The 114,347-nt window shown below is 66.6% G+C and carries 103 protein-coding genes and 1 pseudogene (1 of these 104 only partly in view); 51 read left to right on the plus strand and 53 right to left on the minus strand.

The features are described 5' to 3' along the window. The 6 genes from ACTRWB_RS28200 to ACTRWB_RS28225 form a co-directional block, all read right to left on the minus strand. A protein-coding gene (locus tag ACTRWB_RS28200; RefSeq protein WP_446903778.1) for an electron transfer flavoprotein subunit alpha/FixB family protein crosses the window boundary here: on the minus strand, positions 1 to 5 show its 5' end (the start). 1,165 nt of this gene lie to the left of the window's left edge; 5 of the gene's 1,170 nt are visible here — the first part of the coding sequence; the start codon lies at positions 3 to 5; its stop codon lies off the left edge, out of view. An 8-nt stretch (positions 6 to 13) separates the two neighbouring features. After that, positions 14 to 1,939, minus strand: a complete 1,926-nt coding sequence (locus ACTRWB_RS28205) for a (Fe-S)-binding protein (protein WP_446903779.1) — start codon at positions 1,937 to 1,939, stop codon at positions 14 to 16. A gap of 2 nt (positions 1,940 to 1,941) precedes the next feature. Beyond that, entirely contained in the window at positions 1,942 to 4,005 is a 2,064-nt protein-coding gene (locus tag ACTRWB_RS28210) for an NADH:flavin oxidoreductase (RefSeq protein WP_193099885.1), read from the minus strand. 76 nt (positions 4,006 to 4,081) lie between these two features. Next, the gene (locus ACTRWB_RS28215) at positions 4,082 to 4,615 is read right to left on the minus strand and encodes a DUF5943 domain-containing protein (protein ID WP_446903780.1); all 534 of its coding nucleotides are present in this window, start codon (positions 4,613 to 4,615) and stop codon (positions 4,082 to 4,084) included. A gap of 139 nt (positions 4,616 to 4,754) precedes the next feature. Further along, complete coding sequence (locus ACTRWB_RS28220) at positions 4,755 to 5,726, minus strand: dipeptidase (protein ID WP_129515643.1); 972 nt, start codon at positions 5,724 to 5,726, stop codon at positions 4,755 to 4,757. Between the two features lie 42 nt (positions 5,727 to 5,768). Next, complete coding sequence (locus ACTRWB_RS28225) at positions 5,769 to 7,043, minus strand: serine hydroxymethyltransferase (protein ID WP_129515644.1); 1,275 nt, start codon at positions 7,041 to 7,043, stop codon at positions 5,769 to 5,771. A 445-nt stretch (positions 7,044 to 7,488) separates the two neighbouring features. On the opposite strand from ACTRWB_RS28225, the gene ACTRWB_RS28230 reads away from it, so the two are divergent. From ACTRWB_RS28230 to ACTRWB_RS28255, 6 genes are all read left to right on the plus strand, one after another. After that, positions 7,489 to 8,514, plus strand: a complete 1,026-nt coding sequence (locus ACTRWB_RS28230; protein WP_129515645.1) for a GlxA family transcriptional regulator — start codon at positions 7,489 to 7,491, stop codon at positions 8,512 to 8,514. 687 nt (positions 8,515 to 9,201) lie between these two features. Beyond that, the gene (locus tag ACTRWB_RS28235; protein ID WP_129515646.1) at positions 9,202 to 9,885 is read left to right on the plus strand and encodes a hypothetical protein; all 684 of its coding nucleotides are present in this window, start codon (positions 9,202 to 9,204) and stop codon (positions 9,883 to 9,885) included. A gap of 10 nt (positions 9,886 to 9,895) precedes the next feature. Further along, positions 9,896 to 10,447 (plus strand): PAAR domain-containing protein, encoded by a 552-nt coding sequence (locus tag ACTRWB_RS28240; RefSeq protein WP_129515647.1) that lies wholly within the window; start codon positions 9,896 to 9,898, stop codon positions 10,445 to 10,447. After that, positions 10,434 to 11,108 (plus strand): M35 family metallo-endopeptidase, encoded by a 675-nt coding sequence (locus tag ACTRWB_RS28245; protein ID WP_129515648.1) that lies wholly within the window; start codon positions 10,434 to 10,436, stop codon positions 11,106 to 11,108. Before ACTRWB_RS28240 ends, ACTRWB_RS28245 begins: the two co-directional genes overlap by 14 nt. Further along, positions 11,108 to 11,596, plus strand: a complete 489-nt coding sequence (locus ACTRWB_RS28250; RefSeq protein ID WP_164992056.1) for a hypothetical protein — start codon at positions 11,108 to 11,110, stop codon at positions 11,594 to 11,596. The genes ACTRWB_RS28245 and ACTRWB_RS28250 overlap by 1 nt, the downstream gene beginning before the upstream one ends. A 21-nt stretch (positions 11,597 to 11,617) precedes the next feature. Next, the gene (locus ACTRWB_RS28255) at positions 11,618 to 12,109 is read left to right on the plus strand and encodes a hypothetical protein (protein ID WP_446903781.1); all 492 of its coding nucleotides are present in this window, start codon (positions 11,618 to 11,620) and stop codon (positions 12,107 to 12,109) included. 256 nt (positions 12,110 to 12,365) lie between these two features. Here the strand turns inward: ACTRWB_RS28255 and ACTRWB_RS28260 are convergent, their stop codons facing one another. Continuing rightward, positions 12,366 to 13,778, minus strand: a complete 1,413-nt coding sequence (locus ACTRWB_RS28260) for a discoidin domain-containing protein (protein WP_446903782.1) — start codon at positions 13,776 to 13,778, stop codon at positions 12,366 to 12,368. A gap of 266 nt (positions 13,779 to 14,044) precedes the next feature. Here ACTRWB_RS28260 and ACTRWB_RS28265 point away from each other — a divergent pair, with 266 nt between their 5' ends. Continuing rightward, positions 14,045 to 15,466, plus strand: coding sequence for an aminotransferase-like domain-containing protein (locus ACTRWB_RS28265; RefSeq protein WP_446903783.1), 1,422 nt, complete (start codon positions 14,045 to 14,047; stop codon positions 15,464 to 15,466). Positions 15,467 to 15,728: 262 nt separating this feature from the next. After that, on the plus strand, positions 15,729 to 16,487 hold the full coding sequence (locus tag ACTRWB_RS28270; protein ID WP_446903784.1) for a hypothetical protein: 759 nt from the start codon (positions 15,729 to 15,731) through the stop codon (positions 16,485 to 16,487). Between the two features lie 93 nt (positions 16,488 to 16,580). On the opposite strand, the gene fdhA is transcribed toward ACTRWB_RS28270, so the two are convergent. The 3 genes and pseudogenes from fdhA to ACTRWB_RS28285 all read right to left on the minus strand — a co-directional run. Then, positions 16,581 to 17,777, minus strand: coding sequence for a formaldehyde dehydrogenase, glutathione-independent (gene fdhA, locus ACTRWB_RS28275; protein ID WP_446903785.1), 1,197 nt, complete (start codon positions 17,775 to 17,777; stop codon positions 16,581 to 16,583). A gap of 197 nt (positions 17,778 to 17,974) precedes the next feature. Next, a complete protein-coding gene (locus ACTRWB_RS28280; protein ID WP_446903786.1) occupies positions 17,975 to 18,733 on the minus strand; it encodes an SDR family NAD(P)-dependent oxidoreductase in 759 nt (252 codons plus the stop codon). Between the two features lie 174 nt (positions 18,734 to 18,907). Then, positions 18,908 to 19,099: pseudogene (locus ACTRWB_RS28285) on the minus strand (hemolysin secretion protein D); the annotation flags it as partial. Between the two features lie 86 nt (positions 19,100 to 19,185). On the opposite strand from ACTRWB_RS28285, the gene ACTRWB_RS28290 reads away from it, so the two are divergent. Both ACTRWB_RS28290 and ACTRWB_RS28295 read left to right on the plus strand, forming a co-directional pair. Continuing rightward, positions 19,186 to 19,743: a PAAR domain-containing protein gene (locus ACTRWB_RS28290; protein ID WP_446903787.1), complete on the plus strand. Its 558-nt coding sequence runs from the start codon at positions 19,186 to 19,188 to the stop codon at positions 19,741 to 19,743. A gap of 2 nt (positions 19,744 to 19,745) precedes the next feature. Continuing rightward, positions 19,746 to 20,366, plus strand: a complete 621-nt coding sequence (locus ACTRWB_RS28295) for a type VI secretion system amidase effector protein Tae4 (RefSeq protein ID WP_446903788.1) — start codon at positions 19,746 to 19,748, stop codon at positions 20,364 to 20,366. A 957-nt stretch (positions 20,367 to 21,323) separates the two neighbouring features. Here ACTRWB_RS28295 and ACTRWB_RS28300 read toward each other — a convergent pair. The 7 genes from ACTRWB_RS28300 to ACTRWB_RS28330 are packed head-to-tail and all read right to left on the minus strand — an operon-like array spanning position 21,324 to position 29,709. Next, a complete protein-coding gene (locus ACTRWB_RS28300; RefSeq protein WP_129515657.1) occupies positions 21,324 to 22,514 on the minus strand; it encodes an HlyD family secretion protein in 1,191 nt (396 codons plus the stop codon). After that, the gene (locus tag ACTRWB_RS28305) at positions 22,514 to 24,328 is read right to left on the minus strand and encodes an efflux transporter outer membrane subunit (protein ID WP_446903789.1); all 1,815 of its coding nucleotides are present in this window, start codon (positions 24,326 to 24,328) and stop codon (positions 22,514 to 22,516) included. Before ACTRWB_RS28305 ends, ACTRWB_RS28300 begins: the two co-directional genes overlap by 1 nt. Before the next feature lie 8 nt (positions 24,329 to 24,336). After that, a complete protein-coding gene (locus ACTRWB_RS28310; protein ID WP_129515659.1) occupies positions 24,337 to 25,275 on the minus strand; it encodes a glycosyltransferase family 2 protein in 939 nt (312 codons plus the stop codon). A 10-nt stretch (positions 25,276 to 25,285) separates the two neighbouring features. Further along, positions 25,286 to 26,881, minus strand: coding sequence for a DHA2 family efflux MFS transporter permease subunit (locus ACTRWB_RS28315; protein ID WP_343493511.1), 1,596 nt, complete (start codon positions 26,879 to 26,881; stop codon positions 25,286 to 25,288). Further along, complete coding sequence (locus ACTRWB_RS28320) at positions 26,878 to 28,161, minus strand: glycosyltransferase (RefSeq protein WP_446903790.1); 1,284 nt, start codon at positions 28,159 to 28,161, stop codon at positions 26,878 to 26,880. The genes ACTRWB_RS28315 and ACTRWB_RS28320 overlap by 4 nt, the downstream gene beginning before the upstream one ends. Positions 28,162 to 28,178: 17 nt before the next feature. Then, entirely contained in the window at positions 28,179 to 28,748 is a 570-nt protein-coding gene (locus ACTRWB_RS28325) for a methyltransferase family protein (protein ID WP_011547084.1), read from the minus strand. A gap of 58 nt (positions 28,749 to 28,806) precedes the next feature. Continuing rightward, entirely contained in the window at positions 28,807 to 29,709 is a 903-nt protein-coding gene (locus tag ACTRWB_RS28330) for an alpha/beta fold hydrolase (protein WP_446903791.1), read from the minus strand. 722 nt (positions 29,710 to 30,431) lie between these two features. Here ACTRWB_RS28330 and betI point away from each other — a divergent pair. From betI to betA, 3 genes are read left to right on the plus strand one after another with little or no spacing between them, the layout of a single operon-like run. Continuing rightward, positions 30,432 to 31,016 carry a transcriptional regulator BetI gene (gene betI, locus ACTRWB_RS28335; protein WP_446903792.1) on the plus strand — a complete coding sequence of 195 codons (585 nt, stop codon included), beginning with the start codon at positions 30,432 to 30,434 and terminating at the stop codon, positions 31,014 to 31,016. A 32-nt stretch (positions 31,017 to 31,048) separates the two neighbouring features. Continuing rightward, complete coding sequence (gene betB, locus ACTRWB_RS28340) at positions 31,049 to 32,518, plus strand: betaine-aldehyde dehydrogenase (protein WP_193099869.1); 1,470 nt, start codon at positions 31,049 to 31,051, stop codon at positions 32,516 to 32,518. 23 nt (positions 32,519 to 32,541) lie between these two features. Next, complete coding sequence (gene betA / locus ACTRWB_RS28345; RefSeq protein ID WP_446903793.1) at positions 32,542 to 34,242, plus strand: choline dehydrogenase; 1,701 nt, start codon at positions 32,542 to 32,544, stop codon at positions 34,240 to 34,242. Between the two features lie 86 nt (positions 34,243 to 34,328). Here betA and ACTRWB_RS28350 read toward each other — a convergent pair whose 3' ends face one another. The 9 genes from ACTRWB_RS28350 to ACTRWB_RS28390 all read right to left on the minus strand — a co-directional run bounded on the left by ACTRWB_RS28350 (position 34,329) and on the right by ACTRWB_RS28390 (position 43,660). Further along, positions 34,329 to 34,928, minus strand: coding sequence for a dual specificity protein phosphatase family protein (locus ACTRWB_RS28350; protein ID WP_446903794.1), 600 nt, complete (start codon positions 34,926 to 34,928; stop codon positions 34,329 to 34,331). A 13-nt stretch (positions 34,929 to 34,941) separates the two neighbouring features. Beyond that, the gene (locus ACTRWB_RS28355; protein ID WP_048243269.1) at positions 34,942 to 35,439 is read right to left on the minus strand and encodes a hypothetical protein; all 498 of its coding nucleotides are present in this window, start codon (positions 35,437 to 35,439) and stop codon (positions 34,942 to 34,944) included. Beyond that, entirely contained in the window at positions 35,436 to 36,578 is a 1,143-nt protein-coding gene (locus ACTRWB_RS28360; protein ID WP_048243268.1) for an MGDG synthase family glycosyltransferase, read from the minus strand. The genes ACTRWB_RS28355 and ACTRWB_RS28360 overlap by 4 nt, the downstream gene beginning before the upstream one ends. Before the next feature lie 346 nt (positions 36,579 to 36,924). Next, positions 36,925 to 38,046, minus strand: a complete 1,122-nt coding sequence (locus tag ACTRWB_RS28365; protein WP_446903795.1) for a hypothetical protein — start codon at positions 38,044 to 38,046, stop codon at positions 36,925 to 36,927. Positions 38,047 to 38,279: 233 nt separating this feature from the next. Further along, the gene (locus tag ACTRWB_RS28370; RefSeq protein ID WP_129515668.1) at positions 38,280 to 38,783 is read right to left on the minus strand and encodes an activator protein; all 504 of its coding nucleotides are present in this window, start codon (positions 38,781 to 38,783) and stop codon (positions 38,280 to 38,282) included. A gap of 121 nt (positions 38,784 to 38,904) precedes the next feature. Further along, on the minus strand, positions 38,905 to 39,729 hold the full coding sequence (locus tag ACTRWB_RS28375; protein ID WP_048243265.1) for an OmpW/AlkL family protein: 825 nt from the start codon (positions 39,727 to 39,729) through the stop codon (positions 38,905 to 38,907). A 73-nt stretch (positions 39,730 to 39,802) separates the two neighbouring features. Then, positions 39,803 to 41,056 carry a DUF2957 domain-containing protein gene (locus ACTRWB_RS28380; protein WP_446903796.1) on the minus strand — a complete coding sequence of 418 codons (1,254 nt, stop codon included), beginning with the start codon at positions 41,054 to 41,056 and terminating at the stop codon, positions 39,803 to 39,805. Positions 41,057 to 41,129: 73 nt separating this feature from the next. After that, positions 41,130 to 42,743 (minus strand): DUF2957 domain-containing protein, encoded by a 1,614-nt coding sequence (locus ACTRWB_RS28385; protein WP_129515670.1) that lies wholly within the window; start codon positions 42,741 to 42,743, stop codon positions 41,130 to 41,132. Positions 42,744 to 43,363: 620 nt separating this feature from the next. Continuing rightward, on the minus strand, positions 43,364 to 43,660 hold the full coding sequence (locus tag ACTRWB_RS28390; protein WP_193099863.1) for a cupin domain-containing protein: 297 nt from the start codon (positions 43,658 to 43,660) through the stop codon (positions 43,364 to 43,366). Positions 43,661 to 44,101: 441 nt separating this feature from the next. On the opposite strand from ACTRWB_RS28390, the gene ACTRWB_RS28395 reads away from it, so the two are divergent. The 4 genes from ACTRWB_RS28395 to ACTRWB_RS28410 all read left to right on the plus strand — a co-directional run bounded on the left by ACTRWB_RS28395 (position 44,102) and on the right by ACTRWB_RS28410 (position 47,672). Further along, complete coding sequence (locus ACTRWB_RS28395) at positions 44,102 to 45,046, plus strand: ABC transporter ATP-binding protein (RefSeq protein ID WP_446903797.1); 945 nt, start codon at positions 44,102 to 44,104, stop codon at positions 45,044 to 45,046. 5 nt (positions 45,047 to 45,051) lie between these two features. After that, positions 45,052 to 45,813 carry an ABC transporter permease gene (locus ACTRWB_RS28400; protein WP_446903798.1) on the plus strand — a complete coding sequence of 254 codons (762 nt, stop codon included), beginning with the start codon at positions 45,052 to 45,054 and terminating at the stop codon, positions 45,811 to 45,813. A gap of 150 nt (positions 45,814 to 45,963) precedes the next feature. Further along, positions 45,964 to 47,388 (plus strand): MFS transporter, encoded by a 1,425-nt coding sequence (locus ACTRWB_RS28405; protein WP_446903799.1) that lies wholly within the window; start codon positions 45,964 to 45,966, stop codon positions 47,386 to 47,388. Between the two features lie 20 nt (positions 47,389 to 47,408). Then, a complete protein-coding gene (locus ACTRWB_RS28410; protein WP_412023839.1) occupies positions 47,409 to 47,672 on the plus strand; it encodes a hypothetical protein in 264 nt (87 codons plus the stop codon). Between the two features lie 41 nt (positions 47,673 to 47,713). On the opposite strand, the gene ACTRWB_RS28415 is transcribed toward ACTRWB_RS28410, so the two are convergent. Next, positions 47,714 to 47,944, minus strand: coding sequence for a hypothetical protein (locus ACTRWB_RS28415; RefSeq protein WP_412025611.1), 231 nt, complete (start codon positions 47,942 to 47,944; stop codon positions 47,714 to 47,716). Between the two features lie 205 nt (positions 47,945 to 48,149). Between ACTRWB_RS28415 and ACTRWB_RS28420 the strand changes: the two genes are divergently transcribed. Further along, on the plus strand, positions 48,150 to 48,596 hold the full coding sequence (locus ACTRWB_RS28420) for a YciI family protein (RefSeq protein WP_048243256.1): 447 nt from the start codon (positions 48,150 to 48,152) through the stop codon (positions 48,594 to 48,596). A 213-nt stretch (positions 48,597 to 48,809) separates the two neighbouring features. Next, positions 48,810 to 49,241, plus strand: coding sequence for a YciI family protein (locus tag ACTRWB_RS28425; protein WP_446903800.1), 432 nt, complete (start codon positions 48,810 to 48,812; stop codon positions 49,239 to 49,241). Between the two features lie 39 nt (positions 49,242 to 49,280). On the opposite strand, the gene ACTRWB_RS28430 is transcribed toward ACTRWB_RS28425, so the two are convergent. The 3 genes from ACTRWB_RS28430 to ACTRWB_RS28440 all read right to left on the minus strand — a co-directional run bounded on the left by ACTRWB_RS28430 (position 49,281) and on the right by ACTRWB_RS28440 (position 52,727). Next, positions 49,281 to 50,663 (minus strand): MFS transporter, encoded by a 1,383-nt coding sequence (locus tag ACTRWB_RS28430; protein WP_446903801.1) that lies wholly within the window; start codon positions 50,661 to 50,663, stop codon positions 49,281 to 49,283. 4 nt (positions 50,664 to 50,667) lie between these two features. Next, the gene (locus ACTRWB_RS28435) at positions 50,668 to 51,420 is read right to left on the minus strand and encodes an alpha/beta hydrolase (protein WP_446903851.1); all 753 of its coding nucleotides are present in this window, start codon (positions 51,418 to 51,420) and stop codon (positions 50,668 to 50,670) included. A 167-nt stretch (positions 51,421 to 51,587) separates the two neighbouring features. Then, entirely contained in the window at positions 51,588 to 52,727 is a 1,140-nt protein-coding gene (locus ACTRWB_RS28440) for a C45 family autoproteolytic acyltransferase/hydolase (RefSeq protein WP_446903802.1), read from the minus strand. 183 nt (positions 52,728 to 52,910) lie between these two features. Between ACTRWB_RS28440 and ACTRWB_RS28445 the strand changes: the two genes are divergently transcribed. The 7 genes from ACTRWB_RS28445 (at position 52,911) to ACTRWB_RS28475 (ending at position 58,893) form a co-directional block, all read left to right on the plus strand. Next, the gene (locus tag ACTRWB_RS28445) at positions 52,911 to 53,789 is read left to right on the plus strand and encodes a LysR substrate-binding domain-containing protein (RefSeq protein ID WP_048243251.1); all 879 of its coding nucleotides are present in this window, start codon (positions 52,911 to 52,913) and stop codon (positions 53,787 to 53,789) included. Between the two features lie 100 nt (positions 53,790 to 53,889). Continuing rightward, a complete protein-coding gene (locus tag ACTRWB_RS28450) occupies positions 53,890 to 54,696 on the plus strand; it encodes a DinB family protein (RefSeq protein ID WP_446903803.1) in 807 nt (268 codons plus the stop codon). Continuing rightward, positions 54,693 to 55,421: an alpha/beta fold hydrolase gene (locus tag ACTRWB_RS28455; RefSeq protein ID WP_446903804.1), complete on the plus strand. Its 729-nt coding sequence runs from the start codon at positions 54,693 to 54,695 to the stop codon at positions 55,419 to 55,421. The genes ACTRWB_RS28450 and ACTRWB_RS28455 overlap by 4 nt, the downstream gene beginning before the upstream one ends. Before the next feature lie 122 nt (positions 55,422 to 55,543). After that, positions 55,544 to 56,422, plus strand: a complete 879-nt coding sequence (locus ACTRWB_RS28460) for an alpha/beta hydrolase (RefSeq protein ID WP_446903852.1) — start codon at positions 55,544 to 55,546, stop codon at positions 56,420 to 56,422. Positions 56,423 to 56,498: 76 nt separating this feature from the next. After that, positions 56,499 to 57,392 (plus strand): LysR family transcriptional regulator, encoded by an 894-nt coding sequence (locus tag ACTRWB_RS28465; RefSeq protein WP_446903805.1) that lies wholly within the window; start codon positions 56,499 to 56,501, stop codon positions 57,390 to 57,392. Positions 57,393 to 57,513: 121 nt separating this feature from the next. Next, the gene (locus tag ACTRWB_RS28470; protein ID WP_446903806.1) at positions 57,514 to 57,840 is read left to right on the plus strand and encodes a carboxymuconolactone decarboxylase family protein; all 327 of its coding nucleotides are present in this window, start codon (positions 57,514 to 57,516) and stop codon (positions 57,838 to 57,840) included. 45 nt (positions 57,841 to 57,885) lie between these two features. Beyond that, positions 57,886 to 58,893: an aldo/keto reductase gene (locus ACTRWB_RS28475; RefSeq protein ID WP_446903807.1), complete on the plus strand. Its 1,008-nt coding sequence runs from the start codon at positions 57,886 to 57,888 to the stop codon at positions 58,891 to 58,893. Positions 58,894 to 58,990: 97 nt separating this feature from the next. On the opposite strand, the gene ACTRWB_RS28480 is transcribed toward ACTRWB_RS28475, so the two are convergent. Then, positions 58,991 to 59,221: a hypothetical protein gene (locus ACTRWB_RS28480; protein WP_343493530.1), complete on the minus strand. Its 231-nt coding sequence runs from the start codon at positions 59,219 to 59,221 to the stop codon at positions 58,991 to 58,993. Positions 59,222 to 59,428: 207 nt separating this feature from the next. Then, positions 59,429 to 60,328, minus strand: coding sequence for a hypothetical protein (locus ACTRWB_RS28485; RefSeq protein ID WP_446903808.1), 900 nt, complete (start codon positions 60,326 to 60,328; stop codon positions 59,429 to 59,431). Positions 60,329 to 60,406: 78 nt separating this feature from the next. Here ACTRWB_RS28485 and ACTRWB_RS28490 point away from each other — a divergent pair, with 78 nt between their 5' ends. Together ACTRWB_RS28490 and ACTRWB_RS28495 are read left to right on the plus strand one after the other, a co-directional pair. Then, positions 60,407 to 60,745 carry a helix-turn-helix domain-containing protein gene (locus ACTRWB_RS28490; RefSeq protein ID WP_446903853.1) on the plus strand — a complete coding sequence of 113 codons (339 nt, stop codon included), beginning with the start codon at positions 60,407 to 60,409 and terminating at the stop codon, positions 60,743 to 60,745. A 1,041-nt stretch (positions 60,746 to 61,786) separates the two neighbouring features. Then, a complete protein-coding gene (locus ACTRWB_RS28495) occupies positions 61,787 to 63,715 on the plus strand; it encodes a S53 family peptidase (protein WP_446903809.1) in 1,929 nt (642 codons plus the stop codon). A gap of 55 nt (positions 63,716 to 63,770) precedes the next feature. Here ACTRWB_RS28495 and pbpC read toward each other — a convergent pair whose 3' ends face one another. Both pbpC and ACTRWB_RS28505 read right to left on the minus strand, forming a co-directional pair. After that, positions 63,771 to 66,182 carry a penicillin-binding protein 1C gene (pbpC, locus tag ACTRWB_RS28500; RefSeq protein ID WP_446903810.1) on the minus strand — a complete coding sequence of 804 codons (2,412 nt, stop codon included), beginning with the start codon at positions 66,180 to 66,182 and terminating at the stop codon, positions 63,771 to 63,773. Positions 66,183 to 66,227: 45 nt separating this feature from the next. Then, positions 66,228 to 72,227: an MG2 domain-containing protein gene (locus tag ACTRWB_RS28505; protein WP_446903811.1), complete on the minus strand. Its 6,000-nt coding sequence runs from the start codon at positions 72,225 to 72,227 to the stop codon at positions 66,228 to 66,230. Positions 72,228 to 72,518: 291 nt separating this feature from the next. On the opposite strand from ACTRWB_RS28505, the gene ACTRWB_RS28510 reads away from it, so the two are divergent. Further along, a complete protein-coding gene (locus ACTRWB_RS28510) occupies positions 72,519 to 73,787 on the plus strand; it encodes a lipoprotein-releasing ABC transporter permease subunit (protein ID WP_446903812.1) in 1,269 nt (422 codons plus the stop codon). Between the two features lie 20 nt (positions 73,788 to 73,807). On the opposite strand, the gene ACTRWB_RS28515 is transcribed toward ACTRWB_RS28510, so the two are convergent. Both ACTRWB_RS28515 and ACTRWB_RS28520 read right to left on the minus strand, forming a co-directional pair. Continuing rightward, on the minus strand, positions 73,808 to 74,620 hold the full coding sequence (locus ACTRWB_RS28515; RefSeq protein ID WP_446903813.1) for a hypothetical protein: 813 nt from the start codon (positions 74,618 to 74,620) through the stop codon (positions 73,808 to 73,810). Positions 74,621 to 74,962: 342 nt separating this feature from the next. Then, positions 74,963 to 75,235 carry a hypothetical protein gene (locus ACTRWB_RS28520; protein WP_129515692.1) on the minus strand — a complete coding sequence of 91 codons (273 nt, stop codon included), beginning with the start codon at positions 75,233 to 75,235 and terminating at the stop codon, positions 74,963 to 74,965. Between ACTRWB_RS28520 and ACTRWB_RS28525 the strand changes: the two genes are divergently transcribed. After that, complete coding sequence (locus ACTRWB_RS28525) at positions 75,228 to 77,192, plus strand: Xaa-Pro dipeptidyl-peptidase (protein ID WP_446903814.1); 1,965 nt, start codon at positions 75,228 to 75,230, stop codon at positions 77,190 to 77,192. The genes ACTRWB_RS28520 and ACTRWB_RS28525 overlap by 8 nt on opposite strands. A gap of 100 nt (positions 77,193 to 77,292) precedes the next feature. Here ACTRWB_RS28525 and ACTRWB_RS28530 read toward each other — a convergent pair whose 3' ends face one another. Next, the gene (locus tag ACTRWB_RS28530; protein WP_446903815.1) at positions 77,293 to 78,222 is read right to left on the minus strand and encodes a 2-hydroxyacid dehydrogenase; all 930 of its coding nucleotides are present in this window, start codon (positions 78,220 to 78,222) and stop codon (positions 77,293 to 77,295) included. A gap of 164 nt (positions 78,223 to 78,386) precedes the next feature. Here ACTRWB_RS28530 and osmF point away from each other — a divergent pair, with 164 nt between their 5' ends. From osmF to ACTRWB_RS28555, 5 genes are all read left to right on the plus strand, one after another. After that, entirely contained in the window at positions 78,387 to 79,310 is a 924-nt protein-coding gene (gene osmF / locus ACTRWB_RS28535; protein ID WP_446903816.1) for a glycine betaine ABC transporter substrate-binding protein OsmF, read from the plus strand. Continuing rightward, a complete protein-coding gene (locus ACTRWB_RS28540; protein WP_446903817.1) occupies positions 79,307 to 80,485 on the plus strand; it encodes an ABC transporter permease in 1,179 nt (392 codons plus the stop codon). Before osmF ends, ACTRWB_RS28540 begins: the two co-directional genes overlap by 4 nt. After that, positions 80,482 to 81,429 carry an ABC transporter ATP-binding protein gene (locus tag ACTRWB_RS28545; RefSeq protein WP_446903818.1) on the plus strand — a complete coding sequence of 316 codons (948 nt, stop codon included), beginning with the start codon at positions 80,482 to 80,484 and terminating at the stop codon, positions 81,427 to 81,429. Before ACTRWB_RS28540 ends, ACTRWB_RS28545 begins: the two co-directional genes overlap by 4 nt. After that, complete coding sequence (locus tag ACTRWB_RS28550) at positions 81,426 to 82,190, plus strand: ABC transporter permease (protein WP_446903819.1); 765 nt, start codon at positions 81,426 to 81,428, stop codon at positions 82,188 to 82,190. Before ACTRWB_RS28545 ends, ACTRWB_RS28550 begins: the two co-directional genes overlap by 4 nt. Positions 82,191 to 82,409: 219 nt before the next feature. Beyond that, a complete protein-coding gene (locus ACTRWB_RS28555) occupies positions 82,410 to 83,081 on the plus strand; it encodes a lytic transglycosylase domain-containing protein (RefSeq protein WP_446903820.1) in 672 nt (223 codons plus the stop codon). Positions 83,082 to 83,105: 24 nt separating this feature from the next. Here ACTRWB_RS28555 and ACTRWB_RS28560 read toward each other — a convergent pair whose 3' ends face one another. Then, positions 83,106 to 83,981 (minus strand): LysR family transcriptional regulator, encoded by an 876-nt coding sequence (locus ACTRWB_RS28560; protein WP_446903821.1) that lies wholly within the window; start codon positions 83,979 to 83,981, stop codon positions 83,106 to 83,108. A gap of 169 nt (positions 83,982 to 84,150) precedes the next feature. On the opposite strand from ACTRWB_RS28560, the gene ACTRWB_RS28565 reads away from it, so the two are divergent. Further along, positions 84,151 to 85,224, plus strand: a complete 1,074-nt coding sequence (locus tag ACTRWB_RS28565; RefSeq protein WP_446903822.1) for an alkene reductase — start codon at positions 84,151 to 84,153, stop codon at positions 85,222 to 85,224. 172 nt (positions 85,225 to 85,396) lie between these two features. On the opposite strand, the gene ACTRWB_RS28570 is transcribed toward ACTRWB_RS28565, so the two are convergent. The 7 genes from ACTRWB_RS28570 to ACTRWB_RS28600 form a co-directional block, all read right to left on the minus strand. Then, a complete protein-coding gene (locus ACTRWB_RS28570; protein ID WP_343493546.1) occupies positions 85,397 to 85,723 on the minus strand; it encodes a helix-turn-helix domain-containing protein in 327 nt (108 codons plus the stop codon). A 115-nt stretch (positions 85,724 to 85,838) separates the two neighbouring features. Next, the gene (locus ACTRWB_RS28575) at positions 85,839 to 86,279 is read right to left on the minus strand and encodes a dihydroneopterin aldolase (protein WP_446903823.1); all 441 of its coding nucleotides are present in this window, start codon (positions 86,277 to 86,279) and stop codon (positions 85,839 to 85,841) included. Beyond that, on the minus strand, positions 86,276 to 86,908 hold the full coding sequence (locus ACTRWB_RS28580; RefSeq protein WP_446903824.1) for a sarcosine oxidase subunit gamma: 633 nt from the start codon (positions 86,906 to 86,908) through the stop codon (positions 86,276 to 86,278). The genes ACTRWB_RS28575 and ACTRWB_RS28580 overlap by 4 nt, the downstream gene beginning before the upstream one ends. After that, on the minus strand, positions 86,898 to 89,909 hold the full coding sequence (locus ACTRWB_RS28585) for a sarcosine oxidase subunit alpha family protein (protein ID WP_446903825.1): 3,012 nt from the start codon (positions 89,907 to 89,909) through the stop codon (positions 86,898 to 86,900). The genes ACTRWB_RS28580 and ACTRWB_RS28585 overlap by 11 nt, the downstream gene beginning before the upstream one ends. Further along, positions 89,906 to 90,220: a sarcosine oxidase subunit delta gene (locus ACTRWB_RS28590; protein WP_129515706.1), complete on the minus strand. Its 315-nt coding sequence runs from the start codon at positions 90,218 to 90,220 to the stop codon at positions 89,906 to 89,908. Before ACTRWB_RS28590 ends, ACTRWB_RS28585 begins: the two co-directional genes overlap by 4 nt. A 22-nt stretch (positions 90,221 to 90,242) precedes the next feature. Then, the gene (locus tag ACTRWB_RS28595; RefSeq protein ID WP_048242597.1) at positions 90,243 to 91,487 is read right to left on the minus strand and encodes a sarcosine oxidase subunit beta family protein; all 1,245 of its coding nucleotides are present in this window, start codon (positions 91,485 to 91,487) and stop codon (positions 90,243 to 90,245) included. A gap of 16 nt (positions 91,488 to 91,503) precedes the next feature. Further along, complete coding sequence (locus ACTRWB_RS28600) at positions 91,504 to 92,889, minus strand: L-serine ammonia-lyase (protein WP_129515707.1); 1,386 nt, start codon at positions 92,887 to 92,889, stop codon at positions 91,504 to 91,506. A gap of 289 nt (positions 92,890 to 93,178) precedes the next feature. Here ACTRWB_RS28600 and ACTRWB_RS28605 point away from each other — a divergent pair, with 289 nt between their 5' ends. The 8 genes from ACTRWB_RS28605 to denD all read left to right on the plus strand — a co-directional run bounded on the left by ACTRWB_RS28605 (position 93,179) and on the right by denD (position 101,335). Beyond that, on the plus strand, positions 93,179 to 94,252 hold the full coding sequence (locus tag ACTRWB_RS28605) for a GlxA family transcriptional regulator (protein WP_446903826.1): 1,074 nt from the start codon (positions 93,179 to 93,181) through the stop codon (positions 94,250 to 94,252). A 190-nt stretch (positions 94,253 to 94,442) separates the two neighbouring features. Beyond that, a complete protein-coding gene (locus ACTRWB_RS28610; RefSeq protein WP_412023809.1) occupies positions 94,443 to 95,147 on the plus strand; it encodes a FadR/GntR family transcriptional regulator in 705 nt (234 codons plus the stop codon). Positions 95,148 to 95,218: 71 nt separating this feature from the next. Continuing rightward, positions 95,219 to 96,109, plus strand: a complete 891-nt coding sequence (gene ltnD, locus ACTRWB_RS28615; protein WP_089485102.1) for an L-threonate dehydrogenase — start codon at positions 95,219 to 95,221, stop codon at positions 96,107 to 96,109. Between the two features lie 19 nt (positions 96,110 to 96,128). Next, positions 96,129 to 97,418: a 3-oxo-tetronate kinase gene (gene otnK / locus ACTRWB_RS28620; protein WP_446903827.1), complete on the plus strand. Its 1,290-nt coding sequence runs from the start codon at positions 96,129 to 96,131 to the stop codon at positions 97,416 to 97,418. Next, positions 97,415 to 98,053, plus strand: coding sequence for a 3-oxo-tetronate 4-phosphate decarboxylase (otnC, locus tag ACTRWB_RS28625; protein WP_446903828.1), 639 nt, complete (start codon positions 97,415 to 97,417; stop codon positions 98,051 to 98,053). Before otnK ends, otnC begins: the two co-directional genes overlap by 4 nt. Before the next feature lie 112 nt (positions 98,054 to 98,165). Beyond that, positions 98,166 to 99,491 (plus strand): MFS transporter, encoded by a 1,326-nt coding sequence (locus ACTRWB_RS28630; protein WP_446903829.1) that lies wholly within the window; start codon positions 98,166 to 98,168, stop codon positions 99,489 to 99,491. A gap of 67 nt (positions 99,492 to 99,558) precedes the next feature. Then, positions 99,559 to 100,335 carry a 2-oxo-tetronate isomerase gene (gene otnI, locus ACTRWB_RS28635; RefSeq protein ID WP_446903830.1) on the plus strand — a complete coding sequence of 259 codons (777 nt, stop codon included), beginning with the start codon at positions 99,559 to 99,561 and terminating at the stop codon, positions 100,333 to 100,335. A 28-nt stretch (positions 100,336 to 100,363) separates the two neighbouring features. Further along, entirely contained in the window at positions 100,364 to 101,335 is a 972-nt protein-coding gene (gene denD, locus ACTRWB_RS28640; protein WP_446903831.1) for a D-erythronate dehydrogenase, read from the plus strand. A 21-nt stretch (positions 101,336 to 101,356) separates the two neighbouring features. On the opposite strand, the gene ACTRWB_RS28645 is transcribed toward denD, so the two are convergent. The 3 genes from ACTRWB_RS28645 to ACTRWB_RS28655 all read right to left on the minus strand — a co-directional run bounded on the left by ACTRWB_RS28645 (position 101,357) and on the right by ACTRWB_RS28655 (position 104,017). Continuing rightward, positions 101,357 to 102,436 carry a lysylphosphatidylglycerol synthase domain-containing protein gene (locus ACTRWB_RS28645; RefSeq protein ID WP_419688624.1) on the minus strand — a complete coding sequence of 360 codons (1,080 nt, stop codon included), beginning with the start codon at positions 102,434 to 102,436 and terminating at the stop codon, positions 101,357 to 101,359. Further along, positions 102,433 to 103,602, minus strand: a complete 1,170-nt coding sequence (hpnI, locus tag ACTRWB_RS28650; protein WP_446903832.1) for a bacteriohopanetetrol glucosamine biosynthesis glycosyltransferase HpnI — start codon at positions 103,600 to 103,602, stop codon at positions 102,433 to 102,435. Before hpnI ends, ACTRWB_RS28645 begins: the two co-directional genes overlap by 4 nt. Before the next feature lie 61 nt (positions 103,603 to 103,663). Then, positions 103,664 to 104,017 (minus strand): hypothetical protein, encoded by a 354-nt coding sequence (locus ACTRWB_RS28655; RefSeq protein ID WP_446903833.1) that lies wholly within the window; start codon positions 104,015 to 104,017, stop codon positions 103,664 to 103,666. 273 nt (positions 104,018 to 104,290) lie between these two features. Between ACTRWB_RS28655 and ACTRWB_RS28660 the strand changes: the two genes are divergently transcribed. From ACTRWB_RS28660 to ACTRWB_RS28670, 3 genes are all read left to right on the plus strand, one after another. Then, the gene (locus ACTRWB_RS28660) at positions 104,291 to 104,950 is read left to right on the plus strand and encodes a response regulator (RefSeq protein ID WP_446903834.1); all 660 of its coding nucleotides are present in this window, start codon (positions 104,291 to 104,293) and stop codon (positions 104,948 to 104,950) included. Further along, positions 104,947 to 106,413, plus strand: a complete 1,467-nt coding sequence (locus tag ACTRWB_RS28665; protein ID WP_446903835.1) for an ATP-binding protein — start codon at positions 104,947 to 104,949, stop codon at positions 106,411 to 106,413. The genes ACTRWB_RS28660 and ACTRWB_RS28665 overlap by 4 nt, the downstream gene beginning before the upstream one ends. A 69-nt stretch (positions 106,414 to 106,482) precedes the next feature. Next, positions 106,483 to 107,010, plus strand: a complete 528-nt coding sequence (locus ACTRWB_RS28670; protein WP_446903836.1) for a cytochrome b — start codon at positions 106,483 to 106,485, stop codon at positions 107,008 to 107,010. A 232-nt stretch (positions 107,011 to 107,242) separates the two neighbouring features. On the opposite strand, the gene ACTRWB_RS28675 is transcribed toward ACTRWB_RS28670, so the two are convergent. Continuing rightward, positions 107,243 to 107,518, minus strand: a complete 276-nt coding sequence (locus tag ACTRWB_RS28675) for a DUF4148 domain-containing protein (RefSeq protein WP_446903837.1) — start codon at positions 107,516 to 107,518, stop codon at positions 107,243 to 107,245. Positions 107,519 to 107,589: 71 nt separating this feature from the next. After that, entirely contained in the window at positions 107,590 to 107,934 is a 345-nt protein-coding gene (locus ACTRWB_RS28680; protein WP_446903838.1) for a DUF4148 domain-containing protein, read from the minus strand. Positions 107,935 to 108,150: 216 nt separating this feature from the next. On the opposite strand from ACTRWB_RS28680, the gene ACTRWB_RS28685 reads away from it, so the two are divergent. The 3 genes from ACTRWB_RS28685 (at position 108,151) to ACTRWB_RS28695 (ending at position 110,451) form a co-directional block, all read left to right on the plus strand. Continuing rightward, the gene (locus ACTRWB_RS28685; protein ID WP_446903839.1) at positions 108,151 to 108,840 is read left to right on the plus strand and encodes an aspartyl/asparaginyl beta-hydroxylase domain-containing protein; all 690 of its coding nucleotides are present in this window, start codon (positions 108,151 to 108,153) and stop codon (positions 108,838 to 108,840) included. A 117-nt stretch (positions 108,841 to 108,957) separates the two neighbouring features. Further along, positions 108,958 to 109,227: a MoaD/ThiS family protein gene (locus tag ACTRWB_RS28690; protein WP_446903840.1), complete on the plus strand. Its 270-nt coding sequence runs from the start codon at positions 108,958 to 108,960 to the stop codon at positions 109,225 to 109,227. Positions 109,228 to 109,302: 75 nt separating this feature from the next. Continuing rightward, positions 109,303 to 110,451: a WD40/YVTN/BNR-like repeat-containing protein gene (locus ACTRWB_RS28695; protein WP_446903841.1), complete on the plus strand. Its 1,149-nt coding sequence runs from the start codon at positions 109,303 to 109,305 to the stop codon at positions 110,449 to 110,451. Here the strand turns inward: ACTRWB_RS28695 and ACTRWB_RS28700 are convergent. Beyond that, positions 110,438 to 111,379: a LysR substrate-binding domain-containing protein gene (locus tag ACTRWB_RS28700; RefSeq protein ID WP_446903842.1), complete on the minus strand. Its 942-nt coding sequence runs from the start codon at positions 111,377 to 111,379 to the stop codon at positions 110,438 to 110,440. The two genes, ACTRWB_RS28695 and ACTRWB_RS28700, sit on opposite strands and share 14 nt — an antisense overlap. A 147-nt stretch (positions 111,380 to 111,526) precedes the next feature. On the opposite strand from ACTRWB_RS28700, the gene ACTRWB_RS28705 reads away from it, so the two are divergent. Beyond that, entirely contained in the window at positions 111,527 to 111,952 is a 426-nt protein-coding gene (locus ACTRWB_RS28705) for a PACE efflux transporter (RefSeq protein ID WP_343493566.1), read from the plus strand. A gap of 121 nt (positions 111,953 to 112,073) precedes the next feature. Here ACTRWB_RS28705 and ACTRWB_RS28710 read toward each other — a convergent pair whose 3' ends face one another. Together ACTRWB_RS28710 and ACTRWB_RS28715 are read right to left on the minus strand one after the other, a co-directional pair. Beyond that, complete coding sequence (locus tag ACTRWB_RS28710) at positions 112,074 to 113,021, minus strand: choline ABC transporter substrate-binding protein (protein ID WP_129515728.1); 948 nt, start codon at positions 113,019 to 113,021, stop codon at positions 112,074 to 112,076. A gap of 110 nt (positions 113,022 to 113,131) precedes the next feature. Further along, positions 113,132 to 114,130 carry a GlxA family transcriptional regulator gene (locus tag ACTRWB_RS28715; RefSeq protein ID WP_048242618.1) on the minus strand — a complete coding sequence of 333 codons (999 nt, stop codon included), beginning with the start codon at positions 114,128 to 114,130 and terminating at the stop codon, positions 113,132 to 113,134. Positions 114,131 to 114,347 lie beyond the last annotated feature (217 nt).

Below are 114,347 nucleotides of genomic sequence, written 5' to 3' on the forward strand. Positions count from 1 at the left end.
TTCATCGATTCACTCACTCCAGCGACGCAGCAACGAGTTCGGCCACATCGAGCACGTCGGGGCGCGGGCCCACGACGCCTTCGAGCATCGCCGTGCAGTTCGGGCACGCAACCGCGACCACGTCCGCGCCGATCGTGCGGGCATCGGCGATGCGGATGTCGGGAATGCGCTGCTTGCCGGGGATGTCGGTCAGCGGCGCACCGCCGCCACCGCCGCAGCAGCGGCCACGCATGCCGTTGCGTTCCATCTCGACGACCTGGATGCCGATCGTCTTCAGCAGCTTGCGCGGCGCTTCCGTCTCGCCGTTGTAGCGGCCGAGGTAGCACGGGTCGTGATACGTGGTGCGCTTCTCGCGCAGCGCGTCGACGGCCTTGGGCGCGATCTTGCCGCTCTCGGCCAGTTCCGCGAGGTAGGTCGTGTGGTGCTTGACCGTCACGCGCAGCCCGAGCGCACGATATTCGTTGCGCAGGCTGTGCATCACGTGCGGGTCGGCCGTCACGATCTGCTGATACGACAGCGTGCCGAGCGTGCCGATCAGGCGCTTCGCCATCTGCTGGAACGTCGCTTCGTCGCCGAGCCGGCGCGCGACGTCGCCCGTGTCGGTCTCGGTCGAGCCGAGCACCGCGTAGTCGACGCCGGCCTTGTTCAGCACGCTGACGAACGCGCGCAGCGTGCGCTGGTAGCGCATGTCGAACGCGCCTTCGCCCGCGACAAACAGCACGTCGACCGGCTTGCCCGGCTGCGCGACGGGCGCGCTCAGGTCGACCGACCAGTCGTAGCGCGCGGCCGCGTCGTAACCGCCCATCGTGCCGGTTTCACGCAGGTTCGCGAGCACCTCCTGGCCCTTGCCGGGCACCGTGCCGTGCACAAGCGTGCGGTTGCGGCGCATGTCGACGATCGCATCGACGTGCTCGATCAGCATCGGGCATTCCTGCACGCAGGCGCGGCAGGTCGTGCACGACCACAGCGTCTGTTCTTCGATCAGGCCCGACACGATCGGGCCGTTCGGCTCGCCGCGATGCTGGCCGACCGCGAGGCCCGGCGACGGGCTGCCCGCGTACGCCGCATCGGTGCCGCCCGCCATCCCGACGACCAGATCCTGGATCAGCTTCTTCGGGTTCAGCGGCTGGCCCGACGCGAACGCGGGGCACGCGGCTTCGCACTTGCCGCACTGCACGCATGCGTCGAAGCTCAGCAGCTGGTTCCAGCGGAATTCGACCGGCTTCGCGACACCGTAGTCCTGATGCTCGAGGTCCGGCAGCTTCAGCGCGGTCGGCGGCGTGGCCGTGCCGTTGCCGGTGAACGACTCGCGCGTTGCCGCGAAACGCTCCTGGCGCGGGTGGAACGCGAGGTGCAGCAGGCCGGCGATCGCGTGCTTCATCGGGCCGCCCTTCGCGGCACCGACCGTCATCGTGAACGCGCCGACGCCGATCAGCAGCGCGCAGAGCACCGCGAACGCCCCCGACATCGCGCCGGTCGGTACCAGCACGAACAGCACGAGGCCGAGCGCGAACGAGCCGAGCAGCCAGGGCAGCGTATTCCACGGGCCGCGCGACAGGCGAGCGGGCACGTCCTTCGCCGCACGCCGGCGCCACACGAACACCGCGCCGACCAGCATCGCGAGCGCCGCGAGGAAAATCAGCTTGTCGAGCCACGGCGAGTAGATCGCGAGGCCGTAGTTGACGAACACCAGCGCGAGCGCGCCGATCGCGCCGCCGGCCGTCGCGACGTGGGTCTTCGCGATGTACGGATCGCGGGCGACCACATGGTGCAGGTCGACGAAATAACGCTTCGGAATCGCGAACAGGTTCGCGATGCCGAACGAGCCGGGCGCCGTGGCCCGGCCGAGGCGCCAGTAAGACGAGCGCTTCGCGACCGCGAACGCGAGCCCCGCCACCGACAGCCACAACAGTGCGGTAATGAGGAAGGACGGATTCATCTTCAGAAATCCTTCACGAGACGCAGCGAGTCGTAGATGGCGCCGTGGACGTTGTGCATCGAGATGCAGTCGCCGACACGGAACAGCAGGAAGCGGCCGTTGCCGAGTTCCTCCGACAGGCACGGCTGCGGCTCGGCCGCGAACAGCGTGTGCGGATCGATCTGGCCGCGATTCAGCGATTCCGGCTTGAGCTTCCAGTACAGTTCGTCGTTCGGCGACGAGCCGTTCTCGATCACGACCTGGTCGACGGCACGCTCTTCCAGTTCCTCGGTGTATTCGTTGCGCAGCACGGCGATCGTCTTGCCGTCTTCTTCATAGACGCGGTCGAGCATCGTGTTCGGCGTCGGGATCACGCCGAACGCGTACAGGCGACGATAGAAGATCGGGAACGTCGTGCCGCCGCAATCGTCGGCCACCTTCACGTCCGGCGTGACGACCTCGACCTTCGAGCCGCGGCTCGCCATGAAGTCGGCCACGCCCGCGCCCGCATGGGTGCTCACGCCGTCGAACAGCAGCACGTTCTGCTTCGGCTCGACCTTGCCGGTCAGGATGTCCCACGAGCTGACGGCCAGGCCGTCGGCCACGCCCCAGCCCGGCACCTGCCACGTGAAGCTCGACCCGCCCGTCGCGAGCACGACGATGTCCGGCTTCTCGGCCATGATCATCTTCTCGTCGGCGGCCACACCAAGGCGACGGTCAACGCCCAGGCGCTTGGTTTCCATGTCGAACCAGCGGATGATCCCCGACATCTGTTCGCGCTGCGGCGCCTTCGCGGCGATCATCACCTGGCCGCCCACTTCCGCGTTCTTCTCGAACAGCACCACGTCGTGGCCGCGCAGCTTCGCGACGCGCGCCGCCTCGAGGCCCGCCGGGCCCGCGCCCACCACCACGACTTTGCGCTTCGGGCCGCGCGACTTCTCGATGATGTGCGGCATCGTCGCTTCGCGCGACGTGGCCGCGTTCTGGATGCACAGCACGTCGAGGCCGTTGTACTGGCGGTCGATGCAGTAGTTCGCGCCGACGCACTGCTTGATTTCGTCTTCGCGGCCGTCGCGGATCTTGATCACCATGTGCGGATCGGCGATCTGCGCGCGCGTCATGCCGACCAGGTCGATCATGCCGTTGGCGAGCAGGCGCTCGGCCTGGCCCGCGTCGCGGATGCTCTGCGCGTGCATCACCGGAATCTTCACCACCGACTTGATGCCGGCCGCAAGGTGCACGAACGGCTCCGGCGGCAGCGCCATCGGCGGCATGCAGTTCGCGATCGTGTTGTGCGTATCGCCGCCCGAGCCGACCACGCTCAGGTAGTCGATCAGGCCCGTCTCCGACATCGCCTGCGCGATTTCCTTCAGCGCTTCGTGGTCGAGGCCGTCCTCGTGGAATTCGTCGCCGCACATGCGCAGGCCGACGCAGAAATCCTTGCCCACCGCCTCGCGCACCGCCGTCAGCACCTCGATGCCGAAACGCAGGCGGTTCTCCAGGCTGCCGCCCCATTCGTCGGTGCGATGGTTCGAACGCTGGCTCCAGAACTGGTCGATCAGGTGCTGGTGGGCCGCCGAGATTTCGATGCCGTCCATGCCGGCCGCCTTCACGCGCTTCGCGGCTGCCGCGAAATCGCCGATGATGCGGCGGATTTCCTCGATCTCGATGATCTTCGCGTTGCCGCGGTGCACCGGTTCGCGCACGCCCGACGGCGACATCAGGTGCGGCCAGTGCTCGCCGTGGAACGACGAGCGGCGGCCCATGTGCGTCGCCTGGATCATGATCTTCGCGCCGTGCTTGTGCATCGTGTCGGCCAGCCGCGTGAGCGGATCGATGATCTTGTCGGTCGACAGGTTCACCGATTTCCACCAGCCCTGCGGGCTGTCGATCGACACCGGGCTCGACCCGCCGCAAATGGCCAGGCCGACGCCACCCTTCGCCTTTTCTTCGTAGTAGCGGATATAACGGTCGCCCGGCAGGCCGCCCGGCTCGGCATACACCTCCGCGTGCGCGGTGCTGACGATCCGGTTGCGCAGCGTCAGCTGGTTCAGCTGCATGGGTTTGAACAGGTGGGGATAACGCATCGCTGGCGACCTCTGGCGTTCGAATGTCTCGTGTTGCGGGTGTTGTTTTGAATCGGTGAGTCAGTGCTTCAGTGCATCAGTGCGCGATCGGCGACACTTCGAAGACGCAGTGTTCGTGATGCTCGGCTGCGCACTGCACTTCCTTCGATTGCGCACGCGGCGCGCCCTTGCCTTCGGGCGTCGTGTCGTTGACCCAGTCCATCGCACCGGCGAACCAGCCCGCGAACATGTAGCAGAGCTTGCCTTCCTTGCCCGGCTGCTGGAGCACGAACGACGAGTGGCGCAGCTCGATCTTCGCGCGCGCGCTGGCCGGGTCGGCCTCGATGATCGAGAACAGGCCCCAGCCGCGCTGCGACAGGCGCTTCAGGTAGTGCTCGAACACCGCCATGCCGGTCAGGCCGTGCAGCTTCGCTTCCTTGTCGCACCAGTGATATGCGGACTTGTAGCCGGCCTTATAGAGGATCTCGGCATACGCGTCGACGCCGAGCGCTTCCTCGACGGCGACGTGGTTGTTCGTGAAGAAGTGACGCGGCACGTACAGCATCGGCAGCGCATCGGTGGTCCAGACGCCGGTATCGGGATCGACGTTGATCGGCAGTTGCGGTTGCATCGTGGTGACTCCGTGAGGAAAATTGGCCGCGCGGCTCGGGCGCAGGCACGACATCGTCCGCGCGCCCGCGCGGCTTGCGCGGGCACGTCCCGGTTTTTCTAGTGTTGAACGTTGGTGGCGGTCCGGCCCGGCGTGGCGCTTACGCGCCCCACACGTCCTTGAACACGCGCACCCAGTTCTCGCCCATCAGCTTGCGTATGCGCGACTCCTTCCAGCCGGCGCGTTCCATCGCCGCGGTCAGGTTCGGGAATTCGCCGATCGTGCGGATGCCGTCCGGGTTGATCACCTTGCCGAAGTTCGTCAGCTGGCGATAACGACCCTTGTCGTGCGTCAGCATGTCGAAGAATTCCTTCGCGAAATCCTGCGTGAAATCCGTGCCGATGCCGACCGCGTCTTCGCCGATCAGGTTCACGACGTAATCGATCGCTTCGATGTAATCGTCGATCGTCGCCTCGATCCCGCGCTTCAGGAACGGCGCGAACATCGTCACGCCGACGAAACCGCCCGCATCGGCAATCTCCTTCAACTGGGCATCGCTCTTGTTGCGCGGATGCTCCTTCAGGCCCGACGGCAGGCAGTGCGAATAACACACCGGCTTCTTCGAGAACGCGATCGCTTCGGACGACGTGTTGCCGCCCACATGCGACAGGTCGACCATGATCCCCACGCGGTTCATCTCGGTGATCACTTCGCGACCGAAATCCGACAGCCCGCCGTCGCGTTCATAGCAACCCGTGCCGACCAGGTTCTGCGTGTTGTAGCAGAGCTGCACGACGCGCACGCCCATGTCGTGGAACGCCTCGATGTAGCCGAGGTTGTCCTCGAACGCATGTGCATTCTGGAAGCCGAGGATGACCCCGGTCTTGCCTTCCTTCTTCGCGCGGAAGATGTCGTCCGTCGTGCGCACCAGCGTCAGCAGCTCGCTGTTGTCGCGGATCTTCTTCTTCATCACGCCGATGTTGTCGACGGTCTTGGTGAAGTTCTCCCACACCGACACCGTGCAGTTCGCGGCCGTGATGCCGCCACGGCGCATGTCCTCGAACACCGGCTTCTCGAACTTCGAGATGTTCAGTCCGTCGATGATGATGCTGTCCTGATGCAGCGTGCTCATATCTGCCTCTCGCTCCAGTCTCTGCTCTTGTGTGGGGGTCGATCAGTAAATCGGGAAGCGCTCGCAGAGCGCGAAGATTTCGCGGCGCACGCGCTGTTCGGTGGCTTGATCGCCTTCCGGATTCGCACGCAGCGCGTCGAACACCTCGAGGATCAGGCGGCCGACTTCGCGGAACTCCGCGACGCCGAAACCGCGCGTCGTGCCGGCCGGCGTGCCGAGGCGGATGCCAGAAGTGACGGTCGGCTTCTCGGTGTCGAACGGAATGCCGTTCTTGTTGCAGGTGATGCCCGCGCGCTCCAGCGCCTGCTCGACCGGCGCGCCCTTCAGGCCCTTCGGGCGCAGGTCGACCAGCAGCAGGTGGTTGTCGGTGCCGCCCGTGACGAGGTCGACGCCGCCTGCCTTCAGCACTTCGCCGAGCGCCTGCGCGTTCGCCAGCACGCTGTCGATGTAGGTCTTGAAGTCCGCATGCAGCACTTCGCCGAACGCGACGGCCTTGCCGGCGATCACGTGCATCAGCGGGCCGCCCTGCAGGCCGGGGAACACGGCCGAGTTGATCTTCTTCGCGATGTCCTCGTCGTTGGTCAGCACGAAGCCGCCGCGCGGGCCGCGCAGCGTCTTGTGGGTGGTCGACGTGACGACGTGCGCGTGCTCGACCGGGTTCGCGTGGCGGCCCGCGGCGATCACGCCGGCGATGTGCGCCATGTCGACCATCAGCTTCGCGCCGACGCTGTCGGCGATCGCGCGGAAGCGCGCGAAGTCGAGCGCACGCGGGTACGCCGAGAAGCCGGCGATGATCAGGTTCGGCTTGTGCTCGTGCGCGAGCGCCTCGACCTGGTCGTAATCGATCAGCATCGTGTCGCGGTTCACGCCGTACTGAACGGCGTTGAACCACTTGCCCGACAGCGCGGGCTTCGCGCCGTGCGTCAGGTGGCCGCCCGCGTCGAGCGACATGCCGAGCACCGTGTCGCCCGGCTTGGCCAGCGCGAGCATCACCGAGCCGTTCGCCTGCGCGCCCGAGTGCGGCTGCACGTTTGCATAACCGGCATTGAAGATTTTCTTCACACGTTCGATCGCCAGCGCCTCGACTTCGTCCGCGAATTCGCAGCCGCCGTAGTAACGCTTGCCGGGATAGCCTTCCGCGTACTTGTTGGTCAGCACCGAGCCCTGCGCCTCGAGCACGGCGCGCGACACGATGTTTTCCGACGCGATCAACTCGACCTGCGACTGCTGACGCTCGAGTTCCTTCAGGATGGCGCTGCGCACCGGCGCGTCGCGCTCGGCAAGGGGCTGCGAGAAGAAAGGCTGGTTGTTCGACATAGTGCGTCCGTGACGAAGAATAAAGGGCTGAAACCGAAGCTCAAGGCCCGCCGTGCCTGGGTTTCCCGCTTGCCCAGTGCAAGGCTGCCGACGGCTCTATTCTTGTCGTTCGGATTTTCGGCGGATTGATGAATTTAGACGCGTTCTTTGCCTTTTCCGCCATGCGCGTCCGTTTTATACAAGTGACCGGTCGTGCTTTTCCGGTTGACCTGCAAAAACGGTGTCGGCTGTTCACCTATGGACACGCACTCCGGCAGTGCCTGTGCCGCCCGGACGGAGTGCAGCGCGGCCCGCATACGGTGCAGTGCAGCATGCGGCTTTCAGCCATACAACGTATGGAGCTAGGGTTTAGCCGTATGGCACGCTTGTTGCGCTGGCTCACACAATACCGCAGCCCGTTTCGTGCCTCGGGCCTATAGCTATTAGAGATTCCAGGAAGCTCCCCATGTCGCCCGACCGCACAGCGTCGCTGTCCCACTTCGCGTTCATGCCGTTACCGAACTTCACGATGATCGCGTTCACGAATGCGATCGAGGTGCTTCGGATGGCGAACTACCTGAGCGGCCAGCCGCTCTACCGCTGGTCGGTGATCAGCCCGGACGGCGGCCCGGTCACGGCGAGCAACGGCCTCACGGTCGACACGGGCCCGGCCGAATGCGTGGGGCAGCCCGACATCGTGTTCGTGTGCGGCGGCGTCGACGTGCAGCGCGCGACCACGCCCTCCCATCTGTCGGCACTGCGCCGCTTCGCGCGCGCGGGCATCCCGCTCGGCAGCCTGTGCACGGGCACCTATGCGCTCGCGAAGTCGGGGCTGCTCGCGGGTTACGCATGCGCGATCCACTGGGAAAACATGTCGGCGCTGAAGGAAGAGTTTCCGGATACGCGCTTCCTGAAGGAACTGTTCGTGATCGACCGCGACCGCATCACGTGCACGGGCGGCGTCGCGCCGCTCGACATGATGCTGAACCTGATCGCCGCGCGCGTGGGCACCGCGCGCGTCACGCAGATCGCCGAGCAGTTCATCGTCGAACACGTGCGCGATACGAGCGCGCAGCAGCGCATGCCGCTCGTCGCACGCCTCGGCTCTGCGAACAAGTCGCTGTTCGAAGTGATCGCGCTGATGGAGAACAACATCGAGGAGCCGCTGTCGCGCGAAGAGCTTGCGCGGCTCGCGAACATGTCGCAGCGGCAATTGCAACGTCTGTTCCGCGAACATCTCGGGATGACGCCGACGCACTACTACCTGACGCTGCGGCTGCGCCGTGCGCGCGAGTTGCTGCTGCAGACCGACATGTCGATCATGCACATCACCATGGCGTGCGGGTTCCAGTCGGCATGCCACTTCAGCAAGAGCTATCGCGACTCGTTCGGCGTTGCGCCGACGAGGGAGCGGCGCAAGCAGGTCGCGCCGCTTGCGCAGGGTTCAGCCAGCGCCGCACCGGCGTTTCCGGCGCATGTGCTGCATGCGTGAAGCGCGCGCTGCGCCGTAAGAAATCCTGCGGCCTTGAATCTTGATGCCGTTCAGTTAATCAACTGAACGGCATTTTCGTTTGAGAGGAGAGGTCGTAAATGCGTGGTCGCAAACGCTACGCAGAGGCGCTCACTTTCCGCGCGATGCTTTCGAGCCACCTTACCTGACGGTATTTCGGCTGCCGGGCCGATTTCCCGCCTTCCCGCGATCAACTCGTCCTTCGTTCACAGTCCACCTGGATTCGCCGCATCTCATGCCCAGAGTGCAGCGCGAACCGCGGTTGAGTGCACGGGTTCACGACGCCATCACGACCGCGCTGCATACGCCGTTGTGCCGCGAATGGTTCATCGCGGCACGGCGCGCGCCCATTTCCAGGTCGTCGAGTCACCGTCGATCCATTCCGCCGCCGATGTTGAATGTCGAGCCCCCATTGCGTTTTTCCGGCGATTCAAAAATCAACTTGCAACCACTTGTTGGCAGGTAGTGCCGACAGCAGACAATCAGGTCCGAGATTGCAGCGCACTTTGACGCGCGGTTCGTAGACGTTAGTGTTCGATTGACCACTCATCATTCTCCCCAGCATTGCCGTTCGTCAATCATTCCAATTTTCAATTGGATTCCTAACGCAAAACCGTACTCGTCCCATATACAAATCAATCGTTAACGGCGATCTTCCGTAGCTCGTCCATGCACAAGATATCCGAGCCCATGGCAGAAAATGAGCGTGCCGGTTGTCCGTATTTTATTCACTCGTCGATCTCGCTTTACGCGATGGTGCAGCAACTACACACCACGCAAACCTGTTCGCGCGATGCAATCGATCCGATGTATAGCGGCAACATGCAGATGATCTGCACGAGCGATCCGTTCATTTGCACCTACCTTTCGCCCCTCGACGCGGTCATGGGTTCCCGAACGCTTGTAGGCGACGATGATCACTTTTGGCCGATCGATTTTCGGCAAGTCGACACGCGTCGTTTCATGGAACAGCATGGCCGACTGTTGGTCGCCGTGAACTATGCCTATGGGGCGACCGGGGACCGTCTGATCGTTTCCGATGCGGGTCATCCAGTGATGATCTACACCTTTGCATCCTTCGATGTGCCGATCGAACATCGCGCCCACTTCACGATCCGTTTCCCCGATAGCGTGGTCGAGCGCATCGAAACAGCCTATCTCCGGGCCGGACTATCCGGGTTCAGCAAGACGCTCGACATGATGGATGCGTGGACGGCTGATCAGATAGCCGATGCAGAGGGGGAAGCGCTGGCAAGTATTCCGCCGACCATCGCTGTTGAAGATGCTGCGATCGATCAGTACGCGATCTATGACCCCGAGTCATCCGATTGGATCTTTACCCACTTCGATTGAGGAGACGACTATGAGCCGACGAGCAGTCAGGAACGGCGACGCGACGACAACCGGCGGTGTCGTCATCGCCGTTACGTCTACGATGTTCAATCACGGAAAACAGGTTGCTCTCGATGGCGACAAGGCGACATGCGGAAATTGCGAGGGGACGTTCTTGATAGTAGGCGGTGCGCAGCGCATGACTCACCACGGGCGATGTGTTGCTCTCGAGGGTGACGCCGTACTCTGTCCATGCGGGCAAAACCGACTGATCGCGGGTAGCGACAGCACCATTTTCTATGGGGGCAACGGCGGCCACAATGCAGCGAACCCGTTCGCCGCTCGGTCCGTTCTTACGCCCGCGAGACACACGCCGGCATCGAGTGTCCATGATGAACAATACGTGTTGCGCGATGCTGCTAGCGGGCGACCGCTCGCGAATGTTCGCTATCGGATTCGCTTATCCTCGGGAAAGGTATTTACCGGCAAGACAGACGCAACAGGCCATACGCAGCGCGTTATATCCGCGCATGCGGAATCGCTCAAGTTCGAGATTGCGAGGAACAGAAATGCCGAATCCTGACGACGACTACGTATTGGTACACAACACGGCCACGACAAACACGACGCCCGGCTCCAAGGTATATGTCGACATCAACACGACGCCGATATGCCCAAACATGAGCAATGAGCAGTTCGCAGAGACCGTTATGCGCGCACGCGACGCGGCCGTCAGGCTGATTAAAGACCGGATTGCAGCGGTAGCGCGATGGGACGCGAACGAACAAGCGCGCGCCACAATCTATTTTGGACGTGCTGACGCACAGATTCGCAGCACATTATCTTCCGGACTACCACGATTGCTTGCCGCGATGCATGATCTGGTTCCTGAAAAAATTGTTCGATGGGACAGCCGAGTTAGCAAGAATCTAACTTGCTCGGTCGTACCGGACAACGGCCGAAATCATGCCGCTGTATGCAAACCCGACTCCCATAAACGGGTCATCGCCATCTATTCTAAATTTTGCAGCGATTCGTTTGGCGAGTTGTACCATGCATCAAAAATAAAGGTTCTGATTCACGAATGTACGCACTACACCGACACATTCAATTCCGATGACGTCATCTATGGAGACACGGAAATCGGGATGCGAGTATTTGCGATGCAGAACCCAGATCTCGCCATCACGAACGCGGACAGCATCACCGGCTACATTGCAACCTTTGACAAGATAGTCAAATAATGAGCAGACATTCACTAAAATCCGGCTTGTCAGCCTACCTTCTCGCGCTGTCGTCAATGCTGTCCGGCACTGCGACTGCATGTACGATAGGCGAAGAAGCCCTGGTGCAATTTCCATTCAACAAAACCACATTTTCCAATGCAGACAGAGTGACGATAGCGAGTAGCGTTATTGAGGCCAAGAAATGGCCTGATGTAAAAATTAAAGCAATCGTAATTGCCGGCGCTTATATTCACGAAAAAGACATTGAGAAGCTAAAGGATGCACGCGCCGATAATACGATATATTACCTACGACAACTTGGCATCAGCGCCGAGAATATTTTCGTCGACAAAAAGACATTTACCGATGAAATGGTGGAAAAACGACCCGACGGCACAGTCAACATTCATCAGGTAATCGTGGAATTTACACCGATATGTAAAGGTAGCTGCGCATGGATGTGTAACGATGCACGCGTTACGCCACGAAGTAAAGCCATCAATTGACGACCATGGAACGAAACGTCCGTGTATGCAGACGTTCTTATTCCAACGCCGACAGCATCGCGGGGTATGTCGTTGACATTGACTAAATTGCTAACTGCCGTCGCGCTCGCGTTGGGTTGCACACATACGACATTCGCGTGCGATGGGCCGTCGAACTTGCCCGGCTGGGATTTTGATGTTCGATTCGACAATGATTCGAGCGACCTATCTATCACCGAACTGGCGAAGCTGTCAGTGTGGTCAGCCGATATGCGCAATCGATTTTCCATTATCGATGTGGTTTCGGTTGTCGGTTTGGCGGAACCGACGGAAAGAGACCCAGAAGCCCTTGCTCAACGACGTGCAGCGAATGTCAAGGCCGCATTGAATCAATTTTCGGTTCGAGGCGAACGAAATTCCGTCATCGCGCGAATCTACAGATTGCCGTTTCCGGCCAGCGAGTTTGACGATACCGGGCGGCGCGTCGAGATCACGTTCGGCCCCGGTGTCCTAATCACTGTTGCCCGAACCTAAACCCGATACCTAAGACGCACTGACGTTACACGACGCAGTTACCGGCCCGCGCAAAGCGGGCTGTCGTCTTCCTGCCGTTCCGGCGCCTTCTCACGCGTCGTTCCTCGTCCGGCCAGCCTGGCTCCCGCGATTGATGGAACACACTCATCCATTTCCCAAAACATCGCGATACCGGAATCTGCTACGTATCAGCGATCGCTGCAGCAATGGGGATCGACACTATGCCGAGACCTTGAAGACTGCGTCCGGCTCGCGCTTACGATCCCCACACCTGCATCTCGTACAACGAGTAACCCCACTGCGTCGCACGCTGCGTGCCGAGCATCCGCACGTAACGACCGCTGCCGTTGAGATTCGGCAGCGTGACGTGGGTATATGAACCACCGTTACTCGTCGAATAGATCGTTGTCCAGTTGGCGTTGTCGTTCGACGTCTGGATCTGATAAACGAGCGCGCCCGCATCCCAGTACAGATCGACGTGATCGATGTGCTTCACCGCGCCGAGATCCACGGAGATCCATTGCGAACCGACACCGGCGCCTTCCGGCGAATCCCAGCGCGTGCCCGTGGTGTTGCCGTCGAACGCCTTGTCGGGTGTCATCGACGCGTTGTAGCTCGCCGACGCGGCAGCCGGACGCCCTTGCGACAGCAGCGTCGGCTGCGCGGCGGCCGGGCCGCCGTAATAGCTCGACCCGAGCTTGGCCTTCGTCGTGTCGGCATTCACGCCGAACTGCGACAGGCTCCAGCGCTGGCCGGTCGTCACGTCACCCACGTAGAGCTGATAACCGCCGGCCGTCGTCGACGAGAAGAACAGGTAGTTCGTGCCGCTCACCGGCGCCGGGTCCGAGTTGTTGCTGATGCAGTCGTTGAGCGACAACGCGTTCGGCGTCGACGCCGGGTCCGCGGTCTTCGAATAGATCTGGTCGGCCGCGCCGCTGTCTTTCCAGCGCGCGTAGAACACCATGCCGTCCGCGCGCACGATCGGGTAGTACGTCTGCAGCCCGGCCGGATGATCGAACACGGCGGTCGCGCCGGTCGCGATCGTGCGCTTCATCAGCCCCATGTTCGCGCCGGTGCCGGTCGCGTAATACACGGCGCTCGAATCCGGCGAAAGATACGGCATCGAGTATTCGGCGCCGGCCGGTGCGTTCGTCAGGCTCACGACCGACGTGACCACCGGGCCCGCGCTCGTGTACGACAGCGTGGCCTGCTTGACGTCGCCGTTCTGCTTGAACACGAGCGTCTTGCCGTCCGCGCTGAACTTCGGATCCTCGTTGCGCGTCGCGCCCGTGCTGTTCGTCAGGTTGACGGGCGGCGTGCCGGCGCCGAGCTGCAGCATGAACACGTTCCATGCGCCGTTGCTGACGCCCATGAACGCAATCCACTTGCCGTCGGGGCTGAACACGCCGTTCATCGGATCGGTGATGCCCCACGTGCTCTTGCTGAGCTGCGTCAGCGTATGAGCCGAGAAGTCGTAGAGGAACAGCTGGCTCGTGCCGTCGCCGTAGTTGACGTAGCTGTGATAGACGAGCTTGCCGGTCAGCGCGGCGGGAAACGTCGCGTTGGGCTGGGCTGCGGGGTTGCTGACGCAGGCGGCCGTGGCGGCGCCGCTGAACAGGTTGAGGGCGAGGCCGGCCACGAGGCCCGCGATGAGGGTCTTCGATTTCACGCTGAACGATTCCGGTAAGGTAAGGACGCCGCAGACAAGGTCGCGCGCGGGACGCGCAAGGGTCACGGATCAGCCGCCGGGCAGCGTGGACTCCTTCGTAGTCAGACGTCGGGAACAAGACTTGCGAGAGGATGCCCGCGCGTCAGACAAAAGAAAAGGATCAAAGCCCGTCAAAAACATGCGGATCAGCGATTGGGGCGCAATTGCATGCGACCGGTGCCGTGCTACTCTTTTTTCAGCAAGGCCCGAGCGGCCGGAGGGCTGGCATGAAGCGATATGCGGCGCTGGCACAGACGATCGCCGAAGCGATCCGGCGCGGCGACCTTGCGGCCGGTGCGCGCATTCCCACCGTGCGCGCGGCCTGCCGTGCGTATGGCGTGAGCCCGTCCACCGTGTTTCGCGCGTACTACGCGCTCGAAAGCGAGGGTCTGATCGTCGCGCGTGCACGGTCCGGTTATTTCGTTGCGAACCTCGAAGACAAACACGTGCGGTTCGGTCACGAGCCGCCGCGCAAACCTGCCCCCGCGCAAACCAGCGGCGACGATACGCTGTTGCGCCTGCTCGATTCGCTGAAGTGCGAGGACATCGTCCCGCTCGGTTCCGCATTCGCCAGCTATTCGCTGTTCCCGATGAGCAGCCTGTGGCGCTACATGGCGTCGGCGGCCCGCAACATGGATCGCACGAAACTGCTGTCCGGCTTGCCGCCGGGTCACGACGCACTGCGGCGCCAGATCGCGTTGCGCTACCTGAACGCGGGCGCGGCGTTGCCGATGGACGAGATCGTCATCACGACCGGCGCACTCGAAGCGCTGACACTCAGCCTGCAGGCGCTGACGCGTCCGGGCGACATCGTTGCGATCGAGCGACCGGCGTTCCATGCAGTGTTGCAGGCCGTGCAGCGCCTGCACCTGAAGGCCGTCGAGATTCCGGTCGACCCGCGCACCGGCCTCGACCTCGACGCGCTCGCCGAAGCGCTCGACACGCATCCGGTGCGCGCCTGCTGGTTCATGACGTCGTTCCACAACCCGACCGGCGCGACATTGACCGACGAGCGCAAGCACGCGCTGATCGATCTGCTCGCGTCGCGCGGCGTTCCGTTGATCGAGGACGACGTGTATGGCGAGCTGCATTTCGGCACGGCGCCCACGCGCCCCGCCAAACTGTATGACAACAGCGGGCTCGTCCTGCATTGCGGTTCGTTCTCGAAATGCCTCGCGCCCGGATTCCGGATCGGCTGGGTCGCGGCCGGACGCTACGTGCGGCAGATCCGGCAAGCGAAGGGCGCGAGCGCGCCGTCGGCCGACGTGCCCGCGCAGATGGCGATTTCGAGCTACCTGCGCGACGGCGGGTACGACCGTTTCCTGCGGAAACTTCGACGCAATCTCGCCGCGCACCAGGCACAGATGCTCGCGGCGGTTCGCGCGTATTTTCCGGCCGGCACCGAAGTGTTCGCGCCGCTCGGCGGGTATTTCCTGTGGATCGAACTGCCGCCGCGCGTGGATGCGATGCACCTGTTCGGCGATGCGATGGAAAGCGGCGTCAGCATCGCGCCGGGGCCGCTGTTTTCCGCGACCGGCGGGTTCCGCCGTTATCTGCGGCTCAACTACGGCCGGCCGTGGACGCCGGCCGTCGAGCACGCGATGCAGACCATCGGGACGCTCGCGGCCCGGCAGCGACACGACGGTTAGCACGGAACTTGCGGGGCGCGTGCACGCGGATCGCGACCGCCGACATGCGCCTTGTATTTCGCGCGCCAGCGACAAAGAATGAAGCGGAAAGCACCTGCGGACGAACGCGTTCCGCACGTTCGATGTCATGGAGAAACACATGAGCACCGCATGCGAACGACCATCGGCGATACGCGCACCGCATGAAGGCGACATAGACGCGCCGGAATCACGATGACCGGCGATCGTTCGCCCCGCTGACGACACCTGCCCGCTTCCGACGATGCGTATCCTGCCCAACCGGAACGTCCACCCGCGCGATGCCTGGCGCGCCGTCCTGAGCGCACGGGTCGAATCGCGGCGCGCCGCTTGCTGCCGCTGCCGGGCATGCGGCTTCGTGGCATTCCGCGCACTCGAGCACTGCCCCGTCTGCGGCCAGTGGAACGGGCCGTTCGTACCGATTCGCCAGGCGCAGCACGACGCACACGCGACGCACGCAGCGCAGCCCTTTCATACGTGGTCGTCACGCGTCGCGCGGACGCTTCGCAACGCGGCGTTCCGGCGACCTCGCGCATCGAGCGCACCGATCCTGAGCATCCTGACACTCGTGCTGCTGGTCGGCGGCTACGTGACGGTCGACCGGACGTGCAAGGCCGATCCAGTTTGTCGCGGTCCCGATACGCCGACAGCGACGGCGCTCGATGCCGGCCTGCTCGCGTCGAACGATCCGGTGCTGCCGGTCCTGCCGATGCCGGTCTATCCGTTTCATTCGCCTGACGGAACGCAGGTGGCAACCAATCAACCAAACGGCGGCCCGGGCGCCAGCGAACCCGCTGGCGCGATGTCGGTCGCGCAGGCCGCGCCGTCGATGCACTCGCCTGACCGAACGCACAGCGGCGCAGTTCGTCTGACGGACTGGCGAGGCAGTCGCGATCCTGCGCATCGCACGCATGCGATCCGCCGTGTGAGCCTGCATACCGGCCACGTGCGGCACGGCGCACCCGCCAACGCCGAGATCGCGAAGCTCTATCGTGGCCACTAAGCGCGTGGTCCGATCGTTCGCTCCCGCAACGACAACGGGCGGCCCGTTTCCGGCGCCGCCCGTTTCGCGTTGCGCGTGTCGAACGTCAGCGCATCAGGCCGCCAGCAACCCGTGCGGGTCGATGACGAATTTGCGCGGCGCGCCGCCGTCGAACTTCTTGTAGCCTTCCGGCGCCTGGTCGAGCGAGATCACTTCGACGTTGACGATCTTCGCGATCGGCAGCCGGTCGAACAGGATCGCCTGCATCAGGTTGCGGTTGTACTTCAGCACCGGCGTCTGACCCGTGAAGAACGAATGCGACTTCGCCCAGCCGAGACCGAAGCGGATGCTCAGGCTGCCGTGCTGCGCGGCCTTGTCCTTCGCGCCCGGATCGTCTGTCACGTACAGGCCCGGGATGCCGATCGCGCCGGCCGGCCGCGTGATTTCCATCAGCGAGTTCAGCACCGTCGCGGGCGCTTCCTCCGAGTGGCCCGACGAACCATGGCCGTGCGCCTCGAAGCCGACGCAGTCGACCGCGCAATCGATCTCGGGCACGCCGAGAATCTGCTCGATCTGCTCGCCGAGCGACGCGTCCTTCGACAGGTCGACCGTCTCGAAGCCCATCGCCCTCGCATGCACGAGGCGTTCAGCGTTCATGTCGCCGACGATCGTCACGGCCGCGCCGAGCAGGCGCGCCGAAGCGGCCGCCGCCATGCCGACCGGGCCCGCGCCCGCGATGTAGACCGTCGAGCCCGGCTTCACGCCCGCGCTCACCGCGCCGTGATAACCGGTCGGCAGAATGTCGGACAGGCAGGTCAGATCGCGGATCTTCGCCATCGCCTGGTCGCGGTCGGGGAATTTCAGCAGGTTGAAATCCGCGTACGGCACGAGTACGTACTCGGCCTGGCCGCCGATCCAGCCGCCCATGTCGACGTAGCCGTAGGCGCCGCCGGCACGCGACGGGTTCACGTTCAGGCACACGCCCGTATGCGTGTCCTTGCACATTGCGCAGCGGCCGCATGCGACGTTGAACGGTACCGACACGAGATCGCCGATCTTCAGCGTCTCGACGTCGCGGCCCACTTCGACCACTTCGCCCGTGATCTCGTGGCCGAGCACGAGGCCGACCGGCGCAGTCGTGCGGCCGCGCACCATGTGCTGGTCGGAGCCGCAGATGTTCGTGCTGACCACCTTCAGAATCACGCCGTGGCCGATCGCGCGGCCGCTCGGATCGACCATCTTCGGATAATCGATGCTCTGGACTTCGACCTGGCCCGGTCCAAGATAGACGACACCTCGATTGCTGCTCATCGTATTGTCTCCATGTCTCGTTGGCTGGCGCTGTGGTGCGCCGGCGAATGCGGCGCACACGCAACGTGCTGTTCGAGAGTAGTCCGGGAGACGGGGGGGCCGATGTCTCAAACGCGACGCGCGTTTGAACGGCGCCGACATCGATGGCGGAAATGCGAAAGTCGGGCGGGAAACGACGGGAAGCCTTCAGCCGGCCGTCATCCCTGAACCGAATAACCGCCGTCCACGGGAATCACGGCACCCGTCACGAAGTCGCACTCACCGGCGCACAGCGCGACAGCGATACCGGCCAGGTCCTGCGGCTTGCCCCAGCGCCGCAACGGGGTGCGCTCGAGGACGCTTCGTTCGAGATCCGGGAACAGCCGCTTGGCCTCGTCGATCAGTTCGGTTTCGATCCAGCCGGGCAGCAACGTGTTGACCTGGATGTTGTCCGGCGCCCATTCGACGGCCCACGCCTTGCCCAGCTGAACGATCCCGCCCTTGCTGGCCGCGTAGGCCGCGCCGTAAGTCGTGCCGAATAGCGACAGCATCGAGCCGATATTGACGATCTTTCCGCCACCGGCGCGCCGGAATGCGGGATGAATCGCCTGCGCGCAAAAATGGGCGCCACTCAGATTCGTATCGATGATGCGATACCACTCGTCGGCGGTCAGTTCATGCCCTTGCTTGCGGATATTCATCCCCGCGTTGTTCACGAGGATGTCCAGCCTGCCGAAATGCTGCTCCGCCTGCTCGACGGCCTTCACGCACGCGGCGCGCTGTGTGATGTCCGCCTGGATGAACAGGCCGCGTTCGCTGCCGCCCGGCAGCGATGCCAGCGCCGCGTCGCCCTTGGCGCGATCGCGGCCGACGAGCACGACGCGCGCACCGGCGGCAACCATGCCGCGCGCAATGCCGAGCCCGATCCCGCTCGCGCCTCCGGTGATGACGGCGACCTTGCCTGAAAGATCGAACACACGTGCCTCCGATTCGAATTGCTGTCCAGATAGCGCGACAGCATAGCCGCGCGCAACATGACGTTGCGCCGCTACAAGGCACGATATTTTCTGACGTGCATCATGCCTTTTTCGAATCTTTCGGACATCGCCCGACCGACTGGTGCCTTCGACGTATCGCGCACCGGCAGACGATCAACCGCCGGCGTTCTCGCGAATGACCACCGCGGCGGCCGCGTCCGCCTCGCTTGCCACACCGTCGTGCACGCGCGTGCTGACGGCCGGCGTCGGCGGTTCACTGTCGAGCGCATGGCCGTTGCGGTCGTGCGTGTCGACCGTCGCGCGCATCGACAGCCCGATGCGCAGCGGGTGCGCGGCTAATTCGTCAATATTTAATCGGACTGCAAACAAAATTGAGATGGCCCCAAGCATCGTGGCGCTAGGATTATGGCTTTCCGAGGGAGACTCAAGGCATGATGCGACGAATCGCAGTAGTAGGCGACACGCTGTCGAGCGGCGGTCAGATAAGCACATATAGCGGTCCGACGTTCAAGATCGGCAGTCATCAAGCCGCCCTGATCGGCGGACAGGCTTTCTGTACCGCATGCAAGCGTCCCGGAGTCATCGCCAAGTCAGGCGGGCCCTCCCGAATAAAATTCATGGGCGAGGTGGCACTAGACGAGGACATCGTGATCTGCGCATGCCCGGCACCTCCGCACATAGTCGCATCGCTTGGCGGCGAAAAATGGTGTGATGACAGGGTAGAGGGCAACGGGAAGGTCGTTTCCAGCCTCACTGCAACTGGTGGCGTCGCGTCGGTCAAAAAAGGGGTATTCGACGAGCAAGTGAAGGCAACCGAGCATCAGGTGGAAGGCTTACCCTACTACATCGAAACGGCAGACGGTCGCGTGCATTCCGGCCGTCTTGGTACGGATGGAGTCTTGCCTCGAATCCATACCGGTGACAACCCCGACGACTACACCGTCTACTGGGGCGACGATGCACTTGCGAAGCAACACGGGGACGAATAACAATGCCGCATACCAAACCGTCAAAGGTCCGCTCAAACGACACACCACGATCGCAGAAGTCGATTCCTGTTCCCGCAATCACGTTCAAAGAGCTGTGGGATAACTTCCCGTCTGGCAACCCGTACGACAACCCCGAATACACGAACCAGTGCGCTATCCGTCTAAGTGTCACGCTGCATCGCGTTGGCGTCGATATGAAGTCGTTCAATGCGAAGACCGTCAAGCCGATGTCAGGCGCAAAGAAAATCGGGCGCATCTTGCTTGATGGCAAGTCGACCGCGACACGCGCCGACGAACTGGGTACGTGGTTGCAGCTACAACCGTTTGCCGGTCTCCCGAAAGCCGAGAACATAACCGGTGCGGATTGGGAATCGAAGGTCAATGGCCGTACAGGCATCATTCAATTCTCACGATATTGGACACGAGACGGCGAGACAAAGAAGAATGCGAGCGGCGGTCATATCGACCTGTGGAACGGGTCGCGGCTCACAGTCAGCAGCGCGCCCGGCGTCCTTGCAACGTATGGTCGCGTGTTTGGCCTGCAAGCGCTTTTGCCAGGTACGTCAATCGGATGGTCTGACCTTCGGAATTCGAAACAGATCCTCTTTTGGGAAATCAAATAATGCGACGCTTCTTTGGAACTGCAGGTTCCGCGCTTGCCGGACTAGCGAGTGTAGTTATGTGGACGTGGCTTGACAGCCATCTGTGTTCCGCCTTCTCTCGACTCTGCACTCCGCGCGCGGGGGAGTGCGGCGGCGGCGTAGATGCCTGCGCTGTGACCGCACAGAGCACAGTCGAGCTGTTCGCATACATCTTCGCCCCACCGATTCTGTTTGCAGCGCTAGGCTTCTACCTGTTTGCTCGACGCCGCTCGCCGCTTGTCATGACCGGATTTCTTGTTAGCGCCGTCGCCGCACATTGGCTCTTTGCATTCCTGAGTATCCGGGTTCTGCATATAGTGAACTGAGCGATGCCACACACGTTCCCGCGAGCGTCATCCTCCTTGATAAATCAAGCGAAACGACTTTCGGTATCGCTATGCGGCTTGCTGTTCGGATTGCTCGTCACATGGACTTTCTTCTACACGTTCAGTCATGTCCACGGGTCCGCAAGACCTGACCGCATCGCGACTGGCTGCAACGAGCTAGGCAAATGCGCGACTCCTTGGTGGGTTGCACCGGTATTGATTTCGTATCTTTGCGGCCCCGCTATAGCATTCTGCGCACTTAACGCGGTTGCTTGGAAGCGATGGCCGGTCAGAAAGTGGGCGCTATGGGGCATCGCAATTCTTGTCGTGACCAGCACCCTTTACCTTGCCGATTACTTCTCGAAGTAACCACGCAGCCCACACAACGCGGGCCGTTTTCATTTTTCTCCGGCGCGCACACCACACCACAAACGCACCGAGCGGCCGCTGTGTAACAAGTTGAGTGCAACTGTCACCCTAGGTGGAGATTGGCGTTCAATTAACTCACCCTCTTCGTCGTGATTTTTCACCTCGCAACGTATGCAATACCCGCGTTGGGGCTTGTTGACTGACACGAGTCCGATTGCCTGCGACCAGTCGAGCGCCAAAGCACTCACCCGCCCTGATTCTCCCGAATGACCGCCGCAGCCGCCGCGTCCGCCTCGCTCGCGACACCGTCGTGCACGCGCGTGCTGACGGCCGGCGTCGGCGGTTCGCTGTCGAGCGCATGGCCATTACGGTCGTGCGTGTCGACCGTTGCGCGCATCGACAGCCCGACGCGCAGCGGATGCGCGGCGAGGTCGCGCGGATCGAGCGCGATCACGACCGGCACGCGTTGCACGACCTTGATCCAGTTGCCGGCCGCGTTCTGCGACGGCAGCATCGAGAACGCACTGCCCGTGCCCGCCGAGAAACCCTGCACACGGCCGCGATAGGCGATGCGCGAGCCGTAGAGGTCCGATACGATCTCGACCGGCTGCCCGACGCGCATGTGGCGAATCTGCCCTTCCTTGAAATTCGCCTCGATCCACAGCCGGTTCAACTGCACGATCGACATCAGCGGCACGCCAGGCCCGACCTGCTGGCCGACCTGCACCGAGCGCTGCCCGATCGTGCCGTCGACGGGCGCGACGATCGTCGTGCGCTTCAGGTTCCGGTACGCAAGCTTGAACTGCGCGGCCGCCTGCACGACGGCCGGGCTCTCGTCGACGGGCAGCTTGCTGCCGAGCGCACGCGCCGCGTCGAGCTGCGCCTGCGCGGCCGCGAGATTCGCCTGCGCGCCGGCGACCGCCGCGCGCGCACGCGCCAGTTCCTCGGGCGCGACGATCTCGACCGATGCGCCCGAGCGCGCCACCAGCGCGCGCTGCGCGAGCGACAGGTCGGCACGCCGCGCATTCACGGCCTCGACGTACATCGTGTTCGAGATCTTCGCGTTCGCGACCTGCCGCACGGCCTGCGCGAGCTGCGCCTTCGCCTGCGCGAACGCAACGGACGCCTCGGTGTCGTCGAGCCGCACGAGCGTCTGTCCGGCGCGCACGGCCTGCGTATCGGCGACCACCACGTCGGTCACGGCGCCCGGAATCTGCGCGGCGACCTGCACGATGCTGCCCGCGACATACGCGTCGTCGGTGTCTTCGTAATAGCGGTCGCTCAACAGCCAGAACGCGATCCATGCAAGTGCGGCCAGCAGCACGATCGCGAAAAACACGGTGAAGCGCTTGCGGCGCGTCGCACGGCGCGCGTCAAGTGCCGGGTCGTTCAGCGCGGCCGGCGGCGCGGCGGTATGAAGGTTGTCGTGGTGCATCAGTCGCTTTGCGTAACGATCAGACGATCGTGCTGGAAGACGGGGATCGCCGGCATGACCGACGGGGCCGGCGCGGGGCTTGCCGATGCCGTGCGCGCGAGAACAGGCGTACTCCGGGGCGTCGCGGCAGGGTTGGCCGCACCGACCGTCGACGGACGCGCCGCATCGTCTCGCCGTGCGGGTGCGACGCTCGCCGTGCCGGTCAACGGCGGCACGACAGCGCTTGCCGCGCGCGCATCGTTCGACGTACCGGCCGCCGCAGCAGCCGCTGCCCCTCGCCGCGCCGCCCCGCTGCGCGTCTGATGCACGGCCGGCGCCTGCGCAACCGTTGCGCCCGCATCGAACCCGCCGCCGAGCGCGCCGATCAACCCGACGCGCAGCGTCCGCTGCCTGCCGAGCAGCGCGATCATCTGCGCGCGCTCGTCGATCAGCGTGAGATCCGCGACATCGACATCCTTCTGCATCAGCACGCCGCGCCGGTGGCGATCGGCCGCGATCTGCACGATCTTCTGCGCGGCCGCCACCGCGTCCTGCTGCTGCGTAACGAGCGTCTGCGACGTTTGCAGCGACGTGACGATCTGTGCGACCTGCCCGAGCGCGTCGTCGACGGTCTTGTTGTACAGGCCGATCGCGACGTCGGCCTGCGCGACGTCCGCGCCGAGCTTCGCCTTCAGCCGGCCGCGGTCGAAGATCGGCAGCGAGATCGCGGGGCCGACCGACCCGGCGAGCGAATCGCGCGAGAACAGCGACGCGGGCGTCAGCGCGAACACACCGCCGAGCGCGACGAGGTTCACGTCCGGATAGAACTGCGCGCGCGTCGAATCGGCATTCGCGAACGCGGCTTCGACGCGCAGCCGCGCGGCGACGATGTCGGGCCGGCGGCCGAGCAGGTCGGCCGGCAGCCGCGCCGGCAGCGCGCCGCCGGCAAACGCGCCGACGCGTGGCCGCTGCAGCGCGAGCCCGCGCTCGGGGCCGCGGCCCGACAGCACGCCGAGCTGCAATTGCGCGAGCTTGATCTGCTCGTCGCCCAGCGCGATCTGCGCGAGCAGCTTGCTGCGCTTGATCGACGCATCGCTCGCGTCGTACGCATTGTCGAGGCCGCGCGCGGTGCGCTCGCGCAGCACGGTTGTCACGCGCTGGCTAACCTTCAACTTCTGCTGCAGCAGATCCTGTGTCGCGTATGCCTGGTCAAGCTGGCAGTACACGGTGACGATCGCGACCGCGAGCGTGAGCCGCACCTGTTCGGCCTCGACACCGGCCGCATCGCGCAGCGACATCAGGCTCTTCGTCGCCGCGCGGTTCTTGCCCCACAGGTCGAGCTGGTAGTTCAACCCGACGAACACCGACGACGGCGATACGTTCGGATCGCCGAAGATCTCGACCGGCACGCGATAACCGCCGGCCGTCACGTCGGCGATGTCACCGGGCTTCGGCATCCGCGCGCGGCTGACCGTCGCGCCGGCCGTGCCCGTCAGCCCGGTCAGCGAATCGAACTGCTGAAGCTGCGCCTGCGCGATCCGCAGCCGCGCCCGCGCGACCTGCAGATCGGGGCTGTTCTGCGACGCCTCCGCCACCAGCGCATCGAGTTGCGGATCCTGCAACTGCTTTACCCAGTCGGGCGCCGGCCACGCGCCGTTCGCGCCGGGGCCGGCCGTGTGCGCGAGCGCATCGTCGGCAGGCGCGCGCAGCGACAGCGAAGGCAGGAACCCCGACGGCACGCATCCGCCCAACGCCAGCAGCACGGCCGCCACCGCGATCATCGCGCTGCCCTGCACGCCCCGCGCCGGATTCGCCGCTTTCTTCACACGCCGCATCGCGCCCCTCACCCCTGCTGAATGCGCTGCGCACGCGCGGCCAGCCGCGGCCGCGTGCGTTCGAGCGGGCCGAGCCGGCCGAACAGGCCGTCCGCGACGCCGAACAGGATGCCGGCGAGCTTCGCGCGCTTGTCGCGTTCGACGAGCGCGATCTGCACGATCTGCCACACGGTCAGCAGGTTCGGCACGATCGCCACCGGAAAGCGCAGCCCGTATTGCATCCCGAGCTGCACCGCATTGCGCGCGCTGTAGTAGCGGCGTTGCCACGAATGATTCATCGACGTCATTTCAAAAGGGCCGATCGCGTGGCGCTGCTTCGCGCCGATCCGATGCGGCAGCACCAGCGACGGCACGACATAGAGCGGCACGTTGCGCGACAGCGCGCGGAAGCTGTATTCGGTGTCGACGTGATCGATGAACAGCGTCTCGTCGAACCGGCCGAGCAGGTCGAACGCGTCGCGCGACACGACGCAGCCCGACGAGATCAGGAACGCGCAGCGCTGCAACGGCGCGCCCGGCTCGATGTGCAGGCGGCGCAGCCCGATGCCGTTGGTCGAAAGCTCGGGCAGGAAGCTGCGCGCGTTCTCGTCGAAGATGCGCGGGCCGGCCAGGAACGCACGCCCCGCGAGCCCCGCACAGACGTCGCGCATCACCGGGAAATACGCGGCCGGCACCGATGAATCCTGGTCGAACAATGCGACCGCATCGATGCGGTCGCGAAACAGCGCCGCGAGCCCCGCGTTGTACGCGCCCGCGATCCCGCCGCGATTGCCGTGATGCAGCAGCGCGATGCCGTCGCGCGCACACAGGTCGCGTGCCCGTGCATCGGGCTGCGGCGTGTTGTCGACGACGAGCAATGCATCGCACGCATGCCGCCATGCGCCGAGCGCTTCGAGCTGCGCATCGCTCGGGTGATACAGGATCACGAGTGCGCCGAGTGTCGTCATGTTCATCTCCTCAATGCCCGAAGGACGCCGCCGCGCCGCGCTTCGGTCGGGTCAGCCACATCATGGCCGCGAGCACGAGGCAGGTCATGCTCGCCATCCAGAACATGTCGTTCGTCGCCATCATGTACGCCTGCTGCATCACGACCTGATGCAGCGTGCTCAGCTCGCGCACGCCGTCCACGCCCATCCCGTTCAGCGCATGCACGAAGCGCTGCGTGTTCGCGGACGCATGCGTGACGGATTGCGACACGACGTCGTAGTGATAGGTCGCGCGGTTGTCCCACAGCGTCACGCTCATCGCGGTGCCGAACGCGGCCGACAGCGTGCGCAGGAAGTTCGACAGGCTCGACGCGGCCGCAAGCCGGTCGTCGGGAATGCGCGACAGTGTCGCGGCGGTCAGCGGGATGAAGAACAGCGGCAGCCCGATCCCCTGGATCAGGCCGGGCGCGGCGATCTGCGCGAACGTCATCTTCAGCGTGAAATGCGCGTCCCACGCGAGCACGCCCGCGAACACGAGGAAACCGACCGTCGCGAGCACGCGCGCGTCGAAATGATGCGCGTACAGGCCGACGAGGATCGAGAACACGAGCGCGAGCACGCCGAGCGATGCCGTCGCGAGCCCCGCGTGAAACGCGTTGTAGCCCATCACGGCCTGCATCCACAGCGGGAACACGACGCCGACCACCGAGAAACTCATCATCCCGAGCGAGATGATCAGCACGCAAAACGAGAACGTGCGGTCGCGGAACAGGCTGAGATCGACGACGGGGTGCGCCTCGCCCGCCTCCCAGATCAGCAGCGACACGATCGAGAGCCCCGCGACCACCGCGAGCGTGACGATCAGCGGCGAATCGAACCAGCCGCGATCGTGGCCGAGATCGAGCATTGCCTGCAGCGAGCCGACGCCGATCACGAGCAGCACGATGCCCGGCACGTCGATCGGGCCGGCCGCGCCGCGCTGCGCGTCCGGGCGCAGCATCGCGGTGCAGACCGCGAACGAGAACAGCCCGATCGGCAGGTTGATCAGGAAGATCCACGGCCACGAGAAGTTGTCGACGATCCAGCCGCCGACCACCGGCCCGAAGATCGGCGCGAGCAGCACCGTCATCGCCCACAGCGCGAGCGCGATCGTGCGCTTGTCCGGCGGGAACGTGCGCAGCAGGATCGTCTGCGACAGCGGCACCATCGGCCCCGAGCACAGCCCCTGCAGCGCGCGGCAGATCACCAGCACGTGCAGGTCGCGCGCGAGCCCGCACAGCAGCGACGTCAACGTGAACAGCAGCACGGCGCCGACGAACAGCCGCAACTCGCCGACGCGGCGCGCGAGCCAGCCCGTCAACGGCACCGCGATCGCGGCCGCGACCGAATACGAACTGATCACCCACGTGCCCTGGCTGTTCGACACGCCGAGGCTGCCGGAGATCGCCGGCACCGCAACGTTCGTCACGGTCGAGTCGAGCACCTCGATGAAGGTCGCGAGCGACAGCGCGAACGTCAGCAGCGCGAGCCGGATGCCGCGCACCGGCTGCGCGGCCGGCGCGGGGGCCGGCACGTCGAACGCGGACGGCGCGGCGGGCCCATCGTGAAGCGGCGACGCGGTGCTCATGCGCCCGCCACCGCGACGTCGGCTCGCGCGCCCTTCCACCCGCGCTTCGGCGCGAACCGTTCGATGAAATCGGCGGCCGCGTGACAGCCGTCCGGCGCGGCAGCGATCAGCGCGCGCGTGCGCGCCGCATGCACCGCAAACGCGGGGTCGTCGAGTACGCGCGCCAGCGCCGCGCCGAGACGCGCGCCGTCGACGGGGCCGTCGACGCGCACACCGCAGCCGCTCGCTGCGACGCGTTGCGCGTTGTCGAACTGGTCGTGCGCAAACGGCGTCACGACCTGCACGATCCCGGCCTCGCACGCGAGCGCCGCGGTGCCGATCCCGCCGTGATGCACGAGCGCGCGGCAACGCGGCAGCAGCGTGCGCATCGGCACGAAGCGGCGCACCAGCAGCCGGTTGCCGTCCGGCGCCGCATCGTGCGGCGTCAGCAGGATGCCGCGCGCGCCGGTCGCACGCAGCGCGTCCGCCACCGCGCGCGCGTACGCCGCATGATCGACGAGCGTCGAGCCGGCCGTGAACACGACCGGCCGCTCGCCGGCCGCCAGAAACGCATCCAGTTCCGCATCTTCGTCGGGCGTCGTAATGTCGTTGAACAGTGGGAAACCGCTTTGCAGATGATTCGACGGCCAGTCGGGCTGCGCCGGCGCGAACCAGCCGGGAAACAGGCACAGCACACCGTCGGTCGAATGCAGCCAGCGGCCGAGCACGCGCCGCGCGGGCGCGAGCCCGAGATCGCGGCGCACCGCGTTGAGCGCGGGGCCGCACACGCGGTCGAGCACCTGCCGCTCGATCAGCGTCATCAGCGCCGACTTCACGGGCAGCGGCCAGCGCGCGGGAATCGTCAGGCGCGGGTGCGTCGGCGGCGCATGCGCGGACAGCAGCGTCGACGGCGACACCTGTACCGACACGTACGGCGTGCCGTGCAGCTCCTGCATGAAGCGCGCGGAGAACGCCCACAGCGTGCCGACGAGGACCGTATCGCCGTCGGTCAGCGCGCGCAGCGCGTCGTAGTGCGGGCGCAGCATCGGCGCGATCACCTGCCACAGCGTGCGGAACGACGTGCGCGGATCCCACAGCGCGGGGTTCGCCATCGCGGCCTCGTATTCGGCCGCGGTGCCGACCGGCACGAACGCGAAACCGCAACGGCGCACGGCTGCCTCGAACGGCGCATGCGTGCAGAACACGACGTCATGACCGCGCGCCGCGAGCGTGCGCGCGACGCCGAGCAGCGGATGCACGTCGCCCGCCGAGCCGATCGCGGTCACGATCATCTTCGCCATCGCGCGCCTCGCGGGGTTCAGTAGAAGCCGGGAATCAGCGCCGCGACCTCGCGGCGATACTGCGCATACGCCGGCCCGAAATACCCGGTCAGCCAGCTCTCCTCGACGCGCACCTTGTACGCGAGCGACGCGAACACGAGCAGCACGCCGATCGCGCCGCGCCATTCACCGCCGATCAGCGCGGCGCCGACGAGCGCGATCAGGCAGCCCGTGTAGATCGGATGGCGCACGAGTGCGTACGGCCCCGTGCGCACGAGTTCATGGTCTTCCTTCAGCGTGACCGACACGCTCCAGTTCGTGCCGAGGTGCAGCCGCGCCCATACCGAGAACAGCAGGCCGGCGACCAGCACCGCGAGCCCGCACTGCGCCTGCAGGCCGAAGCGCTGCCAGTCGGGCACGAGCGCCTGCCATGACGGATCGGGCAGGATGATCAGCGCGCCGCCGACGATCAGCGGAATCGACTGCAGCGTGCGCGAGCGTGACGCTTCCTTGCGCACGGTCGTCTTCACGCCCTGCGACGTGGCGATCCAGTAGGCGAGCCATGCGGCCCACGGAACGACGATGGCGATGGTCTGAACGATATTCACGGCTGGCCTGCCTCGTTGGGATGGGAATTCGGATACGCCGGATGCGCGATGCGCGGCGTCACGACGACAACGCGTGCATCGGCGCGGACACGCACGCCTGCGCGGCGGCAAGCGCCATGCCGGCCGCGACCGGCGATCCGTCGCAGAAGAAATCGAGCAGCGCGTTACGCGTGTATTCGCGCTGCGCGCGGCCTTCGATGTCGAGGAAATGGCCGGCGTCCGGCACCGTCGCGAACCGCGCGCGCTGCACGTGCGCGCCGAGCTGGCGCACGTCGGCCGGCGTCGTGTATTCGTCGCGCTCGCCGTTCAGGAACAGCAGCTCGCAGCCGATGTTCGAGAACTCGCTGAAGTAGCGCTCGGGCTGCAGCGACAGGATCTGGTCGACGTGGAACGCGACCTGGTCCTGCTCGTCGCGCGGCAGGCGCGTGAGATACCGGTAGTTGTACAGCTTCATGATGCGCGGCAGGTAGCGGCCGACGGTGTCGTTCAGCAACTGCGCGGCCTTCAGGTTCTCGCCGGCCGCGATGTGATCGCGAGCGCGCGTCACGTAGTCGACCATCGCGTCGTTCAGGAACGGCGAGAACGAGCAGATCGCCGCGCGCCGCACGCTCGGGCAGCCGCGCGCGAGTGCGAACAGCGACGCGACGCCGCCCCACGACACCGACACCAGGAACGCGGGCGCGAAGCGCTCGACCAGATGCTGGAGGATCGCGGCTTCGTCGTCCTTCGTCAGGATGAAGCAGCCCGGGTTGTGCTGGCGCGACTGCCCCGCATACGGCAGGTCGAAGCAGATCGTGTTCATCCGCTCGCCCAGATACTGGACGGTCTGCCCGAACGACGCGGTCGTCGCGAGCGCGCCGTTGACGAGCATCGCCGTGTCGAAGGCCGGGTCGAACACGTTCCGTTCGACGTAGACCTTCAGACCATTCGGCAGCGGGACCACGTGTTTTTCGGTCGGCATCGTCGTTCTCCGGTGGATGCGGCGTCTCGACGTCGCGGCATGCTGCAGGTGCGCAATGGCTGGCGTCGGCCCGGCGCACGACCTGTCGCCGAGCCCATAACCGACGCACCGCGGCAAATACCCGCGGCGCCCATTCATTCCTCGTAGTGCGGCGCCATACTAATACGGACAATATTACTGACTCAAGTCATTCCAACGAGCCCCTCTACTCAGTTGGGAAATGGGCCGGATTCAAATTTTTTTATCATTTTCTATGGTATGCGGGATCGTCCCCAAGGCGACGGCAATCGTTTGCGAGCACCCTTCATCAGTACACACAAACCACATATTTTTCTTTTTATTCAACGATGTACAGCATTTAAATCGCCTGCTTGAAACGGATTTTCGGAATTTACCGACCTTCACCATCCGCATTCACAATTTCACATCGCGGTGAATATCACATACCTCGACACTCTTTCGTTTCGTAATAGAAACGAGACCGGAAATTTTCCAGTGCATTGCACCATCTTTTCACAAACCGTTTTAAACATAATTCTCGTTATTCAACATTCTTTCAATTCATTTTTCCGCACCTGCACATCGCCGCGCGTGGCCGATCCGCGACACCGCCGAGCCTCGCTTCATCGTCGGACCCCGATTTTTTGTTGATTGAACGATCAATAAAAAACCGCTAAGCTCTCGACTTCCATGGTTGGCCCGTCCGGGCGAAGGGAGTCGCGATGCCGAAAGTCGGAATGCGGGAGATTCGCCGCGCGCAGTTGATCGACGCCACGCTGCGCTCGATCGACGAAGCGGGCCTGCCCGGCACGACGCTCGCATCGGTCGCGCAACGCGCGAACATCTCGACGGGCATCGTCAGCCATTACTTCGGCGACAAGAACGGCCTGCTCGAAGCGACGATGCGGCACGTGCTGCGCGACCTGTGGTCCGCCACCACGGCCCGTCGCGTGGCCGCACGCAAGGACCCGCGCGCCCGGCTGCGCGCGATCGTCGCCGCGAACTTCGACGACACGCAGGTCAGCGCGCCCGTGATGAAGACGTGGCTCGCGTTCTGGTCGCAGAGCATGCACGACCCGATGCTCAAGCGCCTGCAGCACGTCAACACGCGGCGCCTCCATTCGAACCTGTGCGCCGAATTCGCGAAGGCCTTGCCGCGCACGAAAGCGCGGGAAGCCGCCAGCGGCCTCGCCGCGCTGATCGACGGCCTGTGGCTGCGCGGCGCGCTAGCCGGCGGCCCGATCGACACCCGGGCGGCGCTGAAGCTCGCCCACGATTACATCGACCTGCTGCTCGCGTCCGACTGACGCGGCACGCAATCGCCCTTTAGGAGATCCTCATGTCCGTATTCGGTTTGCAGCGCCTCTACATCGGCGGCGGTTACGTCGACGCCACGAGCGGCAAGACTTTCGACACCTTCGATCCCGCCACCGGCGAACTGCTGGCTCAGGTGCAGCAGGCGAGCGCGGCGGACGTCGACCGCGCGGTCGCGTCCGCCCGTGAAGGCCAGCGCGAATGGGCCGCGATGACCGCGATGCAGCGCTCGCGCATCCTGCGCCGCGCGGTCGACCTGCTGCGCGAGCGCAACGACGAGCTCGCGGCGCTGGAAACGCGCGACACCGGCAAGCCGATCGGCGAGACGCTCGCGGTCGACATCGTCACCGGCGCGGACGTGATCGAGTACTACGCGGGCCTCGCGACCGCGATCGAAGGGCTACAGGTGCCGCTGCGCGCCGATTCGTTCGTCTATACGCGCCGCGAACCGCTCGGCGTGTGCGCGGGCATCGGCGCATGGAACTACCCGATCCAGATCGCGTGCTGGAAGACGGCACCCGCGCTCGCGGCCGGCAACGCGATGGTGTTCAAGCCGAGCGAAGTCACGCCGCTGACCGCGCTGAAGCTCGCGGAAATCTATACGGAAGCCGGCGTGCCGGCCGGTGTGTTCAACGTCGTGCAGGGCGACGGCTCGGTCGGCGCGCTGCTCACCGGCCACCCGGACATCGCGAAGGTGTCGTTCACGGGCGGCGTCGAGACGGGCAAGAAGGTGATGTCGCTGGCCGGCGCGTCGTCGCTGAAGGAAGTGACGATGGAACTCGGCGGCAAGTCGCCGCTGATCGTGTTCGACGATGCGGACCTCGACCGCGCGGCCGACATCGCGGTGACCGCCAACTTCTTCAGCTCGGGCCAGGTCTGCACGAACGGCACGCGCGTGTTCGTGCACCGCTCGATCAAGGACGCGTTCACGCAGCGCGTGCTCGAACGCGTGAAGCGCATCCGCGTCGGCAAGCCGACCGATGCCGACACCAATTTCGGCCCGCTCGTGTCGGCCGCGCAGCTCGACAAGGTGCTCGGCTTCATCGAAAGCGGCAAGGCCGAAGGCGCGAAACTGCTCGCGGGCGGCACGCGCCTGACCGACGGTCACTTCGGCAGCGGCCAGTACGTCGCGCCGACCGTGTTCGGCGACTGCCGCGACGACATGAAAATCGTGCGCGAGGAAATCTTCGGGCCGGTGATGAGCATCCTCGATTTCGAATCGGAGGACGAAGTGATCGCCCGCGCGAACGACACCCACTACGGGCTCGCGGCCGGCGTCGTGACCGAGAACCTGTCGCGCGCGCACCGCACGATCCATCGCCTCGAAGCCGGCATCTGCTGGATCAACACGTGGGGCGAATCGCCGGCCGAGATGCCGGTTGGCGGATACAAGCAATCCGGTGTCGGACGCGAGAACGGCATCACGACGCTCGAGCACTACACTCGGATCAAGTCGGTGCAGGTCGAGCTCGGCCGCTACAACCCGGTGTTTTGAGTCTTCAAGGAGGAGAACCCGTCATGACGACACGCGAATACGACTACATCATCTGCGGCGCCGGTTCCGCGGGCAACGTGCTCGCAACGCGCCTGACGGAAGATCCGGACGTCACGGTGCTGCTACTCGAAGCGGGCGGCCCCGACTACCGCTTCGACTTCCGCACGCAAATGCCGGCGGCGCTGGCCTATCCGCTGCAGGGCCGCCGCTACAACTGGGCGTACGAGACCGACCCCGAGCCGCACATGGACAACCGCCGGATGGAATGCGGCCGCGGCAAGGGGCTCGGCGGCTCGTCGCTGATCAACGGGATGTGCTACATCCGCGGCAACGCGCTCGACTACGACAACTGGTCGACGCACAAGGGCCTCGAGAACTGGACGTATCTCGACTGCCTGCCGTACTTCAAGAAAGCCGAGACGCGCGACGTCGGCCCGAACGACTACCACGGCGGCAACGGCCCCGTGTCGGTCACGACCAGCAAGCCGGGCGTGAACCCGCTGTTCGAAGCGATGGTCGACGCGGGCGTGCAGGCCGGTTACCCGCGCACCGACGACCTGAACGGTTATCAGCAGGAAGGCTTCGGCCCGATGGACCGCACCGTCACGCCGCGCGGCCGCCGCGCGAGCACCGCGCGCGGCTACCTCGACCAGGCGCGTGCGCGGCCGAACCTCGAGATCGTCACGCACGCGCTCGCCGACCGCATCCTGTTCGACGGCAAGCGCGCATCGGGCGTCACGTACCTGCGCGGCAGCGAGCGCGCGACCGCGCATGCGCGCCGCGAGGTGCTCGTCTGCAGCGGCGCGATCGCATCGCCGCAACTGCTGCAGCGCTCGGGCGTCGGCCCCGGCGCGTGGCTGAAGGAATTCGACATTCCCGTCGTGCTCGACCTGCCCGGTGTCGGCCAGAACCTGCAGGACCACCTGGAGATGTACATCCAGTACGAGTGCAAGGAGCCCGTATCGCTGTACCCGGCGCTCAAGTGGTGGAACCAGCCGAAGATCGGCCTCGAATGGATGCTGAACGGCACGGGCCTCGGCGCGAGCAATCACTTCGAGGCGGGCGGTTTCATCCGCACGCGCGACGACGATCCGTGGCCGAACATCCAGTATCACTTCCTGCCGGTTGCAATCAACTACAACGGCTCGAACGCGATCGAGATGCACGGCTTCCAGGCGCACGTCGGCTCGATGCGCTCGCCGAGCCGCGGCCGCGTGAAGCTGCGCTCGCGCGATCCGAACCAGCATCCGAGCATCCTGTTCAACTACATGGCCGAAGCGCTCGACTGGCGCGAGTTCCGCGATGCGATCCGCGCGACGCGCGAGATCATGCGGCAGCCCGCGCTCGACCGCTATCGCGGCCGCGAGCTGAACCCGGGCGCCGACTGCAAGACCGACAAGGAACTCGACGCGTTCGTGCGGGCCCGTGCGGAGACCGCGTTCCATCCGTCGTGCTCGTGCAAGATGGGTTACGACGACATGGCCGTGGTCGACGAAGAGGGTCGCGTGCACGGGCTGGAAGGACTGCGTGTCGTCGATGCGTCGATCATGCCGATCATCACGACCGGCAACCTGAACGCGCCGACGATCATGATCGCCGAGAAGATCGCCGACAAGATCCGTGGTCGCAAGTCGCTCGCGCGTGTCGACGTGCCGTACTTTGTCGCGAACGGCGCGCTGGCAAGGAATGTCGCGAAGGCCGTGCGGCAGCCGGAGACGGTCTGACGACGGCGGGCGCACTGCCCGCTCCGGGACCTACCAACGAAAACGCCGCTGACGATTCCCGTCAGCGGCGTTTTTTTATTCCCGGCTCAACCGTTGTTGACCTCTCGCCGCAAACGCTCGACGTCGACGTGCTCCAGGTAATTCGTGATGTTCTGCCAGATCGGATGGAACCCGTAACCGCCGTGTTGCAACTCGTCGAGCGCCTGCTCGCGCGTCCAGCCCTGGTACACCATCCGGTACAGCGCGGAGACGAGGCCCGTGCGATCGGCGCCGTGCTGGCAGTGAATCAGCACCGGGCCGTCCTGGTCGGCGGTTCGCAGTGCCTTCAGCGCGGTGACCATGTCTTCGTCGCGGATGTCCCACGTGTTGATCCGGATGCGCTGCATCTTGATCTGCGTACCGGCCAGGATGCTGTCGTCCGCGTGAAACGCGCGGAAGCTGATGACCTTGCGGATGCCGAGCTTCTGCAGCTCCGGCACGTCCGCCCGCGACAGCTGCGCGCTGCGGTACAGCGTCGGCGTGATTCGATGCAGGTTGTTCACGCGCGCGTCGGCAATACTTTGCGCCCATTGAATCGGTCGGGCCGCGATCGGTCCAGCCGCAACACCGGAGGCCGGATCCGCATGGGCCGGCTGCACGAGCCCGGCGAGCGTGACGGCGAGCGCGGCAATGAAGGCGGTTTTCATGTCGGTTCAGCGTTCAATAAAATGCGCGCTTGCTGCGCTCGCGCGACAGGATGAACAGCACGATCGCGGCGGCGCTCATGGTCCAGTAGTCGGTCGGCGCGACGCCCAGCCAGTGGATATGCCACGGCACGTTGGCCGGGTTGAAGCGGGCCAGACCATAGGCCGGATTCAGCACGAACCACAGAAAATCCTCGGTCAGCCAGAACACCATGATGCACGCGATGATGCGGGCTTCGATGCGCCACGACCACCGCGCATTGAAGATGGGCGGCAGGTGGAAGAACAGCGCGACGAACGGGAACACCCACGCGTGGTAGCCGGTCATCGGACGCCCGCCCCAGAAGAGGTCGAGCAGCCAGTGATGCTCGATGCGCCAGGTCGGCAGGTTGGCGGCCCAGCCCGCGCTGCCCTCGATCTGGATCTCGACGTTCGCGAAAAAGAACGCGAGCAACATGACCCATGCGACGACGAACAGCGTATGACGCGTCGGCACAAAACGCGCGACGCTCATGCGGCAGGCTCCAGGCCCAGTACGCGGTCGAGCACGAAGCGTCCGGCCAGCGGCCGCCCGAGCGGAGCCAGACGGCGGCGCATGTCGGCCAGGCGCTCCGGCGTCTGCAGCAGCGCGCGGATCCGGTAGACGAGCGCATCGTCGTCGATGGCCTTGAGCGCCACGCCCTGTTCGAGCAGGAAATCGGCATTGCGCTCTTCCTGGCCCGGAATCGGCGAATTGACGATCATCGGCAGCTTCATCGCGAGACATTCGGACGTCGTCAGGCCGCCCGGCTTCGTGATGACGAGGTCGGCGCAGGCCATCAGGCGTTCGACCTGTTGCGTGAAGCCCTGCGGAAAGAGCCGGCCGGGATGCCGCGCGGCGAGCGCCTGCAGCGACGCCAGCATCGCCTGGTTCTTGCCGGCCAGCGCGATCAGCTGGAAATCGGCGTCCATCTCCAGCAGCCGCGTCGCCAGCACGTCGAGCCCGCCGAGGCCGGCGCCGCCCGACATCATCAGGAACGTCGGCCGCGCGGGATCGAGGCCGAACTCGGCCGCGCAGGCCGCGCGATCGAGCGGCTGGCCGAACGCCGGCATGATCGGGATACCGCTGACGTGCACCGTTTCAGGCGCCATGCCGCGCGCATGCATGCGCCACGCGATCTCGTCGTTGGCCGCGAAATAGCCGCGCATGTTCGGCACGACCCACATGCTGTGCAGGTCGAAATCGGTGACCTGCACCCATACCGGCGTATCGACGCGCCCCTTGCGGATCTCGCGCGACAGCAGTTCGGCGGGCAGGAAGTGCGTGCAGATGATCGCGTCCGGGCGCTGCCGTTCGATCTCCGCGAGCAACTGCCGGCAATTGAGCCGCTCGATCGCGCGCCGGATCTTCTGCGACGGCGCGGCGGGATCGACCTCGTCGGTCTTCTGGTACAGGTAGCCCCACAGCGCCGGCTGGCTGCTGACGAGCTTGATGTAGAGATCGGTGTACAGCTTGCGGAAACCGGTGGAAACGAAGTCCATCACGTCCAGGTGGGTGGCTTCGATGCCGGCGGGATGGTGGTCCGCAAATGCGCGGATCGCTTCGGCCGCGCGGGTATGACCGGCGCCGGCGCTGACGCTCAGGAGAAGGATTTTCTTGTGTTGCTTTGACATCTGACCGACCGTTTCGATGAATGGGGTCCGGACGCGGGTTCGGCAGCGGCGATCTCGCGCGACGGCTGTTCGCGTCCGGCTTTCAACTGGCTTGACGGACCTTCGGCGGTGCGGGCGGTCGGGTACTGCGGATCGATCGATCGCCGGCATCGTCTGCGGAATCATACTGCGTCCGGTCGATGCGGCTCGGATCCGCGGGTGTCGCGCGGTCGGTCAGGGTGGTGTGACGGCGCGGCGTGCCACCGTTTGGCGCCCCACTCGCGCATGCGAATGGGGTGCCGTATTTCAGCGCGAACGGAGTGCTCGCGCGTGGGGCGTGTCGTATCGTGTCGGCAAAGGCCGTGCGTCAGTCAGCCTTGTTCGCGTCGTCACCGGGCCGGGCTGCCGCCACGGCGTGCGTCCGCATCCGCTTCGCGCGGACGATCGGATTCCATCGCGACGTCAGGCTCATCGCATTGCGCAGGCGGTCGAACGCGGCATCCTCCGTCGGCCCGAAGCGGTTGACCGCCGGCCACGCGAGCACGTGATCGAGCCATGTCTGCCATGTGTCGCCATGAAAGCGCCGGCCGATGTCCCGCACCGCGTCCGGCGCCGCGATCACGACGCCGGCCAGCAGGTAATACGCCCAGAAGCTGCCCGCGCCGACGAGTCGATCGAGCCTGCACACGGATAGCGCGGCAAGCAGCGCGTCCGTCGACGCGAGATCGGCGCGATGCGTGCGGATCGCCTGCGCAACGAGATTGTGCTGACCGCCATACGCGGCAACGGAAACCCCGTTGCCGGCGGCGAGCTCGGCCGAGAACATCGCGAGCGCGGCCATCTCGTCGATGCGCGATGCATCGTCGCGCGGGCCGCACGCGCGCAGCACGATCGCGTCGATGATGGCGCCGGGCCGGGCCGATGTTTCCGCTCTCGTCGCCGCGACGACGGCCAGCTTTTCTCTCAGGTTCTTCGCAACGGGTATCTCGCCCTGCCCGTGTTTTTCATCTGCGGCGCGTTCGCCGGCATCGGCGTCGTTGCATTCGACACCGCCCGCGATCCGTTCGAGTGCAGCCCATCCGACGTCGGGATCGTCGAATGCGCACGCATCGATCACGCCGTGCGCCGCTTCGAACACGGCGCGCGAGCCGGGGCAACAGCGTTCGGCTTCCGCCATCTGCTGCGCGGAAGGCCCATGCGAGCACGCGCCGGGCAGGTCGGTCGGGTCGCATGCGCAACCGCCGCTGTCCGTTGCGATCCACGGTACCAGCCGTTGAAGGGCCGCCGTCGCGTCGCGAGACAGGCTCTCGCCTGCCCGCACGCGTATCGCATGCGACGCGACGACGGTCGTGTCGCCGGCGTCGCCCGCCGCCATCGCGCAAGCGGCCGCGTCGAGATGTTCGATCAGGTACTGCAACCACGCGGCCGTGCGCAGCCGGTCAGGCGTCGCGCCGCGGGCATCACCATACTTCGCTGGGTCGGTGAGCATGGGTCGTCCGGGATAGTTCTGGCCAATCGGAATGATGTTGTTTCAGTCGAATCGGGTGGCGCGGTATGCCGCGCCGACCCTGCAAGGCCGCCCGCATCGGATCGCGACACGTGCGGCCAACCGGCCATCGCGCCGATACGCGCGACGATATGAATGGATCGAGGTAACGGAAACCCGCCACGCTTGCCGCACGGCCCTCGCGCGCGGCGGGCTCCCGCTTCGTTCCGCGACGCTTACTGCACGTGGAACTTCGGCGACGTCGTGACCGTGCCGGACACCGAGCAATTCGGCGTCAGGACGGAGTTATTGAACGTCAGCGACGAGTTCGGATCGTTCCATGCCGTGACCACCTTGCTCGGGCCGCATGCGCCGAGCAGCGCGACGTTCACCTGCACGTTGTTGATCGACAGCTGCGTCGTGCTGTCTGCCTGGCCCGTCCACGGCGACGTGCTGCTCGCCGTGCCGCTGATCAGGCCGCAGGTGCCGCCGCCCGAGAACGTCGTCGACGTGATGTTGACGATACCGGTCGACGTGATCGTCCCGTTGAACGTCGCCGTGCAGGTCGCGCTGATCGAGCCCTTGCTGAGGCTCGTGAGCCCCGACACGGAAAACGGCTCGCCGTTCGGATTCATCGGCTGGCCATCGGCACGCGAAACGGTGACGGCGAAAGCAGGCGCGGCCGAAACCGCGGTGAAAGCCACTGCAGCAACAAGCGACACGATTTTGCGAATGCTCATTTGAACTGCCCCCTCTCTTCACAAATGGCGGCACGCCGCCAGGAACGCAACCTTCCGGCCGGACGAATCCGGCCAGCCGGTCGCAGGAAACCGCCGGCGCGCGTCATGCGCGCCGGTCGGTTCAGAACTTGTAGGAAATCCCGACGAACGTGATCAGCGGATCGGCCTTCAGACGCGTGCGCGTGGTCGCGAGCGTCGAACCGTCCGCCGCCTTGATCACGAGCGACGAGTAGGTCTTCAGCGGCATGTACGTCAGCGTCGCGGTGAGCCCCCAGTGCTTGTCGATCGCATAACTCGCGCCGACGTTGTAGACCGGCGTGAACGACGACGACGCCTTGCCCTCCACCGACGTCGGCCCCGGCTTGCCGGCGCCGGCCGCGAGCACGCTGCCGAGGTTCTGGTTGATGTCCTTCGCGAAGTTGCCGTTCAGTTCGATGTTGCTGAACCAGCTGTAGGCCACGCCGATCCCGACGAACGGCCGGAACCGTGCCGTCGACGAGTTGAAGTAGTACTGCAGAATGATCGTCGGGCTCCACTGCCGCGCGTTCTTCACGGCCGGCTGGTTCGCCGGATCGTCCATGTTGACGCTGCCGAGCGCGCCGGCCGGGCCGGGCGGCTTGATCGTGCCGTGGCCGGTCAGCGTGAACTCGGGCGGCACGCCGAGCACCGACGTCACCGCGATGTGATCGGTGAAGAAGTGCGTGAGCGTGAGGCCGACGGTATCGGCGTTGTTGACCGTCAGGCTCGTGCCCGGCGACGTGAACGAACCCGGCAGGCGCAGCGGCCCGTTGATCGGCATGCTCGCGAGATTCGTCGTCAGACCGTTGGTCGAATCCTGCGGCATGATGTGCAACCACCCGAGCGTCGCGACGTTGTCGCCCGCCTGCTGGGCCGATGCGAGCGTCGACATGCCTGCGACGACACCCGCGACAATCAGCTTCTTCATCAAGTCTCCCCCTCATTCTGTCCGGGCGCCGCGCATCCGCGCGCGACGCCGCCGTGTCTCCGTCCGGGTGTGGTCACTGCACGAACGCGCCGACCGTGAAGTACGGATTGCTCGTATCGGCCATGTCGAGGAACCCGAACACGCCGCCGGTAAACACGAACTTGCCGGTTGCCGGGCCCGACGCCGCATCCGCGTGCACGGTCGTCACGACGCCCGGCACTTTCTGCGTGTAGTCGAGGTTCAGTGCGCGCGTGAGTGCGGCCTGCGACGCGTTGAACGGATCGAGCAGCGTCGCCTGCGCGCCGATGAGCGCGGTCGCGCGGTAGTTGAACGCGCTGTCGACACCCGTGTACTCGCCGTTCTGCGAGCCCAGCGCAATCGCCGTCTGCGGGCTCAGGAACGAGATGCCCGATTCGTCGTCCGCGCTCGGCGGGCCCTGCGTGAGGTCCGCGTTCGCCGCGCCGGTGCGGATGAAGATCGGCACGAGCTGGTTGCGCAGCTTGCCGACGATCAGGATCCCCTTGCCGGCCTTCGCCGGATCGAGCGCGGCCAGCGTCGGCGGAATCTGCGGCTGGTAGTTGAGCGACTGGAACGCCGGCGCATCGGGTCGCAGCGTGAACGGCTGGTTCACGGTCGCGCTCGACGCGAGCGGCTGCCCGCCGTTCTTCTTGCCGAAGTTGTCGGTCTCGACGTAGCTGCCGTCCGCGTTGATCGTCACCTTCTGATCGAGCGCCACCGGCTGGAAGCTCTGCGACGGCACCTGGTGATAGCCGAGCTGGTTGTAGGTTCCGGCGATCTTCGTGAGATCGGTTTCCAGCGACGAGAAACTGATGAACGGGTAGTACGGGAACGTCGTCTGCGGAATCTTGCCGACGCCGATCACGCCGTTGAACTGGATACTCGCGCCGGGAATCGCGCCGCCCAGCACGCCTTCGCCGAGGAACAGCCGCGCGGGCCGGCTCGGGTCGAGGCTCGCGTTCTGCATCCGGAACGTGCACTGGTTCAGCTTCACGGTCGGCAGCCCCGTTTCGTCGGTCAGCGTACCGTCAACTACATTCGCAGGCGCCGTATCGCGAGTCGGCTGCACGGTGCCCGTGGTGGTCGGCACCGGCGATGCGAGATAGGTCATCCGGTACGTCATCTTCGTCGTGTCGAGCTGCACTTTCACGAGCTCGCCCGACCCCGCCCCGCCAATGAACACCGTGTTGTAGTCGATCGTCTGCGGGCACAGCCGCACCACCGGCGCGGGTGGCGGGTCGCCGTCGCCGCCGCACGCAGCCAGCACCGGCGCGAGCGACGCCGCGGCCATCCAATGTTTCAAATTCATAGGAATCCTCTCGAAATTCGATTCGCCGGCGGCGACGCATGCGCCGCCGGTGTTACGTGTTCAGTACGCCGGGTTACTGGACGAACGCGCCGACCGTGAAGAACGGGTTGACCTGGCTGTTGTTGACGACCATCGCGTAGACGTTGCCGGCCGTCACGATCCAGCCCGTGTCGCCCTTCTTGAAGATCGCGACGTTGCCGCTTGCACCCTTCGCGTTGAAGTCCTGCGTGGCCGTGACCTTGATCTTGCCGGGCGTGGCCTGCGTGTAGTCCAGCGCGAACTGCGAGGTCACCGACGACGTCTGCGGGTCGATGAACGCCGCGGTGCTGCCCTGGAACAGCGTGGACGTATAGTTCGCGGCGATCGTCGATACCGCGGTGCCGTCGTTGCAGCTGCCCGCCTGCGCCAGGAAGAAGGTGCCGTTGAAACTGCCGGGCAGATCCGGGTGCGGCACGTTGTTGTTGAAGCTCGGGCCCGAATTCGCGACCGCGAACGTCGCGGTGCTGGGCGCCACGACACCGCATGCGGACGCGCTCGTTGCGCCGATGAAGCCGCCCTTCAGCGAGTTTGCCGCGATGGCGGTGGTCGACGAGAGCATCGAGATCCCCACTTCGGCATCGGCGACCGACGCCAGCGCATTGCTCGAATCGACATGCGTGTAACCGACTCGAATCACGACCGGCACCCGCACACCGTTCAGCTTGCCGACAATCATGATCCCCTTCGCCTGGCTCGGCGTCGCGATCACGAGGCCCGGCGCCTGACCCGCCACCGGATACGAGACCGCACCGAACTGGTTCGCCACCGCGTTGCTCACGAACACGTTGTCGGCCGATCCGTCGGCGTTCTTGCGCAATGCCCACGGCGACCCGGTGGTCTGGCACGAGTAGTCGCTATTCGGGGTGATCGTGCACGAACCGTCCGCATTGAACGTCTGGTTCCAGTTGACCACGTCCGGCTCCCAGCCGACCGCCCCGGCACTGCTCTGGGCGCTGCCGCCGACGGGCGACAGGTGGATACCCACTTCGTTGTAGTTGCCCGCGACCTTCGTGAAATCAGTTTCGGTTTGGGTAAAGCCGATGAACGGATAAAAATCGAACGTACGCGACGGCACGACACCCAGCAAGAAGCCGGGGAACGGTTCGATCCCGGCGAACGCGATCGTCGCCCCGGGAATCCCGCCGCCCACCACACCATTGCCGACGAACAGCATCGGCGGATCCGCGCGGTTGATCGTCACCGCATACGCGCCGTCGCTCGTCGCGCCACTGTCGAGCACGAATGCGCAGCGATTCTGCTCGGCGGTCGGGAGATTGGCCGGATGATGGAATGCGCCGCTGATCGTCAGGCCCGCACGCGTGTTGTTGACCTGTCCTGCCGACGTCGGCACCGACGATTCGATGAACTGCATCTGATAGGTGAGCTTCGTCGTGTCGAACTTCACCTTCACGTATTCGCCGCTGCCGGCGCCGCCCGTATAGGTCGTCGTGTAATCGAGCGCGTCCGGACACAGCTTCGTCACGACGGGCGGCGTCGTTTCGGCGCCGCTCGGCCCGCATGCGCTGCCCGAGCACTGCGGCACGTTGATCGGCCCCGGATCGTCGCCGCCGCCGCAACCGGCGACGAACGGCAGCGCCAGCACGGCGCACGACAGGATCGCCTTCCGCCATTCAGGAATGCAAAGCATCAACCCCTCCTTTTCAGGTACGACAAGTCTCGTCCGGCCGGGCTGCATGGCCCGCCGGTTGGTATCGCGCCGCCGCACGAACACGCGGCGCATGATGGTGCACGCAAGGCAACCGCTCCGCGGCTCACGCAAATGCGATGAAAACCGCGGCGGCAGACAAGCGCTCTCCCGCGGCGCCGTCATCCGGCACGGCGCCGTCGGAACAATCGAAACGGAAAGTGGTTCGCCGCTACACGGCGATGCGATAACGCAGGCAAGCGACCTGCGTCGTCGCGCCTGCATTCAGCGAAAAACTGGGAAACGGCAGTCCGATTGGCCCCGCGGATACGCGCTTCATGAATGGGTCTCCGTACGTACGCTTGATTGGTTATCGTGATGCGTCGTTTGTCGAAACTATGAGCGGACCATTCAAACAAGTAAATGGATGCCGAGTTCCAAACGATGCAAGTCGCCCGACCCTAGCGTTTACACGGTATTTGACACATTTTCAAACAGCCTTCATTTTATTTGCTCAGACAAATACCGGAGCGGTGTAACACGCGTTTGAACGAAGGCGGCCAACCCGCGCCCAGCCAAGCGGGCCGGCCCGCGACGGCCCGCACGGATGCTGCGGCGCAACCTTACACGTCGATGATCGCGAGCGTGCCGTGACTGCCGGGCAGCACCGCATGACGCGTGCCGGCGAGCGCGAGATACATCTGCCCGGCCTCGACCACGACCGTTTCCGCGTCGACTTCGAGCATCAGCTTGCCGTCGAGCACCAGCAGCCCCTCGTTGTAGTCGTGCACTTCCGCTTCGTAAGGCTGCGCGTCCATCCGCAGCACCTTGATCCTGGCCGGCCCGACTTCGCCGACGATCGTGGATTTCCATGCAACGGCCTGCGCGGCCGCAACGGATTTGAAATCGACCAATGACATGCGCGCCGCTCCGTGAGTCGTGAACCGTGAAAGGAACGCATTATCGCGAGCGTGGTGCATGCCGTCCCGGTACGGCGCGGCGGTGTTCGGGCGGCACAGTCGGCCGGCCGGCCGCCGCGCTGCCGCGCCAGAACGCGCTCGCCGCCCGATTCACGGAAAACGGCACGCATTGTTCGCCCACCTCAAATAAACAGGCACCTTATTGAGCAACGCACACGTATTTCACGCAAATCCGGCGCCGATCCTGCGCGGCCTTTCCATCAGAATGCATTTCCATCTACCGATTGCTAATATGGCGGTCCCGCGATCCCGCATCACAGCGCCGTTCGACATGACGCCCGTCCGCCATGCCGTCCCCGGTCCCGGCCGCTTCGCAGCGGCGGCGACGCCGGGCACGCGCGGCGCACGCCGTCGCGCCGGCCGGCCATGCCATCCGTGAGCATGCAACCGATCCTTTCCGTCTCCGACCTCTCCAAGACTTACGCGTCCGGCTTTCAGGCGCTGAAGCACGTGACCCTCGACATCCGCCCCGGCGAGATCTTCGCGCTGCTCGGGCCGAACGGCGCCGGCAAGACGACGCTGATCGGCTCGATCTGCGGCATCGTCACGCCGACCGCAGGCCGCGTGACGGTCGGCGGCCACGACATCCGCGATCAATACCGCGCGGCCCGCGAAATGATCGGCCTCGTGCCGCAGGAGCTGACGACCGACGCGTTCGAAACCGTCTGGGCGACCGTGTCGTTCAGCCGCGGCCTGTTCGGCAAGGCGCCCGATCCCGCCTATATCGAGAAGACGCTGAAGGCGCTGTCGCTGTGGGACAAGCGCGACAACAAGCTGATGACGCTGTCGGGCGGCATGAAGCGCCGCGTGATGATCGCGAAGGCGCTGTCGCACGAGCCGCGCATCCTGTTCCTCGACGAACCGACGGCCGGCGTCGACGTCGAGTTGCGCCGCGACATGTGGAAGCTCGTCGATTCGCTGCGCGAAAGCGGCGTGACGATCCTGCTGACCACGCACTACATCGAGGAAGCCGAGGAGATGGCCGACCGCATCGGCATCATCCTCGGCGGCGAGCTCGTACTCGTCGAGGAAAAGCGCGAGCTGATGCGCAAGCTCGGCAAGAAGCAATTGACCGTGCAGCTCGAACACCCGCTCGAGGACGTGCCGCCCACGCTCGCGCCGTTCGGGCTCGAACGCGCGGACGACGGCGCCGCGCTCGTCTACACGTACGACTCGCAACGCGACGACGCGAGCATCGCGAAACTGATCAACGCGCTCGGTTCGGCCGGCATCGGCTTCCGCGACCTGCACACGACGCAGAGCTCGCTCGAGGATATTTTCGTCAGCCTGATCGACAACCGCCGCAACGGCGTACAAGGAGCCTGACGCCCATGAACCTGCAAGGCATCCGCGCGATCTACCGCGCAGAAATGGCCCGCACGCGCCGCACGCTGATGCAGAGCATCATCGCGCCGGTGATCTCGACGTCGCTGTATTTCGTCGTGTTCGGCTCCGCGATCGGCTCGCGCATCAGCGACGTGAACGGCATCGGCTACGGGTCGTTCATCGTGCCGGGCCTCGTGATGCTGTCGTTGCTGTCGCAAAGCATCTCGAACGCGTCGTTCGGCATCTACTTCCCGCGCTTCACCGGCACGATCTACGAGATCCTGTCCGCGCCCGTGTCGTACTGGGAGATCGTGATCGCCTACGTGGGCGCGGCCGCGTCGAAGTCGATGCTGCTCGGCGTCATCATCCTCGCCACGGCCGGCCTGTTCGTGCCGCTGCACATCCTGCACCCGTTCTGGATGGTGCTGTTCCTCGTGCTGACGGCGATCACGTTCAGCCTGTTCGGCTTCGTGATCGGCATCTGGGCCGACAGCTTCGAGAAGCTGCAGCTCGTGCCGCTCCTGATCATCACGCCGCTCACGTTCCTCGGCGGCAGCTTCTATTCGGTCGACATGCTGCCGCCCGCGTGGCGCATCATCACGCTGTTCAACCCGATCGTCTACCTGATCAGCGGCTTCCGCTGGTCGTTCTACGGGATCGCGGACGTGCACGTGTGGATCAGCCTCGCCGCCACCGGGCTGTTCCTCGTGATCCTGCTCGCGATCGTCGCGTGGATGTTCCGCACCGGATACAAGCTGAAGAATTGACGCGGCACGCGCCGCCGCCGATGACGCATTTGAGCAAGCAGGCGGCGCTTTTCCTCTGATGCGGCATTTTGTGGTCGCGTCTACTGAATACCGAAGCATCGGGGCCCTGGAGCATGCGCTGCAAGGCCCCTTTTCATTTCAGAGGACGCCATGCCCGCCGCCACCGCTCCCGCTTCCGCCGCCGCCCGGCTCGAACGCCTGCCGTTCTCCGGTTATCACAAGCGGATCTTCTTCATCATCGCGATCGCGTTCTTCTTCGATTCGGTCGACCTCGGCACGATGACGTTCGTGCTCGGCTCGATCCGCAAGGAGTTCGGGCTGTCGACCGCGGCCGCCGGCCTCGTTGCGAGCGCAAGCTTCTTCGGAATGGTGCTCGGCGCGGCCGTCGCCGGCCTGCTCGCCGACCGCTTCGGCCGCCGCCCCGTGTTCCAGTGGAGCATGGTGCTGTGGGGCGCCGCGTCGTACCTGTGTTCGACCGCGCAGAGCGTCGACGCGCTGATCGTCTACCGCGTGCTGCTCGGGATCGGGATGGGCATGGAATTCCCGGTCGCGCAGACGCTGCTGTCCGAATTCGTGCCGACCGAGAAACGCGGCCGCCTGATCGCGCTGATGGACGGCTTCTGGCCGCTCGGCTTCATCACGGCCGGCATCGTCGCGTACTTCGTGCTGCCGCAGTTCGGCTGGCGCACGGTGTTCGCGCTGCTCGCGATTCCCGCGGTGTTCGTGCTCGTCGTGCGCCGCATCGTGCCCGAATCGCCGCGCTGGCTCGAACACGCGGGCCGGCACGCGGAAGCCGACACGGTGATGCACGTGATCGAGGCCAAGGTGATGCGCTCGGCCGGCGTCACGACGCTGCCGCCGCCGTCGCGGCTCGCCGAACCGGTGGCCGCGCGCGGCCGTGGCGCGCTGCGCGAGATCTGGAGCGGCGTGTACCGCCGCCGCACCGTGATGGTGTGGCTGCTGTGGTTCTTCGCGCTGCTCGGCTTCTACGGCCTCACGTCGTGGCTCGGCGCGCTGCTGCAGCAGGCCGGCTTCGAGGTCACGAAATCGGTGTTCTACACGGTGCTGATCTCGCTCGGCGGCGTGCCGGGCTTCCTGTGCGCCGCGTGGCTCGTCGAACGCTGGGGGCGCAAGCCGACCTGCATCGCGTCGCTGATCGGCGGCGGCGCGATGGCATACGCGTACGGCCAGAGCGCGCTGTACGGCGGCAGCATGGCGCTGCTGATCGGCACCGGCCTCGCGATGCAGTTCTTCCTGTTCGGGATGTGGGCCGCGCTGTACACGTACACGCCCGAGCTGTACGGCACCGGCGCGCGCGCGACGGGCTCGGGCTTCGCGTCGGCGATCGGGCGCGTCGGGTCGCTGATCGGGCCTTACGTGGTCGGCGTCGTGCTGCCCGTGTTCGGCCAGGGCGGCGTGTTCACGCTCGGCGCGCTGTCGTTCATCGCGGCTGCGATCGCCGTGTGGACGCTCGGGATCGAGACGAAGGGCCTTGCGCTGGAACAACTGGCGGCGGGCAACGAAGCCGGCGGCAACGGCCGGTATGCGGCGGCAGCGGCAGACAAGGTGTCCTGAGCCGCGGATCGGAGGGGGGCTTGCAGGCCGTGAAGGCGCTGCTGTCGTCGGACATCCTGATGCGCTTCGGCGACGACGCCGCCGACGACCCGCTGCCGGCGATCATCGACTCGATCACCCGCTCGGACTACCTGCCGTCGCTCGCGCACATGGCGAGCGCGCTGCGCCGCATCCAGGCGCTCGATCTCGACATCATCCTGCCGATGCACGGCCCGGCCATCACGCACGACATCCCGCGCGTGCTGGCCGGTGCGATCGCGCATTGCGAAGCCGCCGCCGCGTAGGTCACGCAGGCGGCGACACCAGCCTGGTAGACGGATCGTGGTCAGTCGCCGGAGACGACGAACTCTTCGGCCGCCTTGCGCTGGACCGCGGCCATCACCGCCAGTTCGCGTTTGCTGCGCGCATCGCCGGACACGACGCCCGTCGCATGCTTCGCCTTCGCGCCCAGCGGGAAAAACACGAATGACGCGCCGTCCGGGGCCGCCGGTTCGGCACGCAAGCGTTTGTTCAGGATTTTCAGGTATTTCTTCTTCGAGACTTCTTTAGCAGCCATGGCACCCTCCGCGTAAACGTGGTGAGGATCAGCATACCAGTTTTGGAGAAGGGGGCGGCCAGCGCGCACGCCGCCCGCGCAACGGCGTTTTTTCGTGCCGATGTCGATTTCGCCGCGCGCCGCCCGTCGTACCATCGCAAGAACGGGTCGGCTTTCCCGCAAGGCCGACGCCCCCTCCCCCTTTCCGAACCCTGGAGAAACAATCATGCGCGTGATGGTCATCGTCAAGGCGACCGCCGATTCCGAAGCCGGCAAGATGCCCGACACCGAACTGCTGGCCGCGATGGGCCAGTACAACGAAGCGCTCGTGAAAGCGGGCGTGATGCTCGCCGGCGAAGGGCTGCACCCGAGCGCCCGCGGCAAGCGCGTACGCTTCGCCGGCAAGGACCGGTCCGTGACCGACGGCCCGTTCGCCGAAACCAAGGAACTCATCGCCGGGTTCTGGCTGTGGCAGGTGAGCTCGATGGACGAAGCCGTCGAATGGGTGAAGCGCTGCCCGAACCCGATGCTCGGCGAATCGGAGATCGAGATCCGTCAGGTGTTCTCGCCCGAGGATTTCGGCGCGGAATTCACGCCCGAACTGCAGGAGCAGGAAGCGAAACTGCGCGCGCAACTCGGCGACGGCCACCAGGCCCCGCCTGCCGGGAACTGACCGAACGCTTGAACCGGGCCGCGCGGCGCGGCGGCCCGCCCGCAACACCGCATTTCGATCGACCGCCGGCAATGCGCCGCCGTTGCCGCACCGCCGTACGAAATCTTTTTCGTGTCCGCCGTCGATTTCCCCGATCGTCGTCCGTCGTAGTGTCGTAAGCCACGTTGACCTGTCGGCCAACGAACACTCCCCCCCATTCAAGGAGATACGACAATGCGCGTCATGGTAATCGTCAAGGCCACCGCCGATTCCGAGTCCGGCCGGATGCCCGACACCCGGATCATGGCCGAGATGGGCCGCTTCAACGAAGAACTGGTGAAAGCCGGCATCCTGCTCGCCGCCGACGGGCTGCACCCGAGCAGCCGCGGCAAGCGCGTGCATTTTTCCGGCAAGAACCGCACCGTCATCGACGGCCCGTTCGCTGAAACGAAGGAACTCGTCGCGGGCTACTGGCTGTGGCAGGTGAAATCGATGGAAGAAGCCATCGAATGGGTGAAGCGCTGCCCGAATCCGATGCCTGTGGACTCCGACATCGAGATCCGCCCGCTGTTCGAAGCCGCGGATTTCGGCGCCGCATTCACGGACGAACTGCGCGAGCAGGAAGCGCGGATGCGCACGGAAATCGACGCGCGGCAGAAATCCTGACCGGCGGGCGCGCGCGAAGCCCGCGCGCGCCCGCTGGCGTCACGGCCGCGCCTGTGTCTGCTCGGACGCGGAAACGGAAACGGCCTGCGCAGCGCCCGTGAAATCGCTGTCCCGCCCGCGCGCCGCGCCGTCGTTCCGTATCGAGCGCCGCCCGGTGCGCGTGGCGAGCACCAGCGCGATCGCCAGCAGGCTCGTGCCGAACAGATAGCTCGGCGGGATGAACCGTGCATCGGTCAGATGGGCGACCACCGAGATGTAGAACGGCGCGAGCCCGCCGAACAGCGTCACCGACGAGTTGTACGCGATCGCCACGCCGGTCGAGCGCCCCTCGACCGTGAAGATCTGCACGAGCATCCCCGGATGCGCGGCGCCCTGCAGCGTCAGGAACAGCATGCCGATCAGGTGCACGATCATCAGCCGGCTCGCCGTCGGCGCATCCAGCAGATACCAGAACAGCGGGAACACGCACACGAGCCAGCCCGCGATGAAACCGCAGAACAGCCGGTACGGCCCGACCCGGTCGGCCAGCTTGCCGAACACCGGCGACAGCACGCACGACATGATGCTGGTGACGAACACGGCCTGCAGCGACGAACTGAGCGGCAGATGGAGCTGCGATTGCGCGTAGTTCGGCAGGTACGCATTCCATACGTAGTTCAGCGACGTGCCGGCGATCATCACGCCGATCGCGCAGACGAGCGCATCGCCGTTCTCGCGGATGAACGCCCGTGCCCGCGTGCCGGCCGGCGCGCGAGCGGCTGGCCGCGCGCGCATCCGCTGGAACGCCGCCGATTCGTCGACGTGATGCCGGATGTAGAAGCCGAGCGGACCGACCAGCGCGCCGACCAGGAACGGCACGCGCCAGCCCCACTCGGCCATCGCGGCATGCGACAGGTACCGCGACAGCAGGTAGCTGCCGCCCGACGAGAACATCGCCGCGAGCCCGAGCGACAGCATGTTGAAGCTGCCGTAGAACATCTTCTTCCCCGGCGGCGCGACCTCGTAGATCGACACCGACGACAGCGCGAACTGCGCGCCGACCGCGAACCCCTGCACGAGCCGGCCGACCACGACGAGCGCCGGCGCGGCGATTCCCCAGGTCGCGAAACCCGGCGTGAGGCCGAGCAGCAGCGACCCCACCGACATCGCGACCATGATCCACGACAGCGCCTTCATGCGCCCCGCGCGATCCGCATACATCCCCATCACGACGCCGCCGACCGGTCTGACGAGGAACCCGACGGCGAACGTCGCGAACGTCAGCAGCATCGATTCGCCGCGCCCGACGCCGGAAAAGAACGTCCGCGCGATCAGGCTGGAGAAGTAGCCGTACACCATGAAATCGAACCACTCGAACGTGCCGCCGATCACGGTCGACACGATGACCTTGCGGGCTTGCCTTGCGTCGTAGCCGATTTCCATGGATCTAGCCCCCGGCGCGCATCGCGCGCAGCGTCTGAGCAAAGAAGTCCTGCACCGTCTCGACGGTCTGCATGCCGTTGTGCGCGACGTTGGGCAGTTCGTCGAAGCGCACGCGCACGCCGGCCGCGTCGAACGATGCCGCGAGCGCACGAAGCCGCTCGGGCCGCGTCGCGCCCGCATCGTTGATGCCGGGCACGTACATCGCGCTGTCCTCGCGCACCGTGATTTCCCACGTCTCGAGGTCGGCGCGGCCGACCACCATCTGAACAGGCACCTGCCCCAGCGCCGCCGTGTCGAACGGCTTGCCGAACTGCCGCTCGAAGCCGCCGATGCCGAGCCACCACGCCTTGTGCGGGTCGAGCAGCGTGACGTTGCCCGGCGCGCCGATCGACACGGCCCACAGCCGCTCGGGATGCACATATGCGAACCGATGCGCGAACTGCCCGCCGCCCGAATAACCGGACAGCGCGAACCGGTCGAACCGCTTGCCGTAACGCTCGCCGACTTCGCTCACCATGTCGAGCAGCACGCGGTCGTAGCGGATGTCGCGTTCGGCGAGACGCTTGAAGCCGTTGCGATTGCCGTCGCCGCACACGCCGACCGGAAACAGCGGACACAGCACGATGCAGCGGTTCCAGCGTCCGAACGGCGCGAACGCATCGCGGTACTGCGTGAACTGGCGCCCCGTGCCATGCATCACGACGACCAGCTCGACGTCGTTGCCCGGCACGCGGATTTCGTCGGGCACGTACAGCACGTACGGAAAACGCGGATCGTGCCGGCTCGCGTAGACGGTCGTCGAGCCGAGGTCGTACAGCGCCTCCGCCCTGGCTTCACCGGAACCGGCCGGCGTCGTGGTGGTATCGAACATCTGTCTCGCTCCTGGATGATTGTTGTGTGTCGCGCGGGCGTGGCGGCTGCCGTTCAGGCGGCTTCGCGCAACGGCTCGCGCGTCAGGCTGTAACGCGTGAACTCGCGGTTGAGCGCGGGCATCGGCGCGACGTCCATCTCGCCGTCACCCGGCTGCATGACGATCATCGCGACCGTCGCCGACAGCGTGTGGCGCGTGCCCGGGCGCGGCGGCCGGCACACCGAGTACGGCGCGCCGAAGTCGTCGAACAGCGCCGCCTTGACCGCGCTGCGATCGATCTTCGGCAACGCGTCGAGCAGCCGGCGCACGCGCCAGTCGCGGTAATAGCTGTCGGGCGAGTTCTCGCAGCCCGTGTCGCGCAGCTTGGTGCGCGCGATCGGGCTGACCCAGTGGTTCGCGTGGACGATCAGGTCGTCGTCGCCCGGATAGATCGGGAACGTCTCGTCCGGCGCGCATTCGAAATCGATGCCGAAGCCGTCGGCCATGCCGAGCATGATGTTGTTCGAGCACGACTTCGGCGTCGTCGCGATCACGCGCAACGCATTCGCGAACACCGGCTCCTCCAGCACGCGCCGGCGCAGCAGCGACAACGGCACGCCGGCATGCATGAAATCGCGATCCGATTCGAGGTAGTTCGCGGTGATCGACACGCCGCTCGCGTTCAGCCCGCTGCGCGCGAGCCCGCCCGCCTCGACGAACGTCAGGAAGTCGGGGCCGTCGTCGTTGTGCACGCGCAGCACGATCCCTGTGTCGATGCAGTCGGCTTTCCAGTCCCAGTTCTGCGCGTGGATCAGCTTGCCCGTCGCCGAGCGCGACGGGAGCACGAGCACGCCGGTGCAGCCGTCCTCGTCCTCGGCGTTCGCATCGGCCGGCAACGCGTGTTCCGCGCGCGCCTTCGCAAGCACTTCGGTGCGCGCATTGACGAGCACGATGTCGTCGAACGCCACGTCGGCCCCGGCGGCGATGCCGCGCATCTCGTCGAGATAGGCCGGCTGGAACGCGCCGATCGCCTGTTCGAGCGAGCGGATGAACGCCGCCTGCGCCGCCTCGCCGTAGCCGAGATTACGCAGCGTCTGCCCGTAGCGCGATGCGCTCAGGCGCACGCGCGCCGCCGCGGCGCGGCCGTACTGCACGCCGCGCTCGTACGGCTTGCCGGACACGCTGACGAAGGGAAAGGGCTGGATGGACGACATCGGAAAACTCCTTGCGCTGGATCGGACGAAACGATTCTCGGGCGCGATAAACAAAATAAAAAGCGTTATTTTCTTTCCACAAACGAAAGATTTTTTTTAGTATCGTGCGATCATCCGGCGCATCGCCATACCGGCGGGACGCACCGCGTGCGCACGTTGCCGGGCTGTTTTCAGGAGAAGGGGATGAGCGAGATTCGAATGCTGCGGACGTTTCTGGCCATCGAGAAGCACGGCACGATGGCCGCCGCGGCCGACCGCATGGCGCTCACGCATGCGGCGGTCGGTGCGCAGATGCGCACGCTGGAACGCGTGTGCCAGCGGCAACTGTTCGACCGCAGCGGGCGGAGCGTGCAGTTGAACGACGCCGGCCGGTCGATCCTCGAGCAGGCGCGCTCGGTGGTCGCCGCGTACGACTCGCTGGTGCGCGGCGTCAGCGGGCAGCACAGCATCGAAGGCTCGATCACGATCGGCGCGACGGTGTCGTCGATGGGTTTTCTCGCGGCCAACGTGATTCGACTGAAGGTGCAGTATCCGGGCCTGAACGTGCGGCTCACGCACGGCGGCAGCCCGGAACTGGAACGCCAGGTGCGGGCCGGCGAGATCGATGCAGCGGTGCTGATCGGCGAGCCGCGCACGACCACGCTGCCCGAATCGTGGGAGTACCTGTACGACGAGCCGCTCGTGCTGCTGGCCAACCCGGCGATCGCGCCTGCCGATGCGTCGGTGGCGTCGCTGCTCAAGCGCTTTCCGTTCATCGGTTTCGAAGCCGCCTCGCCGACCGGGCGCCACGTCACGAGCCTGCTGCGCCGCCTGCACGTCGAAGTGAATCCGGTGCTCGAAATGAACTCGATCGCCGCGATCGCCGATCTCGTGCGGCAGAACATCGGCGTCACGATCGTGCCGCGCCTGCGGCATGCCGCGTGGAGCGACGATCCGCTGCTGTTCGTGAAGCCGATCCCCGGCGCGACGTGGCGGCGTCACATCGGATGGTACGAATTCGGCCGTCAGCCGCTGGCCACCGCGATCGTGCGGAACCAGCTGCTCACGGCGCTCGCCGGCTGACGCGGCCGTCTGGCGGTCAGGCGGGTCGCCACGCGCGGTTGACGCAGCCCTGCCGAGTAACGTATCGTTTTGATACGTTACTCGGCAGGGCCTGTTCGTCATGCATTCCCGTTTCGACCGTTTCCGCACCACCGCGCTCGGCGCCCAGCTCGAAGCGCTGATCGCGCAACCCGAGCGTTATCTCGAGTTCGCGGCGCTGTCGCGCGTGGGCGTCGCCGCGATCGGCGCGATCCAGCACGAGATCGCGCGCAAATTCCCCGAAATCGAGGCCGACACGACCGCCCGCCAGTTCTGCGGCGCGATGGTCGCGGAAGTCATGCGCCGCCACAGCCATGAGGTCGTGCAGGCACGCGGGCGGCTCGGCGGCACGCTGTTCAGCTACGGCGCGGTGTTCAGCCCGTATCCGCAACGGCTGCCATTCGCCGACGTCGTCGTCGCGCTGGCCCGCATGCCCGGCCGCTTCGCCGCGTATGCGGCACACGTGCCGGCCGCGCAGTGGACGCGCCGCCCGGCCGGCACCGGCTTCTCGCTCGTCGAACATGCGTGCCACCTGCGCGATCTCGACGCGGTGTTCGCCGAACGCATCGATGTCGTGCGCACGGTCGACCTGCCCGTGATCGCGTCGGTCGACGGCACCGCGCTCGCGGCGCAGCGCGACTATCTCGCGCAGCCGCTGGACCGCGCGGTTACGGCCTTCCGCACGGGGCGCGCCGCACTGTGCGCGACGGCCGCCACGCTGCAGCCGCCGCAGCTCGAGCGTTGCGGGCTGCGCGACGGCATCCGCCGCATGTCGCTCGACGAACTCGTGCGCGAACTGCTCGACCACGACCGCACGCACGTGCTCGAACTCGACGAACTGCTCGCCGAACTCGACTTGCCGCCCCTTCCTTCCGAGCCCGCCGCATGACCCAACCCGCTCCCGTCGTCTTCATTCACGGTTTCATCGGCACGTTCAACGTGCACGGATGGCTCGGCCCGCATCTCGCCCCCGACCTGCTCGGTTATGGCGCGCATCGCGCGGCGCCGTTCGATGCGATCACGCTCGCCGCGCAGGTCGAGCATGTCCGGCATGCCGTCGACGCGCACTTCGGCGCGCAGCCGGTCGATGTCGTCGGCCACTCGGTCGGCGGCGCGATCGCGATGCTGTTCGCGCATGCGCACCCCGAGCGCGTGGGGCGGATCGTCAACGTCGAAGGCAACTTCACGCTCGACGACGCGTTCTGGTCGGCGTCGGTCGGCCGCATGACACCCGCCGAAGCCGACGCGATGCTCGACGGCCTGCGCGCCGATCCGCTCGCGTGGCTGCGCGGCGCGATCAACGAACCGTCGCCGCGTTTGCTCGACGACGCACGCCGCTGGCTCGCGCATCAGCCCGCATCGACGCTGCGCGCGATGGGCCGCTCGGTCGTCGCGACAACCGGCGTTCCCGGCTACCTGCAGGCGCTCGCGCAGGTGTTCGAGCGCCACCCGGTCTGGCTGGTCGCCGGCGAACGCTCGCGCGCGGGCTGGCACGTGCCGGACTGGGCGCTCGCGCGCTGCACCGGCTTCGACACGATCGAGCACTGCGGGCACCTGCTGCCGGCCGAGCGGCCCGATGCGTTTCGCGCGGCGGTCGAGCGCTGCCTGGGCTGAAGCGCGCCTGACAATGCGTAGGGTTCGTCGAAATATGGTTGAAAGGCGCGGTTGCTAGAGTCGTCCGAACAGGGTTTCCCCGGCGCCCGGCCGCCGGACAGGGTCGACACATGCAAGGATCGATGCACCTCGCACGCGCCTTCTGGCTGCTTCTGCTGCTCGCCGTCACGAGCCCTGCGTTCGCATTTCATGCGCGGGTCGTTGCGATTCCAAGCGCCGCGATGAGCGAGACGCTGAAGGCAACCGTCGTGCTGCCCGACGACTACGCACGCGGCAACCGCGACGGCGAACGCTATCCGGTCGTCTATCTGCTGCACGGCTCGGGCGGCGACCATACCGACTGGACGTCGAACACGCCTATCGCCGCGCTGGCCGACCGCTACCACGTGATCCTCGTGATGCCCGACGGCGGGCACGAAAGCTGGTACATCGACAGCCCGTTCGATTCGGGCAGCCGCTACGAAACCTTCATCGGCGACGAAGTCGTGTCCTACGTCGATACGCACTTCCGCACGATCGCGACGCAGCGCGCCCGCGCGATCACCGGGCTCAGCATGGGCGGCTTCGGCGCGCTGCGCATCGCGCTCGACCGGCCCGACACGTTCGGCGCGGTCGGCAGCATCAGCGGCGCGGTCGATCCGCGCTGCTGCGAGGACGAGCCGGGCATCGACCACGTGTTCGGCGACCCCGGCCGCCATCCGTCGTTCTGGAATCGCAACGTGATCGTCGAAAACGCGCGCGCGTTCGTGCGTGCGCATCTCGACCTGACGATCGATTGCGGCCGCGACGACGCGTTCGTCGGCTCGAACCGCACGCTGCACGAACGGCTCGTCGCGCTCGGCGTGCCGCACGACTACGCGGAGCGGCCGGGCGGTCACACCTGGGATTACTGGGCGAACGCGATTCGCTACCAGATGCGCTTCTTCGCGGCATCGTTCCAGCATCGCGGCTACGCGTACCGTCCGGCGAACTCCGCACCGGACATGACGCGCGCGGGCTGACGCACGCGCCGCGTCGCCGCGCGTCCCGGCGACCCCGGTGGTACGATGCGCTGGCATCGACCACCCGACTTCCTCCATGCCGCGCGACACCTTTGCGGACCTGCTCGCCTTCATCGCCGTCGCGCGCGAGCGCAGCTTCACGCGTGCAGCCGCCCAGCTCGGCGTGTCGCAATCCGCGCTCAGCCATACGATCCGTACACTCGAAACGCGCCTCGGCGTGCGACTGCTCACGCGCACGACGCGCAGCGTCGCGCCGACCGAAGCCGGCGAGCGCCTGCTGCGCAACCTCGCGCCGCGCTTCGACGAAATCGAGGCCGAGCTGTCGACGCTCGCGGAACTGCGCGACAAGCCGGCCGGCACCGTGCGCATCAACGCGACCGACTATGCGATCCGCACGCTGCTGTGGCCGAAGCTCGCCCCGATGCTGCGCGACTATCGCGACCTGAAGGTCGAGTTCGTGACCGACTACGGGCTGTCCGACATCGTCGCGGAGCGCTTCGACATCGGCGTCCGGCTCGGCGACCAGGTCGCGAAGGACATGATCGCCGTGCGCATTTCACCGGACCTGAAAATGGCGATCGTCGGCGCGCCCGCGTATTTCGCGGATCGCGCGCGCCCCGCGTCGCCGCAGGATCTCGTCGCGCACGACTGCATCAACCTGCGCCTGCCGACGCACGGTGCGCTGTACGCGTGGGAACTGGCGCGCGGCGACGACACGCTGCAGGTACGCGTCGACGGGCAGGTCACGTTCAACGGCACGTATGAAATGCTCGACGCGGCACTCGCGGGCTACGGACTCGCGTACGTGCCGGCCGAGCTCGCCGCGCCGCATGTCGTCGCCGGCCGCCTCGACAGCGTGCTCGACGACTGGTGCCCGACGTTTCCCGGCCATCACCTGTATTACGCGAGCCGGCGACAATCGTCGCGCGCGCTCGCGGTGATCGTCGACGCGCTGCGCTACCGCGCATGAGCCGCCGGCGCGCCGCGATTCATGAATCCGTTCGATAAGTGCATGCGAGCGAGCGGGGCTTATCGATAAGCGTTTCGGTGGCTACCATCGTCGATGTCCGCAACGTTCCCCGGAGCCCTCGATGTCCGAACCGTCGTCCGCCGCGCGCCAAGCGTTCGGCGCCATCGCACCCGCCCTCGCCGACTACACCGACCACGTGCTGTTCGGCGACGTGTGGCAACGCGCCGGCCTGTCGCCGCGCGATCGCAGCCTGATCACGGTCGCGAGCCTCGTGTCGCTGTATCGTCTGAACGAGTTGCCGTTCCACCTGAAGAAGGCGCTCGACAACGGCCTCACGCGCGACGAGCTGATCGAAGCGATCACGCACCTCGCGTTCTACTCGGGCTGGCCGACCGCGAGTTCGGCGCTGCCGATCGCGCAGCGCGTCTTCGACGAAGCCGGCGTATAACCTGTCATTCAACCGGCGGGCACCTACCCGCATGGAGCCTCACACATGGATTACCGCTATCTCGGGCGCAGTGCGCTGAAGGTGTCGCCGCTGTGTCTCGGCGCAATGATGTTCGGCGGCGAGACCGACGAAGCGACGTCGGCGCGCATCATCGACAAGGCGTTCGACCAGGGCGTCAATTTCATCGACACGGCCGACGTCTATCACGCCGGTCGTTCGGAAACGGTCGTCGGCCGCGCGATCGCACCGCGTCGCGACAGCTGGGTCATCGCGACGAAGTTCGGCTATCCGGCCGGACCGGACGCGGGGCCGAACCGGCAAGGCCAGTCGCGCAAATGGATCGTCGAATCGGTCGACGCGAGCCTGAAGCGGCTCGGCACCGATTACATCGACATCCTCTATTTCCATCGCGCGCTGACCGACGCGCCGCTCGACGAAGGCATGCGCGCGGTGGCCGACCTGATCCGACAAGGCAAGGTGCGCTACTTCGGGCTGTCGAACTTCAAGGGCTGGCGCATTGCCGAGATCGTGCGGCTCGCGGACCAGCTCGGCATCGATCGTCCTGTCGCGAGCGAACCGCTGTACAACCTCGTCGATCGCACGGCCGAGGTCGAACAGCTTCCGGCCGCCGCGCACTACGGAATCGGCGTCGTGCCGTACAGCCCGCTCGCGCGCGGCGTGCTGACCGGCAAATACGCGGTGGATACGCAGCCGCCCGCCGATTCGCGCGCGGGCCGCGGCGACCGGCGTATCCAGCAAACGGAATGGCGGCCCGAATCGTTGCACATCGCGCAGCAGGTCGCCGCGCACGCGGCCGCGCGCGGCACGACGTCGGTCGCGTTCGCGCTCGCGTGGGTGATGAAGAACCGCATCGTCAGTTCGACGATCGCTGGGCCGCGCACCGAAGCGCACTGGGACAGCTACATCGATGCGCTGACGCTCGAACTCGGCCCCGACGACGAACGGTTCGTCGATTCGCTCGTGCCGCCCGGACACGCGTCGACGCACGGCTATACCGATCCCGGTTATCCGGTCGAAGGCCGCAAGGTCTGAAGTTCGGATGGGATGAAGGACTGACATACCGGGCCGCACGCCCGGCATGAAGATGAACGCGCGTCGCCCGACGCGCGCAAAAACGGCAGCGGCGGAATCAGTTGCCGCTGGCCGCGTCGGCGCCGACCACGCGATCGAAGCATTCCTGCGCACGCGCCAGCTCGTCGAGCGCGCGATCGAGGCGTGACATCGCGCGTGCGTATTCGACCGACGAGACGTCGTCGTCACTTTCGCCGCGCACCGCGCGAAACGCCTGATCGACGTTGCGCGTCGCTTCGACGAAGCGTTGCGCGGCCCGGGCTTCCTGCGAACAGATGTGGGTCGACATCGACACTTCTCCTACAGGGTTGCAGTGTGAAGCAAGCCGACGCTCAGTGTGCGTGGTGCGCATGTCGGCGGCGTGAACCACGGCGCATCGATAATCGATGCATCGGCCGCCGCGCAGCGCGCTTCGTGCCGATTGTCCCCCCGCACTCGCCGCTCCGCTATGGCGAGATTGCAACAAATTCTTGCGCGACCCTCTCCGCGCTTGCCGTCACGCGCGCCCGATGCGCGGGTGTGCAAGGCCGCCGAACGCAGTCGGCTCGCCCGGCGACAGGTCGAACAGGTCGCCCGTGAGATCGCGCGGATGCTCGACCGCCGGCCGGCTGCGCAAGCGCGCCGCATGCGTGGGCGCGACATACGCGGCCGCGGTTTCGAGCGGCGGCACGTCGAACAGATCGCGCGTGACGCCGCGCACGGCGTCAGTCGGCGAACGGCCGCGCAACCGCGCGACGAGTTCGACAAAACGATCGAAATCGCCCGCGCGCGTCGCCTTGTTCACTTCGGCGAGATCGCGCGCCTTCAGCACGCACGGCTGCGCGAGCCGCACGAAATACGGTGCTTCGAGCTCGACCGACAGCGCAAGCGGATAGCTCTTGCCCGTCTGCTCCTTCGCACGCCCGACGCAATCGACCACGGCCGCACCCTGTGCGGCGCCCAGCGGCTTGCCGGTGCTCACGCTGCGCAGGTGGTCGGGAAACACGCGCAGTTGCGTGCCGACCGTCAGCGCGGTGGATGACGCGCACACGAGCGCGTAGTGCTGTTCGCGACGCCGGCCCGACGGCAGCGTCGAGCGGCTCGCGATGAACGTGTGCGGCGGCAGCGGCCGCACCTGCCCGTTCGCATCGACCCATGCATTCCACAACAGCGCGTCCTTGCGCTCGCCCGCGCGCGGGCGCGACGCGACCGGCGAGAACAGCGCGAGCAACGAGCCCGTGCGATGCGCGGCGACTTGCGCGCTGCTGCCGAGCGGCTGGTTGATGCCCCACAGAAAACGCCCGCCCCCGAGCCGGCGCTCCCATTCCTTGCGGAGCACGACGGTCGGCAGTTCCTCGCCGGACTCGGTACCGATCTTGGTCCAGCAGAACGTGGGTGGGAGGTGTTTCAGTGTCATCAACTTTCTCGGGATACAGCCTCGCTGGTGACAGCAAGCCCATTCAACAGCCGTAACTGTATAGGTATAATGCATCGCATGGAAGCCCCGGACCAAGATTTTCCCGTTCAAGACCTGTTGCGCCGCCTGATGGCAGATACACGCTCGTCCAGCGAAATCGCGCGACTGTCCGGGGTCAGCCAGCCAACCGTGTCGCGGCTGCGGCTGTCGAACGGGCATCGACTGCGTCGCAGCACGCCATTCAATAAGCTATGCAGTTTCTATGGCGTCGACATGGAGCCGTCGCGTCGTCGTTATAACGATCTGCTGCGCGACGCGATCGTCGACGCATGGGACGGCTCCGACGAGCACGGCCGTGCGTTGCTGGTCGTGATTCAGGGGTTGAAGGGGCTGCAGGCGAAGGCCGACGACGGGTAACAACGTGGAAGTGACGCATGACACGCGGCGTGCGACCCGTGCACCTCCGCGGCAAAAACGCGAAGACCGACAAGAAATAAAAGTAGAAGTCGCACCCATCCACACGATCAACCGGGGCCGCCCGGTTTCGATCGGCGAGCATCTGCCGTTGCGCCGGATGCCTACTCCCCAGCTACACGCATGCAAGGAAACACCGAGAACCGGTTTTCCGTCGTCGCTGCTGAATGACCGTTGCGGCAGCATCTTTTTGCTGCACCTGCGCTTCGCCCGAGCCCTGTCATGCAGCGTTCGTCAAGGATGACGAATGACTTACATCATCGTTTCCCGCTTATTAAAAATACCCGCCGAAGCGATTATCTAAACTTTTTAGACCTAATCAAAAAAAGTTTGACGTTCCGTTTTCTTTCTTGCTATCTTTCCCCGCAAGAAAACCCGCCGCGCAATCGAATCCGCATCAAGAAATCAACGGCCCGACAAACAGCTTCCGTTTTAATTACGTTGCACGAGGACAGTAGCTGATTCGTAATCCGTATCATCTGCTCGCAACACACAGTCCCCGCTTCACTGGTCATCCCGTTCCGCCGCGGGCGGAAGAGGCCGATATCGACATCTCCCCCGGCTGACCGGGATATTCGATCTCGCTCCCGGCACCTCACACGGAACACGCGTACCTCGCTTTCGCACGACAATGCAGCACCCGCTTATCCGGATTTTATGCATTGGATTCCTAAGTAAGTGATAAAGCATTGAAGCAGCTGCAGCAGCAGATTGAATAGAACGAGATGGTCGGGCCGCGACGCCGTGGATGCGTCGCGGCCCGACACGATAGAGGGCCGTGCGCGGGATCGACGCTCGCAATGGGCGAGTCCGATGCCCCGACCGGCCTCCGGTCTTGATGGTGGGAGGGGGAGGAAAACTTATGTCGCCGTGAATCTTGCTGGTCGGTCTGGTCTTGCGTCAGGTTGCATCCGCCGCCCCATCGCTACCCGCGATCCGGGCCGCGCGCTGCACCGGTTCTTCGTCGAAATCCCGGAGCTCACAATGCAGAGAACTCAGCACGTCAAACGCACACTCTCGCAACGCTTTGCCCTCGCCGCGCTGCCGCTCGCGGTAGCCGCCACACTGGCGCCGCTGCCCGCCCAGGCAGCGACCAACTGGGTCCCGACCCGCACCACCGCTTTCCTGCTGTCGAATGCACCCGCCGCGGCGGCTTCGACTGCCTCGCAGGCACAGCCTGCGTACTCGCTCAACAGCGTCGGCACGCCGGCGCTCGCCGACACGCACGTGACGCCGCTCGAACTGAGCCAGCCGCTGCATGTCACCGTGGTGCTGAAGCACCGCAATACCGATCAGCTCGACGCGTTCCTGCACGACGTCAATCAGCCGGGCAGCGCGAGTTATCACAAGTACCTCACGCCGGCCCAGTTCAAGGCACGCTTCGCGCCGACCGACGCGCAGGTCGCGGCCGTGGTGGCGCACCTGAAGGCGAACGGTTTCAGCAACATCTCGGTGTCGGCGAACAACACGCTGGTCTCCGCCGACGGCAACGCGGGCAATGCACAAAACGGCTTCCAGGCCAGCATCAAGCGCTTCAACTATCGCGGCAAGCCGGTCTTCGCGAACGATTCGGCCGCGCTGATCCCCGCGTCGCTCGGCTCGATCGTCGATTCGGTACTCGGTCTGCAGAACGCCGCCGTGCCGCACCGCCTGCTTCATCGCTTCGCGCCGGCCGCCGCGATCGAACCGAACAAGATCTCGAAGAACGCGACCGCTGCTTCGCAGCAAGTCGGCCACCAGCCGACCGATTTCGCGAAGATCTATGACGCAAGCGGCCTACCCGCCGCGACCAACACCACGGTGGGCATCATCACCTGGGGCGACATGACCCAGACCATCGCCGACCTGAACACCTTCACGCAGAACGCCGGCCTGGCGACCGTCAACACGGCGGTGGTCGCCGGCGGGTCCGGCACGCTGGCCGACGACGGCGATCCGGGCGAATGGGATCTCGACAGCCAGGACATCATCGGCACCTCCGGCGGCGTCAAGCAGCTGATCTTCTATTCCGCCGTGAACGGCGACAGCAGCGACAGCGGCCTGACCGACGCGACGCTGACGGATGCCTACAACAAGGCGGTGACCGACAACAAGGCGACCGTCATCAACGTGTCGCTCGGCCTCGACGAAACCGCCGCCAATTCGGACGGCTCGCTCGCCGCCGACGACGCGGTGTTCAAGCAGGCCGTCGCGCAGGGCCAGGTCTTCTCGGTCTCGGCCGGCGACGCGGGCGTCTATCAATGGTCGACGTCGCCGCAAGGCGCGCCCGGCTACATCGGCACGTACAACGGCACTTCGGTCAGGACGACGATCAACCTGTCCAAGTACAGCGTGTCGTCGCCCGCCAGCTCGCCGTACGTCGTCGCGGTCGGCGGCACGACGCTGTCGACCACCGGCACCACGACGTGGGCCGGCGAAACCGTGTGGAACGAAGGCGTCGCGTATGCGGATCTCGACAGCAACGGCAACCCGGTCGACAACGCGGTGCGGATCTGGGCGACGGGCGGCGGCGTGAGCGCGTTCGAAGCCGCGCCGAGCTGGCAGACCGCCGCGCTCGGCAGCACGGTGACGAAGCGCGTGGTGCCGGACGTCGCGTTCGACGCCGCGCAGTCGACGGGCGCGTACATCGTCATCAACGGGCAGACCAACCAGCTCGTCGGCGGTACGAGCCTCGCATCGCCGATCTTCGTCGGTGGCTGGGCGCGGGTCGAATCGGCGAACAACAACAGCCTCGGCCTGCCGACGTCGGCGTTCTATCAGAACTTCCCGACCAATACGTCGCTGCTGCACGACGTGACATCGGGCAACAACGGGTATAGCAGCCACGGCTATACCGCGAAGGCCGGCTGGGACGACGATACGGGCTTCGGCAGCCTGGACTTCGCGAAGGTCAGCGCGAGTTCGGCCAAGTAAGCAAGACCCCGGCGCGATGCGGTGCGGCGAAGCTGCCGCATCGCGTCGCGCGCGCCTACTGCTCCAGCCCCACCGCCAGCGGCCGCTGATCGCTGCGGCCATGATCGTCGACCACCCGCACCGTATAACTGCCGGCTGTCCGCGGCTGCCAGAACAGCGCTTCGCCCGGCGTGCTGCGGCCGACATACGCGTCGTTGACGAACCAGTACAGCGCATGCGCGCTCGCGTCGACTGTCGCGTTGAACGCGATGCGCGTCTCGTCCGTGCTCTTCACGCGCATCGCATACGTGCTGCCGCGCAGCGGCGACGTGATGCGCGGCGGATCGCCGTCGACCTGCCCCGCATCGCGGCAGTCCGCGTTCTGCGGCGGTCGCCGGCGCGGAATGCCGGCCTGCGCGAACACCTGCTGCAGATCCGATGGCCAGAACTCGAAGATCTCCGTATGCGTGCGCTTGCCGTCGTACGGCGGGCATGCGGCCTTCCCCGTCGCGTCGTCGATCACGACGGGCCGGTGCACGGTGCTCACGCGGATCGGCGACGTGCCCGGAATGAACCACGTCCAGCCCTGCTGCGGGCACCACTCGTTCGGCAGGTCGCCGCTCGCGAGGCAGATGCGCACGCGCTTCAGGTGCGGCGGCACCGCGCGCGGCGGCTCGACGAGCGTGCGTTCGGCGTTCAGCGCATCGACGATCTGGAAGAACAGCGGCGCGGCCGCGTCGACGCCGACGAACGCCGTATTGGTCGAATTGTCGAAGTTGCCGACCCAGACGACCAGCACATACGGGCCGAACACACCGGCCGTCCACGCATCGCGGAACGACCATGACGTGCCGGTCTTCCAGTAGACGGGCACGCTCGAAGGCTGCGCGCCGCTCGTCTCGTCGGGGCGCAGGTGCTGGCGCAGCATGTCCATCGTCATGTAGCTCGCCTCCGCGCTCAGCAGGCGCCGCCCCGGTGCGGCCGGATCGTCCGCGCGCAGCCGCAGCGGCCTGAACTCGCCGCGATTCGCGAGCATCGCGTAAAGCGCCGCGAGATCCTGCATCGTCACCTCGCCGCCGCCGAGCACCAGCGCGAGCCCGTAGTGCTGCGCGCTCGCGAGCCGGCGCACGCCGGCTTCCTGCAGGAAGCGGTAGAGATCGGGCGACTTGAGCTGCGACGCGACCCACACGGCCGGCACGTTGCGGCTGCGGTTCAGCGCGTCGGTCGCGGTGATCGGCCCGAGGAAATGGCCGTCGAAATTCTCCGGCGCATACGGACCGAACGCGGTCGGCACGTCGCGCAGCACGGTCTGCGGATGCAGCACGCCCTGGTCGAAGCCGAGCGCATAGATGAAGGGCTTGAGCGTCGAGCCCGGCGAGCGCCGCGCGAGCGTGCCGTTCACCTGTCCGTCGATCGTGCGATCGAAGAAGTTCGCGGAACCAACGAGCGCCTTCACGCCCATGTCGCGCGTATCGACGAGCAGCGCGGCCGCGTTGCGCACGCCGCGCGTGTCGTTGCGCGCAACGTAGCGTACGATCTGCCGTTCGAGCGTGCGCTGCAGATCGAGATCGAGCGTCGTCACGAGCCGCGCGCCGGCGTCGTGCGCGTCATCGGCAGCGCCCGACGTCGTGCGCCACGCGCTGCGCGCGGCGAGCGCCTGGTCGACCGCGTGCGGCGCGTCGAACGGCAGCGCGGACAGCGGCCGCATTGCGAGCGGCAACGCGAACAGCGGCTTGAGCGACGCATCGCCCGGATGCTGCGTCAGCCAGCGCGCGTATAACCGGTTGCGCGACGCGGCCAGCGCGCGGTTGATCGCGTCCTGCCCGCCGCGCACGCGCCGCGCCGGATCCTGCGGAATCACCGCGAGCGCAAGCGCCTCGGGCAGCGTCAGCGCGTCGGGCATCCGGTCGAAATAGACGACGCTCGCGGTGCCCGCGCCTTCGACGTTGCGGCCGTACGGCGCGTCGTTCAGATACGCCTCGAGAATCTGCCGCTTCGAGTAGAACAGTTCGAGCTGCACCGCGCGCGCGACCTGCTCGAGCTTGCCGGCCGGCGTGCGTGTGTTCAGCCGCCACAGCGAACGCGCGAGCTGCATCGTCAGCGTCGAGCCGCCCTGCGGATTGCCGCCGCGTACGTACGTGATCCACGCGCCGCGCGCGAGCCCGTACGGATTGAAACCCGGATGCCACCAGAACCAGCGGTCCTCGTGCAGCATCACGGCCTCGACGAGCTGCGGCGACATCCGGTCGAGCGGCACCCACAGCCGGTAGCGGTCGTCCTTCGCGAGCGTCAGGCGCAGCAGCCGGCCCTGCGCATCGACCACCGCGACCGACGTCGGTTTCCAGTCGCGCAGCGGCGGATGCGGCCACAGCCGGCACGCGGCCAGCACGCCGAACACGAGCAGCGCGCCGGCGATCCAGTTCTGCCAGCGATGCAGCCAGCGCCCGGCGCCGTGCAGCGCGCGCCGGAGCCCGGATACGTCAGCCATGCGCGGGCGCTCCGGCTACCCGGCACGGCCGGTGCCGCCGCACCGTCATCGCACGCGCTCCACCGTCAGCGCCGCGCCGCCCGGTGCCTGTGCCTGCACGCGGCGGTCGTACATCGACTCGCCGTACGCGGGCGGCGCGACAAAGCGACCCGCGTTGCTCGCCTTGATCCGGTAGACGAACTCGCGCACGTCGGTCGTCGCGGTGCCGTAGATCACCACTCGATCCTCGCGCACGTCCGCGAACTGCGGTTGCCACGTCGACCCCGTCACGCCGATCGGCGAACGCCACGGCGCATCGGCCACCGGCGCCGACGCGCCGCCGTCCGGGCTGTCGCTGTCCTGCGTGTCGGTCGCGGGCGGCGGCGCGATCACCGGATCGAAGCCGCCGGGCAGCAGGTCGACGATCGCGATGTTGCCGACGTTCGCCGAGCCGGTCGCACGGATCTTCAGGTGCACGTCGATCTCCTGGCCGAGCGTGATCTTGTCGAGCGGCTTGCCGTTCGTGTCGGTGTAGTCGCGCACGATCTCCAGCCCGTTCTTGATCGCCTTCGTCGATGTGCCGCGGTCGTAGCCCGACTGGCTCGCGACCCACCACGCGGGCAGCGCACTGCCGTTCACGAAGTCGACGCGCGACGCGCCGGCCGCCCACGTGCCCGAACGCACGAGGTTCGCCTGGATCGACGACACGTCCTTCGCCGCAGCACCCGCACGCACCTCGTCGATCGCGAGCTGGTCGAGCTGCCCCGCGTTCGACGCCGCGTACGCATCGAGCGCGAGGATCGTCATCGCCGACGACAGCGTGTTGTAGCGGTTGTCGACCAGCGGCGCGGCGATGTTGTCCATCGCGCGCGGCGACAGCTTGCGCACGCGCTCGGGGAAGTGCTTCGCGAGCAGGTACAGCACGCTCGCATCGCGCGTCAGCGGATCGATGTAGTAGCCCGTCAAGTAATCGCCGTCGGACGCGCGCTTGCGTTCGAGCAACGCCTGCGGCCCGGCGATCAGCGCGGCGGCCTCCTTGTCCTGCTTCAGCAACTGGTACGACGCGGCGAGCCACGCGGCCGCGAGATCGTTCTTCCAGTCGTTCGGATACGCATCCTGCAGGCGCTTCTGCACGGCCGCGAGGCTGTTGGTCGTCACGTTGCCCTGACGCGTCAGCAGGTACACCGCGTACGCGCGCTGCCGCAGCAGGTCGAGCGAGCCGAGCGAATCGTTCGCCGCGAGCTTCTGCAGATACGCGTTGCCCGCGTCGAGCATGTCCTTCGGCACGGCCATCCCGCGCTCGCGCGCATCGAGCAGCACGTGCATCGCGTACGCGGACACGAACGGGTCGGCATCGGGCGTCGCACTCCACAAACCGAAGCCGCCCTGCGCGTTCTGCCGGCTGCGCAGCACGCCGAGGAACTGCGTGATCGCGCTCGCGTTCGCCGCGTCGGCACCGGCTTCGGGCGCATGCATCGCGCTCGTCAGCGCGCGCACCGACAGCCACTTCGACGCGAACACGCGCGGCACGACCGCGCTCACCATCTGCTCGCTGCAGTAGTGGTCGAAGTTGACGAGATACGACGACAGCCCTTCCGACAACACCAACGGCGCGGTCGAGATGCTCGCATCGCGCGACGCATACGCGTCGTACATCGGCCGCAGGTTCGGCACGCTCGCCTTCTTGCCCGGGTCGAGCCGCGCGATGTCGAGCTGCGTACGGAACGCGGCGGCCGGCCGTACCGACACGTCGACGCGCTGCTGCGCGCCCTTCGTGCCGTAGCGCGCGCCGAACGACAGCGCGCCCGAGCCGAGCGTGTCGGTCGCCTTCACGCGGAACAGCGCGACGCCCTCGTGTTGCGGCGCAAGCGCGACGTTCTGTGTCGCCGGTCCGATCACCTGCAACTGCGGGCCCGTCTTCAGCGTGACCGCGACCGGCACCGGCTGGTTGCCGACGCCCGTCAGGTTGTTCGCGACGCCGACGCTGACGTCGGCCTCGTCGCCCGGCGCGAGTGTCGTCGGCACGTTCGGCGACAACACGAAATCGCCGCGCACCGTCGTCGCGCCTTCGAACGTGCCGACCAGGTCCGGCGACACCGACACGGCCATCACGCGCAGCTTGCCGTTGAAGTAGTCGGGCACCGTGTAGCTCAGGCGCGTGTCGCCGTTCACGTCGACGATCCCCGACCAGTAGACGACCGGCTTGTCGCGCTTGCGCTTGAACGGGTTCAGCTGGCGGCCGATCGCATCGTCGGCGTCGCCGCCGGGCGCGGCCATCGCCATCAGCTTCTCGAAGTCCGGCAGGATCAGGTCGAGGATCTGCGACGTGCCGACTTCGAGCATCCGCTTGCGGAAGAAGAACTTCAGCGGATCGCCGAGCTTGTAGCGCGCGACCTGCAGGATGCCTTCGTCGACCGCGAACACGACGACCTTCGCGGGCTTCGCCGAATGCACGGTGAAGGTGGCCGTATCGCCCGGCTTCACGAGCGCGGGCGCGTCGACCGTCAGCGCGTTGCGGCGCGCGTCGAGGTTCACCGAGAACGGCACGACGCCATAGCTCAGCGGGCTCATGAAGATCTCGTCCGACGACGGGTCGCGAATGTACTGCACGTTGATGTAGCCGTTGCCTTCGAAGCCGGCCGGCACCGTGATGTGCTGGATCGAGCTCGTCGTGTCCGCATGGAACCATGCGTGCGCATACACCTTGTCGCGCTCGATCGTGATCAGGCCGCTGCCCGCGTAAGGCGCGCGGATCGCGATCTCGACCTGCTCGCCCGGTTTGTAGTCGTGCTTCGCGAGGCTCACCTGCAGCTCGGCGTTGCGGTCGAGCGAGCGCGTGACGTTCGCGTCGCCCGTGACCGAATACTCGATCCGGTTCACCGCGGTGCCATCCGCGCCGCGGATCACGAGCGCATAGCTGCCCGGCTTGTCGGTGCGCAGCGTGAAGTCGAGCCCGGCCGCCGGAATCGTCAGCGGCTTCTCGTCGACCGGCACTTCCTTCAGCCGCGAGTCGTATTTGTACGCGCCGGAATCCTGCTTGGTCAGCACCGACACGTAACGTTCCTCGACGAGCTGCGCGCGCAGGTCCTTCACGTCGATCGCCTTCGCGCCCGGATCGATCGCGACGAGCCGCACCGTGCGCGGGCTGCCGCGCTTCACGTACCCGAGATCGTCGGCCGACTTGTAGCCGACGAGCCAGTCGTTGTTCGACACGAGCGCTTGCGCGTTCGCGGCGACGTTGCGCCCGCCTTCCGCTTCATACGCCTTCGCCTGGAAGTAGACCTGGTAGGTCGCGTCCGCGTACTTGTCGAGATCGAGGTCGAACTCGGCATGACCCTTGTCGTCGGTCGTGCCGTCCTGCAGCGTGGTCGTATAGCCCTCCTTCGCGCGCCGCGCGTCGAAGAAGTGGTAACCCTGCCAGCTGCGGAACGACGGCCACACGGGGCGCAGCGTCAGCGTCGCCGCGACGCGGCGCTTCTCGGCCGGCGTGCCGAACAGGTTCTGCGCATCGACGATGCCCTTCAGCCCCTTCGGCTTCACCCACCCTTCGACGACCTGCTGCGACAGCTTCGCGTCGACCTTCATCCGGTCGGGCAGGAACTCCTTCACCTGCACCGTCGTGCTGCCGATCGGCTCGGCGCCCGGCTGGCCGTCCTTGACGATGTACAGGTTGACCGTCCAGGTGCCGGTCGGCGCCGTTTCGGCCGTCGTATAACCAAGCTCGGTGAAACCCGTCGCGTCGACGGATACCGGCTTGCGCTCGACGGTGATCCCGCGCGGGTCGACGATCTCCGCCTGCAGCGGCACGCCGGCCGGGCTGCGCGCCCAGCTCGCCGCGCGCACGATCAGGCCGATGTGGAACGGATCGCCGGGCCGGTACAGGCCGCGGTCCGAGAACAGGTACGCGGACAGTTGCCCCTGGCCCGTCGCGTTGCGTTCGCCGTCGACGTCGAAGCGCGAGAAGTCGAGCTGGCGGTCGCGGCCGGCCACCGGCAGGAACGACAGGTCGGTGTCCTTCTTCACGACATACAGTTGCGGACGCTTCTCGCGGTCGAGCCCCTTGAACGCGGGGAAATGCACGACGCCGTCGGCGCCGGTGGTCTGCGTGAACAGCGCCTGGCCGTTCACTGCAAGCACCGACACGGTTGCGCCCGCAACCGGTCGGCCGTTGCGGATCGACTGGATGAACACGTCCTGGCTGCCATCCAGCGCGCGCTTGACCAGCATCCCGAGATCGGTCACGACGATCAGGCGCGTGTCGCCGAGCGCGTTGTCGCTGTCGTCGCCGTTGCCGTTGTTGTTGCCCGAATCGGCGTTGTCGGACTGATCCTGGCTGCTGTCGTCGGACGACGCATCGCTGTCCTTCGCATCGTCGGCTTTCTTCTTCTCGGCGGCCGGGTCGTACTTCGACAGGTGCAGCAGGAACACGCCGCGCTTGCCGCCCTTCAGGTACTGGCCGAGATCGACGCCTTCGTAATGCGCCTTGCCGGGGTCGCCGGCCGGGAACGCACGCGTCTGCACGAAGCGCTCGACGATGTGATCCTCGCTGAACGAGTACGACAGCTCGGGCCGCGCGTACGTGCCGTTGTTGAAGCTCACGAGATGCTGGAGCTGGTCGGGCAGCACGCGGCCGATCTCGACCTTCATCCCCGGCAGGTTGCGCGACACGACCGACAGCCGCTTGCTGCCGCTCATCGACAGCAACGAGCCGTCGGCCATGAAGCGCAGCAGCTTCGGATAGTCGGGCACCGTGAACGCGGTCGTCACCGGCGCGCCGAGCAGGTAGCCGCCCGCCGACTTCAGGTCGCCCTCGAAACGCACGACGATGCGGTCGCCCGGCGTCGCGTGATACTTGAAACTCTGCAGCGTCGCGAAGTCGTTCTCGGTCGGCACCGCTTCGAGCGGCAGCGGCTTCGACTGCTTCAGCACCGCATCGCTGATGTCGGCCACGTTCCATTCGTACGGCGGATCGTCGTCCGACTGATCGACGCCCGGCTTGCGCTTCGGCAACACCCACGCCTTCGCGCGTGCGGCGAGATCGGCGCTGCGCACGCCGTCGGACGTTTCCGCGACGAGCACCTGTTCGGGTTCGTAACGCTCGTTGTCGACGAGCGTCGGCGCGACGTTGGCGATCGACAGGCTGTAGAGCCCCGGCACGCCGACCGATGCGTGCAGCACGGCCTGCGTGCCGTCGCCGCCGCGCGCGCTCTTCACGCCCTTGTCGACGTCGAGCCGCACCGTCAGCGGATCGCGCGGAATCTCGAGCGGCTGCGAGTAGACCCACGCGCTCGTCTTCATCTTGTCGTAGTTGACCGTGTAGCGCAGCGGCGTCGCGGTCTTGCCGTCGCGGGCGACCAGCACGAGGCCGATGCGCTTCTCGAGCTCGGCCGGATCGACCGGATAGTTGAAGCGCAGTTGCAGCAGCGCCTGCTTCTCCGCCGGATTGTCGGGGTTCTGGTAGAACTGGTTGTCGCCCGACGTCGCGGTGAACGCCGGCAGGTCGAACGCGAAATGATCGTCGCGCATCACCACCTGCGGCGCGAACACCTGATGCACTGCGAAGCGCACCTCGACGTGCGCGCCGACCGGCCAGTCGGCCGCCGGCGTAAAGCGCAGCGTCTTGTCGTCGGCCCATTCCCACGCACCCTTGAGTGCAGGCGTCATCTCGATGCCCTGCCCGGCCGGCTTGCCGACGAGCTCGATCGGCGCGGCCGATTGCGCGAACGCCACTTCGAGCGGATGCACGGTGATCTTCGGCTTGCCGCTGTCGTCCGCCTCGTAGGTCGTGATCGCCGGCGCCTTCACGGTGAAGCCGACAGTCTGCGGCTCGGGCGGCTTCGGCCGATGCTTGAACCAGTATGCGCCGTACCCGAGCGCGGCCGCGAGCAGCACGATGCCGCCGGCATGCCACGGGCGGCGGCGCACGGCCGCAGCGGTCACGCCGGGCCACGCGGGCGCCGTCCACGACACGTCGCCGACCAGCGGCCGCAGCACGCGACCGAGCAGGCGCCAGACGAACCCGGCCGCGCGAATCGGCAGGAGCAGCAGGAAGCGCAGCAAATCCATTTTGTTATTTCCTTGTCAAGGACGTGCTGCCGGCTGCGGCGACGTACCCCGAGATTTATTGGTCTGTGGCGGCGCGGCCCTGGTTGCGCCGTGAATGCTTGGAATGTTTTGTTCGACCGGATGCTGGGCGCCATTATCGACTAGAGCCGAAACGATGGAAATATCGGTGTGCCGGCGCGCAACGCCGGCCGATGACCGGCCGGTCGGGCGGCATTTCATCCGCGTCCCGGCCTCTGCACGCGGCCGCGCCGCGTTCGCTAGAATGCGCGGCTCGACAGGGATCGAATCGAAATGAAAGGAAACCGCTTGAAACTCCCGTTCGAATGGCAGATCGGGCTGCGCTACGCGCGCGGCGGCCGGCGTTCGGCCGGCGACGGCTTCGTGTCGTTCATCGCCGGCGCCGCGATGGCCGGCATCGCGCTCGGCGTCGCCGCGCTGATCGTCGTGCTGTCGGTGATGAACGGTTTTCGCACCGAAGTGCGCGACCGGATGCTGTCGGTGCTCGCACATGTGGAAATCTTCTCGCCGTCCGGCGCGATGCCCGACTGGCGGCTCACCGCGCACGAATCGCTGCGGAACCCCGCCGTGCGCGCCGTCGCACCCTATGTCGACGCGCAGGCGCTGCTGACGAACGCGGGCAGCGTGACGGGCGTCGCGCTGCGCGGTATCGATCCGGTGCTCGAGCCGCGCGTGTCCGAGATCGCACGCAAGCTGAAGACCGGGCGCCTCGACGCGCTCGTGCCGGGCGAGATGGGCATCGTGCTCGGCGCGGCGCTGGCCGAAACGCTGCACGTGAAGATCGGCGACCGCATCACGTTCTTCGCGCCCGGCAACAGCGCGCGCATCGGCGACGCGCTGCCGCGGTTCCGCCAGTTCAACCTGGTCGGCACGTTCGAGTCGGGTCACTATCAATACGACAGCGCACTCGCGTACATCCACATCCGCGACGCGCAGACGCTGTTCAACGCACCCGCGCCGACCGGCATCCGGCTGCGGCTCGACGATCTCCAGCGCGCCCCCGAAATCGCAATGGCGCTGTCGCGCACGCTGTCGGGCGATCTTTATATCCGCGACTGGACACGGCAGAACCGCACGTGGTTCGAAGCCGAGCGGCTGCAGAAGCGCATGCTGTCGCTGATCCTGATGCTGATCGTCGCCGTCGCCGCGTTCAATCTGGTGTCGTCGCTCGTGATGACCGTCACGCAGAAGCAGGGCGACATCGCGATCCTGCGCACGCTCGGCGCGCCGCCCGGGTCGATCACGAAGATCTTCGCGATCCAGGGGATGACGATCGGCCTCGCCGGCACGCTGGCGGGCGTCGCGCTCGGCTGCGCGATCGCGGTGAGCATCCCGTGGGTGCTGCCGGCGATCGAGCAGTGGCTCGGCATCCGCTTCCTGACGCCGTCCGTGTATTTCCTCAGCTCGCTGCCGTCGAAGCTCGCGGCGAGCGACGTGATCGAGATCGCCGCGGCCGCGTTCCTGATGTCGTGCGTCGCGACGCTCTACCCGAGCTGGCGCGCCGCGCGGGTGCGGCCGGCCGAAGCGCTGCGCGACGAATAGGCGCGACGGCCGGCGCGGCGTTACGCGATCTCGTGGAAGCCGACGCTGTTGCTGCCGTTCAGGATGTCTTCGAACGCGCCGCCCAGGCCGACGTCGATCAGGTTCGCGCGCCTGCCGTACGTCTTCTGACCTGCATCGTCGACGAAAACCGCCGCGCCCGACGACAACTGACGATCGGTATCCAGCAACGCGAGCGTGCCGCGCGCGCTGCCGGCCGACTGCTCGAACTTCAGCCGCGTGCCATCCTGCGTGGTGAAATGCCCGCCGATCTCTTCGAACTTCTGGTTGCGCGCGACGGACGCGTTGATCTCGCTCATGAAGTGGAAGTCCGCATCGGCGCGCTGGCTGGCCACCTTGCGATCGTCGTCCGTGAACGTGTCGCCCACCGCGGCAGCGCCCTGCCCGGCGAAGTCGACGGCCTGCTCGTGAAAGTCGCGTGTCGCGAGCACGAGGCCCGCGTTCGCGTTCAGCGTCGACTCCACCCACGCGCGATCGCTTTCCGTCATCGTCTTCGACACGACCTTGATCCGGCCGTTGTCGGTCATGAAATCGAACTGCGCGTCGGCCAGATCCGGACGCTTCGCGATGATCTCGTGCATGCTCGTCGCGAGCTGGCTGGTGACGCCGCGCAGCTTCGTCGTCAGGTCGCCCAGGATCGACATCTGCTTCATGCGCGCCGCCTGCATCGCCTCCTGATCGAGTGCCCGGATCACAAGCGGCGGGTCCTCCGGTTTCCCGGACGCCGTGTCCGCCTGCTGGCGCCCGTCGAGCGCCGCTTCCTGCGCCATCTGCGCGAGCGAAAGGCCGCCCGCCGCCGTGACCGAAATCGTCATTGCCCTCTCTCTCCTTTCAGACTGTTTTTTATTGTTTACGGACCGATTTCGGCGAAATTGAGACCGACGCCGCCCGGATTGGCGGCGACGTTCGATACGCGATTAGAAACTTTGTTTGATACAAACTAAAAAAGTTTGACACCAAGATTTCACTGAGATAAGTTTGCGCAAGCTTCCGGAAAGAAATCCGGCCAGCCATGCCGACATGCGTCGCGCTTTCCTGCCGTTGCAGCACCGCTGTTCGCAACATCCCCGCCTCATCGCATCGTGCCGTTCCGTTTCATCTGAAACCTGAAGGAAGGTCGGGCATGCCCGCATTTGATTCGCACTCCTGCATTCATGTCATGCCATCGGCATGGCTTCGACCGCGCGGCCCGAACCCGCTGCCGCGCTGACGCTTTCCGGTCGGGGCGATGCGATTGCCCCGACGCTCGCCGGGTTGCGCGCCGCGTGACGCGCGTCGACACCGGCCGTGACACCCGGGCATGTCGCCCGGCGCTTTCGAAGGTGCAGTTCCGCTTCATCCGACGCAGCACCCGGCCAGGCCGCAGGGGGCATATCGCGAGCCGGCCGGTTCACGACAATCACGAACAAGAACGAGGTCGAAATGAACATTCATCGAACCGGATTGCGGCGCGCGTGGCTTCCCGCGCTCGTTGCGGCCGCAACGCTCGCCGCCTGCGGCGGCGACGACGGCGGCAGCGTGGCGGGCGCCTCCGCGCTCGCGCAGGGCCAACAGGAGGGGGCCGCCGCATCGGCGGCCGACAAGCAGTCGCTGGCGTCACGCGTTTCGCCGTCCGGCGTCCCGTACGCCAACCCGGCCAGCGGCGGGCGCTACCGGCCCGTGATTACGAACGGCCAGGTGCAGCCGTCGCTGTCGGGCGGCACGATCGAGGAGAACGCGTGGGTCGACACGCCGGTCGATTCCGACGGCGACGGCACGCGCGACCGCATCCACGTACGCATCGTGCGCCCGGCCGAAACCGCGAATGGCGCACGCACGCCTGTCATCGTGCTCGCGAGCCCGTACTACGCAGGGCTTGCCGACAGCCCCGACCACAACGTCGACGTCGAACTCGACGGCACGCCGCATCCGGCCGCGAACGCATCCGCGTCGGTATCCGCATCGGCGTCCGCGCGCATCATGGCCGCCGCGCCGCAGGTGCGGATGCTGCAACAGGTCGAAGCGGCCGCCGCCGGGCGCTCGTGGATCGAAAGCTACTTCGTGCCGCGCGGCTTCACGATCGTCTACGCGGATTCGCTCGGCACCGCCGGCTCGGACGGCTGCCCGACGATCCTGACGCGCGACGAATCGGTCGCGATGGCGTCGGTGATCCGCTGGCTCGGCCGCGATGCGACCGCGAAGGACGCGAACGGCAAGACGGTCGTCGCGAACTGGTCGACGGGCCACGTCGGCATGTACGGCGTGTCGTACGACGGCACGCTGCCGAAGATGGTCGCGAGCCTGCGCACGCGCGGGCTCGACGCGATCGTGCCGGTCGCCGGGTTGACGAACATGTACGGCTACTACCGCTCGGGCGGGCTCGTGCGTGCGCCGGAAGGCTATCAGGGCGAGGACGTCGACGTCTATATCAAGGCGTTGCTGACGAACGCGCACCCGGAGCGCTGCACGCATCTGATCGATGAAGCGTTGCAGCAGGAAGACCGCAAGACCGGCGACTATTCGCCGTTCTGGGCCGCGCGCGACATCCCGACCGCGTTCGCGGTCGCGCCGGCGCTCGTCGCGCAGGGGCTGACCGACGACAACGTGCGCGTCGACCAGTCGACCTCGTGGTATCTCGCGATGCGGCGCCAGGGCGTGCCGACGCAGCTGTGGCTGCACCGCCTGAAGCACACCGATCCGTCACGCGTGCCGGCGATGGCCGACGCATGGACCGCGGAGGTGAACCGGTGGTTTACGCGCTACCTGATCGGCTATGACAACGGCGTCGAGCACGATCCGCGCGCGGTGATCGAGCAGGCCGACGGCAAGCTGCTGAAGGAAGCGGACTGGGCCGCACGTCATGCCACGCCGGTCACGTATTTCGCGGGCGGCGACGGCACGGGCACCGGCACGCTGCTGCGGATGCCGACCGGCGGCCCGCTCGCACGCTTCACCGACGATGCGCGCATTACCGCGCTCACGCTGGCGAACGCGCCGACCGGCGAAAACCGCAGCCGCTTCGAGACCGCGCCGCTCACGGCCGCGACGCGCCTGTCCGGCGCCGCGACCGCACGCGTCAGGCTGACCTTCACGGGCGTGGCCAACGTGACGGCGTTGCTCGTCGACCGCGCGCCGGACGGCACGGCCACGATCGTCACACGCGCATGGACCGACCCGCGCAACCGCTTGTCCGACTGGCTGTCGGAACCCGTGCTGCCCGGGATGCCGTACGACCTGAAGCTGACCTTCATGCCGCGCGACTACAAGCTGGAAGCCGGCCACCGGCTGAGCCTCGTCGTCCTCTCGAGCGACAACGAGGCGACGCTGCGGCCGACGCCGGGCACGGGCCTGACGCTCGATCCGGCCGGCACGTCGGTCACAGTGCCGCTCGCGTCGGTTTCGTCCTGAGCGCGCCCGCGTGACTCAACGCGGACGGCGACCGGCGTCTCCTCGACGTCGGTCGCCGTCGGCATCGCTTGATCGCCGCAAGACTTGATTCAACCGCGACTCAAACGGGCGTCAGCACCGGCTGCCCCGCGAAATGCCGCGCCGCGTTGTCGAGAAACTGCTGCACCGAACGATCGAGTGCCTCGGGCGACCAGCCGCCCATGTGCGGCGTCAGCACGACGTTGTCGAGATCCGTCAGCGCGCGCGGCGGCTCGGGTTCGCCTTCATACACGTCGAGCCCGGCGCCCGCGATGCGCCCTTCGCGCAGCGCGTCCGCCAAAGCAGCGGTATCGACGACGCTGCCACGCGACACGTTGACAAGAAAACCGCCGGGTCCGAGCGCATCGAGCACCGCGCGATCGATCAGGTGCCGCGTGCCCGCGCCGCCCGGCGTCGCGACGATCAGGAAATCGGCCCACTGCGCGAGCGCGTCGATCCGGTCGAAATAGCGGTACGGAACGGGCTTCGCCGAGCGGTTGTGATAACCGATCTCGATGTCGAAGCCGGCCGCACGGCGCGCGCACTTCTCGCCGATCTTGCCGAACCCGACGATGCCGAGCTTCTTGCCCGACACGTTCGGCGGCATCGGCAACCCCTCACGCCACACGCCCGCGCGGGTTTTCGCGTCGAGCCGCACGACGCCGCGCACCGCCGCGAGCAGCAGCGCGAACGCGTGATCGGCGACGCAATCGTCGTTGGTGCCCGCGCCCGTGACCACGGTAATGCCGCGCGCCTTCGCATGCGCGACGTCGATGTGTTCGTAGCCCGCGCCAAGTGCGCTGACGAACGTCAGTTGCGGGAGCCGATCGATCTCGGCAGCGGCCAGGCCCGTGCTGCCGTTGGTCAGCACCGCGCGAATCGTGCCGCCGGATTCGGCGATCGCGCGCTCGCGCTCCTCGGGGGTCGGGGCATAACGCACGTCGAACGACGCGGCGATCTCGCGATGCGCGTCGCCGCGCAATGCGATGAGGACCAGCAACTCGGGCTTCATGGCAGGAAGTGTCCGCAGGCGGGAATGGATTTCAGTGTAGCAAGCCCGCGTGACGGATGCGGGTTATCCCCACACAGGCTGTGGGCGCGCCGCCGCACGCGGTTTGCCAAAGCCCGTTCAGTCAAGTAACTTTCGGCCTACGCCCCCGTCCTGGAGATTGGCCAATGAAGCTCGCCCTGCCCGCCCGGATTCTGGGCCTCGCGCTCGCCGCCGCCCTCGTCGCGCCCGGCGCGCACGCCGACACGCCCGTCGTGGTGTCGTCGAAGATCGACACCGAAGGCAACCTGCTCGGCAACATCATCGCGCAGGTGCTGAAGGCCCACGGCATCGCCGTCACCGAAAAGATCGCGCTCGGCACGACGCCGATCGTGCGCAAGGCGCTCACGAGCGGCGAGATCGACATCTACCCCGAATACACGGGCAACGCCGCATTCTTCTTCAACAAGGCCGACGATCCGGTCTGGAAGGACGCCGCCAAAGGCTACGACACCGCGAAGCAGCTCGACTACGCGGCGAACCATCTCGTGTGGCTCACCCCTGCACCCGCGAACAACACGTGGGGCGTCGCCGTGCTCGCACCCGTCGCGCAATCGCAGCATCTGAAGACCTTCTCCGATTTCGGCAAGTGGGTCGCGGGCGGCGGCAAGGTGAAGCTCGCCGCGTCGGCCGAATTCGTGAACAGCGCGTCCGCGCTCCCGTCGTTCGAGAAGGCTTACGGCTTCAAGCTGAAGCCCGAGCAGCTCGTCGTGCTGTCCGGCGGCGACACGGCCGCGACGATCAAGGCCGCCGCGAACCAGACCGACGGCGTTAACGCCGCGATGGTCTACGGCACCGACGGCGGCATCGCGTCGAGCGGCCTCGCGGTGCTCGACGACGACAAGCACGTGCAGCCCGTCTATGCGCCGACGCCCGTGATCCGCGAAGCGGTGCTGAAAGCGCATCCGCAGATCGCCGACTACCTGAAGCCGGTGTTCGCGAGCCTCGACCTGAAGACGCTGCAGTCGCTGAACGCGCGCATCCAGATCAACGGCGAGCCGGCGGCCGGCGTCGCGAAAAGCTATCTGAAATCGAAGGGCTTCGTTAAATGACCGATCGCGCGGCGGCGTCCGCGCGGCGCGTGACACTCGACAAGGTCGGTATCCTGATCGGTGTCCTGACGATCGTCGCCGTGCTCGGCCTGCCGTTCGCGGTGCTGCGGCCGAACCGGATCGCGGCCGGCACCGATCTGTCGCTGTTCGCCGCGCTGCCCGCCATGCAGGGTGCCGCGCTCGCCGCGCTGTGGATCGTCGGCGCACTGTGGACGATGACGGCGAGCCGCCCCACGTGGCGGCTCGCGGCCGGCTGCACGTGGCTCGCGACGCTCGCTTATGCGGTCGGTGCGATCGCGACGCACGTCGTTGCACCCGACGACACGCTTGCACGCGTGTCGCCCGCCGCCGGGGTCTGGCTGCTGCTGTTCGCCTGGGCGGTGCTCGTCGCCGACGCGCTCGCGCGGCTCTCGTTCGGTCCGTGGCGGCGGCTCGTCGCGCTCGTCGTCGCGATTGCGGCGATATCCGCGCCGCTTGCGAGCGGCTGGTGGGACGGCCTCTCCGTGATGCGCGAATACGCGGTGCGCAGCGACGATTTCTGGAACGAGGCGATCCGGCACGTGTCGCTCGCGGGCGGCTCCGTTGCGGCCGCACTCGTCGCGGGCGTGCCGCTCGGCATCGCTTGCGCACGCGTCGCGGCGGTGCGGACCGTCGCGATGCCCGTGCTCAATATCGTGCAGACGATCCCCAGCATCGCGATGTACGGGCTGATGATGGCGCCGCTCGGCGTGCTCGCCGCGCACGTGCCGCTCGCGGCTGCGCTCGGCATCCGCGGCATCGGCGTCGCGCCGGCCGTGCTCGCGCTGTTCCTGTATTCGCTGCTGCCGATCGCGTCGAGCGTCGTGGTCGGGCTCGAGCAGGTGCCGCCGCACGTGACCGAAGCGGCGCGCGCGATGGGCATGACACGCGCGCAGCGGCTGCTGCGTGTCGATCTCGTGCTCGCGCTGCCGGTGATCCTGAGCGGCGTGCGCATCGTGCTCGTGCAGAACATCGGTTTGACCGCGGTCGCCGCGCTGATCGGCGGCGGCGGCTTCGGTACCTTCATCTTCCAGGGGATCGGGCAATCGGCCGCCGATCTCGTGCTGCTCGGCGCGATCCCGACGATCGCACTCGCACTGGCGGCGGCCGTCGTATTCGAAGCCGCGACGTCGCTCGCGAAGGGACGTGCAGGATGATCGAGATCGAACGTGCGGGCAAACGCTTCGGCGACGTCGTCGCCGTCGACGACGTCTCGCTGACGATCAAACGCGGCACGATCACCGCGCTCGTCGGCGCATCGGGCAGCGGCAAGTCGACGCTGCTGCGCATGATCAACCGGCTGATCGCGCCCACCAGCGGCACGATCCGCATCGACGGCGTCGATACGGCGACCGTCGCGCCCGAGCAGTTGCGGCGCGGCATCGGCTACGCGATCCAGGGGCACGGGCTGTTTCCGCACTGGAGCGTCGCGCGCAACATCGCGACCGTGCCGCGCCTGCTCGGCTGGCCGTCCGATCGCATCGGCGCGCGCGTGAACGAGCTGCTCGAACTGTTCCATCTCGCGCCGGCCGAATTCGCGGACAAGCTGCCGCACGAACTGTCGGGCGGCCAGCAGCAGCGCGTCGGCGTCGCGCGCGCGCTCGCGGCCGAGCCCGCGATGCTGCTGATGGACGAACCGTTCGGCGCGCTCGACCCGATCATTCGCGGCAAGGCGCAGGACGACCTGTTCGCGTTGCAGCGCCGCCTCGGCATCACGGTCGTGATCGTCACGCACGATATCGAGGAAGCGCTGAAGCTCGGCGACACGATCGCGGTGATGGACGGCGGACGGCTGCTGCAGGTCGCGTCGCCGGCCGAGATTCTCGGCAAGCCGGCGGCCGGTGTCGTCGAGCAGCTCGTCGCGGGCGTCGACCGGCCGCTGCGCCTGCTTGCGCTGACGCCGATCGACGCGGTCGCCGAACCCGGCCATGTCGACGGTGAACCGATCGCCGCGACGCGCACGCTGCGCGATGCGGTATCCGAGCTGTTGTGGCGTGGCGTCGATGCGCTGCCGGTCGACGATGGCGACGGCCGCAACGAACCCGGCGCGCGCCGCATCACGCTCGACGCGATCCGCGCGCACGCGCGGAAGCCCGCATGACGGCGCATCGCGTGCGGCCCGCGCGTTCGGTTATGCCCGCCTTGGTAGCCCGCGCCGCCGCGTTCGCGCTGCTGCTCGTGCTGCTGTTGCGCCCCGTGTGGCTGCAGGGCCTCTTCGCACCGTTCGCCGACAACGGCGCGCCTGTCATCTACGATCGCGCGAGTCTGCTCGACCTCACGCTCGCGCATCTCGGTACGGTCGCTCTGTCGAGCCTGATCGGCACGATCGTCGCAGTCGCAGCCGGGATCTTCGTCACGCGGCCGTCCGGCGCGGATTTCCTGCCGGTCGCGCGCAGCGTCGTCGATATCGGCCAGACCTTCCCGCCGGTCGCGGTGCTCGCGCTCGCGGTGCCGGCCGTCGGTTTCGGCTTGAAGCCCGTGCTGATCGCGCTCGTGCTGTATGGACTCCTGCCCGTTTTCGAAAGCACGATCGCCGGGCTCGAAGACGTGCCGCGCGACGTCGTCGACGCCGCGCGCGGGATGGGGATGAGCGGCTGGCAGCAACTGGTGTCCGTCGAGTTGCCGCTCGCGTTTCCGGTGATCGTCAACGGGATCCGGCTCGCGGTCGTGATCAATCTCGGCACCGCGACGATCGGCTCGACGGTCGCCGCGCGCGGGCTCGGCGACGTGATCATCGCGGGCCTGCAGACGTCGAATACCGCGTTCGTGCTGCAGGGCGGCCTGATCGTCGGGCTGCTCGCGGTGCTGGTCAGCGATGCGATCGGCGCGATTGCGCGGGTGGCGACCGCGCGGCGCGCGTAAGGTTTGCGGTGCAGCACGCTTTAAGCGTGTGTTAAAAAACGTCAGCGCGCGATCGCGTGGCGTTTATCCGGACTACGATGCGTGTCCGCGCAACGATCGCCCCATCGAATCGTTGTGCACCGAAACAAGCCTACATGCCGCTTTCATTCGAGCCGGCGTTCGACAACCCGTGGCCATTGGCCGATATACTATGCGCCTCCCATTTCCCCGCACTTCACCATGCGACGGTTTCTCTCGCTAATCGTGCTTTCGTTCGGCATCGCGCAACAGGCATCGGCGCAACAAGCGCCCGCGCTGCCTGCGTCCGCGCCCGAAGCGATTGCATCGGCACCGGCCGTCGCATCCGCGCCGCTCGCCAACGCCAACGATCAGCCGAACGAAGCAAACCGCCGCATCACGTCCTACCTGACGAAGAAATTCGGTGTCGCGAAGGAACGGGCCGCGAAGCTCGCCGATATCGTGAGCGTCACAGCGACGAAATATTCGCTGCCGCCGGCACTCGTTTACGCCATCATCTCGATCGAATCGCGCTTCCAGGAAAAGGCACGCGGCCAGCATGGCGCGACGGGGCTGATGCAGGTCGTGCCGGCCGCGCACCGCGGCCTGCTGCGCAACGTGAAGGATCTGACGGAGCCGAACGCGAACGTCGAAGCCGGGTCCGCGATCCTGTCGGGCTACGTCAGGGCGGCCGGCGGCAACGTGCAGGCCGGGCTGAAGAGTTATGGCGGTTCGAATGCGTATGCGGCGAAAGTGATGCAGCGCGTCGATTCGTTCCGGTTCGTGCTCGAACCCGACGACGACGCGAAAGCCGCGAGCGATACGAAGGCGCGAATGGTGCCGGTCAGCGAATCGTCGACGTCGCCCTCGGCCGCGAATCGCAGCACCCGATAAGCGCAATTCGCGCGGCACGCCCCTTCATTCGTGCGCGAAATGCTCGCGCAGAAACTCGATGAAAATCTGCGTCTTCGCAGGCAACAAGCGCGTTTCCGTCATCGCGTAGACGGGAACGGGCGCGCCCTCCCATCCAGGCAGCACGCGGCGCAGCCGGCCGGCGGCCACGTCGTCGGCCACTACCGCCTCCGGCACCTGAATGATCCCCGCGTCGTGCACGGCCAGTTGCCGGTTCATGCCGACGCTGTTCACGACGAACCGCCCGCCCACCGGCACCTCGACTTCCCGCACGCCATCGCGCAACGCCCACGTCGCGACGCGCTGCACGCTCAGGCACTGGTGCCGAGTCAGGTCGTCCGGTTCACGCGGCTCGCCCGCTTGTTCGAGATAACGCTGCGACGCATACAGCTGACTGCGGAACGTCGCGAGCCGCCGCGCGACGAGCTGCGAATCCGCGGATTCGCCGATGCGGATCGCGACGTCGAACGGCTCGCTCACCAGGTCGACGCGCCGTGACGTCAGCTCGAAATCGAAGGTCAGCTTCGGGTGACGGTTCGCGAATTCGACGATCAGCGGCGTCAGGTAGATCACCGCGAAATCGACTGGAAACGACGCGCGCAGCACGCCCGCGGGTTCGGCCAGCAGTTCGCCGAGCTGCTCGTGCGCGAGCCGCGCCTCGTCGACGATGCGCTTGCAGCGCTCGAAATACAGCTGCCCGGCCTCCGTGAGCTCGATGCGGCGCGTCGTGCGATGCAGCAGCCGCAGGCCGATCGCCTTTTCCAGCGCGCCGATCCGCCGTGACAGCGTCGAATTCGGCATCCCCAGCGCGTCGGCCGCACTGCGAAAGCCCTTCGCCTTCACGACCTCCACGAACAACGCCATGTCGTTCAGCAGTTCCACGCCCACTGCTCCATCAATGGATCAATGTTATCCAAACTACCATATTTATCTCGAAAAGGAAGCAATGGATGATGTGTCCATGGCAGCGAGGTTCGCGCAACGATGCGCGGCCGGCGCCCGATACGGCATCGCCCCGGTGCCGTGACCCGACCCTAGAGGAGCACGCATCATGGACGCACTGTTCACCCCGGCCCGTGTCGGCCGTTACACGCTGCAAAACCGCCTCGTCATGGCGCCGATGACGCGCAGCCGCGCGGCATTCGACGGCACGCCCGGCGAACTGGCTGCCGAGTACTACGCGCAGCGCGCGGGCCTCGGCCTGATCGTCACCGAGGGCACGCAGCCGTCGGACGACGGCCAGGGCTACCTGATGACGCCCGGCATCTACACCGATGCGCACGTCGCCGGCTGGAAGGCGGTCAGCGATCGCGTGCATGCGCACGGCGGCCGTCTGTTCATTCAGCTGATGCATGCGGGGCGCATGTCGCATCCCGACAATACGCCGCATCATCGTCAGGGCGTCGCGCCGTCGGCGATCGCGCCGGGCGTACCGATGTTCACGGCGACGGGGATGCAGGACATTCCCGCGCCGCGCGCGCTGACGACGGACGAAGTGCACGACACCGTGAATGACTTCCGCTTCGCCGCGCGCCGCGCGATCGAAGCCGGCGCCGACGGCGTCGAGATCCATGGCGCGAACGGGTATCTGATCCAGCAGTTCTTCGCGCCGAGCGCCAATACGCGCAGCGATGTCTACGGCGGTTCGATCGAGAATCGCGCCCGCTTCGCGATCGAGGTTGCGACGGCGATCGCCGACGAAATCGGCGCGGACCGCACGGCGATCCGCCTGTCGCCGGGCAACACGATGTGGGGCATTGACGAAGGCGCGGAAGGGCCGGATCTGTACCGTTATCTCGCGACGCAACTCAACCCGCTCGGCCTCGCTTACGTGCACGTGATGCACCACGGCGACGATGGGCTGCTGGCCGACCTGCGCGAGCGCTGGAGCGGCACGCTGATCCTGAACCGGCCGGGCCGCGCGCGCGACGCGATCGGGACGGATGTCGCAGCAGGTATTGCCGATCTTGAAGCCTACGGACAGATGGTGCTCGCCAACCCGGATTTCGTGACGCGGCTGAAGACGGGCGCGCCGATGAACGATGCGCAACACGCGACGTACTTCGGCGGCGATGCGCGTGGGTATGTCGACTATCCGGCGCTGAGCGGCGCGGCTGCGGCGTAACGGTCGCGCGCGGGCTTTCGCGAAGCCCGCGCGCGAATGCGAATGTCAGAGCAGATCGGTGCGCACCTGCCACGCCGAGTCGTACGAAAAACCGTAATCATCGCGCAGGGTGTCGCAGGTCACATTTGCCCGACCGGCGTGCCGTTAGTCGAAATACGCACGCGATGCGGCATCAAGCATCGTCTTGCGAGCCCGCCGGCACGGCCTGCGCCGCCATATGTTCGCGCAATGCCTTGCGTGCCACGATCACTTCGCGTTTCGGCACGACGAGCAGATTGAGACCGAAACCGTCCAGTACCTTGAACAATTTGTCGAGGCTCACTGCCCGGCCGTTTTCCAGCCGAGACAGCACGTCCTTGGAGACACCGAGCATATCGGCCGCGTCGTCGATGCGCATCCGGCTCTGCGCTCGCCGGTTGCGAATGAGTGCCCCCATCGCCGCCAGATCCTGAGCCAGTGGGTCGGGGGTCGCGATAGGTTTCGGTAAGGTGCGGGCCATAATTCCGGGTTTCCAGGAACAAAGCGGTTTGTCTGTTCAGTGAACCCATTGTTCTGATATTTCAGGAATTATGCAAGACGGCAAACCATGCCGTCCGCCTCCCTCAATCCGTCGCTCAAATCTGCCCCGCCGCCCCCGTCCACCGCAAATAATCCCCACGCATCCAGTCGAGCGACACGCCGACACGCTTCGTACCGGGCCGGATCTTCGGCTTGTACACCGACAGCGTCAGCGACTCCAGCGCCGGCCATTCGCGGAACGACAGCACCGCGATATCGGCGACGAGCGTCTCCAGCAGCCGCGTATGCGGCTTGTGCGACAGAAACGCCGCGACGCGCGCGCAATAACCGTCGTAATCGATCCACTCGCCCTGCTCGCTCGGCTCGCAGCGATACCCGAGCCGCGCATCGATCACGATCGGCTGCGGCGCTTCATGCTCGTGCGCGTGAATGCCGATCCGCGCAGGCACCTTCAGTTCGTCGACGAACACGCTCCAGCCGCGCCCGCGCAGGCGCGGCGCGTCGATCGCCACGAACGGTTCGTCGAACGGCTTCATGACGCGAGCGGCGTGGCCGCGTCGAGCATGATGCGCACGAAGTAGTCGGCGAAGCTGCGGCGCAGGACGATCTCGAACGCATCGTCGCCGGTCGGGATCAGCACGATCGACGTCTTGAAGTAGTGCGACTGCGCGCACTGGCCGGGCTTGAACGCACGCGGATGGAAATCGAGCGGGCAGCCGCGTGCAAGCACGTCGCGCACGCGTTCGCCGCTGATCTCGACCACCGTATAACCGCTGCCAACATCGACGGCCGCCGCATACGAACCCTGCACGGCCTCCGCGAGCCTGGCCTCGAGCACGCCGGCCTGCACGGGGCCGTTCGAGCGCACCAGCCATTCGTCGGGGCCGAGCCACAGCACGTCGTACTCGGCGCCGCGCACGATCGTGTTCGGCTCGGCGGGCGGCCGGCAGCCGACCACGCGCTCGAACGCAGCGACGAACGCCGGATCGCTCAACTCGCCACGCACGTTGACGAGGTCGAGGAACGGCCGCTCGCGCAGCGCGAACTTCTTCGACGCGCGCGCCTGATGCGTCTTCAGCACGTCGGCCGCGCCGACGAACGGCGATTCAAGCGTCACGCCGCCCGCGCCCGCCACCTGCGTCTGGTTTCTCGTTTCATTCCACATGCTGACGCACCCCTTCGGTATCGTAGAAAACCGGGCTCGAGATCTTCGCGGTGATGCGCTTGCCGTTGGCCAGCGGAATCACGACGCTCTCGCCCATCTTGTTCAGGCCGCCCTTCACCACCGCGAGCGCAATCGAGCGCTTCAGGATCGGGCTGTAGTAGCTCGACGTCACATGGCCGATCATCGGCGTCGGATCGACCGCCGACACCTGCGTGTCCTTCGCGACGATCTGCGCGCCTTCCGGCAGCACGACCTGCTCGTCCTCGGTCAGCAGGCCGACGAACTGCTTGCGGCCTTCCTTCGCGGTGTCCGAGCGCGCCAGTGAGCGCTTGCCGAGGAAGTCCTTCGACTTCGCGACGAGCCCGCCCATCCCGAGGTCGTACGGCGTGACCGAACCGTCGGTGTCCTGCCCGACGATGATGTAGCCCTTCTCCGCGCGCAGCACGTGCATCGTCTCGGTGCCGTACGGCGTGATGTCGAACTCCGCACCCGCGGCCATCAGCGCTTCCCACACCGCGCGGCCCGCATTCGCCGGCACGTTCACTTCATAGGCCAGCTCGCCCGAGAAGCTGATCCGCATCACGCGCGCCTTCGCGCCCGCAACGGTGCCGTTCCGGTAGCTCATGAACGGGAACGCCTCGTTGCCGAAGTCGATGTCCTGACACACCTTCTGCACGACCTTGCGGCTCTTCGGGCCGACCACCGCGAACGTCGCCCAGTGATCGGTGACGGACGACAGCCGCACCTTCATGTCGGGCCATTCGGTCTGCAGCCAGCGTTCGAGCCACGTGAGCACGCGCGCCGCGCCGCCCGTCGTGGTCGTCATCATGAAATGCTGGTCGGCGAGGCGCACCGTCACGCCGTCGTCGAACACCATCCCGTTCTCGTCGAGCATCAGCCCGTAGCGGCACTTGCCGATTTCGAGCTTGTTCCACGGGTTCGTGTACATCCAGTTCAGCAGCTTGACCGCGTCGGGGCCCTGGATGTCGATCTTGCCGAGCGTCGATGCATCGAGGATGCCGACGCTGTTGCGCACCGCGAGGCATTCGCGCTTCACGGCCGCATGGAGATCCTCGCCGTTCTTCGGGAAATACCACGGCCGCTTCCAGTTGCCGACGTCCTCGAACAGCGCACCGTGCTCGACGTGCCATTCATGCACGCAGGTCTTGCGGATCGGGTCGAGGAAATCGCCGAGCTCACGGCCCGCGAACGCGCCGAACGTCACCGGCGTGTAGTTCGGGCGGAACGTCGTCGTGCCCGTTTCCGGAATCGTCTTGCCGAGCGCCTGCGCGAGGATCGCCATCCCGTTGATGTTGCCGAGCTTGCCCTGATCGGTGCCGAAACCCATCGCCGTGTAGCGCTTCACGTGCTCGACCGACTCGAAGCCTTCGCGCGCGGCGAGCAGGATGTCGGCGGCCGACACGTCGTTCTGGAAGTCGACGAACTGCTTCGGCCCGCGTGCCGCGGCCTCGCGGCTGCCGACGAGCCACAACGGCTGCAGTGCGCCTTCGACGGTTTCGGCAACCTGCGGCGCGACCGGGCGCTGCGCGGCCGTGAAGCCCGCCGCCTTCGCCGCTTCCGCGCCTGCATCGACCGCGAGCCGCAGCGCGCGCGCCAGGCCGAATTCGCCCGCCGCCGCACCGATGCTCGCTTCCGCCTGCACGGGCTTGCCCGGCAGGAAGCACGCCTTCTCGTCGTTCCAGCAGGCCTTGCCGCCCGACTGCGCGAACAGGTGCAGCACGGGGCTGAAGCCGCCCGACATCGCGACGAGGTCGCACGGCAGCGTCTGCAGCTTGCCGCCCACCTGGCCGTTGGTGCTCGACGCGACGTCGACCGACGCTACGCGCCACTTGCCCGACGCAGCCGTCACGACCGCACCGCTCATCACCGTCACGCCCTGCCGCTTGGCAGCGGCCGGCAGCGCGCCGTTCGACGATGCGCGCGAATCGACGACCGTCACCTTCGCGCCGCATGCCTTCAGGTCGAGCGCGGCCTGGTACGCGCGGTCGTTGTTCGTGAACACGACCGCATTGCGGCCCGGCAGCACGCCGAAGCGATGCACGTAGGTGGACACGGCGGACGCGAGCATCACGCCCGGCAGGTCGTTGTTGCCGAACACGATTGGACGCTCGTGCGCACCGGTCGCGAGGATCACGCGCTTCGCGCGGACCTTCCACAGCAACTCGCGCGTGCCCTTGCGCATCGACACGGGCAGGTGATCGGTCAGGCGCTGCGTGACCGTCACGAGGTTGTGGTCCTGGTAGCCGAACGCGGTGCTGCGCGACAGGATCGTCACGTCGGGCAGCTTGCGCAGTTCGGCCTCGATCTTCTCGACCCACTGCAGCGCGGGCTTCGCGTCGATCTCGGCGCGGCACGACAGCAGGCTGCCGCCGAGCTCGCGCTGGTCGTCGACGAGGATCACGCGCGCACCGGCCAGGGCCGCCGCATGCGCGGCCGCGAGACCCGACGGCCCGCCGCCGACGACGAGCACGTCGCAGTGCGCGTAGCACTTGTCGTAGCGATCGGCGTCGAGCACTTCAGGGGCCTTGCCGAGACCGGCCGCCTCGCGGATCTTCTCTTCGTACTTCGGCCACATCTTGCGCGGCCACATGAAGGTCTTGTAATAGAAGCCGGCCGGCAGGAAGCGCGAGAACTTCTGGTTGATCGCGTACTTGTCGTTCTCGAGCGTCGGCTCGGCGTTCACGCTCGTCGCGACGAGCCCCTGGTACAGCTCGATTTCGGTCGCGCGCGCGTTCGGCACCGTGTACGGGCCCGATTCGAGCTGCACGACGGCATTCGGTTCCGCGACGTCCGCAGTCACGATCCCGCGCGGGCGGTGGTACTTGAAGCTGCGCGCGACGAAGTGCACGCCGTTCGCGAGCAACGCGGACGCGAGCGTGTCGCCCTGGAAGCCCTGGTATGTGCGGCCGTTGAACGTGAACGTCAACGGAATCGCGCGATTGATGCGGCCACCGGTGCCGAGACGGTCTTTCTGGCTCATTTGCTCGTGCCCTCTTCGTGTGCGTTGCCGGCGGCTGCGCCACTGATGGCAGCCCCACCGAACTTTTCGTAGCCCTTGATATCGTAGGTCACCGTGTCGCGCGTGGCCTTGAACCAGCGGCGGCAACCCTGCGCATGCAGCCATTGCTCCTTGTGCAGCCCGCGCTTGTTCTCGCGCATGAACACGTATTCGCCCCATTCGCGGTCGGTCATGTTCTCGTTATTGACCGGGCGCACGATGTCGGCTTCGCCGCCGCACGAGAACTCGGATTCGGCGCGCGGCCCGCACCACGGACATTCGATCAGCAACATGTTTCTTTCTCCAATGGTCGGGTTAGTGCGCCACGGCGGCTGCGCCGTGCTCGTCGATCAGGTGGCCCGTGTAGAAGCGGTCGAGCGCGAACGGTGCGTTCAGCGGATGCGGTTCGTCGCGGGCGATCGTGTGCGCGAACACCCAGCCCGAGCCGGGCGTCGCCTTGAAGCCGCCGGTGCCCCAGCCGCAGTTGAAATAGAGGCCCTTCACGTCGGTCTTGGTGATGATCGGGCACGCGTCCGGCGACACGTCGACGATGCCGCCCCACTGGCGGTTCATCCGCACGCGCGAGAACACCGGGAACATCTCGACGATCGCCTGCAGCGTGCTTTCGATGATGTGGAAGCTGCCGCGCTGGCCGAAGCCCGTGTACTGGTCGATGCCCGCGCCGATCACGAGGTCGCCCTTGTCGGACTGGCTGATGTACGCGTGCACCGCGTTCGACATGATCACCGAGTTGACGACCGGCTTGATCGGCTCGGACACCAGCGCCTGCAGCGGGTGGCTCTCGATCGGCAGACGCACGCCAGCCATGTCGGCGAGCGTCGTCGTGTTGCCGGCCGCGACCACCGCGACCTTCTTCGCCTTGATGAAGCCCTTCACCGTATCGACGCCGACCACCGCGCCGCCTTCACGACGAATACCCGTCACCTGGCAGTTCTGGATGATGTCGACGCCGGCGCGGTCCGCGCCGCGCGCGAAGCCCCAGGCCACCGCATCGTGACGCGCGACGCCCGCGCGACGCTGGATCGATGCGCCGAGCACCGGGTAGCGGCTGTTCAGGTTGATGGTCGGCTCGATTTCCTTGATCTGCTCGGGCGTCAGGAACTCGGCGTCGACACCGTTCAGCCGGTTCGCGTTCACGCGGCGCTCGGTGTCACGCACGTCCTGCAGCGTGTGCGCGAGGTTCATCACGCCGCGCTGGCTGAACATCACGTTGTAGTTCAGGTCCTGCGACAGCCCTTCCCACAGCTTCATCGCCTTCTCGTACAGCGCGGCCGATTCGTCCCACAGATAGTTCGAGCGCACGATCGTCGTATTGCGCGCGGTGTTGCCGCCGCCGATCCAGCCCTTCTCGAGGATCGCGACGTTCGTGATCCCGTGTTCCTTCGCGAGGTAGTACGCGGTCGCGAGGCCGTGGCCGCCGCCGCCGACGATCACGACGTCGTATTCCTTCTTCGGTTCCGGGCTCTTCCACTGCTTTTCCCAGTTCTCGTGATACGAGAGGCCGTTGCGGAACAGGCTGAATATCGAGTAGCGGCTCATGATGATTGACCCTTCGTTAGCATTCGATGACGTTCACGGCGAGACCGCCGCGCGACGTTTCCTTGTATTTCGTCTTCATGTCGGCGCCGGTCTCGCGCATCGTCTTGATCACGGAATCGAGCGACACGTAGTGCTGGCCGTTGCCCTTGAGCGCCATGCGCGACGCGTTCAGCGCCTTGATCGCGCCCATCGCGTTGCGTTCGATGCACGGGATCTGCACGAGCCCGCCGACGGGGTCGCAGGTCATCCCGAGGTTGTGCTCCATGCCGATCTCGGCCGCGTTCTCGACCTGGTCGGGCGTGCCGCCCATCACGGCCGCGAGCGCGGCGGCAGCCATCGAGCACGCGACGCCCACTTCGCCCTGGCAACCGACTTCCGCGCCGGAGATCGACGCGGTTTCCTTGTAGATGATCCCGATCGCCGCGGCCGTCAGCAGGAATTCGACGATGCCGGCTTCGTTCGAGCCCGGCACGAATTTCACGTAGTAATGCAGCACCGCGGGAATCACGCCGGCCGCGCCGTTGGTCGGCGCGGTCACGACGCGCCCGCCCGCCGCGTTCTCCTCGTTGACGGCCATCGCGTACAGGTTGACCCAGTCGAGCATCGACAGCGGGTCGCGCAGCGACTCTTCCGAACGCGCGCGCAGGCGGCCGTTCAGCTCGGCCGCGCGGCGCTTCACGCGCATCGGGCCCGGCAGCTCGCCCTCGACCTTGCAGCCGCGCTCGACGCACGCGGCCATCGTGCGCCAGATCGCGAGCAGCCCGGCGCGCACTTCGTCGGCGGGGCGCAACGCGGATTCGTTGCGCAGCATCAGCTCGGCGATCGACAGCCCGTGTTCGCGGCACTGCCGCATCAGGTCGTCGCCGGTGCGGAACGGATAAGGCACCTCGACCGCCGCGCGCACGCCGTTCACGCGATCGCCGTCGCGGTTCACGACGAAGCCGCCGCCGACCGAGTAATACTCTTTCTCGACCAGCAGCTGGCCGTGTTCGTCGAACGCCTGGAAGCGCATCCCGTTCGGGTGCACGATGCTCGTGCCGCTCATCAGCTTGCGATAGAAGCCGATGTGCTCCTTTTCCTCGAAGCGGACCGTCTGCTTGCCGAGCAGCGACAGCGACTTCTCCGCGCGGATCGCGGCGAGCCGCGGCTCGATCAGGTCGGGATCGATCGTGTCGGGCAGGTGGCCCTCGAGGCCGAGCAGCACGGCCTTGTCGGTGCCGTGGCCCTTGCCGGTCGCGCCGAGCGAGCCATACAGCTCGATCCGCACGCGGCGCACGAAGCCGAGCAGGTTCGCGTCCTCGACGTGCGACGCGAAGCGGCACGCGGCGATCATCGGGCCGACCGTATGCGAACTGGACGGGCCGATACCGATCTTGAACAGGTCGAACGCGCTGACGTTCATCTGGCTGCCTTTGCGCTTTCACGCGTTAAGTGACGTTGATTGGACGCCAGTACACCAAAGCGTAAAATTGGCCGATAGAACAAAAACGGCATCGACGTGGGATATCGCCGCCAAGCACCGTACCGGCCGGCCCGAAAGTGCGTTTTGGCGATGGTTCGCGACGGAAAACCACAAGTCCGGCCCGGGCCGATCGGCGACGCTGGCTTCATCCGCGCCGCCTCGGCAGCCGTACCCGCAAACAGAGTGAAACGAGTGAGACCGCCTGCCCGGCGTGACGAGATTGGCCGCGATGACACCCGACGTACCCGCTTCCCCCCTCGCAGAACCCGCGCCGCGGCGCATCCGCTTCGGCATCGTGCTGCTGCCGAACTTCACGCTGACGGCCTTCTCGGGCTTCGTCGACATGCTGCGGCTGTCGGCCGATGACGGCGACTACAGCAAGCCCGTGCGCTGCGCGTGGAGCGTGATCGGCGAGACGCTCGCGCCGGTGCGCGCGAGTTGCGGGATCCAGATCACGCCGTGGGAAACGTTCGACGCGGCCGAACCGTTCGACTATGTGGTCGTGGTCGGCGGGTTGCTGCATTCGGGGCCGCAGGCCGGCGCTGAAACGCTCGACTTCATCCGCCGCGCGGCAACGGGCGGCGCGACGGTCGTCGGCATCTGCACCGGCGTGTTTACGCTGATGCGCGCCGGCGTGCTCGACGGCTACCGCACCTGCGTGAGCTGGTTCCACTACTGGGATTTCATCGAACGCTTTCCGAACGCCGATCCGGACCTCCTGATCGCCGACCGGCTGTTCGTGATCGACCGCCGCCGGATCACCTGTTCGGGTGGTCGCGCGTCGATCGACGTCGCCGCCGCGATCCTGCTGCGCCATTTCGATCACGCGACCGTGCAGAAGGCGCTACGCATCCTGCTCGTCGGCGAGATGCAGAAAGGCAATGCGCCGCAGCCCCATCCGCCGGGCCTCGAACCGGCGACGCACCCGAAGGTGAAGCGCGCGATTCTCCTGATGGAACAACATGTCGGGCGCACGCTGCCGCTCGAGGAGCTTGCGTGCAAGCTCGACCTGTCGACGCGGCAGCTCGAGCGCCTGTTCAAGGCCGAGACGGGCAAGAGCCCGCAGGCGTTCGCGAAGCAGGTGCGGTTGCGCACCGCTGCGTGGCTGCTGACGAGTTCGGACCGGACCGTCGCCGATATCGCGTCAAGCTGCGGGTTCGCCGATGCGTCGCACCTCGGGCGCGAATTCCGCAAGCAGTTCGGCGTGCCGCCGGCGGCCTATCGGGAGCGCGGCGGTGAAGTCGTGGAAGCCGGCGACGCGCCGGACGCGGCGGCCGCCCCCGTCGAGGACATCGCCGACTGATGGCCGCGGGCACCTGCCCCCTTTTCCGATCGACCGTAGAACGACGCACGATCGCGTCGATTTCGGTGTTGATGGAACCGGTACCAGATGATTTGACCGACGTTGTCCTCCATTAACCGAGGGTTATCCCGGATGCTGATGCACATTCAAATTTGTATGATGACCACATCACCTTACAAACCAGAGCATCATGTTCGAGAAAATTCCCGCCCGTGCGATGAGCGACCATGTCGCGCAGCAACTGCTCAAGCAGATCGAAGCCGGCAGTTTCTCGGCCAGCGGCAAGCTGCCGACCGAAGCCGTGCTCGCGCAGGAATTCGGCGTGAGCCGCACCGTGATCCGCGAGGCGATCTCGCGGCTGAAGAACGAAGGCGTGGTCGAGCCGCGTCAGGGCAGCGGCGTGTTCGTGAACCAGCATGGCGCGATCCGGCCGCTGCGGATCGACTACGCGGAAGCGGTCGAGGCGAGCTCGCTGCCGCACCTGCTCGCGGTGCGCCGCGCGATCGAGGCTGAAGTCGCGGCCGAAGCCGCGCTGCACCACACCGCCGACGACATGGCCGACATCGACGACGCACTGCGCAAGATCGACGATGCGGTGGCCGAAGGGCGCGACGGCGTCGCGGAAGACGTCGCATTCCACCGCACGATCGCGGCCGTCACCGGCAACCCGTATTTCCTGAAGACGCTGCAGTTCCTGAACCAGTACCTCGAAGCCGGCGTGAAGGTCACGCGGCGCAACGAAGCGACGCGCGAGGACTTCTCGCGCCAGGTGCGCGAGGAACACGCGGCGATCGCCGACGCGATCCGTGCGCGCGACCCGATGGCGGCGCGCAACGCGGCGCGCACGCACATGTACAACGCCGCCCGCCGACTCGCGGAAGCCGGCATCTGCTGAAGCCGGCGGCCGCCGCCAAACCCGGCGCCGCCGTTGTCCCGAACCTTCCCCCGAATCGATCAAGGTTGACCATGTCACGAAATGTTGGAGTCATCGGCCTCGGCGCGATGGGCCTCGGCGTCGCCCGCTCGCTGCTGCGCGCCGGCCTGCGCGTGCGCGCGTGCGACGTGCGCGACACCGTGCTGCAAGCGTTCGCCGCCGAAGGCGGCATTGCCTGCGCGACGCCGGCCGAACTCGGCGCGCAGTGCGACGTCGTCGTCACGCTCGTCGTCAATGCCGCGCAGACCGAAACGGTGCTGTTCGGCGAGCACGGCGCGGTCGCGGCGATGAAGCCGGGCGGCGTCGTGATCGCGAGCGCGACGGTCGCGCCCGAATTCGCGGTCGCACTCGGCGCGCGGATCGAGGCTGCCGGCCTGCAGATGCTCGATGCGCCCGTGTCGGGCGGCGCCGCGCGCGCGGCGTCCGGCGAGATGACGATGATGACGTCGGGCCCGGCCGCCGCGTACGCGGGCTGCGAGGACGTGCTCGCCGCGATCGCCGGCAAGGTCTATCGCCTCGGCGACGCGCACGGCATCGGCTCGAAAGTGAAGATCATCAACCAGCTGCTGGCCGGCGTGCATATCGCGGCGGCGGCCGAGGCGATGGCGCTGGGCCTGCGCGAAGGCGTCGATGCCGACGCGCTGTACGACGTGATCACGCACAGCGCCGGCAATTCGTGGATGTTCGAGAACCGCGTGCCGCACATCCTGAACGGCGACTACACGCCGCTGTCGGCCGTCGACATCTTCGTGAAGGATCTCGGCCTCGTGCTCGATACCGCGCGCCGCAGCAAGTTCCCGCTGCCGCTGTCGGCCACCGCGCACCAGATGTTCATGAGCGCGTCGAGCGCCGGCCACGGCGGCGAGGACGATTCCGCCGTGATCAAGACCTTCCCCGGCATCACGCTGCCGCCCGCCCGCTGATTCGAACGACGTTCCTGCCATGACCGCTTCCGCTTCCCGTCCCCTGCTCGGCTGCATCGCCGACGATTTCACCGGCGCGACCGATCTCGCGAACATGCTCGTCAAGAGCGGCATGCGCACCGTGCAGACGATCGGCGTGCCCGCCGACGGCGCCGCGCTCGACGCCGACGCGATCGTCGTCGCGCTGAAGTCGCGCACGATCCCCGCGGCCGACGCCGTCGCGCAATCGCTCGCCGCATACGAATGGTTGCGCGCGCAAGGGTGCCGGCAGTTCTTCTTCAAGTACTGCTCGACGTTCGACTCGACCGACGCGGGCAACATCGGGCCCGTCGCCGACGCGCTGCTCGACGCGACCGGCGGCGGTTTCTCGATCGCGTGCCCGGCATTCCCCGAGAACGGCCGCACGATCTATCGCGGCCACCTGTTCGTCGGCGACGTGCTGCTGAACGAATCGGGGATGGAGAACCATCCGCTCACGCCGATGCAGGACGCGAACCTCGTGCGCGTGCTGCAACGCCAGACGAAGTCGCCGGTCGGCCTGATCCGCTACGACACGATCGCGCTGGGCGCGGCCGCCGTGCGCGCGCGGATCGACCAGCTGCGCGCGGAAGGCGCGCGCTTCGCGATCGCCGACGCGCTGTCGGACCGCGATCTCTACGTACTCGGCGAAGCATGCGCGGGCCTGCCGCTCGTCACCGGCGGCTCGGGCGTCGCGCTCGGCCTGCCCGCGAATTTCCGCCGCGCGGAATTGCTGCCCGAGCGCGACAACGCGGCCGCGCTGCCGCGCATCGACGGGCTATCGGCCGTGCTCGCCGGCAGCGCGTCGAAAGCGACCAACGCGCAGGTCGCCGCATGGCGCGCGACGCGACCGAGCTTCCGTATCGATCCGCTCGCGGCATCGCGCGGCGAGCCGGTCGTCGATCAGGCGCTGGCCTTTGCACGCTCGCACCTGCCGCAGCCCGTGCTGATCTACGCGACCGCGACGCCCGACGAAGTGAAGGCCGTGCAGCAAGCGCTCGGCGTCGAGGCGGCCGGCCATCTCGTCGAAAGCACGCTCGCGGCGATCGCGCGCGGCCTGCGTGAGCTCGGCGTGCACAAGTTCGTCGTCGCCGGCGGCGAAACGTCCGGTGCGGTCGTGCAGGCGCTCGACGTGAAGTCGCTGCAGATCGGCGCGCAGATCGATCCCGGCGTGCCGGCGACGCTCACCATCGACGCGCGGCCGCTCGGCCTCGCGCTGAAATCCGGCAACTTCGGCACGACGGACTTTTTCGACAAGGCGCTGCGCGCGCTGGACGGAGCCGCACGATGAGCCACGAAGCGAAATTGCGCGAAGAGATCTGCGTCGTCGGTGCGAGCCTGTACGCGCGCGGCCACGCGGTCGGCAGCGCCGGCAACATCAGCGCGCGCCTGCCCGACGGCTGGCTGATCACACCGACCGATGCGTGCCTCGGCCGGCTCGACCCGAACGACATCGCGAAGGTCGGTGTCGACGGCCAGCCCGTATCGGGCGGCAAGCCGTCGAAGACACTCGCGCTGCATCGCGGCATCTACGCGCGCAATGCCGACGCAAACGGCGTCGTCCACACGCATTCGACGCACCTCGTCGCGCTGACGCTCGCGGGCGTATGGCGAGACACCGACGTGCTGCCGCCGATCACGCCGTACTACGTGATGAAGGTCGGCCACATTCCGCTGATCCGTTATCGCCGCCCCGGCGACCCCGCCGTCGCGGCCGAAGTCGCGGCGCTCGCCGACCAGGTGCGCGGCGTGCTGCTCGACCGCCTCGGCCCGGTGATGTGGGGGCCGTCGGTGTCGCACGCGTCGTATGCGCTCGAGGAGCTCGAGGAAACGGCACGGCTGTGGCTGATGACGAACCCGAAGCCCGAGCCGCTTTCCGACGCGGCGCTCGACGAATTGCGCGTGACCTTCGGCGCGCGCTGGTAACGCGTCGCATACCGATTCCCATGCCCGCCGTGTGCGCGGGCCCTTCCGTCAGCACACACAAACGATCCGGCGGCCTACGCGCCACCGGCACACGACATCATTGGAGACGACGATGACTGCTCTCGACGCGGCCGCAAACCGCTCGCCCGCCGCGCCCGCCCACTCGGCCGAACTCGACCGCACCTACAAGAAAGTGTTCTGGCGCATCGTGCCGTTCCTGATGCTCTGCTACGTGGTCGCGTATCTCGACCGCGTGAACGTCGGCTTCGCGAAGCTGCAGATGTCGCAGGATCTCGCGTTCAGCGAAACCGTGTTCGGGCTCGGCGCGGGCATCTTCTTCCTCGGCTATTTCCTGTTCGAACTGCCGAGCAACCTGCTGATGCACCGCCTCGGCGCGCGTATCTGGATCGCGCGGATCATGATCACGTGGGGCCTGCTGTCCGCGTTGTTCGCGTTCGTGAAGACGCCGACGCAGTTCTACGTGCTGCGCTTCCTGCTCGGCCTCGCGGAAGCCGGTTTTTATCCCGGCGTGATCCTGTACCTCACGTACTGGTTCCCGTCGCATCGCCGCGCGAAGATCATCGCGGTGTTCATGTCCGCGATTCCCGTGTCGGGCATCTTCGGCAACCCGCTGTCGGGCTGGATCATGGAGCGCTTCCACGGCGGCTCGGGTTTCCACGGCTGGCAATGGATGTTCATGATCGAGGCCGTGCCGGCCGTGCTCATCGGCATCGCGACGATCCTGTATCTCGACAACAGCATCCGCGGCGCGAAGTGGCTCGACGAGCGCGAGAAGCAGCTGCTCGAAGACGAAATCGCCGCGCAGCCGCAGGAACAGGGGAAGCACGGCCACTCGCTGAAGGCCGTGTTCTCGGACCCGCGCATGTGGTGGATGTCGCTGATCTACTTCGCGTTCGTCACCGGCCAGTACGGGCTGACGTTCTGGATGCCGACGCTCGTGAAATCGACCGGCATCACCGATACGCTGCAGATCGGCCTGCTGTCCGCGATCCCGTTCCTCGTCGCGATCGTCGTGATGAACCTGTTCGGCCACAGCGCGGACAAGCGCCGCGAACGCCGCTGGCACCTGATCGTGCCGGCGCTGATGGGCGCGGTCGGGTTTGCGGTCGCCGCGTCGTACTCGCACAATACGGCGGTGTCGATCGTGTTCCTGTCGCTCGCGGCGGGCGGCGTGCTGACCTGCGCACCGCTGTTCTGGTCGCTGCCGACCGCGTTCCTCGCGGGCTCCGCGGCCGCTGCCGGAATTGCCATCATCAACTCGGTCGGCAACCTCGCCGGTTTTGCGAGCCCGTACGTGATCGGTTACCTGAAGGACGCCACGCACAGCACGTCGTCCGGCATGTACGTGCTGGCGGCCATGCTCGTGATCGGCGCGATCGCCGTGTGGCTCACGCCCGCGAAACTCGTGAACCGCTGAGCCACCGAGCCGCCATTCGACGCGGGGCGCCTGCCGCCCCGCCCCATTCATTCACAGGACCGCTGCCATGCCACGCTTCGCCGCCAACCTCTCGATGATGTACAACGAGCACGCGTTCCTCGAACGCTTCGCCGCTGCCGCCTACGACGGCTTCAAGGCCGTCGAGTACCTGTTCCCGTACGACTTCGCCGCCGAGGACATCCGCGCGCGCCTCGACACGCACAACCTCGAACAGGCGCTGTTCAACGCGCCGCCCGGCGACTGGGCCGCGGGCGAACGCGGCATCGCGGCGCTGCCGGGCCGCGAGGACGAGTTCCGCCGCGGCATCGACCAGGCGCTCGACTATGCGCGCGTGCTCGGCAACCGGAAGCTGCACGTGATGGCCGGCATGGTCGCGCCGGGCGCCGACCGCGCGCGCCATCGCGACACCTACCTGTCGAACCTGCGGCATGCGGCGCAGGCCGCCGCCGCGCACGGCGTCACGATCCTGATCGAGCCGATCAACCAGCGCGACATGCCCGGCTATTTCCTGAGCCGCCAGGACGACGCGCAGGCGATCTGCGCGGAAGTCGGCGCGCCGAACCTGAAGGTGCAGTTCGACTGCTACCACTGCCAGATCGTCGAAGGCGATCTCGCGATGAAGCTCAAGCGCGATTTCGCGGGCATCGGCCACATCCAGATCGCGGGCGTGCCCGAGCGCCACGAGCCGGATCTCGGCGAACTCAACTACCCGTATCTGTTCGAGCTGATCGACGCGCTCGGCTACGACGGCTGGATCGGCTGCGAATACCGCCCGAAGGCCGGCACGTCCGAAGGACTCGGCTGGGTCAGACCGTACCTGTAATTCACGTATTCCGAATAGGGCAACCAACATGAAAGTACTGATCACCGGCGGTGCCGGCTTTCTCGGCCAGCGTCTCGCGCGCAAGCTGCTCGAGCGCGGCGAACTGACCGGCCCCGACGGCCGGATCGCGAAGATCGACGAGCTGGTGCTGCTCGACGTCGTCAAGGGCAGCGATTTCGGCGACGCGCGCGTGACGTCGATCGTCGGAGACATCGCCGATCGCGCGGTGCTCGACAGCGCGATCGACACGCAGACGGGCGCGATCTTCCACCTCGCGGCGATCGTCAGCGGGCAGGCCGAAGCCGATTTCGATCTCGGCATGCGGATCAACCTCGACGCATCGCGCACGCTGCTCGAAGTGTGCCGCGCGCGCGGCCACCAACCGCGCGTCGTGTTCACGAGCTCGGTCGCGGTCTACGGCGGCACGCTGCCCGACGTCGTGCAGGACGACACCGCGCTGAACCCGCAATCGTCGTACGGCGCCGAGAAGGCGATCGCCGAACTGCTGCTGTGCGACTACGCGCGGCGCGGTTTCGTCGACGGCCGCGTGCTGCGCCTGCCGACGATCAGCGTGCGGCCCGGCCGCCCGAATGCGGCCGCGTCGTCGTTCGCGAGCGGCATCATTCGCGAGCCGCTGAACGGCGAGGAAAGCGTGTGCCCAGTGCCAGGGTCGACGCGGCTGTGGCTGCTGTCGCCGCGCGGCGCGATCGACGCGCTCGTCGCGGGCTGCGAGATCGACAGCGCGAAGCTCGGCAACAAGCGCGTGATCAACCTGCCCGGCCTGTCGGTGTCGGTCGACGAGATGATCGCGGCACTGCGCGAAGTAGCAGGCGACGACGTCGTGAAACTGATCCGCCATGCGCCCGACGAGCGTGTCGAGAAGATCGTCGGCAGCTGGCCGGGCCGGTGGGACACGACGCGCGCGGAAGCGCTCGGGCTGAAGGGCGACACGTCGTTCGCGGATGTGATCCGCAGCCACATCGCCGACGAACGGCACTGATTCACGCACCGCCGGGCCGCGTCAGCGCGGCCGGGCGGATTCCCCGATGCGCAGCGACGCGCGTTTCGTTTCGCCCGGCCGCTTCGCGGAACCGGCCGCCCACTGCCACGCCAGCAAGCCCGGCAGATAGAACAGCAGATCGCGCACGCGGCGGGCGCCGGCCAGCGCAAGACAGGTCGGCGGGTCGAACCCGAGCAGCCCGCCGATCAGCACGAACCCGCCCTCCTGCACGCCCAGGCCACCCGGCATCAGGAATGCGATGCTGCTGACGAGCTGGATCAGCGCCTCGATCGCGAGCGCCTGCGCAAAGGTCGGATCGGCGCCGAGGAAATACAGCGCCAGCCAGATTTCCAGCGCATACCCGATGAACTGCAGCGTCTGCCAGATCGCGAGATAACGCACGACGATGCCGGTCTTTCTCCAGATCATCCGGATCGACTGATCGGTGCGCGCCGATTCGCCGACCAGCGCCACCACCTTGCCGCTCGTGAGGCGGTTGAGCGCGCGCGTCGCGCGTTCGAACGGCCGCGCATGCTGCACCAGCGCGAACAGAAGCAGCACCGGCACCAGCGCGGCCATGCCGATGGCGAGGTTCGCGGCCACCCGCGCGGCATCGGACGACACGCGTTCGAGCACGTAGGCGATCGCGATCAGCGCGAACACCAGCTGGCTGATCAGCGTCAGCTGCATGTCGGCGACGAGGCTGGCCACGGCGGTCGCCGGGCGCACGCCCGCCTGCCGCAGCAGGCTGAACGACACGATCTCGCCGCCGATCCGCGCGACCGGCAACAGCCCGTTGATCGATTCGCGGATCCAGACGAGCTTCAGCATCGTCGCGAACGACGGGCGACGCGGGCCGCGGATCAGCATCCGCCAGTCCCACGCATTCGCAAGCATCGGCAGGATGTGAGCCAGCGCGGCGAGCAGCAGCCCGGCGCCGGCGATCTGCAAGCGGTGCAGGATCTCCAGCGGATGCTCGCGCCAGATCAGCCACACGGCGAGCGCCAGCCCGCCCAGCGCGGCCGCACGCCCTGCATGCCGCAGCCGTGCTTCGTGGCGGGCGGACTGTCGATCCGCGTCGGTGTCCGTTTCCGTCGTCATGATTCGCTCGCGGGCGACAGCAGGCCTTCCCGGTCGACGCGAAAGCGCGTGCCGCGCCACACGACATGCGACGAGAAGAAGCTCGACACGAAGACCAGGAACTGCAGCAGATCGACGAACGGCAACCAGGCCACGCCGCGCAGGCCGGCACCGGTCGCACGGCTCGTTTTCAGCATCAGCAGCGCGCGCGCGGCGAGCGCCGCGACCGTCAGCGCGCAAGCCGCGATCGTGCCGCCGGAGAACAGCAGCGCCAGCAGCGCGAGCGGCAGCGGGTGCATCAGCACCGAACCGGCATGGCCGAGCCGGTCCGCCGCGCGGATCGTGCAGCTCCAGCGCAATTCGTGTGCGTACAGCTTGGCGAAGGTCTCTTCGACACACGCATGCCCGACCACGAATGGCGGAATGACGACCTGCGCCCCCGCCTGCCGCACCGCTTCGCCGAGCGCGTGATCCTCGGCCAGGTGATGGGCGAAACGCGTGAGCCCGCCGATGCGTTCGAGCGTCGCGCGCGTGAACGCAATCGTCTGGCCAAAGCAAGGACGCGCGCGCCCGAGAAAGAGCCCGGTGATCACGCCCGGCAGGAAATGGTAGTTCGTCATCGCGACGGCGACACCGGGCCAGAAGCCCGGCGATGCGATGCCGCGATACACGCTCGTCACGATGCCGACATCCGGCTGCTGTAGCGCGCCGACGACGGCGCGCAAATAATCGCGCTCGACCACCACGTCGCTGTCGGCCAGACAGAGCACCGAATACTCCGCGTGTTCGAGCATGTTCACGAGATTGGCGATCTTGCGGTTCGGCCCGTACAGCCGCGCATCGGCGACGACCTTGATGTTCGCGTCCGGGTAGCGCGCCCGCAGCGCCTCGACGGCCGCGAGCGCCGCGTCGCCCGCATCGTGCACGCCGAACAGGTGCTGGACCGGCCCTGGATAATTCTGGACGAAGAAGCTTTCGAGATGGTGTACGAGATGCCATTCGTCGCCGTGCAGCGGCTTCGCGACGGTGACGCCCGGATATTCGCGCGGCTCCGCCGCCGCCCGGGAAAAGAACCTGCCGACCAGCACACTGGCCGTGACCGTGTATGCAATGCCCAGCAACACGCCCAATCCGCAGACGATCGACATTACCCCGGCCAGCGCGTGCAGCACATGCAGCAAAATCATGCTTCTCCCCAGTGGTGACCCGTACGGCCGTTATGCCCCGGACGGCCGCACACACGCGGGATCACCCGTGCACGCTGCCGTATCGATTCCCGTTGAGCCGGATGTGAAGGACGACCAAGCGACGATACGCGCAATCAGATGACACGACTACCGTGCGGCGATCGATTCCTGTCATACGCACGTATCCGCACGCGAGCGCGGCCCTGAACGCCGCATCGGCAAGCTTGCGGGCCGAAAGGATCGCGGTTGCGACCGCGACGACGGTCCATACGCGAAATGTCATCGTGGTGAAAAACGCTTCGGGTACGCGCAACGCGAGTAGCGACACCAGCACGAAACATTGAATCAGCATGCCGGCGAGCGCGGCGATCAGCAGGTGGGCGCGCCATCGCTCGATCGTCGAGGGTGCCATCAAGAATGAACCTCCCGTGCAGGCGACCCGAATCGATCTGAAATCAAACTGAAGGGTCGCGGATTCGTGGGCCAGTGCGCGGTCCGTGACGGACGCGGCAAACCCGGATCGGGATCAGGGGGAGAAATGGTGTGGCCGATAGTAGCGGGAATGCCGGCAGCGAACCTTAAGCGTTCTTCAGAATCGGTCGATGCTCGAGACCGCTCAATTACAATCCGTTGCATGGCACGCACAGTGGGGCTCGTACAATCGCAGACACCTGTACGCGAATCGACCATGCGACTCCTCCTTGTTGAAGACGACGATCTGATCGGCAGCGGCCTCGAGATCAGCCTGAGCCAGGCCGGCTATCACGTCGACTGGCTGCGCGACGGCCACGCGGCCGCGGCCGCGCTCGCGTCGACCCGCTTCGCGCTCGTCGTGCTCGATCTCGGCCTGCCCGGAAAATCCGGCACGGAACTGCTGCGTGCGTTGCGCGATGCGGGCGATACGGTCCCCGTGCTGGTGCTGACCGCGCGCGGCACCGTCGCCGACCGCGTCCGCGGCCTCGACGACGGCGCCGACGACTATCTCGCGAAACCGTTCGAGCTGTCCGAAGTGCTCGCCCGCTGTCGCGCGCTCGTGCGACGCTCGCAGGGCCGCGCCGGCGACGAGATCGTCTGGCGCGACATCACGATCGACCTGACCACCCATACGGTGACACGCGATGCGGCGCGCATCGCGCTCACGTCACGGGAATGGGCCATCCTGGTTCAGCTCGTCAGCCACCCGGGCACGCCCCAGTCGCGCGCGCGTCTCGAAGACAGCCTGTACGGGTGGCAGGAAGGCATCGAAAGCAATGCGATCGAGGTCCATATTTCGAACCTGCGCAAAAAGCTCGGCGCGGAATTGATCCGCACCGTCCGGGGCATCGGTTACGTCGTCGACGCGCCATGATCTCGCGCTCGATCCGCCGCCGCGTGTCGGCGATGGCGCTCGGCTGCGTCACCGTCGTCTGGATCGTCGCCGTGTTCGGCGGCTTCCGGCACGCCACGCGCGAAATCGGCGAATGGGAAGATGCGCGCCTCGTCGAATATGCATCGCTGCTCGTCGGTCTCTCGCCGGCCGACCTCGCCCGCCTCGCCCGCTTTCCGCCCGACGCACGCGTCGAACTCGCGCTCGGCGCTTCAGGATCGAGCCCCGCCAACAACGACGGCGACCGCCTGCCGCGCGACGTGCTGTTCGAGGTACGCGACGTGCAGAACCATGTCATCGCGTCGAGCTTGCCGGCCGACGCCGCCGGCCTGCCCGATGCACGCGAACCGCGCGGCGCCCCCTGGACGATCGTCATCGGCGACGCGCAATGGCGCACGCACACGCTGCGCGACAGCGCGTCGGGGCGCTGGATCCGCGTGATGGAAACGGTCAACACGCGCAGCGATCTGGCGACCGGCATCGCGCGCGGCATCGTCTTGCCGCTGATCGTCGCGCTCCCGGTGCTGGCGTTGCTCCTCTGGTACATGATCGGACACAGCCTCGCGCCGTTGAAGACGCTGTCGACGCAGATCGGCGCGCGCGATGCGCGATCGCTCGAACCGCTCGACGTCGCCACCGTGCCGGACGAAGTACGCACGCTGGTCGACGCGATCGACCGCCTGCTGGCAAGGCTGCGGCAATCGATCGTGCGCGAGCGTGCGTTCACGTCCGATGCGGCGCACGAACTCAAGACCCCGCTGGCCGCGATCAAGGTTCAGGCCCAGGTGGCGATCGCAACCGACGATCCGGCGCGCAAGCAGCTCGCGATGCAGCGCGTCGTGCAAGGCGTCGACCGCAGCGCGCGTCTCGCCGAACAGTTGCTGCTGCTGGCGCGGCTCGACGAATACGAACGCATTCCGACGCGCGCCGTCGTCGTTCGCGAACTCGTCGACGCCGCCATCGATCGCCATCTCGCGAAGGCGTCGGACAAGGCCATCGACCTCGTGGCCGGCGCTGCATCCGAACGGGCGATCGATGCCGATCCGATCCTGCTCGGCATCCTGCTCGACAATCTCGTCGACAACGCCGTGAAGTACGGCCGCCCGGGCGGCCGCATCGAACTCGGCGTGCACGACGACGGCGCGCTGCAACGCATCGTCGTGCGCGACGACGGGCCGGGCGTCGCCCCCGGCGAGCACGAACGGCTCGGCGATCGCTTCTATCGCGGCAGCGGCACGCAGTCGCCCGGCAGCGGGCTCGGGCTGTCGATCGTCAAGCGCATCGCGCAATACTTCGGCGGCACCGTGCAGTTCGAGCCGGGCATCGGCGGTCAGGGCCTTGGCGTCGTGATCGCGCTGCCGTCGGCGGACGCGGCCGGATCGTCGCCGCACCATGCGCCGGCCGGCGAACACGGCGACCGCTCAAGTGCGATACCGCGTGCTTAACGTTTCGTTAAGGATTCAGTCGTAGAATCCGCCGACACATACGATCCCCGCCGTTCGTCAGGAGACTTCATGCCCACGCCCGCCCGCTATGACGCAGTTGCACGCCTTCTTCACTGGCTGATCGTGGCGCTGGTCGTCGCGCAGTATGTGATCGGCTGGACGATGCCCGATGTGCATCGCGATACGCAGCCGATCGGCCTGATCGCCGCGCACCTGATCGTGGGCACCGCGTTGCTCGCAGCGATGGCTTGCCGCGTGCTCTGGCGCATGACCCATCGCCCGCCCGCAAGCGACCTGGCGCCCGCGATGCGCGCGCTGTCGGGCGCGACGCATTTCGCGCTCTACGCACTGCTGATCGCCGTGCCGCTGCTCGGCTGGATCAACGCATCGTCGCGCGCGTGGGCCGTGACGCTGTTCGGTGTCGTCCCGTTGCCGGCGCTGTCGGCGGCCGGCTCCGGATTCGGTCACGCGATGGGCGACGTGCACGGCATCCTCGCGTGGGTGCTGTTCGGCGGCATCTGCCTGCACATTGCCGGCGCGCTGGCGCACCGCTTCGTGCTGCGCGATCAGGTCATGCAGCGCATGATGCCCTGGTGATCGCATCGCCCGCAGCCCGGCGCGTCATCGCGCGCAAGAAACGGGTCGTCCGGATTCGTCTTTATCGTTCCGCCGCGTCGCACGGCATGCGCCTCGCGCCCTGGGCCGCCACGCGTCTGCGCCGAGCCGCGCGGCGCTGCCCGCGGGGGCGCGACGCCGCATGCCTGCTCCGCACCCCGCCCGTCCGGCTGGAAGCCGGATGCGCCGACACCACACCAGTACACATCGCCGTCTAGTTCCCGACCTGCGCCGGCGCACCGGCGCCGGCCGCCTTCGCGGCGAGTGCCGCCATCCTCGCCTGGTCCTGCGCGGCGACCTTCGCTTGCGCGGCCTGGATATCGGCCGGGTACTCGCCATCGTCTCCCTTCGACGGGTCATACCCGGCCGCTTCCAGGCGCATCAGCTCCTCGCGAACTTGCGCGCGTGTGAGCGGCGCGGCCGATTGCGCGAAGGCCGACTGACCGACGATCACGCCGATCATCGTCAGTACTGCGATATATGTTTTCATCATGAGCTCCATCAATGTTCCGTATCGATCGACCATCGTGAATGCCTGACCTGCGAACGCAGGCGCTTGTATCAGCTACCGAAATAGATCGTGCAGAAGCTTGCCGGGCCGACGCACGCGGCCGGGCGCTGGCGCGGCGACATCGTTGCCGGCTTGCCCGCTTCGGATGAAACGGCCGGATCGCTGCCGACCGCCGTGCTGGACTGACGCTGCGGCATTTGTTGGACCTGCTGCTGGAACAGCGGGCTCACGTCCGGATACGACGTGTCGGTCACGAAGCGCAGTCCGTTGTTTTCGGCGTCGATCAGTTCCTGCCTGACCTGTGCGCGCGTCAGTTCCTGTGCCGACGCTTGCGCTGCGACACCCGCGAGAGAAATCGCCGCTACCGTGGCGGCCACCAGCCAATGCTTGTTCATGGTTTGCTCCTTCAGAAGTCAACGAGACGATGTGCTACACCCGTATGACGACGGAGCGGGTTCGTTTATTCCCGCGCGGCGCGGCTCAATTCGCTGGGGCCGAACATTCACGGAACTGTCATTCTTTCGTCAGCCGGCGTAATCTCACGTAACGCAGCGCCCATTACGCTTCGTGCAGACTGACGACACTTCATACGGATCGCCTTTCGATCGACCATGTCCGTCGTTTACGACTATGCAGCCGGCCTGCTGCGCACGCTGTACGACCGCCATATCGACGGCGGCTCGGTGCTCGACACGGCCGCATTCCCGGACGCCGAGCGTTTCGTGCGCGCATGGCCGGCGATCCAGGCGGAAGCGCTCGTCGTCGCGCGCGACATGCCGCGCATCCCGCGCTTCCACGAGATCATGCGCGAGCAGTACGACATCTCGGCCAACGATGCGCGCGACTGGCGGATGTTCATCATGCAGGCGTACGGCCAGCCGTTCCCGCGCAACCTGTCGCGCTGCCCGACCGTCGCGTCGCTCGTTGCGGCATCGCCGGACGTGCTGTCCGCGTCGCTGTCGTTCCTCGCACCGGGCAAACACATTCCACCGCATCGCGGGCCATTTCGCGGCATCCTGCGCGGCTATCTCGTGCTGTCGATGCCGAAGCGCGCGGACGGCACGCCGGCCGCCGTGCTGAAGGTCGACGGCCGCGAGTACCGGCTCGACGAAGGCCGCTTCCTGCTGTGGGACGACACGTTCATGCACGAGGTGTGGAACGACAGCGATGAAGTGCGGATCGTGCTGCTGCTCGATATCCGCCGGCGCGGGATGCCGCGCTTGCTCACGTGGCTGTCGAATGCGGTGATCGGCGTCGTACGGCTCGGGATCCGGATTCGGGGACGGTCGATTCCGGTTTAACGCACGACCGGCCGGCACACCCGATCACGCCGGGCGGCTCCATCCCGCCTTTCAGCGCCCGCCGGATCGCCTAAACTACAGACCGTCCCCTCCGCGCGGCTCCTGCCAGCCACCGCCATGGCGCACCTTTTCTTCGCCGCCTCGATCCAGCGGCACGTCGCAACGCCCGAGCGCGACATCGACGCGCGAACGCTCGGCGAGGCGTTCGAAACCGTCTTCGGCGAGCAGCCGAGGCTGCGCGGCTACATCGTCGACGACCAGGGCGCGCTACGAAAACACCTGTCGGTATTCATCGACGGCCACCCGATCCGCGACCGGCAACACCTGTCCGATGCGCTCGGCGACACCAGCCAGGTTTATGTCGTCCAGGCGCTGACGGGCGGATAAGAGGACTGATGCATGGACTCCGACCAGGCGCCCACGCACCAGAGCGCCAGGCCGGGCCACCAGGAGACATCCGACATGAACGATCGATTGCTCGTCGCCACCCGCAAGGGCCTGTTCATTCTGCAGCCCGACGGCAACGGCGGCTGGACGCTCGGCGAACCGCATTTCGTCGGCGAACCGGTCAGCATGGCGCTCGCCGACCCGCGCGACGGAACGCTGTACGCGGCGCTCAACCTCGGCCATTTCGGCGTGAAGCTGCACCGCAGGCGCGCGGGAGCCGCCGACTGGGAAGAATGCGCCGTCCCCGTCTATCCGCCGCAGCCTGTCGACGAACCGCCCGCCGGCGCCAGCGTGAATGGAGGCACGGCCGACGCGGACGACGAGCCCGCCGGCTCGCCGCAGCCGCCGTGGACGCTTCAGCAGATCTGGTCGCTCGAAGCCGGCGGCGCCGACGAGCCGGGCGTACTGTGGGCCGGCACGATACCCGGCGGCCTTTTCCGCTCCGACGATCACGGCGACTCGTGGGTACTCAACCGCCCGCTGTGGGACCGCCCGGAGCGCGCCGAATGGGGCGGCGGCGGGTACGACGCGCCGGGCATCCATTCGGTGATGGTCGATCCGCGCGACAGCCGGCACGTGACGATCGGCATCTCGTGCGGCGGCGTCTGGCAGACCTTCGACGGCGGCGCGACCTGGCGCGTCACCGCCGACGGCATGGAAGCCGATTACATGCCGCCCGAGCGGCGCGGCGAACCCAACGCGCAGGACCCGCACCGCGTTGTGCAGTGCCCGGCCAACCCGGACGTACTGTGGACCCAGCATCACTGCGCGATCTTCCGCTCGACCGACGGCGCCGAGCACTGGCGACGGATCGAAGCGCAGCCTTCGAGCTTCGGCTTCGCGGTCGCCGTGCATCCGAACGAACCGGACACGGCGTGGTTCGTGCCGGCCGTGAAGGATGCTTGCCGGATTCCGGTGAACGGCCGGTTCGTCGTCACACGTACTCGCGACGGCGGCCGCAGTTTCGAGAGCTTCTCGAACGGGTTGCCGGCCGCCCCCGCATACGACCTCGTGTATCGCCACGGGCTGGCAGTGGACGATTCCGGCACGCGTCTCGCGATGGCGTCGACGACCGGCGGGTTATGGACGTCCGGCGACGGCGGCGAAAACTGGCAGATGGTGTCCGCGCATTTGCCGCCGGTGTATTGCGTCAGGTTCGGGTGACGGTGCGGCGATCGTCCGTCATCCGCGCCACCGCCTCACGCGTCTGCGCGATTTCCGCTTCGAGCCAATCAAGAAACCGCCTGACCTGCGGTTCGCGTTCCCGCCCGGGCCGGCACAGCGCGACGAAGCGCGCGCCGCCGAGCCGCACCGACGGCTCGACCGGCATCAGCGCGCCGCGCTCGACATGCTCGGCAACCAGCACCGAGCTCAACAACGCGACGCCCTGCCCGTGCAACACGGCCTGCAACGCGTACTGCTCGTCGTCGTAATGCCGGAACACCGCGCGTTCGAGCCACGCTTCCCGGCCGGCCGCGCGGCACCACGACGCCCAGTCTATCGACATGGGCAGCGGCGTATCCCACACGGTCTCGATCAAATCGAGCCGCTCGTCCGTGCGATGCGCGTCGAAACCGGCGGCTGCATACGCGCCGAAATACTCGTCGAGCAGCGCGATCTCGTGCAGGCCCGGGAACGTGCGCGACGTCGCGCGAATCGCGAGATCGATGCGCGCATCGCGTTCGAGATCGGCGAGCGCATTGCCGGTTTCGACCTTGATGTTCAATTCCGGATCGACGCGGCGAAACCGGCCAAGCCGCGGAATCAGCCACATCGCGGCGAAAGCGGGCGTGGTGGTCAGCACGAGCGTACGCTCGCCGGCCGCCTCGGGCCGCACCGCGTCCAGCCCTCGGCTCAGCGCAAGCAGCGCATCGTGACTCGCGCTAAACAGCCGCTCGCCCGCGTCCGTGAGCCGCACGCCGCTCGCACCGCGCTCGAACAGCAGCACGCCGAGCCGGCTTTCGAGCGACTTGATCTGGTGCGACACGGCGGCCGGCGTCACGGACAGTTCGTCCGCGGCGGCCTTGAACGTGCCGAGCCGCGCCGACGACTCGAATACACGCAATGCGGTCAGGGGAATTTTCGAGAACACGGGGCCTCGCGGGCCGGATGCGGCCGGGTTGAATTCGATTCAATCCGGGTGAGATTAGGTGAATTGAGGCGGGTGTGCAACGCGGGTAGCCTTGCGGGACGTCGCGGCACGGTGCCGCGGCGGCTGCCGTCGAACCGGAGAAACAACGTGCAAGGCCTACCGCGCAGGATCACGCAGGCGGTGCTCTACGAAGCGATCGCCATCTCCTGCATCTCGCCCGTGATCGCGGCGATCTTCAAGCAGGACCTCGTCTATTCGGGCGCGCTGTCGGCGACGATGTCGGCGATCGCGCTGCTGTGGAACATGATCTTCAACGCGCTGTTCGAGCGCTGGGAAGCGTCGCGCCGGCAGCCGGCACGCACGCTCGGGCGGCGAATCCTGCACGCCACCGGTTTCGAAGGCGGGCTGATCTTCATGCTCGTGCCCGTCGTGGCGTGGTGGCTCGACATCTCGTGGTTCGACGCGTTCGTCGTCGATATCGGGCTGTTCGCGTTCTTCTTCTGCTACGCGTTCGTGTTTCAGTGGGCGTTCGATCGCGTGTTCGACGTGCCGGCGGCGACGAAGGGATCGTGACGGTTGTGTCCGCACGCAATCGCGCAAAAACGACGCGGCCCGCCCGCACGATGCGGGAGGGCCGCGTTACGTCAAACCAGCGCGCCGCCCGTTTCAGTCGGCACGCCGGTCAGGTCGACGCTCAATGCACGCCGAGATACGCCTTCACCGCCGGCAGACCCGGCTTGCCGTCGAGGGTCGTCACGCCCGCGAGCCACTTGTCGAGCGCCTGCGGGTTCGCCTTCAGGTACTCGGCCGCCGCCTTGTTCGGGTCTTCCTTGTTCATGATCGGCACCATCACGTGGTTTTCGATCGTCGTCGTGAACTGCAGGTTCGACACGAACTTCGCGACGTTCGGGCAGCGCGCCGCGTAGTCGGGCGGCGTTGCCGTCAGCACCTTCGCTTCGCCGTAGTTCGGGCCGAACACGTCGTCGCCGCCGCTCAGGTAATCGATCTTCATCTGCACGTTCATCGGATGCGGTTCCCACCCAAGGAACACGATCCACTGCTTGTCGCGGATCGCGCGGTTCACCTCGACCAGCATCCCGGCCTCGCTCGACTCGACCATCTTGAACTTGCCGAGGCCGAACTGGTTGCCGTCGATCATCTTCTTGATCAGCAGGTTGCCGTCGTTGCCCGGCTCGATCCCGTAGATCTTGCCGTTCAGCTTGTCGGCGAACTTCTGGATGTCCGCGAACGACTTCAGGCCACCCTGGTACACGTAGTCGGGCACCGCCAGCGTGTATTTCGCGCCGGTCAGGTTCGGCGTCGACAGCACCTTGATCGTGCCGGCCTTCGTGAACGGCTGGATGATCGGGTCCATCGTCGGCGACCAGTAGCCGAGGAACACGTCGATCTGCTTGCTCTTGATCCCGGCGAACGTGATCGGCACCGATGCGATCGTCTTCGTCGGCGCGTAGCCGAGGCCCTGCAGCATCGTCGATGCCAGACCCGTGGTCGCCGCGATGTCGGACCAGCCGACATCCGCGAAGCGCACGTTCTTGCATACGGGCGGATCGGCTGCATAAACGGCCGACATCGGCGCGGATACCCCAATCCCGCACACCGCTGCGATCAATAGGCGCTTCATCTGTCTTCTCCTCAAAGTGATGTCGTTTGCTTGAATGCGGGATCGTTTATTGAAACCGCGCGCCGCGATCCCGGCGACGTCGCGGACCGAATGATTCATGGCGGCGCCGGTCAGCGCCCCGGCAACCTGCGCTCGTAGCTCGGCGCATGGCCGAACTGCGCGCGGTAGGCCTTGCTGAAATGACACGGCGAATGAAACCCGCAGACCGTCGTCACGCGTGCGATCGACGCATCGGTCGTGCGCAGCAGGTCGCGCGCGCGTTTCAGGCGCATCGTCAGGTAATAGTGGGTCGGCGACACGTTCAGGTACACCTTGAACATCCGCTGCAAATGTCGCTGCGACAACCGCACGAGCCGCGCGAGCTCCTCCAGCGACAACGGCTCCTCGATGTTCGCCTCCATCAGCCGCACGACCTCGATCAGCTCCGCACGGGAGAAGCCGACACGCGCATCGACCGGAATCGGCTGCGTGTCGGTCGAGCTGCGGATGCGCTCCAGGATGAACTGTTCCGACACCTGCGCGGCAAGCTGCTGGCCGAACCGCATGCCGACGAGGTTCAGCATCAGGTCGAGCGGCGCGGTGCCGCCCGTGCAGGTCAGCCGGTCGCGGTCGACGACGAACAGCTCGTCGGCGAAACCGACCTGCGGAAACTCCGAATGCAGCGCGGACAGGTTCTCCCAGTGCACGGTGCAGCGATAGCCGTCGAGCAGCCCGCTCGACATCAGCGCGTACGCGCCCGTGCAGATGCCGCCGAGCGGCAGCCCGCGTTCGGCGAGCGCCGCGAGCGTATCGCGCGCGCCCTCGTCGACCACGTCGCGGATGCGGATGCCGCCGCACACGATCATCACGTCGGGCAGGTTCGTGTAGTCGAGCGCCTGCGTGGGCCGCACCGCGATGCCGTTGCTGGCATGCGCCGGTGCGCCATCGAGCGAGTAGATCGACCACCGGTAATGGTCGGCGCGCCCGACATAGTTCGCCATCCGAAGCACTTCGACGGCGCTCGAGAACGCGATCATCGAGAAATTCGGCAGCGTCAGGAAGCCGAAATGGGCGAGCGACGAAACCGGTGAAACGCAGGCGGCGGGCGCGACAGCGACGGCGGACGTCACATCGGTCTCCCAGGGTCTGTTTCCAGATGGAACGCGCATGCGTTGCCACGAGAACGGCCGCTCGCGAGGCGCGCGACGCTGCGAATACTGACGTATTCGCAAGGAGCGCAACGCGGCGAGCGGCCGTTCTCGTGGCAACCCCAAATTAAAAAATTCATGTCACGGGAATGCCCGAAATCGCCCGCATGGTGGCGTCGCTCGTCGCTTGTTTGGCTCG

The organism is Burkholderia sp. YIM B11467 (genome assembly GCF_052952715.1).

Coding starts and splice junctions, on each gene's coding strand:
- ACTRWB_RS28205 (WP_446903779.1), bottom strand. CDS start 1,939: ATGAATCCGTCCTTCCTCATTACCGCACTGTTGTGGCTGTCGGTGGCG.
- ACTRWB_RS28210 (WP_193099885.1), bottom strand. CDS start 4,005: ATGCGTTATCCCCACCTGTTCAAACCCATGCAGCTGAACCAGCTGACG.
- ACTRWB_RS28215 (WP_446903780.1), bottom strand. CDS start 4,615: ATGCAACCGCAACTGCCGATCAACGTCGATCCCGATACCGGCGTCTGG.
- ACTRWB_RS28220 (WP_129515643.1), bottom strand. CDS start 5,726: ATGAGCACGCTGCATCAGGACAGCATCATCATCGACGGACTGAACATC.
- ACTRWB_RS28225 (WP_129515644.1), bottom strand. CDS start 7,043: ATGTCGAACAACCAGCCTTTCTTCTCGCAGCCCCTTGCCGAGCGCGAC.
- ACTRWB_RS28230 (WP_129515645.1), top strand. CDS start 7,489: ATGTCGCCCGACCGCACAGCGTCGCTGTCCCACTTCGCGTTCATGCCG.
- ACTRWB_RS28235 (WP_129515646.1), top strand. CDS start 9,202: ATGCACAAGATATCCGAGCCCATGGCAGAAAATGAGCGTGCCGGTTGT.
- ACTRWB_RS28240 (WP_129515647.1), top strand. CDS start 9,896: ATGAGCCGACGAGCAGTCAGGAACGGCGACGCGACGACAACCGGCGGT.
- ACTRWB_RS28245 (WP_129515648.1), top strand. CDS start 10,434: ATGCCGAATCCTGACGACGACTACGTATTGGTACACAACACGGCCACG.
- ACTRWB_RS28250 (WP_164992056.1), top strand. CDS start 11,108: ATGAGCAGACATTCACTAAAATCCGGCTTGTCAGCCTACCTTCTCGCG.
- ACTRWB_RS28265 (WP_446903783.1), top strand. CDS start 14,045: ATGAAGCGATATGCGGCGCTGGCACAGACGATCGCCGAAGCGATCCGG.
- ACTRWB_RS28270 (WP_446903784.1), top strand. CDS start 15,729: ATGCGTATCCTGCCCAACCGGAACGTCCACCCGCGCGATGCCTGGCGC.
- fdhA (WP_446903785.1), bottom strand. CDS start 17,777: ATGAGCAGCAATCGAGGTGTCGTCTATCTTGGACCGGGCCAGGTCGAA.
- ACTRWB_RS28290 (WP_446903787.1), top strand. CDS start 19,186: ATGATGCGACGAATCGCAGTAGTAGGCGACACGCTGTCGAGCGGCGGT.
- ACTRWB_RS28295 (WP_446903788.1), top strand. CDS start 19,746: ATGCCGCATACCAAACCGTCAAAGGTCCGCTCAAACGACACACCACGA.
- ACTRWB_RS28300 (WP_129515657.1), bottom strand. CDS start 22,514: ATGCACCACGACAACCTTCATACCGCCGCGCCGCCGGCCGCGCTGAAC.
- ACTRWB_RS28305 (WP_446903789.1), bottom strand. CDS start 24,328: ATGCGGCGTGTGAAGAAAGCGGCGAATCCGGCGCGGGGCGTGCAGGGC.
- ACTRWB_RS28310 (WP_129515659.1), bottom strand. CDS start 25,275: ATGACGACACTCGGCGCACTCGTGATCCTGTATCACCCGAGCGATGCG.
- ACTRWB_RS28315 (WP_343493511.1), bottom strand. CDS start 26,881: ATGAGCACCGCGTCGCCGCTTCACGATGGGCCCGCCGCGCCGTCCGCG.
- ACTRWB_RS28320 (WP_446903790.1), bottom strand. CDS start 28,161: ATGGCGAAGATGATCGTGACCGCGATCGGCTCGGCGGGCGACGTGCAT.
- ACTRWB_RS28330 (WP_446903791.1), bottom strand. CDS start 29,709: ATGCCGACCGAAAAACACGTGGTCCCGCTGCCGAATGGTCTGAAGGTC.
- betI (WP_446903792.1), top strand. CDS start 30,432: ATGCCGAAAGTCGGAATGCGGGAGATTCGCCGCGCGCAGTTGATCGAC.
- betB (WP_193099869.1), top strand. CDS start 31,049: ATGTCCGTATTCGGTTTGCAGCGCCTCTACATCGGCGGCGGTTACGTC.
- betA (WP_446903793.1), top strand. CDS start 32,542: ATGACGACACGCGAATACGACTACATCATCTGCGGCGCCGGTTCCGCG.
- ACTRWB_RS28350 (WP_446903794.1), bottom strand. CDS start 34,928: ATGAAAACCGCCTTCATTGCCGCGCTCGCCGTCACGCTCGCCGGGCTC.
- ACTRWB_RS28355 (WP_048243269.1), bottom strand. CDS start 35,439: ATGAGCGTCGCGCGTTTTGTGCCGACGCGTCATACGCTGTTCGTCGTC.
- ACTRWB_RS28360 (WP_048243268.1), bottom strand. CDS start 36,578: ATGTCAAAGCAACACAAGAAAATCCTTCTCCTGAGCGTCAGCGCCGGC.
- ACTRWB_RS28365 (WP_446903795.1), bottom strand. CDS start 38,046: ATGCTCACCGACCCAGCGAAGTATGGTGATGCCCGCGGCGCGACGCCT.
- ACTRWB_RS28370 (WP_129515668.1), bottom strand. CDS start 38,783: ATGAGCATTCGCAAAATCGTGTCGCTTGTTGCTGCAGTGGCTTTCACC.
- ACTRWB_RS28375 (WP_048243265.1), bottom strand. CDS start 39,729: ATGAAGAAGCTGATTGTCGCGGGTGTCGTCGCAGGCATGTCGACGCTC.
- ACTRWB_RS28380 (WP_446903796.1), bottom strand. CDS start 41,056: ATGAATTTGAAACATTGGATGGCCGCGGCGTCGCTCGCGCCGGTGCTG.
- ACTRWB_RS28385 (WP_129515670.1), bottom strand. CDS start 42,743: ATGCTTTGCATTCCTGAATGGCGGAAGGCGATCCTGTCGTGCGCCGTG.
- ACTRWB_RS28390 (WP_193099863.1), bottom strand. CDS start 43,660: ATGTCATTGGTCGATTTCAAATCCGTTGCGGCCGCGCAGGCCGTTGCA.
- ACTRWB_RS28395 (WP_446903797.1), top strand. CDS start 44,102: ATGCAACCGATCCTTTCCGTCTCCGACCTCTCCAAGACTTACGCGTCC.
- ACTRWB_RS28400 (WP_446903798.1), top strand. CDS start 45,052: ATGAACCTGCAAGGCATCCGCGCGATCTACCGCGCAGAAATGGCCCGC.
- ACTRWB_RS28405 (WP_446903799.1), top strand. CDS start 45,964: ATGCCCGCCGCCACCGCTCCCGCTTCCGCCGCCGCCCGGCTCGAACGC.
- ACTRWB_RS28415 (WP_412025611.1), bottom strand. CDS start 47,944: ATGGCTGCTAAAGAAGTCTCGAAGAAGAAATACCTGAAAATCCTGAAC.
- ACTRWB_RS28420 (WP_048243256.1), top strand. CDS start 48,150: ATGCGCGTGATGGTCATCGTCAAGGCGACCGCCGATTCCGAAGCCGGC.
- ACTRWB_RS28425 (WP_446903800.1), top strand. CDS start 48,810: ATGCGCGTCATGGTAATCGTCAAGGCCACCGCCGATTCCGAGTCCGGC.
- ACTRWB_RS28430 (WP_446903801.1), bottom strand. CDS start 50,663: ATGGAAATCGGCTACGACGCAAGGCAAGCCCGCAAGGTCATCGTGTCG.
- ACTRWB_RS28440 (WP_446903802.1), bottom strand. CDS start 52,727: ATGTCGTCCATCCAGCCCTTTCCCTTCGTCAGCGTGTCCGGCAAGCCG.
- ACTRWB_RS28445 (WP_048243251.1), top strand. CDS start 52,911: ATGAGCGAGATTCGAATGCTGCGGACGTTTCTGGCCATCGAGAAGCAC.
- ACTRWB_RS28450 (WP_446903803.1), top strand. CDS start 53,890: ATGCATTCCCGTTTCGACCGTTTCCGCACCACCGCGCTCGGCGCCCAG.
- ACTRWB_RS28455 (WP_446903804.1), top strand. CDS start 54,693: ATGACCCAACCCGCTCCCGTCGTCTTCATTCACGGTTTCATCGGCACG.
- ACTRWB_RS28460 (WP_446903852.1), top strand. CDS start 55,544: ATGCACCTCGCACGCGCCTTCTGGCTGCTTCTGCTGCTCGCCGTCACG.
- ACTRWB_RS28465 (WP_446903805.1), top strand. CDS start 56,499: ATGCCGCGCGACACCTTTGCGGACCTGCTCGCCTTCATCGCCGTCGCG.
- ACTRWB_RS28470 (WP_446903806.1), top strand. CDS start 57,514: ATGTCCGAACCGTCGTCCGCCGCGCGCCAAGCGTTCGGCGCCATCGCA.
- ACTRWB_RS28475 (WP_446903807.1), top strand. CDS start 57,886: ATGGATTACCGCTATCTCGGGCGCAGTGCGCTGAAGGTGTCGCCGCTG.
- ACTRWB_RS28480 (WP_343493530.1), bottom strand. CDS start 59,221: ATGTCGACCCACATCTGTTCGCAGGAAGCCCGGGCCGCGCAACGCTTC.
- ACTRWB_RS28485 (WP_446903808.1), bottom strand. CDS start 60,328: ATGACACTGAAACACCTCCCACCCACGTTCTGCTGGACCAAGATCGGT.
- ACTRWB_RS28490 (WP_446903853.1), top strand. CDS start 60,407: ATGGAAGCCCCGGACCAAGATTTTCCCGTTCAAGACCTGTTGCGCCGC.
- ACTRWB_RS28495 (WP_446903809.1), top strand. CDS start 61,787: ATGCAGAGAACTCAGCACGTCAAACGCACACTCTCGCAACGCTTTGCC.
- pbpC (WP_446903810.1), bottom strand. CDS start 66,182: ATGGCTGACGTATCCGGGCTCCGGCGCGCGCTGCACGGCGCCGGGCGC.
- ACTRWB_RS28505 (WP_446903811.1), bottom strand. CDS start 72,227: ATGGATTTGCTGCGCTTCCTGCTGCTCCTGCCGATTCGCGCGGCCGGG.
- ACTRWB_RS28510 (WP_446903812.1), top strand. CDS start 72,519: ATGAAAGGAAACCGCTTGAAACTCCCGTTCGAATGGCAGATCGGGCTG.
- ACTRWB_RS28515 (WP_446903813.1), bottom strand. CDS start 74,620: ATGACGATTTCGGTCACGGCGGCGGGCGGCCTTTCGCTCGCGCAGATG.
- ACTRWB_RS28525 (WP_446903814.1), top strand. CDS start 75,228: ATGAACATTCATCGAACCGGATTGCGGCGCGCGTGGCTTCCCGCGCTC.
- ACTRWB_RS28520 (WP_129515692.1), bottom strand. CDS start 75,235: ATGTTCATTTCGACCTCGTTCTTGTTCGTGATTGTCGTGAACCGGCCG.
- ACTRWB_RS28530 (WP_446903815.1), bottom strand. CDS start 78,222: ATGAAGCCCGAGTTGCTGGTCCTCATCGCATTGCGCGGCGACGCGCAT.
- osmF (WP_446903816.1), top strand. CDS start 78,387: ATGAAGCTCGCCCTGCCCGCCCGGATTCTGGGCCTCGCGCTCGCCGCC.
- ACTRWB_RS28540 (WP_446903817.1), top strand. CDS start 79,307: ATGACCGATCGCGCGGCGGCGTCCGCGCGGCGCGTGACACTCGACAAG.
- ACTRWB_RS28545 (WP_446903818.1), top strand. CDS start 80,482: ATGATCGAGATCGAACGTGCGGGCAAACGCTTCGGCGACGTCGTCGCC.
- ACTRWB_RS28550 (WP_446903819.1), top strand. CDS start 81,426: ATGACGGCGCATCGCGTGCGGCCCGCGCGTTCGGTTATGCCCGCCTTG.
- ACTRWB_RS28555 (WP_446903820.1), top strand. CDS start 82,410: ATGCGACGGTTTCTCTCGCTAATCGTGCTTTCGTTCGGCATCGCGCAA.
- ACTRWB_RS28565 (WP_446903822.1), top strand. CDS start 84,151: ATGGACGCACTGTTCACCCCGGCCCGTGTCGGCCGTTACACGCTGCAA.
- ACTRWB_RS28570 (WP_343493546.1), bottom strand. CDS start 85,723: ATGGCCCGCACCTTACCGAAACCTATCGCGACCCCCGACCCACTGGCT.
- ACTRWB_RS28575 (WP_446903823.1), bottom strand. CDS start 86,279: ATGAAGCCGTTCGACGAACCGTTCGTGGCGATCGACGCGCCGCGCCTG.
- ACTRWB_RS28580 (WP_446903824.1), bottom strand. CDS start 86,908: ATGTGGAATGAAACGAGAAACCAGACGCAGGTGGCGGGCGCGGGCGGC.
- ACTRWB_RS28585 (WP_446903825.1), bottom strand. CDS start 89,909: ATGAGCCAGAAAGACCGTCTCGGCACCGGTGGCCGCATCAATCGCGCG.
- ACTRWB_RS28590 (WP_129515706.1), bottom strand. CDS start 90,220: ATGTTGCTGATCGAATGTCCGTGGTGCGGGCCGCGCGCCGAATCCGAG.
- ACTRWB_RS28595 (WP_048242597.1), bottom strand. CDS start 91,487: ATGAGCCGCTACTCGATATTCAGCCTGTTCCGCAACGGCCTCTCGTAT.
- ACTRWB_RS28600 (WP_129515707.1), bottom strand. CDS start 92,889: ATGAACGTCAGCGCGTTCGACCTGTTCAAGATCGGTATCGGCCCGTCC.
- ACTRWB_RS28605 (WP_446903826.1), top strand. CDS start 93,179: ATGACACCCGACGTACCCGCTTCCCCCCTCGCAGAACCCGCGCCGCGG.
- ACTRWB_RS28610 (WP_412023809.1), top strand. CDS start 94,443: ATGTTCGAGAAAATTCCCGCCCGTGCGATGAGCGACCATGTCGCGCAG.
- ltnD (WP_089485102.1), top strand. CDS start 95,219: ATGTCACGAAATGTTGGAGTCATCGGCCTCGGCGCGATGGGCCTCGGC.
- otnK (WP_446903827.1), top strand. CDS start 96,129: ATGACCGCTTCCGCTTCCCGTCCCCTGCTCGGCTGCATCGCCGACGAT.
- otnC (WP_446903828.1), top strand. CDS start 97,415: ATGAGCCACGAAGCGAAATTGCGCGAAGAGATCTGCGTCGTCGGTGCG.
- ACTRWB_RS28630 (WP_446903829.1), top strand. CDS start 98,166: ATGACTGCTCTCGACGCGGCCGCAAACCGCTCGCCCGCCGCGCCCGCC.
- otnI (WP_446903830.1), top strand. CDS start 99,559: ATGCCACGCTTCGCCGCCAACCTCTCGATGATGTACAACGAGCACGCG.
- denD (WP_446903831.1), top strand. CDS start 100,364: ATGAAAGTACTGATCACCGGCGGTGCCGGCTTTCTCGGCCAGCGTCTC.
- ACTRWB_RS28645 (WP_419688624.1), bottom strand. CDS start 102,436: ATGACGACGGAAACGGACACCGACGCGGATCGACAGTCCGCCCGCCAC.
- hpnI (WP_446903832.1), bottom strand. CDS start 103,602: ATGATTTTGCTGCATGTGCTGCACGCGCTGGCCGGGGTAATGTCGATC.
- ACTRWB_RS28660 (WP_446903834.1), top strand. CDS start 104,291: ATGCGACTCCTCCTTGTTGAAGACGACGATCTGATCGGCAGCGGCCTC.
- ACTRWB_RS28665 (WP_446903835.1), top strand. CDS start 104,947: ATGATCTCGCGCTCGATCCGCCGCCGCGTGTCGGCGATGGCGCTCGGC.
- ACTRWB_RS28670 (WP_446903836.1), top strand. CDS start 106,483: ATGCCCACGCCCGCCCGCTATGACGCAGTTGCACGCCTTCTTCACTGG.
- ACTRWB_RS28675 (WP_446903837.1), bottom strand. CDS start 107,518: ATGAAAACATATATCGCAGTACTGACGATGATCGGCGTGATCGTCGGT.
- ACTRWB_RS28680 (WP_446903838.1), bottom strand. CDS start 107,934: ATGAACAAGCATTGGCTGGTGGCCGCCACGGTAGCGGCGATTTCTCTC.
- ACTRWB_RS28685 (WP_446903839.1), top strand. CDS start 108,151: ATGTCCGTCGTTTACGACTATGCAGCCGGCCTGCTGCGCACGCTGTAC.
- ACTRWB_RS28690 (WP_446903840.1), top strand. CDS start 108,958: ATGGCGCACCTTTTCTTCGCCGCCTCGATCCAGCGGCACGTCGCAACG.
- ACTRWB_RS28695 (WP_446903841.1), top strand. CDS start 109,303: ATGAACGATCGATTGCTCGTCGCCACCCGCAAGGGCCTGTTCATTCTG.
- ACTRWB_RS28710 (WP_129515728.1), bottom strand. CDS start 113,021: ATGAAGCGCCTATTGATCGCAGCGGTGTGCGGGATTGGGGTATCCGCG.